Source organism: Micromonospora sp. CNZ299 (assembly GCF_002754415.1).
On record NZ_PEFG01000001.1, the window covers coordinates 5,882,597 to 5,997,939 of the forward strand.

General features: G+C 69.4%; 82 protein-coding genes, 33 tRNA genes, 1 other RNA gene and 3 pseudogenes (2 of these 119 running past the window's edge). 39 read left to right on the forward strand and 80 right to left on the reverse strand.

The window, feature by feature from the left end:
- Window positions 1-589, forward strand: partial view of a low temperature requirement protein A gene (locus CLT68_RS26760; RefSeq protein WP_158240937.1) — the 3' end only. It extends 623 nt beyond the left edge of the window; only the last 589 of its 1,212 coding nucleotides appear in the window; its start codon lies beyond the left edge, outside the window; it ends in the stop codon at window positions 587-589.
- 122 nt (window positions 590-711) lie between these two features.
- Here CLT68_RS26760 and CLT68_RS26765 read toward each other — a convergent pair whose 3' ends face one another.
- The 7 genes from CLT68_RS26765 to CLT68_RS26795 form a co-directional block, all read right to left on the reverse strand.
- Window positions 712-1,578: a serine hydrolase gene (locus tag CLT68_RS26765; RefSeq protein WP_143743255.1), complete on the reverse strand. Its 867-nt coding sequence runs from the start codon at window positions 1,576-1,578 to the stop codon at window positions 712-714.
- Between the two features lie 49 nt (window positions 1,579-1,627).
- Complete coding sequence (locus tag CLT68_RS26770) at window positions 1,628-2,221, reverse strand: hypothetical protein (protein ID WP_143743256.1); 594 nt, start codon at window positions 2,219-2,221, stop codon at window positions 1,628-1,630.
- A 237-nt stretch (window positions 2,222-2,458) separates the two neighbouring features.
- Window positions 2,459-2,959 (reverse strand): SigE family RNA polymerase sigma factor, encoded by a 501-nt coding sequence (locus tag CLT68_RS26775; protein WP_099855093.1) that lies wholly within the window; start codon window positions 2,957-2,959, stop codon window positions 2,459-2,461.
- Complete coding sequence (locus CLT68_RS26780; RefSeq protein WP_143743257.1) at window positions 2,952-3,836, reverse strand: hypothetical protein; 885 nt, start codon at window positions 3,834-3,836, stop codon at window positions 2,952-2,954. The genes CLT68_RS26775 and CLT68_RS26780 overlap by 8 nt, the downstream gene beginning before the upstream one ends.
- Window positions 3,837-4,046: 210 nt before the next feature.
- Window positions 4,047-4,817 carry an alpha/beta fold hydrolase gene (locus CLT68_RS26785; RefSeq protein ID WP_099855097.1) on the reverse strand — a complete coding sequence of 257 codons (771 nt, stop codon included), beginning with the start codon at window positions 4,815-4,817 and terminating at the stop codon, window positions 4,047-4,049.
- Between the two features lie 87 nt (window positions 4,818-4,904).
- Window positions 4,905-5,666, reverse strand: a complete 762-nt coding sequence (locus tag CLT68_RS26790) for a GNAT family N-acetyltransferase (protein WP_099855099.1) — start codon at window positions 5,664-5,666, stop codon at window positions 4,905-4,907.
- 53 nt (window positions 5,667-5,719) lie between these two features.
- Window positions 5,720-6,361: a mycothiol-dependent nitroreductase Rv2466c family protein gene (locus tag CLT68_RS26795; RefSeq protein ID WP_486482335.1), complete on the reverse strand. Its 642-nt coding sequence runs from the start codon at window positions 6,359-6,361 to the stop codon at window positions 5,720-5,722.
- An 18-nt stretch (window positions 6,362-6,379) separates the two neighbouring features.
- On the opposite strand from CLT68_RS26795, the gene CLT68_RS26800 reads away from it, so the two are divergent.
- Window positions 6,380-6,871: a MarR family transcriptional regulator gene (locus tag CLT68_RS26800; RefSeq protein WP_099855103.1), complete on the forward strand. Its 492-nt coding sequence runs from the start codon at window positions 6,380-6,382 to the stop codon at window positions 6,869-6,871.
- Window positions 6,872-6,883: 12 nt separating this feature from the next.
- Here the strand turns inward: CLT68_RS26800 and CLT68_RS26805 are convergent, their stop codons facing one another.
- The 3 genes from CLT68_RS26805 to CLT68_RS26815 form a co-directional block, all read right to left on the reverse strand.
- The gene (locus CLT68_RS26805; RefSeq protein ID WP_099857688.1) at window positions 6,884-8,410 is read right to left on the reverse strand and encodes a methyltransferase; all 1,527 of its coding nucleotides are present in this window, start codon (window positions 8,408-8,410) and stop codon (window positions 6,884-6,886) included.
- Window positions 8,411-8,537: 127 nt separating this feature from the next.
- Window positions 8,538-9,722 (reverse strand): peptidase M23, encoded by a 1,185-nt coding sequence (locus tag CLT68_RS26810; RefSeq protein WP_486482336.1) that lies wholly within the window; start codon window positions 9,720-9,722, stop codon window positions 8,538-8,540.
- Between the two features lie 87 nt (window positions 9,723-9,809).
- On the reverse strand, window positions 9,810-10,202 hold the full coding sequence (locus tag CLT68_RS26815; RefSeq protein ID WP_099857693.1) for a nuclear transport factor 2 family protein: 393 nt from the start codon (window positions 10,200-10,202) through the stop codon (window positions 9,810-9,812).
- A gap of 279 nt (window positions 10,203-10,481) precedes the next feature.
- On the opposite strand from CLT68_RS26815, the pseudogene CLT68_RS33970 reads away from it, so the two are divergent.
- Window positions 10,482-10,670, forward strand: a pseudogene (locus CLT68_RS33970) (GTP-binding protein); the annotation flags it as partial.
- Between the two features lie 43 nt (window positions 10,671-10,713).
- Here CLT68_RS33970 and CLT68_RS33975 read toward each other — a convergent pair.
- Both CLT68_RS33975 and CLT68_RS26830 read right to left on the reverse strand, forming a co-directional pair.
- Window positions 10,714-11,721: a hypothetical protein gene (locus CLT68_RS33975; RefSeq protein WP_099855105.1), complete on the reverse strand. Its 1,008-nt coding sequence runs from the start codon at window positions 11,719-11,721 to the stop codon at window positions 10,714-10,716.
- A 17-nt stretch (window positions 11,722-11,738) separates the two neighbouring features.
- Window positions 11,739-14,066 carry a hypothetical protein gene (locus CLT68_RS26830; protein WP_143743258.1) on the reverse strand — a complete coding sequence of 776 codons (2,328 nt, stop codon included), beginning with the start codon at window positions 14,064-14,066 and terminating at the stop codon, window positions 11,739-11,741.
- On the opposite strand from CLT68_RS26830, the pseudogene CLT68_RS26835 reads away from it, so the two are divergent.
- The 4 genes and pseudogenes from CLT68_RS26835 to CLT68_RS26850 form a co-directional block, all read left to right on the forward strand.
- Window positions 14,045-14,251 (forward strand): annotated as a pseudogene (locus CLT68_RS26835) (adenylyltransferase/cytidyltransferase family protein); the annotation flags it as partial. The gene CLT68_RS26830 and the pseudogene CLT68_RS26835 overlap by 22 nt on opposite strands.
- Window positions 14,252-14,348: 97 nt before the next feature.
- A complete protein-coding gene (locus tag CLT68_RS26840; protein WP_099855110.1) occupies window positions 14,349-14,885 on the forward strand; it encodes an ATP-binding protein in 537 nt (178 codons plus the stop codon).
- Window positions 14,886-14,962: 77 nt separating this feature from the next.
- The gene (locus CLT68_RS26845; protein ID WP_099855112.1) at window positions 14,963-15,151 is read left to right on the forward strand and encodes a hypothetical protein; all 189 of its coding nucleotides are present in this window, start codon (window positions 14,963-14,965) and stop codon (window positions 15,149-15,151) included.
- A gap of 180 nt (window positions 15,152-15,331) precedes the next feature.
- A complete protein-coding gene (locus CLT68_RS26850) occupies window positions 15,332-17,323 on the forward strand; it encodes an acyl-CoA dehydrogenase family protein (protein ID WP_099857695.1) in 1,992 nt (663 codons plus the stop codon).
- A gap of 31 nt (window positions 17,324-17,354) precedes the next feature.
- On the opposite strand, the gene CLT68_RS26855 is transcribed toward CLT68_RS26850, so the two are convergent.
- From CLT68_RS26855 to pdxR, 3 genes are all read right to left on the reverse strand, one after another.
- Window positions 17,355-18,029, reverse strand: coding sequence for a PhzF family phenazine biosynthesis protein (locus CLT68_RS26855; protein ID WP_099855113.1), 675 nt, complete (start codon window positions 18,027-18,029; stop codon window positions 17,355-17,357).
- A 178-nt stretch (window positions 18,030-18,207) separates the two neighbouring features.
- The gene (locus CLT68_RS26860) at window positions 18,208-19,011 is read right to left on the reverse strand and encodes a TIGR02452 family protein (protein ID WP_099855115.1); all 804 of its coding nucleotides are present in this window, start codon (window positions 19,009-19,011) and stop codon (window positions 18,208-18,210) included.
- Between the two features lie 63 nt (window positions 19,012-19,074).
- On the reverse strand, window positions 19,075-20,526 hold the full coding sequence (gene pdxR / locus CLT68_RS26865; RefSeq protein WP_099855117.1) for a MocR-like pyridoxine biosynthesis transcription factor PdxR: 1,452 nt from the start codon (window positions 20,524-20,526) through the stop codon (window positions 19,075-19,077).
- A 47-nt stretch (window positions 20,527-20,573) separates the two neighbouring features.
- Here pdxR and CLT68_RS26870 point away from each other — a divergent pair, with 47 nt between their 5' ends.
- The gene (locus tag CLT68_RS26870; RefSeq protein ID WP_099855118.1) at window positions 20,574-21,947 is read left to right on the forward strand and encodes an FAD-binding oxidoreductase; all 1,374 of its coding nucleotides are present in this window, start codon (window positions 20,574-20,576) and stop codon (window positions 21,945-21,947) included.
- Window positions 21,948-21,950: 3 nt separating this feature from the next.
- Here CLT68_RS26870 and CLT68_RS26875 read toward each other — a convergent pair whose 3' ends face one another.
- The 40 genes and pseudogenes from CLT68_RS26875 to CLT68_RS27040 all read right to left on the reverse strand — a co-directional run bounded on the left by CLT68_RS26875 (window position 21,951) and on the right by CLT68_RS27040 (window position 29,238).
- The gene (locus tag CLT68_RS26875; protein ID WP_099857697.1) at window positions 21,951-22,463 is read right to left on the reverse strand and encodes an LURP-one-related family protein; all 513 of its coding nucleotides are present in this window, start codon (window positions 22,461-22,463) and stop codon (window positions 21,951-21,953) included.
- Between the two features lie 114 nt (window positions 22,464-22,577).
- Window positions 22,578-22,648: transfer RNA gene (locus tag CLT68_RS26880), tRNA-Cys, on the reverse strand.
- Between the two features lie 9 nt (window positions 22,649-22,657).
- Window positions 22,658-22,730 (reverse strand) — tRNA-Arg (locus CLT68_RS26885).
- A 5-nt stretch (window positions 22,731-22,735) separates the two neighbouring features.
- Window positions 22,736-22,819 (reverse strand) — tRNA-Tyr (locus CLT68_RS32920).
- A 1-nt stretch (window position 22,820) separates the two neighbouring features.
- Window positions 22,821-22,895: transfer RNA gene (locus tag CLT68_RS26890), tRNA-His, on the reverse strand.
- Between the two features lie 20 nt (window positions 22,896-22,915).
- A tRNA-Val gene (locus tag CLT68_RS26895) sits at window positions 22,916-22,987 on the reverse strand.
- Between the two features lies 1 nt (window position 22,988).
- A tRNA-Asn gene (locus CLT68_RS26900) sits at window positions 22,989-23,078 on the reverse strand.
- Between the two features lie 4 nt (window positions 23,079-23,082).
- Window positions 23,083-23,156: transfer RNA gene (locus tag CLT68_RS26905), tRNA-Glu, on the reverse strand.
- 12 nt (window positions 23,157-23,168) lie between these two features.
- Window positions 23,169-23,240, reverse strand: a tRNA-Val gene (locus CLT68_RS26910).
- An 85-nt stretch (window positions 23,241-23,325) separates the two neighbouring features.
- Window positions 23,326-23,403, reverse strand: a tRNA-Met gene (locus CLT68_RS26915).
- A 2-nt stretch (window positions 23,404-23,405) separates the two neighbouring features.
- Window positions 23,406-23,477 (reverse strand) — tRNA-Lys (locus CLT68_RS26920).
- 11 nt (window positions 23,478-23,488) lie between these two features.
- Window positions 23,489-23,562, reverse strand: a tRNA-Arg gene (locus tag CLT68_RS26925).
- A gap of 3 nt (window positions 23,563-23,565) precedes the next feature.
- A tRNA-Lys gene (locus tag CLT68_RS26930) sits at window positions 23,566-23,641 on the reverse strand.
- 480 nt (window positions 23,642-24,121) lie between these two features.
- Window positions 24,122-24,209 (reverse strand) — tRNA-OTHER (locus CLT68_RS32925).
- Window positions 24,210-24,214: 5 nt separating this feature from the next.
- A tRNA-Pro gene (locus CLT68_RS26935) sits at window positions 24,215-24,288 on the reverse strand.
- A 5-nt stretch (window positions 24,289-24,293) separates the two neighbouring features.
- Window positions 24,294-24,367 (reverse strand) — tRNA-Pro (locus tag CLT68_RS26940).
- A 4-nt stretch (window positions 24,368-24,371) separates the two neighbouring features.
- Window positions 24,372-24,444, reverse strand: a tRNA-Arg gene (locus CLT68_RS26945).
- A gap of 12 nt (window positions 24,445-24,456) precedes the next feature.
- Window positions 24,457-24,816, reverse strand: an RNA gene (gene rnpB / locus CLT68_RS26950) — RNase P RNA component class A.
- Window positions 24,817-24,825: 9 nt separating this feature from the next.
- Window positions 24,826-24,897 (reverse strand) — tRNA-Ile (locus CLT68_RS26955).
- 1 nt (window position 24,898) lies between these two features.
- Window positions 24,899-24,988: transfer RNA gene (locus CLT68_RS26960), tRNA-Ser, on the reverse strand.
- 5 nt (window positions 24,989-24,993) lie between these two features.
- Window positions 24,994-25,066: transfer RNA gene (locus CLT68_RS26965), tRNA-Asp, on the reverse strand.
- Window positions 25,067-25,091: 25 nt separating this feature from the next.
- Window positions 25,092-25,164, reverse strand: a tRNA-Ala gene (locus CLT68_RS26970).
- An 11-nt stretch (window positions 25,165-25,175) separates the two neighbouring features.
- A tRNA-Leu gene (locus CLT68_RS26975) sits at window positions 25,176-25,258 on the reverse strand.
- A 10-nt stretch (window positions 25,259-25,268) separates the two neighbouring features.
- Window positions 25,269-25,342 (reverse strand) — tRNA-Met (locus CLT68_RS26980).
- Between the two features lie 5 nt (window positions 25,343-25,347).
- Window positions 25,348-25,421 (reverse strand) — tRNA-Thr (locus CLT68_RS32930).
- A 1-nt stretch (window position 25,422) separates the two neighbouring features.
- Window positions 25,423-25,499 (reverse strand) — tRNA-Arg (locus CLT68_RS26985).
- Window position 25,500: 1 nt separating this feature from the next.
- Window positions 25,501-25,576: transfer RNA gene (locus CLT68_RS26990), tRNA-Leu, on the reverse strand.
- A 78-nt stretch (window positions 25,577-25,654) separates the two neighbouring features.
- Window positions 25,655-25,729, reverse strand: a tRNA-Gln gene (locus CLT68_RS26995).
- 46 nt (window positions 25,730-25,775) lie between these two features.
- Window positions 25,776-25,946: pseudogene (locus CLT68_RS27000) on the reverse strand (HNH endonuclease); the annotation flags it as partial.
- A gap of 71 nt (window positions 25,947-26,017) precedes the next feature.
- Window positions 26,018-26,092: transfer RNA gene (locus CLT68_RS27005), tRNA-Leu, on the reverse strand.
- A 92-nt stretch (window positions 26,093-26,184) separates the two neighbouring features.
- Window positions 26,185-26,261: transfer RNA gene (locus tag CLT68_RS27010), tRNA-Gln, on the reverse strand.
- Between the two features lie 7 nt (window positions 26,262-26,268).
- A tRNA-Gly gene (locus CLT68_RS32935) sits at window positions 26,269-26,341 on the reverse strand.
- 17 nt (window positions 26,342-26,358) lie between these two features.
- A tRNA-Glu gene (locus CLT68_RS27015) sits at window positions 26,359-26,432 on the reverse strand.
- A gap of 117 nt (window positions 26,433-26,549) precedes the next feature.
- Window positions 26,550-26,622 (reverse strand) — tRNA-Ala (locus tag CLT68_RS27020).
- Window position 26,623: 1 nt separating this feature from the next.
- A tRNA-Pro gene (locus tag CLT68_RS32940) sits at window positions 26,624-26,699 on the reverse strand.
- Between the two features lie 110 nt (window positions 26,700-26,809).
- A tRNA-Trp gene (locus tag CLT68_RS27025) sits at window positions 26,810-26,882 on the reverse strand.
- A gap of 72 nt (window positions 26,883-26,954) precedes the next feature.
- Window positions 26,955-27,086, reverse strand: a complete 132-nt coding sequence (locus tag CLT68_RS33980) for a hypothetical protein (protein ID WP_396681210.1) — start codon at window positions 27,084-27,086, stop codon at window positions 26,955-26,957.
- A 179-nt stretch (window positions 27,087-27,265) separates the two neighbouring features.
- A complete protein-coding gene (locus tag CLT68_RS27030; RefSeq protein WP_486482337.1) occupies window positions 27,266-27,997 on the reverse strand; it encodes a hypothetical protein in 732 nt (243 codons plus the stop codon).
- 129 nt (window positions 27,998-28,126) lie between these two features.
- Entirely contained in the window at window positions 28,127-28,978 is an 852-nt protein-coding gene (locus tag CLT68_RS27035; RefSeq protein WP_099855120.1) for an ATP-grasp domain-containing protein, read from the reverse strand.
- Between the two features lie 29 nt (window positions 28,979-29,007).
- The gene (locus CLT68_RS27040; RefSeq protein ID WP_088949025.1) at window positions 29,008-29,238 is read right to left on the reverse strand and encodes a hypothetical protein; all 231 of its coding nucleotides are present in this window, start codon (window positions 29,236-29,238) and stop codon (window positions 29,008-29,010) included.
- 168 nt (window positions 29,239-29,406) lie between these two features.
- On the opposite strand from CLT68_RS27040, the gene CLT68_RS27045 reads away from it, so the two are divergent.
- From CLT68_RS27045 to CLT68_RS27060, 4 genes are all read left to right on the forward strand, one after another.
- On the forward strand, window positions 29,407-30,633 hold the full coding sequence (locus tag CLT68_RS27045) for a sensor histidine kinase (protein ID WP_099855122.1): 1,227 nt from the start codon (window positions 29,407-29,409) through the stop codon (window positions 30,631-30,633).
- On the forward strand, window positions 30,621-31,277 hold the full coding sequence (locus CLT68_RS27050) for a response regulator transcription factor (RefSeq protein WP_099855124.1): 657 nt from the start codon (window positions 30,621-30,623) through the stop codon (window positions 31,275-31,277). Before CLT68_RS27045 ends, CLT68_RS27050 begins: the two co-directional genes overlap by 13 nt.
- Before the next feature lie 111 nt (window positions 31,278-31,388).
- Window positions 31,389-32,150, forward strand: coding sequence for an ABC transporter ATP-binding protein (locus tag CLT68_RS27055; protein WP_099855126.1), 762 nt, complete (start codon window positions 31,389-31,391; stop codon window positions 32,148-32,150).
- The gene (locus CLT68_RS27060) at window positions 32,147-34,618 is read left to right on the forward strand and encodes an FtsX-like permease family protein (RefSeq protein WP_099855128.1); all 2,472 of its coding nucleotides are present in this window, start codon (window positions 32,147-32,149) and stop codon (window positions 34,616-34,618) included. Before CLT68_RS27055 ends, CLT68_RS27060 begins: the two co-directional genes overlap by 4 nt.
- Before the next feature lie 119 nt (window positions 34,619-34,737).
- Here the strand turns inward: CLT68_RS27060 and CLT68_RS27065 are convergent, their stop codons facing one another.
- Entirely contained in the window at window positions 34,738-35,511 is a 774-nt protein-coding gene (locus CLT68_RS27065) for a hypothetical protein (protein WP_099855130.1), read from the reverse strand.
- A 345-nt stretch (window positions 35,512-35,856) separates the two neighbouring features.
- Here CLT68_RS27065 and CLT68_RS27070 point away from each other — a divergent pair, with 345 nt between their 5' ends.
- Complete coding sequence (locus CLT68_RS27070; RefSeq protein WP_143743259.1) at window positions 35,857-36,369, forward strand: hypothetical protein; 513 nt, start codon at window positions 35,857-35,859, stop codon at window positions 36,367-36,369.
- A 220-nt stretch (window positions 36,370-36,589) separates the two neighbouring features.
- Here the strand turns inward: CLT68_RS27070 and CLT68_RS33465 are convergent, their stop codons facing one another.
- From CLT68_RS33465 to CLT68_RS27080, 3 genes are all read right to left on the reverse strand, one after another.
- Window positions 36,590-36,766, reverse strand: coding sequence for a hypothetical protein (locus CLT68_RS33465; protein ID WP_199177157.1), 177 nt, complete (start codon window positions 36,764-36,766; stop codon window positions 36,590-36,592).
- Window positions 36,767-36,861: 95 nt separating this feature from the next.
- Window positions 36,862-37,338 (reverse strand): hypothetical protein, encoded by a 477-nt coding sequence (locus tag CLT68_RS27075; protein ID WP_099855139.1) that lies wholly within the window; start codon window positions 37,336-37,338, stop codon window positions 36,862-36,864.
- Window positions 37,335-37,736, reverse strand: coding sequence for a DUF6069 family protein (locus CLT68_RS27080; RefSeq protein WP_099855141.1), 402 nt, complete (start codon window positions 37,734-37,736; stop codon window positions 37,335-37,337). Before CLT68_RS27080 ends, CLT68_RS27075 begins: the two co-directional genes overlap by 4 nt.
- 130 nt (window positions 37,737-37,866) lie before the next feature.
- On the opposite strand from CLT68_RS27080, the gene CLT68_RS27085 reads away from it, so the two are divergent.
- Window positions 37,867-39,027, forward strand: coding sequence for a histidine kinase (locus CLT68_RS27085; RefSeq protein ID WP_199177158.1), 1,161 nt, complete (start codon window positions 37,867-37,869; stop codon window positions 39,025-39,027).
- On the forward strand, window positions 39,006-39,677 hold the full coding sequence (locus CLT68_RS27090) for a response regulator (RefSeq protein ID WP_099855143.1): 672 nt from the start codon (window positions 39,006-39,008) through the stop codon (window positions 39,675-39,677). The genes CLT68_RS27085 and CLT68_RS27090 overlap by 22 nt, the downstream gene beginning before the upstream one ends.
- A 103-nt stretch (window positions 39,678-39,780) precedes the next feature.
- Here the strand turns inward: CLT68_RS27090 and CLT68_RS27095 are convergent, their stop codons facing one another.
- Window positions 39,781-40,518: a GntR family transcriptional regulator gene (locus CLT68_RS27095; protein WP_143743260.1), complete on the reverse strand. Its 738-nt coding sequence runs from the start codon at window positions 40,516-40,518 to the stop codon at window positions 39,781-39,783.
- 156 nt (window positions 40,519-40,674) lie between these two features.
- Between CLT68_RS27095 and CLT68_RS27100 the strand changes: the two genes are divergently transcribed.
- From CLT68_RS27100 to CLT68_RS27120, 5 genes are read left to right on the forward strand one after another with little or no spacing between them, the layout of a single operon-like run.
- Window positions 40,675-41,874 carry a CaiB/BaiF CoA transferase family protein gene (locus tag CLT68_RS27100; RefSeq protein ID WP_099855147.1) on the forward strand — a complete coding sequence of 400 codons (1,200 nt, stop codon included), beginning with the start codon at window positions 40,675-40,677 and terminating at the stop codon, window positions 41,872-41,874.
- 9 nt (window positions 41,875-41,883) lie between these two features.
- Window positions 41,884-43,959 carry a hydantoinase/oxoprolinase family protein gene (locus CLT68_RS27105; protein ID WP_099855149.1) on the forward strand — a complete coding sequence of 692 codons (2,076 nt, stop codon included), beginning with the start codon at window positions 41,884-41,886 and terminating at the stop codon, window positions 43,957-43,959.
- Window positions 43,960-43,961: 2 nt separating this feature from the next.
- Window positions 43,962-45,833, forward strand: coding sequence for a hydantoinase B/oxoprolinase family protein (locus tag CLT68_RS27110; protein ID WP_099855151.1), 1,872 nt, complete (start codon window positions 43,962-43,964; stop codon window positions 45,831-45,833).
- Window positions 45,830-46,456 (forward strand): isochorismatase family protein, encoded by a 627-nt coding sequence (locus tag CLT68_RS27115; RefSeq protein ID WP_088949054.1) that lies wholly within the window; start codon window positions 45,830-45,832, stop codon window positions 46,454-46,456. The genes CLT68_RS27110 and CLT68_RS27115 overlap by 4 nt, the downstream gene beginning before the upstream one ends.
- Window positions 46,453-47,352, forward strand: coding sequence for a hydroxymethylglutaryl-CoA lyase (locus CLT68_RS27120; protein ID WP_099855153.1), 900 nt, complete (start codon window positions 46,453-46,455; stop codon window positions 47,350-47,352). The genes CLT68_RS27115 and CLT68_RS27120 overlap by 4 nt, the downstream gene beginning before the upstream one ends.
- 81 nt (window positions 47,353-47,433) lie before the next feature.
- Here CLT68_RS27120 and CLT68_RS27125 read toward each other — a convergent pair whose 3' ends face one another.
- Entirely contained in the window at window positions 47,434-48,795 is a 1,362-nt protein-coding gene (locus CLT68_RS27125; protein WP_099855155.1) for a hypothetical protein, read from the reverse strand.
- 361 nt (window positions 48,796-49,156) lie between these two features.
- On the opposite strand from CLT68_RS27125, the gene CLT68_RS27130 reads away from it, so the two are divergent.
- Genes CLT68_RS27130 through CLT68_RS27165 form a run of 8 tightly spaced genes read left to right on the forward strand, consistent with a single transcriptional unit; the run spans window position 49,157 to window position 58,194 of the window.
- Window positions 49,157-50,203: a LacI family DNA-binding transcriptional regulator gene (locus CLT68_RS27130; protein WP_099855157.1), complete on the forward strand. Its 1,047-nt coding sequence runs from the start codon at window positions 49,157-49,159 to the stop codon at window positions 50,201-50,203.
- Window positions 50,204-50,242: 39 nt separating this feature from the next.
- Window positions 50,243-51,838, forward strand: a complete 1,596-nt coding sequence (locus tag CLT68_RS27135; protein WP_099855159.1) for an FAD-dependent oxidoreductase — start codon at window positions 50,243-50,245, stop codon at window positions 51,836-51,838.
- A 24-nt stretch (window positions 51,839-51,862) separates the two neighbouring features.
- A complete protein-coding gene (locus CLT68_RS27140) occupies window positions 51,863-53,146 on the forward strand; it encodes an ABC transporter substrate-binding protein (RefSeq protein ID WP_099855161.1) in 1,284 nt (427 codons plus the stop codon).
- A gap of 11 nt (window positions 53,147-53,157) precedes the next feature.
- Window positions 53,158-54,105, forward strand: a complete 948-nt coding sequence (locus CLT68_RS27145; protein ID WP_088949059.1) for a carbohydrate ABC transporter permease — start codon at window positions 53,158-53,160, stop codon at window positions 54,103-54,105.
- Window positions 54,095-54,937, forward strand: a complete 843-nt coding sequence (locus tag CLT68_RS27150) for a carbohydrate ABC transporter permease (protein WP_088949060.1) — start codon at window positions 54,095-54,097, stop codon at window positions 54,935-54,937. The genes CLT68_RS27145 and CLT68_RS27150 overlap by 11 nt, the downstream gene beginning before the upstream one ends.
- Complete coding sequence (locus CLT68_RS27155; RefSeq protein ID WP_099855163.1) at window positions 54,934-55,821, forward strand: ROK family protein; 888 nt, start codon at window positions 54,934-54,936, stop codon at window positions 55,819-55,821. The genes CLT68_RS27150 and CLT68_RS27155 overlap by 4 nt, the downstream gene beginning before the upstream one ends.
- A 23-nt stretch (window positions 55,822-55,844) precedes the next feature.
- Entirely contained in the window at window positions 55,845-56,543 is a 699-nt protein-coding gene (locus CLT68_RS27160; protein ID WP_099855165.1) for a putative N-acetylmannosamine-6-phosphate 2-epimerase, read from the forward strand.
- A gap of 10 nt (window positions 56,544-56,553) precedes the next feature.
- Window positions 56,554-58,194: a DUF4127 family protein gene (locus CLT68_RS27165; protein WP_099855168.1), complete on the forward strand. Its 1,641-nt coding sequence runs from the start codon at window positions 56,554-56,556 to the stop codon at window positions 58,192-58,194.
- A 62-nt stretch (window positions 58,195-58,256) separates the two neighbouring features.
- Here the strand turns inward: CLT68_RS27165 and CLT68_RS27170 are convergent, their stop codons facing one another.
- The 5 genes from CLT68_RS27170 to CLT68_RS27190 form a co-directional block, all read right to left on the reverse strand.
- Entirely contained in the window at window positions 58,257-59,399 is a 1,143-nt protein-coding gene (locus tag CLT68_RS27170; protein ID WP_099855170.1) for an ABC transporter ATP-binding protein, read from the reverse strand.
- A complete protein-coding gene (locus CLT68_RS27175) occupies window positions 59,396-61,150 on the reverse strand; it encodes an ABC transporter permease (protein ID WP_199177159.1) in 1,755 nt (584 codons plus the stop codon). Before CLT68_RS27175 ends, CLT68_RS27170 begins: the two co-directional genes overlap by 4 nt.
- The gene (locus CLT68_RS27180) at window positions 61,147-62,214 is read right to left on the reverse strand and encodes an ABC transporter substrate-binding protein (RefSeq protein WP_099855172.1); all 1,068 of its coding nucleotides are present in this window, start codon (window positions 62,212-62,214) and stop codon (window positions 61,147-61,149) included. Before CLT68_RS27180 ends, CLT68_RS27175 begins: the two co-directional genes overlap by 4 nt.
- 114 nt (window positions 62,215-62,328) lie before the next feature.
- Window positions 62,329-63,078, reverse strand: coding sequence for a response regulator transcription factor (locus tag CLT68_RS27185; RefSeq protein WP_199177160.1), 750 nt, complete (start codon window positions 63,076-63,078; stop codon window positions 62,329-62,331).
- Window positions 63,075-63,881, reverse strand: a complete 807-nt coding sequence (locus CLT68_RS27190; protein ID WP_158240938.1) for a sensor histidine kinase — start codon at window positions 63,879-63,881, stop codon at window positions 63,075-63,077. The genes CLT68_RS27185 and CLT68_RS27190 overlap by 4 nt, the downstream gene beginning before the upstream one ends.
- Window positions 63,882-64,384: 503 nt before the next feature.
- Between CLT68_RS27190 and CLT68_RS27195 the strand changes: the two genes are divergently transcribed.
- The 6 genes from CLT68_RS27195 (at window position 64,385) to CLT68_RS27220 (ending at window position 71,821) form a co-directional block, all read left to right on the forward strand.
- Window positions 64,385-64,942 (forward strand): sigma-70 family RNA polymerase sigma factor, encoded by a 558-nt coding sequence (locus CLT68_RS27195; RefSeq protein ID WP_486482462.1) that lies wholly within the window; start codon window positions 64,385-64,387, stop codon window positions 64,940-64,942.
- Between the two features lie 69 nt (window positions 64,943-65,011).
- Window positions 65,012-66,667, forward strand: coding sequence for an RICIN domain-containing protein (locus CLT68_RS27200; RefSeq protein WP_099855175.1), 1,656 nt, complete (start codon window positions 65,012-65,014; stop codon window positions 66,665-66,667).
- 37 nt (window positions 66,668-66,704) lie between these two features.
- Complete coding sequence (locus CLT68_RS27205) at window positions 66,705-67,454, forward strand: zf-HC2 domain-containing protein (RefSeq protein WP_099855177.1); 750 nt, start codon at window positions 66,705-66,707, stop codon at window positions 67,452-67,454.
- Window positions 67,455-67,609: 155 nt separating this feature from the next.
- On the forward strand, window positions 67,610-69,415 hold the full coding sequence (locus tag CLT68_RS27210; protein WP_099855179.1) for a S8 family serine peptidase: 1,806 nt from the start codon (window positions 67,610-67,612) through the stop codon (window positions 69,413-69,415).
- 216 nt (window positions 69,416-69,631) lie between these two features.
- The gene (locus CLT68_RS27215) at window positions 69,632-70,744 is read left to right on the forward strand and encodes a hypothetical protein (RefSeq protein ID WP_158240939.1); all 1,113 of its coding nucleotides are present in this window, start codon (window positions 69,632-69,634) and stop codon (window positions 70,742-70,744) included.
- 48 nt (window positions 70,745-70,792) lie between these two features.
- Window positions 70,793-71,821 carry a CE1758 family FMN-dependent luciferase-like monooxygenase gene (locus CLT68_RS27220; protein ID WP_099855183.1) on the forward strand — a complete coding sequence of 343 codons (1,029 nt, stop codon included), beginning with the start codon at window positions 70,793-70,795 and terminating at the stop codon, window positions 71,819-71,821.
- 50 nt (window positions 71,822-71,871) lie between these two features.
- Here the strand turns inward: CLT68_RS27220 and CLT68_RS27225 are convergent, their stop codons facing one another.
- Window positions 71,872-80,763: a hypothetical protein gene (locus tag CLT68_RS27225; protein ID WP_143743262.1), complete on the reverse strand. Its 8,892-nt coding sequence runs from the start codon at window positions 80,761-80,763 to the stop codon at window positions 71,872-71,874.
- 116 nt (window positions 80,764-80,879) lie between these two features.
- Window positions 80,880-83,147: a hypothetical protein gene (locus tag CLT68_RS27230; protein ID WP_099855187.1), complete on the reverse strand. Its 2,268-nt coding sequence runs from the start codon at window positions 83,145-83,147 to the stop codon at window positions 80,880-80,882.
- A 320-nt stretch (window positions 83,148-83,467) separates the two neighbouring features.
- On the opposite strand from CLT68_RS27230, the gene CLT68_RS27235 reads away from it, so the two are divergent.
- Window positions 83,468-84,034 carry a sigma-70 family RNA polymerase sigma factor gene (locus tag CLT68_RS27235; protein WP_486482338.1) on the forward strand — a complete coding sequence of 189 codons (567 nt, stop codon included), beginning with the start codon at window positions 83,468-83,470 and terminating at the stop codon, window positions 84,032-84,034.
- 169 nt (window positions 84,035-84,203) lie between these two features.
- Here CLT68_RS27235 and CLT68_RS32945 read toward each other — a convergent pair whose 3' ends face one another.
- Complete coding sequence (locus CLT68_RS32945) at window positions 84,204-84,839, reverse strand: response regulator transcription factor (RefSeq protein WP_158240940.1); 636 nt, start codon at window positions 84,837-84,839, stop codon at window positions 84,204-84,206.
- A gap of 261 nt (window positions 84,840-85,100) precedes the next feature.
- Between CLT68_RS32945 and CLT68_RS27245 the strand changes: the two genes are divergently transcribed.
- A complete protein-coding gene (locus CLT68_RS27245; RefSeq protein WP_158240941.1) occupies window positions 85,101-86,339 on the forward strand; it encodes a zf-HC2 domain-containing protein in 1,239 nt (412 codons plus the stop codon).
- A gap of 3 nt (window positions 86,340-86,342) precedes the next feature.
- On the opposite strand, the gene CLT68_RS27250 is transcribed toward CLT68_RS27245, so the two are convergent.
- Entirely contained in the window at window positions 86,343-86,987 is a 645-nt protein-coding gene (locus CLT68_RS27250; RefSeq protein WP_099855194.1) for a hypothetical protein, read from the reverse strand.
- A gap of 142 nt (window positions 86,988-87,129) precedes the next feature.
- On the opposite strand from CLT68_RS27250, the gene CLT68_RS27255 reads away from it, so the two are divergent.
- Window positions 87,130-87,618 (forward strand): hypothetical protein, encoded by a 489-nt coding sequence (locus tag CLT68_RS27255; protein ID WP_099855196.1) that lies wholly within the window; start codon window positions 87,130-87,132, stop codon window positions 87,616-87,618.
- A 9-nt stretch (window positions 87,619-87,627) separates the two neighbouring features.
- Window positions 87,628-95,370: a hypothetical protein gene (locus tag CLT68_RS27260; protein WP_099855199.1), complete on the forward strand. Its 7,743-nt coding sequence runs from the start codon at window positions 87,628-87,630 to the stop codon at window positions 95,368-95,370.
- 530 nt (window positions 95,371-95,900) lie between these two features.
- On the opposite strand, the gene CLT68_RS27265 is transcribed toward CLT68_RS27260, so the two are convergent.
- From CLT68_RS27265 to CLT68_RS27285, 5 genes are all read right to left on the reverse strand, one after another.
- A complete protein-coding gene (locus tag CLT68_RS27265) occupies window positions 95,901-96,080 on the reverse strand; it encodes a hypothetical protein (protein WP_099855201.1) in 180 nt (59 codons plus the stop codon).
- A gap of 369 nt (window positions 96,081-96,449) precedes the next feature.
- Window positions 96,450-96,758, reverse strand: a complete 309-nt coding sequence (locus tag CLT68_RS27270) for a YbaB/EbfC family nucleoid-associated protein (protein ID WP_158240942.1) — start codon at window positions 96,756-96,758, stop codon at window positions 96,450-96,452.
- An 11-nt stretch (window positions 96,759-96,769) separates the two neighbouring features.
- Window positions 96,770-97,084 carry a WXG100 family type VII secretion target gene (locus CLT68_RS27275; RefSeq protein WP_099855205.1) on the reverse strand — a complete coding sequence of 105 codons (315 nt, stop codon included), beginning with the start codon at window positions 97,082-97,084 and terminating at the stop codon, window positions 96,770-96,772.
- Between the two features lie 27 nt (window positions 97,085-97,111).
- Window positions 97,112-97,432 (reverse strand): WXG100 family type VII secretion target, encoded by a 321-nt coding sequence (locus CLT68_RS27280; RefSeq protein ID WP_099855207.1) that lies wholly within the window; start codon window positions 97,430-97,432, stop codon window positions 97,112-97,114.
- A 113-nt stretch (window positions 97,433-97,545) separates the two neighbouring features.
- On the reverse strand, window positions 97,546-103,818 hold the full coding sequence (locus tag CLT68_RS27285; RefSeq protein ID WP_158240943.1) for a hypothetical protein: 6,273 nt from the start codon (window positions 103,816-103,818) through the stop codon (window positions 97,546-97,548).
- A 177-nt stretch (window positions 103,819-103,995) separates the two neighbouring features.
- On the opposite strand from CLT68_RS27285, the gene CLT68_RS32950 reads away from it, so the two are divergent.
- Window positions 103,996-104,619: a response regulator transcription factor gene (locus tag CLT68_RS32950; protein WP_158240944.1), complete on the forward strand. Its 624-nt coding sequence runs from the start codon at window positions 103,996-103,998 to the stop codon at window positions 104,617-104,619.
- On the opposite strand, the gene CLT68_RS27295 is transcribed toward CLT68_RS32950, so the two are convergent.
- The 5 genes from CLT68_RS27295 to CLT68_RS27315 form a co-directional block, all read right to left on the reverse strand.
- Window positions 104,616-105,956, reverse strand: a complete 1,341-nt coding sequence (locus tag CLT68_RS27295; protein ID WP_099855213.1) for an EsaB/YukD family protein — start codon at window positions 105,954-105,956, stop codon at window positions 104,616-104,618. The two genes, CLT68_RS32950 and CLT68_RS27295, sit on opposite strands and share 4 nt — an antisense overlap.
- 11 nt (window positions 105,957-105,967) lie before the next feature.
- Window positions 105,968-109,954 carry a type VII secretion protein EccCb gene (gene eccCb, locus CLT68_RS27300; RefSeq protein ID WP_099855215.1) on the reverse strand — a complete coding sequence of 1,329 codons (3,987 nt, stop codon included), beginning with the start codon at window positions 109,952-109,954 and terminating at the stop codon, window positions 105,968-105,970.
- A gap of 8 nt (window positions 109,955-109,962) precedes the next feature.
- Entirely contained in the window at window positions 109,963-112,653 is a 2,691-nt protein-coding gene (locus CLT68_RS27305) for a right-handed parallel beta-helix repeat-containing protein (protein WP_143743265.1), read from the reverse strand.
- Window positions 112,643-113,416, reverse strand: coding sequence for a golvesin C-terminal-like domain-containing protein (locus tag CLT68_RS27310; protein WP_099855219.1), 774 nt, complete (start codon window positions 113,414-113,416; stop codon window positions 112,643-112,645). Before CLT68_RS27310 ends, CLT68_RS27305 begins: the two co-directional genes overlap by 11 nt.
- Before the next feature lie 310 nt (window positions 113,417-113,726).
- On the reverse strand, window positions 113,727-115,343 hold the 3' portion of the coding sequence (locus CLT68_RS27315; protein ID WP_099855221.1) for a M20/M25/M40 family metallo-hydrolase. The gene runs 1,323 nt beyond the window's last position; only the last 1,617 of its 2,940 coding nucleotides appear in the window; the start codon falls outside the window, past its right edge — the gene reads right to left on this strand; the stop codon is at window positions 113,727-113,729.

The window sequence follows — 115,343 nt, forward strand, 5'->3', positions numbered from 1 at the left end:
CGGCCACCACCTGCCCGAGCGCTACCAGCAGCTGCTGCTGATCGCCCTCGGCGAGAGCGTCCTGGCCGTGGGTATCACCTTCACCGACCTGCCCACCACCAGGTCCACGTGGGCGACGCTGGTGGCGGCGTACCTGTCGACAGTGCTGCTGTGGCGGATCTACTTCTACCGCTCCGGCCAGGTCCTCGCCGATGCGGTCGCCGCCGCCCGGGACCGGCTGGCCGCCGGCCGCGCCACCGGCATCGCCCATGTCGTCATGGTCATCGGCATCGTCACCACCGCCGTCGGTTACGAGATCGTACTCGAACACCCCGCGGGCCGTCCGGAACCAGTGTGGCTCGCCACGATCCTCGGTGGTCCGGCGCTGTTCCTCTACGGCCGCATCCGCCTGGAACGGGTCGTGTTCAACCGGCTGTCGATCCGCCGCGTCGTAGCCATTGCCGCACTGGCGGCGGCTGCCGTACCGCTGCATCACGCCCCGCCGTTGACCGCCTCCGTCGCGGCCGCCTTCGTGCTGCTCGGTGTCGCTGTCGCCGACGCTCGCCACGCTGCCCACCAGCTGCCCGAGACACCTTCCCCGGCGCACTGAAACCACGCCACCCTGATGTCGTCGTCCGACCAGGCCTCTGCAGCCCCCGGTGAGGGAGCACCGGCGCCGAGCCGGCATGGGCGGCGGTCAGCGGCTCATGGCCGAGACCGCGGGACGGGGCCCTACCCCTGCGAAGGACCGTCGCCCGCGGTGGCGGCGCGCATTTCCTTGAGCACGTACGTCGCAGCCTTCTCGACGACGCGGACGCCCTCTTCCCGGCTCGCGTGATGGTCGGACAACACGGCGATCAGCCAGTCATGACGGGCCTCGACGATCCGTCCGATGCTGTTGACCAGCCAGCGACCCCCGTCGGCGTCAACGGTGTCCCAGCCGTTCTTGACGTAGACCGAGCGATTGCCGGGTTCCCGCGCGGCGGTCACTCCCCATCGTTGCTCGGGGATCACCTTGTTCATGAGGCCCATGACGAACGTACGGTCCTGCGGGGTCAGGGGTCCCGTCGGCGACGTCAGCGCGGTCAGCAGACGGAGCTGGTCGGCAGCCGTGGTGGTGGTGAGCCCCCAGTGGGAGTTGGGCCTGGTCTCCCGCAGACCGAGTGCGCGGTTCGCGGCGGTGAGGCCGCGCGAGCCCTCGATCCTCTGCCACAGGGCAACCGCAGCGGGGTTGTCACTGGACGTGATCATGGCCTGGGCCAACCGTCGAGTGTCAGGCCCCAGGGCCTTGCCCGGCGGTTTCTGGCGCAGCAGGAGGGCGGCGAGGATGTTGACCTTGACGATGCTGGCGGTCTCGAACCGTCTGGTGTCGACCGTCACCGCAGCCGATCCTTGTCGATCCAGCGCCGCGACCGCCAGGTGGCCGCCATGCCGCTCCACGTAGGCCTTGATGCGCGTTCTGGCCTGCTCAAGTCGGTCGATGGCCGGCGTCGTGGGGATCGGATCGGCAGGGGAAGGACCGTGCGATGGACCGGCTTCGTCGCCGTGGCGACCGCGCGTGGCACCGAAGGCGGCCGTCGCGACGCCGGCCAGGGACATGCTGACCGCGGAGACGACCCAGCGGCGTGGCAGCTGCCGACCTTTCCGCTCACCCAAGGCGGGTCACCGCCCTCGCCGCGATCGAGTCCACGGCGGCCTGGCTGCCCGGGTCGGGCAGGCTGACCGTCGAGACCGTCTCGCCTCGTCTCAGCATCACGAAGTAGGTGACGGTGTGCGGCATGTCGGCATGCTCAATGCGGCCACGAATGAGCATCCCGGGGCCCTCGAGATAATCCGGATCAACGACATCGAACGAGACCCGCGATCCGAGAACCAGGTAGCTCGCGCACCGCAGCAGGACCCGCCGAACGTCGTCGACATTCCGCTCGGCCCATCCAGGTTCGTACGTCTCCACCACGTGGTGGGCCGGCGACGAGCCGTCAGACAGCCGGTAGTAGCGCTGCACGGCAGCGCGCCGATGCGACTTGGCCGGGTAGTCGCTGCTCCGATAACCGGGGCAGTTGCCCTGCTCCCACGGCCAGGGCGGCAGACCGGTTCGCGCGTCGTCCTCATGCCAGTCCGGGCCCAGATCGCCCGCCCCCAGCAGCCTGCTCGGATCGCCCTGTTCCGGGTTCGCGGTGTGTCGCTCATCGGGGCCGACTCCGGGCTCCGACTGATGACACCCTGCGGCCATCATCATCAACGCCGACAGGACCGCAGCCGAAGCTCGGCCTCTGCCACGAATCCAGCCTCGGCGCGTCCTGCTGCTCGATACGGACATCCTGGACCTCCCCCAACGCAGACATTTGCCACCGCAGGTCGCGCTTCAGGCGACGATGCGTGGCGGCATGTTCCTCGCCGCCGCACCACAGGCGCGGCCGCTGCCGACCGGCGGCCCGACACCACCGGGATCCGCCGCGCCCGGCCGCGGCGGGACCGGTCAATGGCGTTCCTCGGCGAACAGTTCGGAACGGGTCTCGCCGAGCAACTCGCGCAGGCGGTTGAGCGAGCGCATGCTCTGGCTCTTGACGACCGCTGTGGAGACGCCCACAACCTCGGCAGTTGTCTCCACGCTCAGGTCGTCCCAGTACCGCAGGACGATGATCGCCCGATCCCGTAACGGCAGGGTGGCGACCGCGTCCAGCAACGTCATGCGCAGTTCGGCCGGATGTTCCTCGCCCCGATCCGGCGGCGCCGACATCGCCAACTCGCGGCTGGAGCGACGCCGCTGCTGGTCGATCATGCAGCGCAGAAGTATCTTGCGGGCGTACGCGTGGGGGTCGTCGGCCCGGCGGACCCGCCTCCAGTTGGCGTACACCTTGGCCAACGTCGTCTGGGTGAGGTCCTGGGCGAGATGCCAGTCGCGGCACATCAGGAACGCGGCGTCGCGCAGGCGGCCGGCGGCCGCCCGCGCGAACTCCACGAAGTCTTCGTCAGCCATTCGACCGGGCCAGCGTCGGGAAGTTCCTGGCACCGGTGACGACGAGTTCGGCGGGCAGTCTCGTGCCCCAGATCGGGTTGGCGGCGATCTCGGTCGCCTCTTTCACCGAGAGGACGGGCCGTGCCGGCGAGGTCCCCTTGGCGTCCCACACCAGACAGGTGGAGACCATCAGATCAACCCGGAGGCCACCGCGGTGGTGCACGGTGACCACCTTGTTCTGTACGCAGTCATCGGGTATCTCGGTCAGCTCCACCGTCCCCAGGGGCGTATCGCCGTCGAGGTTGTCGCGGTAGATGGCGAGCCGCAGCATGCCCGGTCCATCACCTCGGTCCAGGTAGACCTGGACGTACGGCATGTCGGGGCTCGCCCCGCTGCTCTGCAGACTGGCATAACCACTGGTCTTCCCCCTGGGCAGCAGCCGGGTCAGCAGTTCCAGAGCGCCCTGCGGTGTGGTGGTCAGCAGCTCGCCGTCCGGCCCCGGCCCCATCCTCACGGTGTCGATCACAGTGGTCGAGGGTGTCGGCGGCGCTGGCCGAAAGGGGTCTCCTCGTTCCTTGTTGTCGCCCTCCAACCCGCCAGGTGCGCCAGCCGAGGGCTCGGCCGGGGACGGCGTGGCGGTGCCGACCGAGCCGCTCGGCAAACCCAGGTTCGGCCCGCCGGGCTGACCGGCGTCATCCGCACCGACGCCGAGCGGACCGGCGGCCAGGCCGATCACGAGCAGCAACGCCAACGCCGATCCGCCAGCGCCGAACTGCGCCCGTCGGCGCTGGCGGCGCAGCCGGCGGCCCTGCACGATCGACCGCTGGACCAGGTCACCCAACGGCGGGGCGGGGTGTCGGGCCAGGTCGTCCCTCAAACGCCCATGAACGTCACCCATGTCCCGTACCCCTCCTCGGCCGGCCGCCAGTGGGGCGATCCGTCACCTGACCTGACGGGTTGGCCAGCCGATTTGGTTACCGCCTTTCGGCGCGAATTCTCAGCTGCCGTGTCACGTGGCACACGGTGATTTCAGCGCGTGGGCGTCCACCTCCGCAGGGTCACGATGCCCTGACCAGGTGCGCCACTGCGGAAGGGGGCCGCCGTCGGGTTACCGGGGCAACTGGTGGCCGGTTCGATCAGCACGCAGTGAGCGCAGCGCCTCCACCACGGCGTCGGGTGCCCGCAACGGCACGAAATGGTCGGCGCCGGGTATCCGCACAAGGCGGCACCCGGGAATGCGTCGCGCGGCCTCGACGCAGGCCGGGACGAACGACTGGCGCTCAAGATCGCCGAGCAGCAGCACGCAGGGGGTGCCCACACTTTCCAGCCGGGACCACGCGTCGCCGTCGTCGGTGAAGGCGTCGCCCCAGTTGAGCCAGAACCGAACCGCCGAGCGCAGCAGATCGACGACGAGCGGATCTCGGCCGGCGCGGGCCCATCGGGCGATGCCCTGTTCGAGGAAGATTTCCGGGTCGGAGCTGTCCGGCTCGTCGTCGGGATCGTGGGCGGGCGGGGCGCCAGAGATGCCGGGGCAGGCCAGCACCATCCCGCGGACCCGATCCGGCTCGGCGAGGGCGAGGTCGAGCGCGGTGCCGCCGCCCATGCTGCAACCGGCGAACAACGCCGGCCCGACCTCGAGCCGATCGAGCACCCGACGCAGGTCGTCCAGCCGGGAGAACCGCCCGGCCGGCGGTGCTGAGCGCGCGAAGCCCCGCACGTCGTACCGGATCAACCGGTGCTGCCCGGCGAGCCGCTCCCACACCGGGTCCCAGATGCGAGAGTCGCCAACGCCCGGATGCAGCAGCACGACGGGCGGAAGGCCACCCCCGGTGTCCTGGGCCCACACGGACCCGTCACCCACGTTGATGAACTGATCCACGGCTCCGAGCCTTCCACAGTCGAGTGACGCACAGTTCAGCAGGCGGTTCGCGCGTGGATGACCAAATTCTGTGGTCGCGCCGGACTCCTACCGGGACGACCACCAGGTCGAGGAGGCGGTGACGGCGAACCCCAGGGACTCGTACAGCGGCTGGCCCAGCCGGGAGGCGGTCAGCGTGACCGGCAGCTCCGCCATCGGAGCCAGGGATCCCAGCATGACCGCCCGCCCGACACCACGGGACCGGAACGCCGGTGCGGTTCCGACCCAGTAGTGACTGCCGAGCCCACCGTGCACGACGGTGACGCACACCCCGGCGATCTCGCCATCCAGGCTGGCGACGAACACGTCCACACCTGGTTGGTGGATCAACGCCGTCGGGAACATCTCGCCGGCCCGGTAGGGCACGAACCTGGCCAGCTCGAAAGCGGCGATCACGGTACGCTCCGCGGCTCGCAGGTCCTCCTCGCTTCGCAGCCGGATGACCGTCATCGCCGGCTCGGCCACGACGTCGGGCTGGCGCAGCATGACCGGCATCTGCCAGGAACGCATGTCGAGGTGGCGCAGATCCGTCGAGCTGAACGGGTCCTCGGCGTCCACCGGCCCGGTCGCCCGAGCTGCCAGTTCGGTGATCTCGGCCAGTTCCTCACGACGGAGGTCGGGCTCCTGGGTCAGGATGCGCAGGCCCGCGCGCCCGTCGCCGACGACGGCGAGGAAGCCCCGCCGACGGAGCACCTCTTGGCCGCGGACCCGCCCGGTGGTGGCCCAGAAGGCAGCGGAGTTACGGGCTTGGCGCAGCGGCGCGTCGGAGGCGGACAGGGACCGGGCGCGTTCGTTCGCTTCTGTCGTCATGGCGGTAGTTGTCCCTTCGAAGGGGTCTCGACTCGGCGCGTGACACGGCGGGGCTAGGCAAAACTGAGGCCGCCGGCCCGGGCGCGTTTGAGTTCCGAGAAGGCCCCGCAGGCGGCGAGCAGACGGGCACCGTCGAAGACGCGCAGGGCCTCTTCCCCGCGCGGGATCGAGGTCAGTACGGGGCCGAAGAACGCCACGTCGTCGACCACGACCGTCGGGGTGCCGAGGTCCTCGCCCACGAGTTGCTGTGCGCGGGCGGTGCTCGCCCGCATCCGCGGGTCGACGTCGATGCGATGGGCGGCCCCGGCCAGGTCGGCGGGGAGGCCCGCCTCGGCCAGGGCCGCCGGGACGACGGCGTCGAAATCCTTGTCGCCCTCGTCGTGGATCCGGCGGCCGAGCGCCGTGTACAGACTCGCGAGGGCGGTGGGGCCGTGTTCGGCGGACACCGCTGTGCACACTCGCGCTGGCCCCCACGCCCGGTCGTTGAATTCCCGGTACCAGGGCTCCAGATCGCGATGCTCGTTGATCACCGCGAGGCTCATCACCTCGAACCGCAGGTCGACCGGACGCATCCGTGCCACCTCCACCAGCCAGCGCGAGGTGATCCAGGCGAACGGACAGGACGGGTCCACGTAGGCCGTGACCGTCGACGCACGGTTAGAATTATCTTCCATGGAAGGCAAGTTACCTTCCATGGAAGATAAGATGCAACGGTGGATGACGACCGCATCACCCAGATCGTTGGTCAATGGCGACGCGAGCGACCAGACCTCGACCCCAGCCCGCTGCTGATCATCGGTCGGATCCAGCAACTGGCCGCCGTACTCGACACAGCCCTGCGGCCGCCGTTCGCCGCGGCGGACCTCGGCAACGGTGAGTTCGACGTGCTCGCGGCGCTGCGTCGGGAGGGTGATCCGTACGCGCTCACGGCCGGGCAGTTGGGCCAACGGATGCTCGTCACCACCGGTGCGGTGACCAAGCGGGTGGACCGGTTGATCGCCCGAGGGCTCGTGTCACGCTCGGTGTTCGAATCCGACGCGCGCGGCAGGGTGGTGGCGTTGACCCCCGCCGGAATGACGTTGATCGACCGGCTGATCGAGGAGCATCTGGCCAATGAGGCGCGCATCCTGCGTGGCCTCACCGACAGCGACCGCGCGGCGCTCGAGCGCCTACTGGCGAGGCTGACCCGCGCCGTGGGTGCCTGAGTGCGAGCCCCCTCACTCGTTCCAGGGCCGGTGGGCGACGGTGAGGATGTGGGTCGTCGGCCAGTCGAGGGGCTGGCCATCGAGGTCGGCGAGAGAGGCGACCGGCGCGATCCGGTTGTCGATCACCCACTCGTTGCGGACGGCGGTGGAGGCAGGGCCGATCTCGAAGCCCGCTTCGGTCAGCAGGGCCGTCCACTCGGCGAAACTGAGGCCACAGAACTGTTCCTTCGTCTCGGAGAGCCAGTTGTCGGTGTAGTCCTTGCGGGTCAGGTAGTCCATCGCGGAGCCCAGTTCAAGCCGCACCGAACCGTCGGGCAGCGCCTCGTAGTCGAAGGGGAACGCGAAGTCGACGGCGAACTGATCCAGCCGTGCCCGCGTCGACAGTCCGCCGACATACCGCCTGACCTCGGCGGAGTCGAGGCTGGCGAGGTCCCGGTGCGGCGATGCCGGGTTGTCGCCGTCATCCGCCACGAGTCGCAGGATCACCGGACGGTGGGGATCGTCCGGGCCACACACGTCGCTGTTGATCCAGATGCCACCGGGCACGGTGTGGTCGTGGATGCGGCGGGCGAACTGCAACAGTGACTCCCGCTGCCGCCCGTACGACCAGATCTCATGGGTCAACGCGAAGGTGAGGGTGGTGTCCACCGACCGGTCCTTGAAGACCGCGCCACCGAGGACGTTCCGGTGGAAGAAGTACACGTTGGCGTTGCGGAACACGCCCTGCGCCTTCTTGTGCAGGCACTCCTGAAAGAGGTGTCGGGCGACCTCGACGCCGATGAGGTCACTCTCGTGCAGGCCGGTCTCCCGGTCGGCCAACTCCAGGACCGCCCCGGCGCCGCAGCCGATATCCACGAGCCGGCCGGGTTGCACGTACTGCCGGACGGCGTCCCACTTGCGCTCGGCGGCGCCGGCGAAGGCCTCCACGTAGGTCCGGTAGTCGCGGGTGACGGTAAGGCCACCCTCGTCGCCGACGAGGGGGTCGTTGACCACCATCCGGATCTCGTCGACCAGACGGTAGCGCTCGAAGACGTCGATCGTCGCCGGGTGCGTCAGCTTGCGCCACATGTCGTCGCCAGCGGCCAGGCGCAGCAGGACATCCCAGGGCCGTTCGGGCGTGGTACGCAGCTCCGGGTCGGCCTCGACCTGCGCGATAGTGAAACCGAGCCGCTCGTACAGCTTGGCGACCTGCGGCGTCGAGCATGCCACCAGGGTGTCGGCAGGAGTGAGTTCGAGTCCGGTGGCTACCGCGATGTTCTTGAGGGTCACCTCGGCGAAGGCATCGGTGTACGCGGTGTCGAAGATCGGCACGACCATCGACCGCAGCCCGCTCAGCACGCTGAATCGCTCGATCGCGGCCTCCCGCCGGTGGTACGGGACCGGATTGCGCTTGGTGTTCTCGTGGTTGGCGGAGGTCACCGCCCAGACGACCGTGACAGCGCCGTCCTCGGCGAGCCGCCGCAGGTAGTCAGCCTGGAAGCAGGTCAGCAGGTGATGCCGCCCCGGAAAGAGCACGAAGCGGGTGGACGGGCCAGCCATGGTCACCCCACGTTGTCCGGGCCGATGTGCGGCCCGCGATCATAACGGGAGGCTCGTTGCGGTCATCCGGCCGGGACGGCGACGACGCCCTTCCGCAGCCGTGACCGACGTGGCGCGGGGCGGCGCCTCAGCACGAGCCGTTGACCTGGCTGGCCGATCCGGTGTACAGGTACGCGTCGGGGACCCAGGTGCCGTCGGTCAGCTTGTTCCACAGGGTGCTGGCGCCCCAGCGGCCGGTCAGACTGGTGCCGTTCGACGAGCAGGCGATGCTCGCTGTGGCACCGTCCGCGAGCGAGCCGACGACGCCGTACCCGGTGCCCGGCCCGGACCGCCGGCTGATCGACGTGCCGCCGTTGCTGTCGACGATTCCCTGGGTGAAGCCGAGTGCGCCGTAGTTGTAGAGCGCCCCGCCGACGTAGACGCGTTTCGAGCCGTGCAGCGCGGAGCCCTCGTAGGCCGTGCTGCCCTCTCTCGGCACCCACTTGCCCAGGTTGTGGGTCGCGATCGCCACGTACGCGCTGTTCTGCCGGAGCCCCAGGTGCACGTGCCGGCTGCTGGCACTCCCGCCGCAGGTGATGTCGGTGCCGGTGTCGCCGAGGTAGGTGCCCGCCGAGACGGACGCGCCGTCGACGTTGATGTTGTTCCAAAGGTGGTAGTAGTCCGTGGCGTACCCCCGGTCGTGGATCACCCGGATCCAGCCCTTGCACATCGTGTACGCGGTGCCGGCGCGCACGGCCAGCACCCGCTGGTCACCGCCTTGGAGATCGATCGAGCTGAACGGTCGCGGGGAGCCCGACCAGCCGTGCGGGCCACCTCGCAGGGTCCAGGACTGGCCGACGGTGAATGGCAGGCGCATGCCGGTGCGGAAGTCTCCGTTGGCGGCCAGGGTGCCGGGGGCTGCGAGAGCGGCCATTTCCTGTCGGGGGACGACGGAGGCGGGCGCGGCCGCGGTCAGTTCGGCGAAGGTGGCCTCCCCCTCGAAGGCGACCTGCCAGTCGCCGCGCTGGTGGCGGGCGACGAAGATCCAGCCGGACGGGTAGAGCCCTTCCTCCTGCGGGGCGACGAGCACCGCGGTGCCGAATGCCCAGGCCCGGCCGTCCCGGCGGGTGACGGTCACCCGGGTGTCCGCCAGACCGGCGGCGCGGGCTCCCTGGCCCGCCGCGACCGCGGCCTCCTCGAGCAGCATGTGCTGCACGGCGATCGTGACGTCATTGGCCGGCGCGGCGTGGGCGCCGCTCGGCACGGTGCTGATCATGGTGGCAACGAGCAGCATCGCCGTGGCGGTACCGAGCCAGCGTTGAGTAATGATCATGTCCTCTCCAGAGGGGGTTGAGAGGCTGATGTATACCGCAGGACGCTATACCGCAGATCGATCTCTGTCTATGAGTGGGAGGGCGCGCTAGCCGGCGGTGGCCTCACGCTGGATCTGCGCGAACTGGGCGGCCATCGCGGCGGCCAGGGCCTGCGCGGCGGACAGCGGGCGAACCATCACGGTGAACTCGTCGATCAGGCCGTTCTCGTCCAGGTGCAGGAAGTCGCAACCTTTGACGGCGACGTCGCCGATCCGCGCCTCGAACACCAGCGCGTGATCGCGGTCGTCGTCACCGCTCAACTCACGGACGTACCGGAAGTCCTCGAACACCCGCAGCACGCCCCGCAGGATCGCCGCGGTGATTGCCTTGCCCGGGTACGGCTTGAACGCCACCGGGCTGCGAAAAACCACATCGTCGGCCAGGGCCGCCGTGATGGCATCGAGATCGCGTGCCTCAACCGCCGCGCGAAAGTCGATCACCACGCCAGCGTACGGGGTTTTCCCGGCCGCCGGTCACCCCAGTTCTCGTCGAGCCGGCACCCGTTGGAGCGGCCACCGGTCCGTGGAGCCAGCAGGCACCTCGTCCAAGTCGGTCATATTTGGTGGACGACCTGGACCGGCTGTGCCAGCCTGACCGGAGGCCGCCACCACGGGGCCCGGTGCCATGACGGATCGAACCGACCGACGGGAGCACGGCGATGCGAGGACTCGAAACCTTCCCGCCCATCCGGACGCGAGCTTTCGAGGACCCGTCAGCCCATGCAGACCATCAACCTTGGCATCGTCGCCCACGTCGACGCCGGTAAGACAAGTCTGACCGAACGCCTGCTGCACGCCACCGGTGTCACCGACCGGCTCGGCAGTGTCGACGCGGGCACCACGCAGACCGACACCGGCGAGATCGAGCGCCGCCGGGGCATCACCATCCGCAGCGCCGTCGCCGCGTTCGGATTACCCGGTTCTGCCCGTAGGGCCCGCCCGTCGGCGCTCGTCAACTCTCGGAGCGGCGCTCCGCCACGGCGGCGTGGAACCAGTCCCGCAGGTCCTCCGCGGCTGGCGGGGTGCGCGGGTCCACCGGGTCAGGGTTGCGCAGGTGGTAGACCTTCCCCATGAGCGGCCTCAGCGAGCTGATCGGCTCAAGGTCATGACCACGCCCGGCCAGCACCGGCTGACCCTCGTACACGTATCCCCGGGTTTCCCCGCGCCCCACCTGCCAGCTCAGCTCCGGTACGGCGTGGCGGACGCACTCCGCGGCGTAGAACGCGACCGCGTCGATCAGCGCGAGGGACTCGTCCGACCAGATGTGCGGGGCGAGGAGCGCACTCCGCCCGTACCACATCGGCAGGACGGCGCCCGTCGGGCGTTGGAAGACGCTCCCGTTCTCGAGGATCACCTTCTCCCGGGGAGCATCGGCGGGGCGCAACTCGAGGCGGCCGATGGCCCAGCCCCAGATCGGGGCCAGGCTGTCGCGGGAATGGTCGAGCCGTTGCGGCCTGCCGATGCGGGCGGCCTGGTCTTGCAGCCAGGCGAGCCGTTCGTCTCCGGCGGCCAGGTAGCGCCCCAGGAAGTCCTCGTCGGACTCGGCCGTGGTGCTGAGGACCATCCCGGCAGGTGTCCGGTCGTCCTCGTCCGACGAAATCATGTCGAGGACCTCGCTGAGCGGCGCGCCGGTGACATCGCCCTCCTGGACGACGAACCGACCGCCGGTCGCCTGCGCCACCTCCTGCAGCACCTCGACGACCCGCGTCACCTCGGCCCGGAATCCGGCGGCCGGCAGCAGGGGGAAGGCGTCCCAGATCGAGACGACCAGCTCGCTGACTCCCGTCTTGCCGGGGTGCACGAACCACTGCGTGCCGAGCCGCTCCCCCTCCCAGACCAACTCGGCGTACTCCCCGCCGGCGACATCCTCGTGGAGATCCGGATCGTCACCGAAGACCCTGCTGAGCAGGGCGACCACGGTCGCCCTGCTCAGCTCGGCCCCGGACGGGATGACACCCATTTCCAGGCTCACTGCAACTATGCCCCGCTCGGTGCGTGGATCGTGAAATCGATGTTGTTGTTCTTCAGGCACTCCAACAGCGGAGGGTGGACGCCGATGCTGTTGTAGGAAGCACTCGCGAAGAAGTGCCAGTGTACTTTCTTGATGTTCCTCTGCCCGTGCACGTTCTTGGCCTCGTCGGTGGGAATCCAGGCGTCCTTCAGGCACTCGTCGATGAGGCTCTCGGTCCAGGTCGGAACACCGGTCTTGACCTCGTGCAACGTCACCGAGCCGTCGATGTCGTCCACCTCAGCGCAGTCGGCCTTGCGCCACTTCGAGCCGGCTCTCGGGTAGCCCGGGGTATTCACCTGATGCTGCGGTAGGCAGTTGCTCAGGATCGTCTTCAGATACTCCTCGCCCGCCGTGAAGTTCCACTGGGGTGGGACTGGCACGCCCGGCCGGTGGTTAGGCAGCTTCATCGCTTCCTCGATCGACTTCCACTTGGTGCGATCTCCCTTGGACAGGGTGCGGATGTCGGCATCGCTGAAGCGTGAGGTCGCCGCCAACGCCACGAAGTTGAACGAGGTGTCGCCGCTCTGCAGGTAGTTGTAGGTCTCGCCGAGGATCAGTTCGAGCGCGATGTCCTTGACCGCGTCGGTGAGCTTGTCGTAGCGGGTGACGAACCGGACGACGGCGTCCATGCGGTGCAGGTACCTGAGCGCGAACTTGGCAACCTTGGCCGGAATCGCGACCGCGTCGCCCGCGTACGGGATCAGGCCCACGACGCTGAATCCCGCGCTGACCCAGTCGCCGCGGATGGCGGCGGCCACGGCATCCCGGATGTCGGTGATGGCACCGACGATCCAACCGACGACCGGGATCAGGCTCAGGGCTCCGGAGCAGACATTGCCCGCGAGCCACGCCATCGAGTCGCGCATCGCGAACTCACCCGCGACCAGGCCGAGTGCGAAGTCGGAGACGTACGTCCACTTGCTGATCTGCTCGTCCGGGCGGCCCGGATCCAGGCTCTGGTCCTGGACGTGGGCGACCTCGTAGTCGTCACGCAGACCGTCGCCGTCGGAGTCCTGACCGAGTGGGTTGATCCCCCAGTCGTTGACCTCCGTGCCGTCGGACAGGCCGTCACCGTCACTGTCCACGTTGTTGACGTCGGTGAGGATCTCACCCTCGGCGATGTCGATGAGGCCATCGCCGTCGGTGTCATCGAGGTTCGGCGCCGGGACGATCGGCGGAACGTCGCCGGGCGTCGGCGGCGCGCGCGGCTGGTCGGCCACCAGCGGGTTGCTGCCCTTCGCCACCTCGGCGCCGTCGGTGGCGCCGTCGCCGTCGGTGTCGGGGTCGGTGGGCGAGGTGCCGAGCCGCTGCTCGTCGAGGTTGGTCAGCCCGTCGCCGTCGACGTCCTCGGCTCCGTCGGCGACCGAGTCGCGGTCGGTGTCGACCGCGTTCGGCATCGCCCAGCCCGTCAGTTCGGTGATCTCGAACTTATCGGTCAGTTTGTCGCCGTCGGAGTCGACCAGCAGCGGGCTTGCGCCGAGGCGCAGCTCCACCACGTCCACCACGCCGTCGGCGTCGTGGTCGCCGTCGTAGGTGATGCCGAGCCGGACCAGGACATTGAAGCCGTTACGCCAGGCGTTGGCGGCCTGGATCGTCGCAGGTTCCGGGTTGGCCTTGAGCAGCATCTCGTCGGCTTTGGCCAAGTTGACCTTCGCTGCCGCCAGGTCCGCGAACGCCTCGGTCAGCCCCGCCGGGGCGGGCGCGGGTGGCGGGCTGGCCCGGAACGGGCCGATGGTCGCTTCGGCGTCCTGGATTGCCGCGTCGGCGAGCAGCCGCACGCCGGTGAGGGTCTCCACCAGCGCCCTGACGTGTGCCTGCTCGGCCTCACCGTTCGGCGGGCTGGCGCCGGTCATCCGGCTCTTGAGGAACGACTCCAGGTGCCGGAGATTGTCGAACGCGACCTCGCCGTCCGCGGCATTTTCGAGTCGCGCTCCGTCGAAGTAGCGGGAGCCGACATCCGCCAGGACCGGATCGATCCGGCTGCTTCCGAGCCCGTCACCCACGTACGGCCGCAACGCCTGGGTGGCCTCGGTGATATAGAGCCTCGCGTCCCGGACGTACTCTGCAGTCGGGATCTTCGCGACCTCAACCTGCCAGAGAGGCGTCTCCCCCGCCGACGCCTCTCCAGCGGAGATCGCCAGCTGTGCGACGACCGCAGTCGCCAGCGCAGCGGCAAGGCCCTTTCTTCGTAACCGCGCGTGGATGCGCATGGGCACTCCCGTCCGTCCATTGCTGATCATGACGACGGAAAGCCTAATATAGAAGGCCGGCAATGGGGTGCCCCTCGGGCCCACGGGACGTCGCGCCTGCCGGTGTCCGTCCTGGTCGGACGTACATATTTTGTCTGACGGCCTTGGTCTGTTCCGGTACGTTCGATCCGTTCACCCTCGGGCACCGCGACCTGGTGGCCCGCACCCGGGTGATGTTCGATTGGGTCATCCTGTTGCTGGCGGCGAATGCCGACAAGCAACCAGCCGCTGAGGCCATGGCCAACAACGCCGAGGCGAGCCGGAGCGTGTGGCCGATTGACCGAGAAGGCCGGCAGATGATGGACGTTCGATCGGAAGTGGGTGTTGATGACGCGACCAACACTGTTCCTGGCGGTCGGGCTCCCGTGCACCGGAAAGACCACTGCCGCTCGGCGTATCGAAATCGAGTGGAAAGCGCTTCGTCTGACGAAGGACGAATGGGTGAAGGCCCTCTACGGGCACGAGAATCCGCCATCGGCTCAGGACGTGGTCGAAGGACGACTCATCGAGATCGGGCTGCGCGCCCTCGAACTCGGCAACAACGTTGTGATCGACTTCGGTCTCTGGACTCGGGACGAACGCTCCGCCCTGCGGGAGGCAGCAGCAGACCTCGACGCGCTGGTGGAGATGCACTACTTCGCGCTCACCCCAGCCGAGCAGCGCAGACGACTCGACCGGCGGCAAGCCGAAGCGCCGCACACGACGTGGCCGATGTCCGACGAGGAACTCGCCGAGTGGGCCGCCACCATCGACATCCCCACGCCAGGCGAACTCGACGGCAGCGAACCCGTCGATGAGCCACCGGCTGGTTTCGCGACCTGGAACGAGTGGCGCGCACACCGCTGGCCGCCGGCGGTCTCCTGACGCCGGGCCGCCAGGAGACGGTTTCCCGGCCGTTCGTTCGGGTACCGCCGCTGGTCAGGACAGAGGAAGGAACACACATGACCGAGCGGGACGAGCGACGCGATGGGGAGCAGACCGGGGTGCCGCAGGACGAGGGGGCCCGCAGCACCCGGGCGGCGCAGGACGCCCACGGCGGCAGCATGGCGCCGGGACTGGTCGACGACACCGGCCACCCGGTGGCGCAGGCCCCGGCCGACCAGTTGGCCGACACCGAAAACGAGGCCTGAGGCACGAGCGGCGGGCTGGTCGGGAGCAGTCCGGGCCAGCCCGCCGGTCGCTTGAGCGCGGTGTGAGAGTTCGATGGTGTCCCGTCTCACCCCGATCTCGTTCGCCAGGTCGCCACAGCCCGCCGGTACTCTTGATCGAGTACGGACTGTACCCATATGTGCACCAGCCGAGGGGTGACCATGCACGATCACGCGTCCGGCCACATCGACCTCGCTCGCCTGCGGGACGTGCTCGACGGACCGTGGGCAAAGGTGCGCAACGCGCACCGGGAGCACCTCGACGAGCGTTTCCTCCCGGTGTACGGCGAGACCGGTGACCAGGCACGCGAGCGGATCTCCCGGCTGCTCACCGAACTCCCCGTCGAACTGGGGATCGCGTCGGCCTTTCCCACCGAGTACGGCGGCAGCGCCGACGTCGGCGGCTCGATCATCGCCAGCGAGATGCTGGCGCAGGTCGACCTCTCGCTGATGGTCAAGGCGGGCGTGCAGTGGGGCCTGTTCGGTGGCGCAGTCCAAGCCCTCGGCACCCAGCGCCACCACGACGCCTACCTGCGGGACATCATCTCGGGCACCATTTTCGGCTGCTTCGCGATGACCGAGACCGGCCACGGGTCCGACGTCCAGCAACTGCGCACCACCTGCACGTACGACCCGCAGACGCAGACCTTCGACCTGCACACCCCACACGAGGCGGCCCGCAAGGACTACATCGGCAACGCCGCCCGGGACGGACGCATGGCGGTCGTCTTCGCGCAGCTGATCACGAACGGTCAGCGGCACGGCGTACACGCGTGGTTGGTGCCGATCCGCGACGCACAGGGCAACCCGCTGCCCGGCGTGACCATCGGCGACGCCGGGCCCAAGGCCGGCCTGCTCGGCGTGGACAACGGGCGGCTCAGCTTCGACCACGTGCAGGTGCCCCGCGACATGCTGCTGGACCGTTACGGTCAGGTCGCGGAGGACGGCACGTACTCCAGCCCGATCGAGAACGACTCCCGGCGCTTCTTCACGATGCTCGGCACCCTGGTCCGTGGTCGGGTGAGCGTGGGCGGCGCCGCGTCGGCGGCCACCAAGTCCGCGCTGACCATCGCAGTGCGCTACGGCGACATCCGGCGCCAGTTCGACACTCCCGGCGCCGACCGGGAGGTGCTGATCAACGACTACCTGGCCCACCAGCGCAAGCTGCTGCCGGCCCTGGCCACCACGTACGCGCTGCACTTCGCCCAGACCGAGCTGGTCGCCGCGCTGAATGAGGTGCAGGGCGGCGACGGGCCGGTCGACGAGCACCGGCAGCGGGAGCTGGAGTCCCGGGCCGCCGGTCTCAAGGCCGCGCAGACCTGGCACGCGACCCGCACCATCCAGATGTGCCGCGAGGCGTGCGGCGGCGCTGGCTACCTGGCAGAGAACCGGCTACCCAGTCTCAAGGCCGACACCGACGTCTTCACCACGTTCGAGGGCGATAACACGGTGCTGCTGCAGCTGGTGGCCAAGGGTTTGCTCACCGGCTACCGCGACGAGTTCGGCTCGTTGGACGGCTGGGGGCGCGCCTCCTTCGTCGCTGAGCAGGTCCGCGAGATGGTGCTCGAGCGCACCGCCGCACGGTCGCTCATCGAACGGCTGATCAGCGCGGTGCCCGGCCGCGACGAGGAGGTCGCCGTCACCGACCGCGGCTGGCAGCTGAAGGCCTTCGAGGACCGTGAGCGGCACCTCCTCGACGGCGCTGTCCGTCGCCTTCGCGGCGGCGCGGCCACCAAGAAGGACCGCCCCTTCGACATCTTCAACGACGTCCAGGACCACGTCCTGGCCGTTGCCGCCGCGCACATCGACCGGGTCACCCTGGAGGCGTTCGTCGCCGGGATCGAAGACACCGCCGACCCGGCGGTCCAGGCGCTTCTCTCCCGCGTCTGTGACCTGTACGCGCTCAGCGTCATCGAGGCCAACAAGGGGTGGTTCCTGGAGCACGGTCGACTCACGCCAGCCCGCTCGAAGGCGATCACCGGCGTGGTGAACGGATTGCTCAAAGAACTGCGCCCGCACATGCGAACGCTCGTGGACGGCTTCGCCATCCCGGACACGTGGCTGCACTGCGCCATCCTGCGCGAGGAACCCCGCAGGCAGGAAACGATGTCCGCCCATGACGCCGCCAGCAGTACGCAGGCAGTCCCGGTGTAGGCAGGCAGACTCGCTGACCAACAGGGCTCATTCAGAGGGAGCGGGTTTCCTCAAGGATGACCCGGCCACCGACCTCGACGGTGCCGTTCGGACCGGGTCGAGTCAGGATCTGAGATCCCCTGCCCTGGGTGATGTCCAGCGCCCGCTGCAGTTCCGCGGTGAGCACGATCGCGGACGCGCCGGTGGCTTCATCCTCGGCGATGGCGTCGCCCCGGCGGGGAAATCCTCTGGTACGCACCCGACCGGCGGCCCGGTCTTGCCACGCCCACGCGTACAGCCACCCGTCACCTGGCGGCGGGCACGGCAATGCGTCGACCTCCTCGGCTGAGGCGTACTGCTGCATGCGCCTGTCGGGCACCCACTGCGAGCGACCCCTGATCCAGGTGAACTCGCCGTCCTGCCAGGTTGGCACCGATCCCGCTGGCGGGTGTAGGAGTTCCGGCCTGGCTCCGAGCCGACTCAGCAACCAGGAGGTGCCCACCAACGGATGACCGGCAAACGGCAGCCGCACGCTCGGCGTGTGGATATCGACGGTTCCTGTGCCGGCATCATCGACGAAGACGGTTTCGCTGAAGCCCAGTCGCGCGGCCACGGCATGGCGGTCCTGCCCAGCGGCCACGGCATGGCCGTCAAGAACAACACCGAGCCGGTTTCCGTACGTGCCGCCGGGACCGCAGAACACACGAAGCACATGCAGATCTGTCACGAGCGATGCTAACCACACCAGGCTTGCTGGGCGGACATCGTGCGCTCATCAGTGCGTTCGGCATCCCCCCGCTCCCTGCTACTCCGTGTGCCACGCGAATCGCGGCTGCCGGTGATCTGAGCCGCAGCCACGTAGCGACAGGCTCAGCGCTGGGAGGTCGCGCCAGACCGCTCGCGCATCACCCCAGGTCAAAGCGTTCCGCGAACGTGCGATACACCGGTGTTCCCGGCAGGTTGTCGCGGATGGCGAACACCACGTGGTCGAAGCGGTCGATCTCCCGCAGCGCGTAGGCGAAGGCGTCGGCGACCGTGGCGGGATCGTTGCGGAACACGCCGCATCCCCACGCGCCCAGCACCAACGTCCGATGTCCGTGCGCGGCCGCGACCTCCAGCACTCGGCGAGCACGCCGGCTCAGCACCGCCGGTACGTCCGCAACGTGTTCGGGCTGGTTGCGGAGGATCGCGCCCATGTTCGGCGCCGCTGCGGTCAAGAACGACGTCGTGTACGGCTGGTCGAGCAGGTTGCCCTTGTCGTCCCGGAAGACCGGCACGTCCGGGGAGAAGATGACGCGGTCGCTGTAGCGCAGGTCCCGCTGTTCGCGGTGGAACGCATAGAACTCCCGGGCAGCAAGGAGACATGGGTACAGCGCCGAGGAGCGGGCGACGCTCTCCTCCTGCGCCTTCGCTCCGCCCAGGAACCCACCACCCGGATTCTTCGCCGAGGCGAACACCAGACAGGCCGCTCCGGGCGCCAGCCGACGAGCTGCCTGCAACGTCGACTCGTACGTCACCTCCACTCTGCCTGCACCGGGCTCCGCGTTTCCCACCGCGGGCACCTCGTCCGGCAGGTAGAGACGAGTGCCGGCGACTGCAGCACGTGCCACCTCGCCGATGCCGACCTCGTCACCGGCACCATTGCGATAGCGACCCGAATCAGCGATTGCAACCGTCTGCCGGGCAATCTCGCGCAGACGACCGCTCACCCGGCGCACTCGTCTGCGCTACGACCCTTGTTCTCCACGAGGAGCAAGCTAGGCAGTCCCGCCTTAACCGGCAACCGGGTTAGTGATGTCCGTCAGCTGAGAAGATTCCCGGGCCTCTGTGACCGCGTCGGCGAGGGCTTCCACTCCGTCGGTGATGGCGCGTTCGGTGAGGGTGGCGTAGCCGAAGATCAGCCCGCCGGGTCCGGTGGGGCTCAGTCGGTACCGGGAGACGCCTTGCACCACCAGTCCGCGTCGGGCGGCGGCAGCCACGACCCGGGCCTCGTCGAGGTCGTGCGGGAGCCAGGTGACGACGTGTTGGCCCGCCGCGACACCGACCGGTTCCAGTTCGGGCAACCGTGCGCGCAGCGCGGCCAGGAGTGCGTCGCGGCGGCGGCGGTAGACCGGGCGCATGCGCCGTAGGTGCCGGTCGAATTCGCCGCGGGTGAGGAAGTCGGCGAAGGTCAGTTGGTCGATGACGGGAGAGCCGCGGTCGGCCCGTACCTTGGCCTCCGTGATGTCGTCGACCAGGTGTGACGGCGCAAGCAGCCACCCGAGGCGCAGCCCCGGTGCCAGGGTTTTGCTCGCCGTGCCGCAGTAGACGACGGTGTCGGGTGCCAGCCCCTGCATGGCGCCGACGGGTGAGCGGTCGTAGCGGTACTCCGCGTCGTAGTCGTCCTCGATCACCACGGCGCCGCGACGCTGCGCCCAGCCGATCACCCGGGCCCGCGCGCTGGCCGACAGGACGCCGCCGGTGGGCCACTGGTGCGAGGGTGTCAGCACGACGGCGTCCGCGTCGGTCTGTTCGAGCTTCTCGACGAGAATGCCGTCTGGCCCGACCGGGACGCCGATCACGTCCAGGCCGACGGCGGCCGCGACGAGGCGTGCGTCGTCGTCAGCGGATGGGTCCTCAACGGCCACTCTGCGGGCGCCGCGCGCCGCGAGCACCTGGAGTATCAGCGCGATCCCTTGGCCGTAACCACTGCAGATCACGACATTATCCGGGCGGGCCGATGTGCCGCGGACACGGTTGAGGTAGTCGCTCAGGGCTGTATGCAGTTCGGGTACGCCACGCCCGTCGAGGTAGGCGAAGCGTTCGTTCGGCGTGGTGGTGAGGATGGTTCGCACCGAACGCAGCCAGGCAGCCCGAGGAAACGACGACACGTCGGTGCGGCCGTACCCGAAGTCGATCCCGACCGCCGGCCGATCCCCGCCGCGCCGACTCGCCGACGGTGGAACCGGATCGACGGCGACCTGGGTGTAGCCGCCCGCCCGACTGGTGAGGTAGCCCTCGGCGACGAGTTGCTGGTAGGCCTCGACCACGACGCCGCGTGAGACTCCCAGATCGGCCGCGATGGTGCGGGTGGGCGGCAGGGACGTCCCGAAACGCAACCGGCCAGCCCGGATGCTGCCCCGGATCGAGGCGGCGATCTGCCGGTGCAGCGGTTCGCCCACAGACCGGTCGACATCGATGAGCAGGTCCTCCGCAGTGCTCGAATTGGTCCTGGTTCGGCCCATGAGATCGGACCTTACCGGGTGTACCGATTTCCATCAGGCTCGGACGTATGACGACAACGACCAGCCCTCGCTTCGACGGCCGCCTCCTCACCCCGGGCAACCCGGGGTACGACGCGGCCCGCACCGTCTGGAACGCCATGATTGACCGCCGCCCGCGGATGATCGTGCAGGCCGCGAGCGTCACCGACGTGATGACCGCGGTGCGCCTGGCCCGCGAACTCGATCTGGAGATCGGGGTACGCTGCGGCGGGCACAACGTGGCCGGCCTCGCCGTCCCGGCGAACGGCCTGATGATCGATCTGACCCCGTTGAACGGCGTTCGGGTCGACCCGATCCGACGACGCGCCCGGGTCCAGGGCGGCGCGCTGCTCGGCGCACTCGACCGGGCGTCGCAGCCACACGGCCTCGCCACGACCGCCGGTAACGTCTCGCACACGGGCGTCGGCGGCCTGACCCTCGGCGGCGGCATGGGCTGGCTCGCCCGCCAACACGGGTTGGCCTGCGACAACGTCGTCTCCTACACGATGGTCACCGCAGACGGGGAAGTGGTGACCGCGAGCCGAACCGACAACCCCGACCTCTACTGGGGCCTACGCGGCGGGGGCGGCAACTTCGGCATCGTCACCGACTTCGACTTCCAACTGCACCACATCGGAACGCAGACCCTGGTCGCCGAGTTCGACTTCCGCGCCGAGGAAGCCGTACCGGTGCTCGAAGGCTGGCGAAACCTCAACGCCGTCGCGCCGCGACAGGCGACCTTCACCGCCGACGTCCACAGCACGGCCAGGGGCCCTGTCGCCACCGTCGGCTTCGTGTGGGTCGGCGACCCGGCACAGGGTCACCGGTTGCTGCCGGCGATGCGCGCGCTCGGGCGACCGGTCGCGGAGCGGGTCACCACCCCGTCATACCTGGACCTCCAGCAACGCGACGACACCGTCGGCGGCCACGCCCACCGCCGGTACTCCAGTGCGCACTACCTGCGGCAGTTCCCCACCGCCGCGGTCGAGGCGTTCCTGCTGCGCGGCGCGGCAGACCTGCACACCGGCGCCCACCTCGCCAACGTCGGGCTACAGGCGCACGGCGGCGCCATCGCCGACGTCGTAGACGCCGACGCCGCGTTCAGCCACCGCGGCACCATGTTCGAGTTCGGTGCCAGCTCCCGCTGGACCGAGCCATCCGAAGACGACATTCGGATGGCAGCGGCTCGCAGTGCCGGAGCCGCGCTCGACCCGTACGCCGACGGCGTCTACGTCAACTCGCTCGCCGCCGACGAGGGGCAACGCGGCGTACGCCGCGCGTACCCGGCCGCCAAGCTCGCCAGGCTCACCGCACTCAAGACGATCTGGGACCCGCACAACGTGTTCCACCTCAACCACAACATCCGGCCCCACAGCCAACAGCGCAGCCGGCTGCTGCCTTGACGGTCAGTCCTCGTCGCTCTTCTTCTTGTCGCTCTTCTTCTTGTCGCGGTCCATAGCCAGGTCGAGCGCGAGGACGCTGCCGATGATGAGCAGCGGGTCGACGCCGGCAGTGACCTGCACGGCGTAGGTGTCCCGGATCGTCAGCCACCTCTTGGAGACCACAGCCACCTCGGTGCCGTCACGTTCGATCACGTACTCGTGGTCGAGCAGGTCGCCCTTCATCTCCAGGTCGTCGGGCCCTGGCACGTCGATGCTGAACTTGTCGCGGAACGGCGTGAGCAGATTCTTGCGGACCTCTGCGGCCTTCTCGCCGCCGATCCTGATCTCGTACGTGGGACGCAGCGCCACCAGGTGCCGGTGCAGCGTGGCGACCTCATGCCCGGAGGCATCCTCGATGATGACCTTGTTGCGGACGCTGAGCACCTTGCCGTCGACGTGGAAGACCTTGGTGCCGTGCTCGTCGAGCACGTCGAAGTCGTCGCCGATCGAGAAGAACCGCTCCCTGATGACAAACATGAACCGATTCTCCCCCACCCCGCCCGGAAGTGCCGGCCGGCCGGGAACGGCCGACCCTTCGGCTCCCCCATCGGGAACAGCATCCCGCTCGCTCTCCGCAGTGGATGGCAATCGAGGCCGTGACCGGGATCGAACCGGCGTACGCGGTTTTGCGGACCGCTCCCTCACCACTCGGGCACACGACCAGGCAGAAGCGCCCGCGGAGGGAATCGAACCCCCGACACCCAGCTCCGGAAGCTGGTGCTCTGTCCCCTGAGCTACGCGGGCATGCGTGGGAGTGGAGAGATTCGAACTCCCTGAGCGCGAACGCACCGGGGTTACAGCCCGGCCCACCTCACCATCGGTGGCGCACTCCCCTGGGGTGACTGGCGGGTACCGACCCCGCGTCCTTCCGGGTCACAACCGGACGCTCTACCACTGAGCTACAGCCACAACTACGGCCCGAAGGCCAGTGCCCGTGGAAGGTGTCGAACCTCCGACCCCCTGGGTGTAAACCAGGTGCTCTTCCGTTGAGCTACACGGGCTTGGCTCTGGCGACAGGGCTCGAACCTGTAGAGGGCTGACTCCCGCCGGATTAACAGTCCGGACCGCTACCAAATTACGGTTTACGCCAGATCGGCAGCGCGGACGGGACTCGAACCCGCACATGTCCCGGGTGAAAGCCGGGCGACTCTTCCATTCGTCCACCGCGCCAGGTGGGTTACGTGCCCCGAGCTGGATTCGAACCAGCGGCCCCCGGTCTGTCGAACCGGTGCTCTCCCGCTGAGCTACCAGGGCGCGAGTAGGGGGCTGGTCGCGGAGTGTGTGCCGCGCTTACGCCTGGCACTCCCTGTGCCAGGGCCAACCCGAACGGACAGGAACGTGGGAGCGGGAGCCGGATTCGAACCAGCGGCCTCTGGGTTATGAGCCCAGCGCGCTTCCATAACTGCGCCATCCCGCAAGTGGGCCGCCAGAGGATCGAACTCTGGACACTCCGATTAAAAGTCGGCAGCTCTACCACTGAGCTAGCGGCCCGAATATAGACGTCCCCCGAGCAGGGCTCGAACCTGCGACGACCCGGTTTAGGAAACCAGCGCTCTATCCGCTGAGCTACCGGGGGGTCTGGTACGCCGCCAGGGACTCGAACCCTGCACTTACTGATTAAGAGTCAGCAGCTCTACCCCATGAGCTAGCGGCGCTCGTTCTTCCAGCCGTGCCCACCCGAAGGTGCGGGCTGTCCGACGGCGGTGGTCGTTAGCGCAGACCACCTCACACTTTTCGATCTCGGCAAGGATGCGCTCCCAGGGAGCGCCAGCACCCACCAGTTCGCTCACCCCGACTTCCTTGTCGCGCTGGTGGTCGAAGTCCAGGACTACGATGTCCGCCTCGCCGCAGTCGACGCAGGGGTGCTCGCGCAGGTACTCGATAACGCGAGCGGTCGCCTCGGCCTTCGCCTGTCGCCGCCGCTCGGCCCGGCTCGGGTTGTGCCGGTCCTTCGTGAGCGTGTAGTAGGTCGCGTTGTACTGCTTCTTGCAGCTCTTGCAGTAGGTCGTTCGGCCATCGGCCCGCCTACGGTTCAACGCGAAGTCAGTGAGCGACTTAACCTGCTGGCACTTCGAGCAGCGCTTCTCCACGGCTCAATTGTCTACTAATAGTCTGACAACAAGAGCCACGCTGCGTGGCGGAAGGTAAAGGAGTTGAACCCTCGGGCTTTCGCCCGGTGCCGGTTTTCGAGACCGGTTGCGGACGTGTTCCGCACTACCCTCCATGCGTCGGGTACGGGCGATTCGAACTCCCCTCCTCCGGCTCCCGAAGCCGGCGCTCCACCAAGTTGAGCTAGTACCCGTTGAGTCGGGATAGCCGGATTCGAACCGGCGGCTTCCGGTCCCCCAGACCGGAGCGCTACCTGACTGCGCCATATCCCGAAAGAGCCCCCGACTGGAATCGAACCAGCGACACCGAGATCCGTAATCTCGTGCTCTATCCACTGAGCTACGGGGGCATGTACTGCGGCGAGGGAAGCCGACCGGTACGCCGGGTTCTGTCCCACCCCGACAGGGTGGGGGCGACCATCCATCTCGGCCTACCGTCGCCGGGCAGGCTCTAGCGGCCAACCCGCACGCATCAGGCGGGCCGCCCGCGTGCTGTTCGGCCTTGCTCCGGGTGGGGTTTACCGTGCCGCCCCCGTCACCGAGGACGCGGTGGGCTCTTACCCCACCGTTTCACCCTTACCGGCGGTCGTGCTGCGGGCGGTCTGTTCTCTGTGGCACTGTCCCGCGGCTTTCGCCGGGTTCCCGTTAGGAACCACCTTGCCCTGCGGAGCCCGTACGTTCCTCGGCGGCCTGGTGGCCGACGCGGTCGCCTGGCTGGCATTCTCGCTGCGTGCCGACGGGAGGAATCGAACCTCCGGCCCCGAGTTATCAGCTCGGTGCTCTAACCGCTGAGCTACGACGGCTTGGCGAAGGGTGAGGGATTCGAACCCCCGGCGGTGTGACCCGCTCCGCGCTAGCAACGCGGCGCCATCGACCAGACTCGGCCAACCCTTCATGCGCGCTGACGACGGGACTCGAACCCGCGATCCCCTCGCTGACAACGAGGTGCCTTAGCCGCTTGGCCACGCCAGCATGGTCCCGGCCGAGGCCGGGGGAGTGGAGACGAGGGGAGTCGAACCCCTGACCTTCTGAGTGCGAAACAGATGCCCTACCAACTGGGCCACGTCCCCATGGTGTTGCGTGCGCTCGGGGAGAGTCGAACTCCCATGCCTTTCGGCACACGGGTCTGAGCCGTGCGTGTCTACCAGGTTCCACCACGAGCGCGTGATGTGCGTGCCGACGCCCGGTGTCGAACCGGGGGCCTCTCCGTTATGAGCGGAGCGCTCTGACCACCTGAGCTACGTCGGCGAGAGAGCCAGCGACGGCAGGCGGACCCGCATCCTCGCCCTTACGAGGGGCCCGCTCTGCCCTGGTGAGCTTCGCTGGCGTGGAGCCGGCGGCCGCACTCGAACCGGCTGCCTCCGAGTTAGAAGGTCGGTGCTCTGGCCCGGTGAGCTACGCCGGCTTGGTGCCCTCGACACGAGTCGAACGTGCAACTACGGCCGCCTCACGACCGCGCCTCTTCCATTGGGCTACGAGGGCATGTTCGCGGCAGGGTCCCTTCCGGTTCGCCGGCGCCGATGGGTGCACCCTGTGCCGACCCGCTTACGCGCCCTGCCGTGGCTCCCAGGCCAGGATTCGAACCCAGCTCCCCGCATCCAGAGTGCGGTGTCTTACCGAATAGACGACCCGGGAATCGTGGCCGGCGAGCCGCGGACTCGCCGGCCGGTGATCAGCGCTGCACGTGTCGGACGAGGCGCAGGACCTTGGGTATCGGGAAGACGCCGATGAGCCGGTCGGGCTCGGCTTCGTGGATCTCGGTGACCTGGCGCATGAGCATCCGGATCGCGTGTTTGATCGGGACCGGGTGCAGCGGTCCCAGGTCGGCGTTGAGGACGAGAACGGCGTCCACCGGGCCCTCCTTCTCTCGTGGGCGGTGGTGCTTGGAGCCGCCGGCCGGAGTCGAACCGGCGACCTGCTGAGTGCCCCGAGCGGGATTCGAACCCGCACTGTGCGCAGTTTGAGTGCGCCGCCTCCTACCAGTTGGGCTACCGGGGCAGGCTTCCGCAGGTTGCGGCATCGTCCACTGGGGGCAGTCGAGTTCCGGATCTGCAACCCCAGCGGCGACTTTTCCCGCTGGTCGAGTGTTGCTCCGGGAGCAGGAATCGAACCTGCGTTTGTACCGGGATCCAAAGTCCCGTCGCCCTTGCCAGCAGAGCACCCCGGAATGGTTGAGCGGTCGGCGGGCACCGACCCCGCTTCTTCGGTTTGGAAGACCGACGTGTCCGCCAAGTTCACCACGACCGCACGGCATTTTGCTTGCGCAGGCCGTACGGGGCTCGAACCCGTAACCTCCTGGCTGAGAACCAGGTGAGCTGCCAGCTTGCTCCAACGGCCCATGGAGCCGGCGGGAATCGCGGTCGCAGCCCACGATCGCCGCCAACGTGCCCTCCCCCGGAGCCCTCGGGGACTTCGCTCCCGTGCGCCACCAGTTACGCCAGGAGGCATGGATGCGTGGAGAAGAAGGGACTCGAACCCTCGACCTCCGGTCTGCCGAACCGGCGCTCTCCCAGCTGAGCTACAACCCCATGGTCCGGGACCGGGGTGTCGAACCCCGTGTCTCTCGCTCCCAAAGCGAGCGGGTCAGCCGTCTCCCTCGTCCCGGAGGTAATGCCCCCGGCCGGCCCCGCGCAGGCGCCGGCCGGGGTTTTGCTCATGCCATCCACTGTGAAGTTGAGAATCTGCAACGCCGCCGGCCGCAGCCGGGACGAAAAGCAGGGGCGGCAGGACTCGAACCTGCGACCTTCGGTTTTGGAGACCGGTGCTCTACCAGTTGAGCTACGCCCCTATGAAGTTGTTCAGTAACGAGAAAGCCGCCCTGTCCCTGTCGGGGTGGGCGGCTTCGCAGCTTGCGCTGGCGCTATTCGCGCCGCCACCCCGGCTTCCAGTTCTGCTCACTCGCGCACAGATCGTGGGCTCGCGCAATCGAGGGCAGCACGTCACCGCCGCGCGGCATGAGCCGCGTGGTTTCGGTGTAGGCGTACTGCAACACGGGGAACTCCTTGGGTTGGTCGGGACGGCCTTGCTCATTCAAGGTAAGCGTTGTGCCGATCGGATGGCAATGGATATTCCGACGGACCGGCTTCGAAGCCTGGCGGGCTCAGACGATCCCCGGTTTGATGTTGCCCTGCCGTAGCGGTCGGCATGCTGGAGGCCGGCCGCACCTCAAGATCAGGTTCTGTCGCGGTGACGGCGGGCTTCGATGTCGCGCAGCACATCCGGGTCCCATTGGCCGGCGTTCCAGTCGTCGCTGGTCGGAGTGGGCGACAGCGGCCACGCCGGGTCCTGCCTGGCGACCGGCGAGTAGTGTCCGGCGACGACTCTGTTGACGTGGGCGATCAGCCGCAGGACCCGCTTCCGGCTGTGCAGCACGCCCCCGATCAGTGCGGCGGCTCCGAGGGTGCGCAGGGCCGCTTGGCCGAACAGGACGGCAGGGGCGGCTCGGTCGGTGGCCAGCCAGGCGATTGCCGCACTGCAGACGACGCAGGCGGGGAAGACGCGCATGCCCCAGTGGCGGCTGTACGAGCGGCCCGATGAGCCGTGCGCCTCGGCGAGCTGGCGCGTGCCGCGTCCCCAGATCAGCCCGCTGACAGCCAGGCCGATGATGGCGACGAACAGGGTCAGGTTGGCCAGGACGAAACCGACCGCTGCGCCGGTGCCGGACGGGGACAGCGGCCGGGCCCGGGCGCTCGGGATGCTGCCGAGGACGGCCGCGGCGATCGCGGCCAGCGCAAAGAGGATGGCGAACCCGACGACGAACCAGGTCGCGACGTCCCAACCTGCTGTCCGAGGGGCGGGCGGCGGTGTCGAGGACCGGCACGTGTGGCCTTGGCCGGGATGCTCGAGACTGGCGCCGCATTTCATGCAGTGCAGAGTGTGCTCCTGAGCGGCCAGGCCGAGCATGGGCGGAGTAGACGGCGAGAACCGCGCTCCGCTCGACGGAGTCGAGCTCGGAGTCGTCGATGCGCTGCCAGTTCGCTTGCCGAGCGTGGCAGGCTTCTACGTCGGCCCACCGGCGGACAGTGTCGCCGATCAGCGGGCCTGGGCAAGCAGGACCTCGATCATCGTTTGAGGTTCGATGGTGATTGGTCGGTCGCTGACCTGCCCGTCGCCGAGTTCGATGACCCGCCACACGCCGTCCGCGCGCAGAGCGAGGTCCACGGTGACGAAAGGAAGGCCGAGCCCGCCGATCAACGGTGCGACCGGGGCCAGGTCGACCTCGGCCGGCGCCGAGTCGTTCGGGCTGTCGGGATGCGCTCCGATCAGAACGCACGCGCCATCGATCCACCACGTGCGCACCTCGGTCGAGGCGAACCGCTCGAAGCGCCGCAGCACGAGCCCGCCCACGAAGTCGTCGTCGCGCAGTTCCAGAAACCGCGACGCCACGCCCCACGCGGCCGCGCCGTCCTCAAGGTCGGGGATGAACGCGGCCGCGTCCCAGTAGTGCTTCATCGACTTGCTGTAGTCACGCAGCACCGCTGGTCCCGCGCCAAGCTCGGCACGCGCGCGGTCGAAGTCCGCCCGCTCGGAGCCCGTGGTCCACACCGACGGCGGGGTCACGGGAGCCAGAGCTGCATACCAGCCAGGCAGCTCATGCGCCCGCTGGTACTGCTCAGCACCGGTCCGCAGCACCACACCACGCTCAGCGAGCGTCTCAGCGAACACGGCGTACTGCTCGCTACGTAGCATCCAGCCGCGGTACACAGCCGGACCGCTGCGCGAGACCGAGGCGACCGCGCGGCGCACGTCTCCGCCCCGTGCCAACACGTCGTGGTCGACCACCGCCACATCCATCCCGGCAGCACGTGCAGCCCGCGCCTCCGCGGCGAAGTGCTCGTCCGGGTGGCGCGGCCGAAGAGGGTCCGCGGGCACCAACAAGATCACGCCTGCATCATGCCCCAAGCGTCCATGGCCTACGACTCTCGCGTGCGGTTACGGCGGTGGTGGACGAGCAGCGTGACCGCGCAGAGCACCGCCACCAGGCCGAAAGCCGAGCTGATCCACGGGTTGTCCGCCGCGGTCGACAGCACCACGTTGGCCGCAGCGCTGATGAAGAGCACCAGCCACAGCAGCGGGCGTAGCAGGCCGCCCGGCTTCTTTGGTGCGGCGACCGGGGCGTCGGTGATGCGGTACGGATCGGTCATGACTGCCTCCTTGAGCGAACGTTCCTCGATGCCGTCAACGCTAGGCGCGGGGTGTGGCGGGGACGATCCCGCCAGCTCGACGATGGTGGTACAGCAGGCTGTACCTTCCGCGCCGAGCGTTGCCGGGCGCGGCCCGTGGTGGCCTATGTTGGCGGGGGAGGTGGGTCGATGGCGTACGTGCGAGGCCGGGTTCGCGCCTCGGTCGACGCTCTGGAGCACCTGGTCGGAGGGCTGGGCACCGCCACGCTGGCGCTGGGCGCGCTGCTCTGGGCGGTGATCGTGGCGGTGACCTGCCTGCTCGGGGTGGGGCTGCTGGCGGCGCCCGGTGCGTTGCGGGCGGTGCGCTGGGTGAGCGACCGCGAGCGGGCCCGGCTGTCCCGCTGGGGCGAGCCGGTCCCCACGCCGGGGCCGGTGCCGGCCGGGTTGCGGACGGCGGCGCGCGATCCCTTCGTACGCCGGGAGCTGGGCTGGGTCGGGCTTTCCTCGCTCATCGGCCTGGCGACCGGGCTTGTCGGCCTCGCGCTGCCACTCTCTGCCGTGCAGTACGTCACGTTCCCGCTGTGGTACCAGCTGATCCCTGCCGACGCCGGCGCGCCGGGGATCGTCTGGTGGCGCATCGACGGATTGTCCGAGGCACTCGCGGTCGGGTTGCTCGGGGTCGGCTCGCTGGCCGCCGCGATCTGGTTCAGCCCGGTCCTGGCCCGTCTCCAGGCGTGGCCGGGCCGGTTGCTGCTGCCTCCGCCGCCGGGTGTCGACCTGTCGCTGCGGGTGGCCGAGCTGACCGCCACCCGCGCCGCGGCGCTCGACGCCCACGCTGTCGAACTGCGCCGGATCGAGCGGTCGCTGCACGACGGCACCCAGAACCGGTTGGTCGCGGTCAACGTGTTGCTGGGTGCCGCGCGGCGGGCCGTGCGCCGCAATCCGGAGCGCGCCGACGAGATCCTCGGGCAGGCACAGGACGCCGCGGAACAGGCACTCGGTGAGCTGCGTACGGTGGTGCGCGGGATCCTGCCGCCCGTGCTGGACGACCGGGGTCTCGCCGGCGCGCTGGCGGGCCTGGCCGGCAGCTGCGTGGTGCCCTGCCGACTTGAGGTGGACGTGGCTGTGCGGTGCGCGGCCTCGGTCGAGGCCACCGCGTACTTCGTGGTGGCCGAGGCGCTGACCAACGTCGTCCGGCACAGCGGTGCGAGCCGGGTGGACGTGGCCGTGCGCCGCGAGCGCGGCCGGCTGCTGGTGTGCATTGAGGACGACGGGCACGGCGACGCGGACGAGACACGTGGCTCAGGGCTCACCGGTATCCGCCGGCGGGTCGAGGCGTACGACGGCCGGATGACGCTGACGAGCCCTCCGGGAGGGCCGACGAGAATGGACGTGGAGCTGCCATGCGGATCGTGATCGCCGAGGACGACCCGCTGTTGCGTGAGGGGTTGGCTCTGCTGCTGCGGGCGGAGGATCTGGACGTGGTCGCCACGGCCGGCACTCCGGGCGAGTTCCTGGTCGCCGTCGACGAACATGCGCCGGACGTCGCGATCGTGGACGTACGGATGCCGCCGACCCACACCGACGAGGGCATCGTGGCCGCGGTGGAGGCTCGGCGGCGCCGCCCCGGCCTCGCGGTGCTGGTCCTGTCGGCGTACGTGGAGCAGGCGTTCGCCACCGACCTGTTCTCGGTCGGCGCGGTCGGGCTCGGTTACCTGTTGAAGGAGCGGGTGGGCCGGGTCGAGGAGTTCCTCGCCGCGCTGCACCGCGTCGCGAACGGCGGCAGCGTGATCGACCCGGAGGTGGTGGCGCAGTTGCTCGCCCGCAACCGCCGGACGGACACGGCGCTGAGCGAGCTGTCGCCGCGTGAGCGTGAGGTGCTGGGGCTGATGGCCGAAGGGCTCGGCAACAGCGCGATCGCCGAGCGGCTGTTCGTCACCGACGGCGCGGTGCACAAGCACATCCGCAGCATCTTCTCGAAGCTTCAGCTTCCACCGGACGACCAGGCCGACCGCCGGGTCACCGCGGTGCTGCGCTACCTGGACGGCGGTCGGCGGTAGCGCCTGCTGTACCCGGACCTGGCAGCCCGCGGGATGGTCGCCGTTCTCGCACGTCAATAGCGTTTCTGGTGCGCGCAGTTCTTGCCGATGACACGGAGAGAGGCCACCAGAATGCCGGACTATCCGGGACAGACAATCGAACCGGCGGTACGCGTCGAACAACTCACCCGCGTGTACGGCGCCGGCCGTAACCAGGTGACTGCGCTTGCGGGCATCGATGTCGGCTTCGACAGGGGCACCTTCACCGCGGTGATGGGGCCCTCGGGCTCCGGCAAGAGCACGCTGCTGCAGACCGCGGCCGGGCTCGACCGGCCCACCTCCGGTCGGGTGGTCATCGGCGGCACCGAGCTGTCAGGGCTGTCCGAGACCCGCCTGACCGAGCTGCGTCGTACCCGGATCGGGTTTGTCTTCCAGGCTTTCAACCTGATCGGCGCGCTCACCGTCGAGGAGAACATCGTGCTGCCCCTGCGCCTGGCCGGCGTCCGTCCGGACCGGGCCTGGCTGACCCAGGTGGTCGAGCGGGTCGGCCTCGCCGACCGACTGCACCACCGGCCGGCCGCGCTCTCCGGTGGCCAGCAGCAGCGGGTGGCGATCGCCCGGGCGCTGGCCACCCGCCCCGAGGTGATCTTCTGTGACGAGCCCACCGGCGCGCTCGACTCGCGGACCGCGGCGGAGGTGCTGACGCTGCTTCGCGCGGTCGTGGACGAACACGGGCTGACGGTGGTGATGGTGACCCACGATCCGATCGCCGCGTCGTACGCGGACCGCGTGCTCGTGTTGGCCGACGGTGCGATCGTCGCCGATCTTCCGCAGCTCGGAGCCGCCCGTATCGCCGAGCACCTGGCATCGCTGGATCGGCGGGTCCTCCGATGATCGGGCTCGCCGCCCGCCTGCTGCGGCACCGGGCCGGCCCCGCCGCCGCGACCCTGCTGGCCCTGATCGTCGGCGTGCTGATCCTGGTGGCGATGGGCACCCTCGTCGAGTCCGGGTTGCGGTTCCGCCCGGAGCCACGGCTCTGGGCCGCGGCCGACGTGGTCGTCGCCAACCGCACGGTCAGTCACACGTTCAGGGAGTTCGACGGCGAGACCACCACGAGCACCGTCATGCTGCCCGAGGGCGGCACTGTGGACGCGGCGCTGGTGGACCGGATCCGCCAGGTGCCGGGCGTCGCGGCCGTCACCGGCGACGAAGGGGTGCCGATCGGCTCGCCCGCTGCGACGGGACACGGCTGGGACACGTACGCCTTCACCGGTCGTCCCATCGCCGCGGGTGCCGCGCCACGGAACGACGACGAAGTGCTTGTCGACACCCGTCTCGGCGTGGCGCCGGGCGACCGCATCGACCTGGTCGTCGGCGGGGTCGGCCGGTCGTACCGGGTGAGCGGAACCGCCGAGACCGGTTCGACGGCGGTGTTCTTCACCGACGCGCAGGCCGCCCGGTTGTCCGCCCACCCGGGCCGGGTGGATGCGATCGGCGTGCGGATGGTGCCCGGCGCCGACGTCGGCGCCGTACGCGAGATCGCATCGGCGGCCGGCGCCACGACGTACCGCGGGAAAGACCGTGGGAACGTCGAGCAGTCGGAGAACCAGGCCGCCCAGACGTTGCTGGTCAGCGCCGGATCGGCTTTCGGGGGGTACGTCGTCCTGCTGATCGTCTTCGTGGTGGCCGGCACCATCGGGCTGTCCGTCCGGCACCGTCGACGTGACCTGGCGTTACTGCGCGCGGTCGCGGCCACGCCGGGGCAGGTGCGCCGCATGCTGATCGCCGAGGCCGCGCTGCTCGCCCTGATCGGCTCTGCGCTCGGCGGCCCGGCCGGCCTGCTGGCGGCCCGCTGGGTGCACGGCGAGCTGGTCGGGCGGGGGTTCGTGCCGGAAAGCTTCCCGATGGTCGGCGGCCTGTTCGCGGTGCCGGCCGCGATCGGTACGGCGGTCCTCGTGGCGGTGCTCGCCGCTTTGGTCGCCGCACGCCGGGTGACCGGGATCAAGCCGATCGAGGCGCTCGGCGAGATCGCTGTCGAGCCTCGTCGTAGCGGCCGGGTGCGGCTGGTCGCCGGCGTGCTGACGCTGGCGGCGGCCGGCACCTCCGGGGCGTTCACGCTCGGTGCCGCCGGGTCGACCGGGGCACTGGCCGGCGCGGTCGGCATGCTGTACCTGTTCGTCATCGCGGTAGCGCTGCTCGCACCGAGGATCAACGCGTACGCGGCACGCCTGCTCACACCGTTGTTGCCGCGGATGTGGCGGGTCAGCGGCTATCTGGCTGCGGCCAATCTGCGGGCCAACGCGCAGGGCATGGCAACCGTCCTGACCGCCCTCGTGCTGTCCGTGGGGTTCGGCGGCTCGGTCTGGTTCCTGCAGACCAACCTGGAACGGCAGACCACCACGCAGAGCAGCGCGGGAACCCTCGCCGACCGGGTGCTTGTCGCTCCGGGTGGGCTGCCGGCGGACGCGGCGCGGGAGATCCGCGAGTTGGCCGGGGTGCAGGCGGCCACCGGTGTGCACCGTACGCAGGTGGTGGTGCGGGCGCTCGACGGAATCGAGCCGGTCAGCGCGCAGTCGGTCGACCCGGCGGGCATCACGGCGACGATGGACCTCGCCGTGCGCGAGGGCAACCTGGCCGACCTGCGCGCGGGCACTGTCGCCCTGTCCGCGACGCAGGCGTCCTCCTCCGGCTGGGACGTCGGCGATCAGGCGAAACTCTGGCTGGGCGACGGCACCCCTGTCACGTTGGACGTCATCGCGGTCTACGACCGTGGCCTCGGATTCGGCGACGTCACGCTGGCTGCCGAGACGGTCGCCGGGCACACGGCCGGGAATACCAACGACGAGATCCTGGTCAGCGCCGGCCCGGAGGCCGACACCGCATTGGCCACCTGGTCGGCTGGGCGACCAGGCACCGAGGTTCTCGACGCCGCCACCCGTACGCGCCTGATCAGCACCGACCTGGCGCTCGGTGCCTGGCTCAACCGGCTGCTGATCGGCGTGATGGTGGGCTACGCGGCGCTGGCGGCGGCCACCACGATGGTGATGGCGGCGCTGGCCCGCCGCCGCGAGTTGGCGTTGCTGCAACTGGTCGGGGTCACCCGCCGTCAGATTCGACGGATGGTCCAGGCCGAACAGGCCGGGCTCCTCGGCAGCGCGGTGCTGATCGGCGCGACGATCGCGGCGCTGACCCTGAGCGCGATCGTCAACGGACTGACCGGCAGCCCGATCCCGTACGTCCCGCCGCTCGGTTGGGTGGCGGTGCTCGGCGGCACCACACTGCTGGCGTTGGCAACCACCGTGTGGCCCGTCCGCCGCCTGCTCAGCGCTCCTCCGATCGACAACATCGGTGTGAAGGAGTAGACGTCGCGGCTCGAACATGGACGACCGTGCCGCCTCCGCGTACGTCGCTGAGGCGGCACGGTCGGAACTGTCGTCACGACCACATGTGTCGAGAGCCTCCGGGCCACCCGGGCTCCGGATCAGCAGCCGAGCCGCTTGCTCGAAAGGGCGATGTCGTCAATCCAGAGGTCGAACTCCCCCGGTGTCGTGCCGCCCTGGTAAAGCTGCCAGCCGATCTTCACCGTATCGACCGTCGGCAGGACGAAGGGAACATCGTTGCCACCGTGGTCACTCGTGGAGGCCGTCAGCTCCGGGTTCGCCACGCCATCGATCCACACCGCGACGCGGTTGTCCGCGGCGTCCATCTCCCACTCGAAGCACTGCCAGGTGTCCTCAGCGACCGGGGCGGACTCCCGCCAGTTGGTCCAGTCGCCGGTCGGACCGCCGTCGGCGCCGACCCCCCAGAAGGTTCCGGGGACCGTGGGCGCGTACTGGCCACCGACTGGACGGACGACCTCCGCGCTGCCGGTGCCGGTTGCTTCCACCAGCGTGAAGTGCGCCCAGTCCGGGGCCGTGGGGAAGGCGTCGACGCGCAGACGCATCCGTCCGTAGAAGCGGTTGCCCGGCGCGGCGAAGTCGTCGACGCGCAGGAAGGCGCGTCCGTTGTCAACAGTGTGGATGTGCAGCACATGGTTGCCACGACGGGCACGTTCGACGGTGAGCGTGCCGTGGCGGGTGTCGACGCCCCAGTTCAACGTGCTGGTCCCTCCGGGAGGCAGTCGCTCGAAGTCCTCACAGAAGAGCAGGCCGTTGCGGCACGAGGGCGGAGAGGCCCCCGATGCGCCGGCCGGAACGCTGCCGACGGCGGCACCGAGAATCAGGGCGGCGCCGAACACCGCGAGAAAACTGCGCATCGTCATCCTCCAGGACGGCTGGTGCCCCACCACAGGGGCCGGGCCAGCAGGAACACCGCCGCATCAACCCCGGCAGCATTGATGAACGTCATTATATGCGAGGGGGTTGGCTTCGGTCGGCCGGCAGTGGATTACCACCAGGAGCCGGCAAGCGTCCGGTGGACCATGGTGGACCGGGTCCGACCGGCCGCGACGGCACCCGGGCCCGGAGCAGGTGACTCCGGGCCTGCCCGGCACCCGTCGTCCACTGTCACGACGCGCCTCGCATCCAGCTTCAGACCCAGCGCTCCTCGGCCCAATAAGTGACCCCACCCGTTCGACCGGGGCTGGTAGCGTCCGCGGAACATGAAGATCATGGGGGAAACATCGATGAACCGAACTCGACTCGTCCTGACTGGCTTGGCCGTTGCGGCGGCGATCGCAGTGTCCGGCTGCGATCCGCAGCCCAAATCTGAGGGCACCGCAACCTCGCCGTCCCCGGCGGCCTCGAGCGCCGCCCCGACCGGCGGTGCGGCCACGACCGCGGCCAGCACCGCCGCCAACGGCGCTGCCACAGTGAAGGCCTGCGCCGACATCAAGAAGGACATCAAGGACAACGCAGCCAAGGTCACCAAGGCTGAAAAGATCGGCCCGCCAGCCGGGCACTTCGCGGTCAGTGCCCAGTGGGCCGCCGGCTCGGTCGCGATCCTGGCGCACTCGATGGGTGCCAACGAGGCAGTCACCGCCGCCTCGGAGAAAATCCAGAACGAGATGATGGGCCTGAGCGACGCGCACAACAAGTCCGCCGACGCCAAGCCCAGCAAGAAGGCCCTGGAAGCCGCCATCAAGGAGCTGGACGCCGCCTGCTCGGCCGCCTGACCGGTTCGACCACGCAATCGGCGGTGACCGTCACCCGCACGGTCACCGCCGATTCGTGGACTGATCCTCGGCTACGGCCCCATCGAGACGGAACGGCTGCCTGAGGGACTCCGGCTGCTCGCCCGCTGCTTCTCGGCTGGGACGGGGAGGCGGGCGGTCAGGTTCGGCGGTGTGGGATCCGTTTGACAATCCGGGCTCGGACGGCCCGGATTGTCACCGCCTACGCCGGCTCGCGCACACCGCCGTCGTCGCCGCCGCCGTCATCCGGCATCGGTTCGACAGGGGCCTGCGGCAGTTCGTCGGGTGTGTCCGGCAGCAGCTCGCCGGCGTCGTCCGGTGCGGGTTCACGCGGGTCGATGGGCGGATACTGTTCGGGGTCGAGGTCCGGTCCAGTCATCCAGCGAGTATCCGTCACATGCGGGGCTGCCGCTCGTGGGACCGAAGGGCCACGCCCCGCCGAACGTCGGACATGCGGGGCCGGACACACTCGTGTCAACCTGTGGGGCCGCCACCGGCGGTGCTGATGACCGCCATCATGACCAGGGCGCGCTGCCGCCGCCGGGTCAGCAGCGCGAAGCAGGCGGTGAGCGCCACCAGATCGAGCTCGGCCCACTCGCCGGTGACCTCGACGCGGATTGGCCCGCCCGCCCGGCCGGGGAGGCGCACCGCGAGCAGATGCCCGTCGCGGACCAGCTCACCGCCGCAGCGACCGGGCGCCCAGCGCGTCACCCCGCCCGGCCCCGGCACGTGTGACCGGCGCGGGTCGAGCCGCACCGCGGCGCCGTGCTCGGCCCGCGCTGTGACCCCGATGCGCCGACGGTCGGTCGGCTCGACCGTCCAGAGGCCCGCGGCGGTTCGGATCTCGCCGCATCGCCAGGTCCAGCCGGTGGTACGCAGCCAGGCGCGCGGCCACGCACCGGAGTCGAGGACGAAGGCGCCGAGCTGCTTGCGTACGGTCAGCGCGGTCATCGGTTCAGCCCTTCCCGACGCGGCCGGGGCAGGCCGAGGATGAGGACGACGCCGACGCTCAGGTGCAGCAGCGCGAGCGCCGCCTTCGCTCCCCCGCCGACGCCGCTCGGCGGCCCGACCAGCAGTGACAGCAGCAGGACCGCGACCGCGACCGAGGTCCACCAGACGCGCGCCCGGTTGGTGAGGTGTTCCAGCACCGCGAGTATCGCCCAGCCGAGCAGTGCCGCGACGGCGGCGGCCACCACGACCGCGGCCAACGTGATCTGCCGGGTCGCGTCCGGGGTGCCGGCCGCCAGGTCGACGCCGGCCGCCGAGTGCAGGATCGCGAACTCCGCCGTTGCCACCAGGATCGCACCGGCCGCCACCGCGGCTCGGCGCAGGAAGAGGTTGTTCGTCATGCCCCGAGTCTGTGGACCGGCCCGGGTCGGGCACGTCGGTCCCGACGCCGCGGCGCGTACACCCGTCGGCGACGCGGCGTACTACCAAAGGAGGTGGCCCTGCCCTCCGCGAGCCCATTAGCCTGCGCTGGTGGATGCGGCGACGTGCGACGTGGACCCGCCGCGGACGTGGCGTTCCGTCCCGGTGGGAGCGGCGACCGTGGCGATGGGCGTGCTCATCGCGACCGTGCTGTGGTCCGCCACCCGCTCCGGGCCGACCGCCCTGGTCCGCGCCGATGTCGCGCTGGCGGTGGCCGCCCTGGCCCTCGTCCCGGCGGTCGTCCGCCGCCCGGAGGTCGCTGGTGTGCTGGCGGGCCTGCTGGTGGCACTGTCGCCGGTGGCCACCCCGGTGGCGAGCTTCGCGGTGCTGTTCACCGCCCGCAACCGGCCGTTCCGGCAGGCCGTGGTGGTGGCGGCGGTCGGTGTGGCGGGCGAGGCCGTGCAGGCGGTGTGGCGGCCGATACCCAGCCTGCCGTACGGGTGGCGGCTGGTGCTGATGACGGCCGCGTACGCTGCCCTGCTGGGCTGGGGCACCTGGGCGCGGGCTCGACATGCCCTGCTGGCGGCACTGCGGGACCGGGCCTGGCGGGCGGAGCAGGAGCAGGAACGCCGGGTCGTCGAGGCCCGGGCGGCCGAGCGCGGCCGGATCGCGCGGGAGATGCACGACGTGCTGGCTCACCGGCTGTCGCTGCTGGCAGCGGCCGCCGGCGCGATGGAGTACCGGCCGGACGCGCCACCCGAGCGGCTCAGCGCCGCCGCCGGGGTGATCCGCGCCAGCGCGCACCACGCCCTCGACGAGCTGCGCGAGGTCATCACGCTGCTGCGCAGTGACGACGCCGAGGCGCCGGGGGACACACCGCCCGGTCAGACCCTCGCCGATCTGCCGCGCCTGGTCGAGGAGGCCCGGGCCGCCGGGCAGCACATCGAGGTCGACGACCCCCTCGGCCCGCCGGTCGAGGTCCCCCCGACGGTCGGCCGCACCGCCTACCGGATCGCGCAGGAGGCGCTGACCAACGCCCGCAAGCACGCCGCCGGGCAGCCGGTCCGACTCGCCCTCGGCGGGGCGCCCGACTCCGGCCTGAGCATCACGGTGAGCAACCCGACCACACCCGACAGCGGTGCCACCGGGCACGACGGCGCGGGCCTGATCGGTCTCGCCGAACGGGCCGCCCTCACCGGTGGCCGCGTCACCCACCACATCGACGCCTCGGGTCGGTTCCACCTCACCGCATGGCTGCCGTGGTCGAGGTGACGGGCCTGGTCCGGGTCGTCATCGTCGACGACGACCCTCTGGTGCGGGGAATGCTGACGATGATGCTGGACGGCGCTGACGGGATCGTCGTCGTGGGCGAGGCCGCCGACGGCGCTGCGGCGATCACCGCGGTGGACCGGCACATGCCGGACGTGGTGCTGATGGACATCCGGATGCCCGGCGTCAACGGCATCACCGCCACCGAACGCCTGCGCCGCCGCCCCCGGCCGCCAGAGATCATCGTGCTCACCACGTTCGACACCGACGAGCATGTGGTGCGGGCGCTACGGGCCGGGGCCAGCGGCTTCCTACTCAAGGACACCCCGCCGGAGCAGATCAGCCAGGCGGTCCGCGCCGTCGCCGCCGGCAGTCCGATGCTGTCGCCGGGCGTCACGCGCCGTCTCATGCAGCGGGTCGCGTCCGGCGCCGAGTCCTACGAGCACGCGCGTGGCCGGCTGGCCCTGCTCACGCCCCGGGAACGTGACGTCGTACGGGCCATCGCGCAGGGACGCTCCAACGCCGAGATCGCCACCGAGCTGCTGATGAACGTGACCACAGTGAAGGCCCACGTCTCGCACATCCTGACCAAGCTGGACCTCGACAACCGCACCCAGATCGCCCTGCTCGCCCATGACGGCCGGCTCGCCTGAGCAGGAGGCCAGGCCATTGCGCGGACGCGGTCGGGCGCGATGGTGAGCAGAATCCGCGTCTGGTCCCGGCCCATTCGCGCGATCGCTGAACCCGACCCCATGATCAGAGTGGCGGTTGACCTGCGGTTGCGCTGACCTGGTCCGGCAGTTCCGGGCCAGACGCCCGGTCGCCGCCGTCTCGCAGCCGGATGGAATGCCATGCCGCGCGTACGTGGCTGCGCATGACCGACTCCGCCCAGTCGGGGTCGGGCGCGGCCAGGGCCGCCACCAGTTCGTGATGGTGAGCGAGGCTACGGCGCAGCGCGTCCGGGCTGTAGCGGGAGAAGGTACGCCAGACGAGCGGCACCTGGATCACCGATGAGACGACGCCGGCCAGTCGGCTGTTGTCGGACGCCTCAAGGATCATCCGGTGGAACCGGTTGTTCAGCTCGGTGAGCTCGTCCACATCGGTCGGTCGCCCGTCTGGCGCCACCTCGTCCATCCGGTGGGCCAGCGCGTCGAGCGCATCCACGTCGATGGTGCCCGTGGTCGCCGCCAGTCGACAGCCCCACGGCTCAAGCACGGCCCGCAGGCTGAAGATCTCATCGAGATCGTGGATGCTCCACGCCTGGACCTGCACGCCACGGTTGCGTTCGTGGCGGACCAGTCCCTCCGCGGTCAGCCGTCTGAGCGCCTCCCGGACGGGCGTGCGACTCACCCCGAACGACTCGGCCAACTCGCCCTCGCGGAGCCACGCGCCGGCCGACCGTTGCCCGGACAGGATCTGTTCCCGGATCAGCCGATAGGCGTCGTCGGCGGCGTGGCCGTTGTCGGCTTCCCGCGGTGGCGTGTGGTCACTCATGATGCTCGGCACCGTAGCAACACGGCAGGTTGTATGCAATCTTCCTGCAGAGCATTGACACCGGAGGGGCACGGGCCTACTTTCCCAGCACAGCCTGCTGTAACGACAGTCACAGACCTGTGAATTGCATGCAAAGAGACGCTGATTGAGGGGTTCATGAGCACTCCACTGCCGCTTGACGACATCCGGGTGATCGAGCTCGGGCAGCTGCTGGCGGGGCCGTTCTGCGGTCAGCTCCTGGGTGACTTCGGCGCCGAGGTGATCAAGGTCGAGGACCCGGGTCAGGGCGACCCCATGCGGCAGTGGGGGCGCGAGAAGCCGTACGGCAAGTCGCTCTGGTGGCCGGTGGTGGCGCGGAACAAGAAGTCCGTGACCGCGAACCTGCGGGCCGAAGAGGGGCAGGATCTGGTACGCCAGCTCATCGCGCGGGCAGACGTGTTGATCGAGAACTTCCGGCCCGGCACGTTGGAGCGCTGGGGGTTGGCCCCGGAGCGGCTGTGGGAGATCAACCCCGGCCTGATCGTCACCCGGGTGACCGGCTTCGGGCAGACGGGCCCGTACTCGTCACGTGCCGGATACGGATCGATCGGCGAGGCGATGGGCGGAATTCGGTACGTGACCGGCGACCCCGATCGTCCTCCGGCCCGGGCCGGCGTCTCTCTGGGAGATTCGCTGGCGGCAACGTTCGCCTGCCTGGGCACCCTGGTGGCGCTGCACCAGCGCGGACGCACCGGTCGAGGCCAGGTGGTGGACTCGGCCATCTACGAGGCCGTGCTGGCGATGATGGAGTCACTCATCCCCGAGTACCAGATCGCCGGCTACCAGCGGGAGCGGACCGGAACGACTCTTCCGAACGTGTCCCCGAGCAACGTCTACCCGACGGCCGACGGCGAGATGGTGCTGATCGCGGCGAACCAGGACACGGTCTTCCGCCGGCTCGCCGAGGCGATGGGACGGGTGGAGTTGGCCACTGACGAGAAGTACGCCACCCACGGCGCCCGAGGCCGGTGGATGGAGCAGCTGGACGGCCTGGTCGCCGAATGGAGCTCGACGCTCGCGGCTGACGATCTGCTCGAACGGCTGCACGCCCAGGGCGTTCCGGCAGGCCGCATCTTCAGGGCCCGGGACATGCTCGAGGACCCGCACTTCGCCTCGCGGGAGGCGATCGTCCGGCTGACCCACCCCGGTCTCGGGGAGTTCGCCATGCACAACGTCGTACCCAAGCTCTCTGACAGCCCGGGCCGGGTCCGGCACGTCGGCCCCGAGCTCGGTGAACACAACGAGGACATCTATCGCGACCTGCTGGGGCTCGGCGACGACGCGATGGCGTCGCTGCGTTCTGCCGGCGTCATCTGAGGAGGAACCATGACCTACCGACTCGGTGTGGACGTGGGGGGAACGTTCACCGACATCCTGCTGATCGACGAGGCGACCGGAGAGACCTACCGGGCCAAGACCTCCTCCACGCCGGAGGACCAGTCCATCGGGGTGCTGCGTGGCATAGAGCGGGCCTGCGAGGCCGCCGGCGTGCCCATGTCGGACATCACTGAGGTGTTCCACGGCACCACGGTCGCCACGAACGCGATCCTCGAGGGCAAGGGCGCCCGGGTTGGGCTGGTCACCACCGACGGCTTCCGGCAGGTGCTCCAGATCGCCCGTTCCTTCGTGCCAGGTGGCCTGGCCGGCTGGATCATCTGGCCGAAGCCGGAGCCGCTGGCGGCGCTGGAGGACACCGTGGAGGTCGTCGGCAGGATCGGCGCCGACGGCGCGGTGGTGACCGAACTCGACGAGGCTGACGTCCGTACGAAGCTGCGCAAGCTCCGCGCGCAGGGCATCGAGGCGTTGAGCGTCAGCCTGATCAACTCTTACGCCAACCCGCAGCACGAGCGCCGGGTGGCCGAGCTGTCCGCAGAGGAGCTTCCGGGCGTACCTGTGTCGGTGTCGTCCTCGGTGTTGCCGGAGCTTCGCGAGTACGAGCGGACCATCACCACCGTCGCGAACGCGACCGTCCAGCCGCAGGTGGCGCGCTACGTGGCCAACCTTGAGGCGCAGCTGCGCGAGTCCGGGGTGGACGGCCGGCTGTGCATCCTGCGCAGCGACGGTGGTCTGGTCTCCGCGGCCGTCGCCGCGGACAACCCGGTGAACCTGCTGCTGTCCGGCCCTGCCGGCGGGGTTACCGGCGCGACCTGGGTGGCGGAGCAGGCCGGCTACCCGGACTTCCTGACCTTCGACATGGGCGGCACCTCCACCGACGTCGCCCTGGTTCAGGGGCTCACGCCGCGGGTGGGTCGGGAGACCACGGTCGGGGACCTCAAGGTCCGCGCCACCTCCGTCGACGTACGAACCGTGGGTGCCGGCGGCGGATCCATCGCCCACGTACCGCCGTTGACCCAGGCGCTCCGGGTAGGGCCGCAGTCGGCCGGCGCCGCACCCGGTCCTGCCGCGTACGCGGCGGGCGGTGAGCAACCGACGGTGACCGACGCGAACGTGGTGCTCGGCTACCTGCCCACCGAACTGGCCGGTGGCGAGATCACGCTGGACCGTGCGGCGGCACGAGCGGCGGTGAAGTCGATCGCCGACGCCACCGGGCTGGAGTCGGTCGAGGCCGCCGCCGCGGGCATCATCGACATCGTCAACGAGAACATGTTCGGGGCGTTGCGGCTGGTGTCGGTGCAGCAGGGCTTCGACCCGCGCGACTACGCGCTGGTGGCCTTCGGCGGCGCCGGCCCGTTGCACGCCAACGCTCTCGGCAGACTGACCGGGGCCTGGCCGGTGATCATTCCGCCGTCGCCGGGAGTGCTGTGCGCCTACGGCGACGCGACGACCAATCTGCGCGACGAGTCCGTACGGACGTTGGTGCGCCGCTTCAACGAGATGACCGACGAGAGCCTTCGCGGGGTGCTCACCGAACTCGCGAGCAAGGCGTGCTCCACGCTCAGCGATCAGGGCGTCCCCCAGGATGAGCAGCACGTCGTCTACTCCGCCGACCTGCGCTACCACGGACAGGGTTTCGAGATCCCGGTGGCAGTCGACATCGACGCCTTCGACGGGGCCGGTGGTGGGCTGGCCGCCCTGCGGTCGGCGTTCGACGCCGATCACCAGCGGCTGTTCTCCTTCGTTCTCGATGCCGAACACGAGCTGGTGACCGTCCGGGCCACCGCTCACGGTCCCCGGCCCCAGGTCGCCGCGCCCGAGCTGGAGCATGGTGACGCGGACCCGAGCCCCGCGATGCGGGCCCACCACCGCATCTGGGTCGAGGGCGCGGAAGTGGAAGCCGGCATCTACGACCGGGCCCTGCTGCGAGCGGGCAACGTCGTACCCGGTCCGGCGATCATCACCGAGATGGACTCCACCACCCTCGTGCTGCCCGGGCACACGGCTGCGGTGCACCCGAGCGGCAGCCTCCTCATCCGCCCCGCCGACACCCACCGGGAGAACTGACCATGGCACGCCTCATCGAGACCGCTACCGGACCGCTTCGCTCCGTGGATGTCGACCTGGTCACCATCGACCTGATCGAGAACGGGCTGCGCAACGCCCGCTACGAGATGGACGAGGTGCTCTTCCGGACCGCGCTGTCGCCGGGGATCCGTGAACAGCACGACGAGTTTCCGCTGATCGCCAACCCGGACGGCAAGATGATGGTGGGACAGTTCGGGCTGTCCATCCCCGACTTCCTGGAAAACTTCGATGGCGACATCGAGGAGGGCGACGTCCTGCTGACGTCGGACCCCTACTCCTGCGGTGCGGCGATCAGCCACGCCAACGACTGGCTCGTGGTGCTGCCCATCTTCTTCGAGGGCCGCATCGTGGGTTGGGCGGCGATGTTCGGGCACATGTCCGACGTCGGCGGCAAGACACCGGCGTCGATGCCGACCGATGCCCGCACCATCTTCGAGGAGGGCGTGGTGATCCCGCCCTTCAAGCTGTACCGCAAGGGCGTGCTCGCCGAGGACCCCCTGCGGATCATCCTCAACCAGGTGCGGAAGCCCGACTGGAACCGCGCCGACCTCAACGGCATCGTCGCGGCGTGTCAGACCGCTTCCCGTCGGGTCCAGGAGATGTGCGCCCGGTTCGGGGTCGACACCTACAACTCCGCGCTCGACCAGCTCCTGGACCGCAACTACCGGGCGATGAAGGTCCTGCTCGGAGCGGTCTTCAAGGAGGGCGAGACGCTGTCGTTCACCGACTACATCTGCGACGACGGCCTCGGCTACGGCCCCTACGAGCTCAAGCTCAGCCTGACCCGCACCGGTGACAAGGTGCTGCTGGACTTCACCGGCAGCAGCCCGCAGGCGCAGGGTCCGATCAACTACTACATCAACGAGAACCTCGTCCGGATGTTCTTCGGCATCTACATGATCACCGTTGCCGACCCGCAGATCCTCTGGAACGACGGCTTCTACCCGCTGGTCGACGTCACGATCCCCGACGACTCGTTCTGGAAGCCCAAGTATCCTGCCGCCCTCAACGCGCGTAACCACGGGATCGGTCGCGTCTTCGACCTGTTCGGCGGCCTGCTCGGTCAGACGAACCCCGGGCTGCTCAACGCCGCAGGCTTCTCGTCATCGCCGCACTTCATGTATTCGGGCACCTACGGGCCGGGTGAGCGCAAGGGCGAGTGGTTCCAGCTGTACTCGATCGGATTCGGCGGGGTTCCCGGCCGGCCGGTGGGCGACGGCCCGGACGGCCACTCGCTGTGGCCGTCGTTCGTCAACATCCCGTGCGAGTACCTGGAGTCCTACTATCCGCTGCGGATCGAACGCTGGGAGACCATCGCGGACACGGGTGGCGCCGGACTCCATCGCGGCGGGAACGGCGTCGACGTGGCCTACCGGTTCCTGGAGGCCGGCACGATCGCGATCCACGACGACCGCTGGCTCACCTATCCGTGGGGGGTCAACGGTGGCGAGCCCGGTGCGCGCGGCCGCAAGTGGCTCGAACGCGCCGACGGCGGCACCGAGATCCTGGGCAGCAAGGTGCACGACGTGCCCGTAGCTCCCGGGGATGTGCTGCACTTCGTCACCTGGGGTGGCGGCGGGTGGGGCGACCCGCTCGCCCGCGACCCGGAACTCGTCGGCCTCGAGGTCCGCCGGGGCCTGGTCAGCCCCACGGGGGCCCGCCGCTTCGGCGTGGTCTGCGACGAGGCCGGCATCGTCGACGTCGCGGCCACCGAGGAGGTACGGGCCGAGCTGCGCCAGGGACGTCCGGACCCACTGCCCACGTTCGACATGGGACCGCCGATGGAAACCATCCTGGACCGGTGCCTGGAGGAGACCGGTCTTCCTGCTCCTCGGCCACCTGTCGCCCGATGAGCCCCGTGCCGGACAGCAGCGACAACGGATTCGGGGGCGCGCTCCTGCCCGGCGCCCGTCCCGCGGTGCTCGTCATCGACCTGATGCGGGCCTACTTCGACCCGGCCAGCCCACTGTGCCTGCCGTCCGCGGACTGCCTGCAGTCGGCTGGCCGGGTCATCGCCGCAGCCCGCGACCACCGGGTTCCCGTGCTGCACACCCGCGTCGCGTACGGGCCCGGCGGTGTCGACGGAGGCTTGTTCGTCCGGAAGGTCACCGCCCTTCAGCAGCTCTTCTCCGGCGGTGGCGCGATGGGTGAGCTGATGCCGCAGGTCTCCCCCGCCGAGGATGAACTGGTGCTGGTCAAGCAGTACGCCAGCGCCTTCTTCGGCACGTCGCTGGCCTCCACCCTGCGGGCGGAGCGCATTGACACCGTCGTGCTGGTCGGCGTGAGCACGAGCGGTTGTGTCCGTGCCACGGCGGTGGACGCGATCCAGCACGGCCTCGTCCCGCTGGTGGTCTCCGAAGCGGTGGCGGACCGCGCCCCCGGCCCGCACGAGGCGAGCCTGTACGACCTGCAAGCCAAGTACGCCGAGGTGATCAGCGAGGCCAGGGCCGTCGCGTACCTGTCGGAGGAGCGATGACAGTCATGGTCGACATCGTCGAGGTCTCGCCCCGTGACGGCCTGCAGAACGAGGCGACGCTACTCACCACCGCCGACAAGGTGGAACTCACCGGGCGGGCGGTACGCGCGGGAGCCCGGCGAGTGGAGGTGACCAGCTTCGTCAACCCCGCCCGCGTTCCGCAGATGGCGGACGCGGACGAGCTGATGGCCGCGCTCCCCCGCCACGACGGCGTCCGATACGCGGGCCTGGTGATGAACCGCCGCGGCCTGGACCGAGCCCTGGCCGCGGGCGTCGACGAGATCAACGTCGTCGTCGTGGCCACCGACACCTTTTGCTGCCGCAACCAGGGCATGACCACCGCCCAAGCCTGTGACACGGCCGCGGTGCTGGTGGAGGCGGCTCGCGAGGCAGGGGTGTTCACGACGGTGACAGTGGGTGCCTCGTTCGGATGCCCGTTCGAAGGCGAGGTCCCGCCCAACCGGCTGCGGGAGGTGCTCGCCCGGGTGCGGGACGTGGGTCCGGACGAACTGGCCCTCGCCGACACCATCGGAGTGGCCGTACCCTCCGACGTCACCGAACGGCTGACGCTCGCCCGGGAGATCACGCAGTCCCGCACACCGCTGCGGCTGCACCTGCACGACACTCGGCACACCGGGGTGGCCAACGCGGTCGCGGCAGTCCAGGCGGGCGTCACCACCCTCGACGCCAGCATCGGCGGAACAGGCGGTTGCCCGTTCGCACCTGCGGCGACCGGAAACGTCGCCACCGAGGATCTCGTCTACCTCTTCGACCGGATGGGGCGGCCCACCGGTCTGAATCTGGAGGAACTCACCTCGGCCGTCTCCTGGCTGCAACGGAAACTCGGGAAGCAACTCCCCGGCGCTCTGCTCCGGGCGGGCGGTTTTCCCGCCTGAGCCCGGCCCGGACGCTGGGCAAACTGTCACACGCCCGCCAGTGCGCCCCACCAGGTGGTGGGGCGCACTGCCGGCGACGACCTACCGGTTGCCGCCCTGGTCGTGTGGGACGGTGACGGCGACGGTGCAGCCGACCGGCCGTCCGATCTCGTCATGACCGGTGTACGTGAGGTGGTACACCCGGTCCCCCGCGTTGCCGGCTCGTTCGGCCCGTAGCCTGCCGCTCGTGTCCGGCGCGCCAATGGCGAATCCGCTGACGTCCGCGGCGTCACCCCCGGTCACGCTGGCCAGGGTGAACGCGTTCGGGCCGAGCACCCCGTCGTGCAGATCCACGGTGACGTTGACGTCGACCAGCTTGTGGTTGGGCGGCCACAGGACCGGTCGGTCCGGCACACAATCGAGCTGCCGTACGGGTAGTGGGTTCGCCAGGGTTGCGGTGGCGTGTCCGATGGTCGCGGTGAGCCGGCCGCCGGCTTCGTAGTACATGTGCGCGGTACGCCCGTCGAAGTAGAACGTCGGCGCGGCCGAACGGCCGAGGTCGGGCGCGGCGGACATCGAGTCGTGCACGACGCCGAGGTGGATCTCCTGGTCGAAGTCCTGCCCGACGTCCACCGCGTGCATGTTGCCGTCGGCGGCGTGGTAGATCACCAGGTTGCGGTCGTCCCAGCGCAGGAAGAACGGTCCAGAGGCGTTCGGGCCTTCGATGCCCTGCGGAGTCACGATCGGTTCCGGCTGCATGGCCCAGGTCCGCGCGTCGTTGGAGACCGCCCAACGGATCCGCCGCGACACTGGCCCGGTCGGTCCCGGCAGCGCAGCGGTCGGGTTGTCCATGAAGAGCATCAGGTACCGGGTGCCCAGGCGGGGCACGGACTGCTCGAACACCCGGGCGTACGAGGTCTCGCCGCCGGTCGTGTCGTCCCGGCTGACCGCCGTACCGCCGTAGCTGAAGTGGATGCCGTCGTCGGAGGTCGCGTACCGGGTGATGGAGTTCTCGCCGTGGAAGTAGAGGAAGAGCTTGCCCTCGCCCTCGATCCACACCGCGTGCGGCGAGGAGATGTGGCTGACCGTCGAGTAGTACGGCAGCCAGGTGTTGCCGATCAGGGGGTTGGCGACGTATTCGGTCCACGGACCGTTGATCGAGTCGGAGTACGCGAGGGCGATCCCGCCGGGACGCTCGTGCGGTGCGTAGTACAGGTAGTAGGTGCCGAGCGGGTTGGGAAAGTAGTCGGCAGCCCGGATGACGCTCGGGAAGATGAACTCGTTCGTCGGGTTGTAGGCGAGGGTGCCCTTGTCGAACGCGGTGCCCTGGTAGGTGAACTGGGGGAAGTCGAGCGCGGCGTCGGCGGCTGCTGGCCGGGCGCCGGCCACGGCGGCGACGAGCAGGCCGGCACTGGCGGCCGCCAGGACAGCACGTCGGGACGACGGGGCGGATGGTCTCGTCATGCGGCTTCCTCTTCGGTCGGTCAGCTCGTCGGCACGAGCGGTGCGGAGTGACGCTGAGTAAGAACACAGGGGACACCGCTCGGCGGACACCTCTGGCATCACCGAGCTAATACGTATTAGCATCTATGTTTCTTGAATGCTGCGCGCTCGACCGCGTTTCTGTCAAGAGCCGGCTCGCCGCCCGCCCGGTCCGCCCGCGCCACCGCCAGCCGATCGGGAACCCGGTCGCTAATGCGCATTAGTCCAGGGGGTTCATCTCCACGAAATGTTGCGGACACCCCTTGACACATGTCGGCCCACCCACCAAGCTCCTTCCCAACGCCGAGGCTAATACGCATTAGCCCCACCGGAAGGACCCGACGTGACCGCTCCCCCTCGACGCGTCACCCAGCGTGACATCGCGCGGATGGCCGGTGTCAGTCAGGCGACCGTGTCGCTGGTGCTCAACAATCGGACCGACGCCGAGGTCCGCATCGCACCGGAGACCCGGGACCGGGTGTTGCGGGTCATCGCCGAGACCGGGTACGCCGCCGACCCCGTGGCCCGCCGCCTCGCCTCGCGGTACAACCGGATCATCGGCGTCTTCACGTACGAGCCCGCGTTCCCCAGCGGCAGCCGGGACTTCTTCCACCCGTTCCTGCTCGGCATCGAGGACTACGCCGAACGGTTCGGCTGCGACCTGCTGCTGTTCACCAGCGCGCCGGTGGTGGACGGCCGGCGACGAATCTTCCACCAGGACAACCGGCTACGTCTGGCCGACGGGTGCATCCTGCTCGGACGCGAGATCGACGGCGCGGAGCTGCACCGGCTCAACCGCGATGGATATCCGTATGTCGCCGTCGGGCGCCGCGACGACGCCGGCGGCCCGGTCCCCTACGTTGGCGCCGACTACGCCTCGGCGGTGGCCCAACTCGTCGAGGTGGCGCTGCGGCGCGGTCACCGCCGACTGATGTACCTGAACATGGGCACCACCGCGGAATCCTCCGAGGACCGGCGCCGTGGGTTTCATGCCACCGCGGCGACCGCGGAGAGCGCGGGGCAGATGTCGGCGCTGGCCAGCGAGGCCGACGCCACCATCGAGACCCTGCTGGCCGACGGGACCACCGTCGTCTTCGTCGAGGACTTCGCCACGGCGGTCGCGCTGGAGTCGGCAGCCCGTCGGCGCGGCCTGACCGTGCCCGGCGACCTGTCGATCGTGACCCTCGGCGACCCGACGGTCGCGGTCCCCACCGACATCACGTTCACCGGATTCCGCATCCCCCGCGAGGAGATGGGCCGGCAGTCGGTCGAGGTGCTGACGGGCGTCATCGACGGCAGCGCGGACGGCGTCCAGCAGCGACTTCTCCCCTGCGAACTCGTCGAGGGCATCACTCTCGGCACCCCTGATCCGGCGGTTGACCGGCGCTGAGCGGTCGATCGCGCAACTGGAAGGAAAAACGTGGTACTCATGCGTACGGACGTCCTCGTCGTCGGGGGCGGACTGGGCGGCGTCGCCGCGGCGCTCGCCGCGGCCCGGGCCGGCCGGTCCGTCATCCTGACCGAGGAGTTCGACTGGCTCGGCGGGCAGCTCACCAGCCAGGCCGTCCCCCCGGACGAGCACTCCTGGATCGAGCAGTTCGGCGCCACCGCCAGCTACCGGGAACTGCGTAACGGCATTCGCGACTACTACCGTCGTCACTACCCGTTGACCGAACGGTCCCGGGCCTGGACCGACCTCAACCCGGGTGCGGGTTGGGTGAGCCGGCTCTGCCACGAGCCGCGGGTGGCCGTCGCCGTCCTCGAACAGATGCTCGCGCCGCACCTCGGTTCGGGCCGTATTCGGGTGCTCCAGCCGTACCGGCCGGTGGCCGCGGAGACCGACGGGGACCGGGTGACCGGCGTTACCCTCGTGCACCGCGACCGGGACGAGCGGATCGACGTGGTCGCGCCGTACGTCCTGGACGCCACCGAGACCGGCGAGCTGCTGCCGCTGACGGGCACCGAGTACGTCACCGGGTTCGAGTCGCAGGCGGAAACCGGTGAGCCGAGCGCCCCGGCCGAGGCTCAGCCGTTGAACATGCAGGCGGTGTCCGTCTGCTTCGCCCTGGACCACGTCGACGGCGACCACACCATCGACCGTCCCGCGGGGTACGACTTCTGGCGCGACTACAAGCCCGACTTCTGGGGTGACCGGCTGCTGTCCTGGAAGTCACCGCACCCGCGCACGCTGGAGATCGTCGAGCGCAGCTTCACCCCCAACCCGGACGACGACCCGTTGAGCGTCAACGCCGACCAACGCCTCAACCCCGGCGACGGCAACCTGTGGACGTTCCGCCGGATCGCCGCGCGGCGCAACTTCACCGACGGCGCGTACGGCAGCGACATCACGCTGGTCAACTGGCCGATGATCGACTACTTCGAGGGACCGGTCATCGACGTCCCGAACGCGTCGTGGCACCTGTCCAAGGCCCGCGAGCTGTCATACGCGGTGCTCTACTGGATGCAGACGGAGGCGCCCCGGCCCGACGGCGGCACCGGCTTCCCGGGCCTGCGGCTACGCGGCGACGTGACCGGCAGCGCGGACGGCCTGGCCCAGGCCCCGTACATCCGCGAGTCCCGCCGGATCCGCGCCGAGTACACGGTGGCCGAGCAGGACCTGTCCCTGGCGGTCCGGGGCGACCACGGCGCGGTCAGCTACCCGGATGCGGTGGGCGTGGGCATGTACCGGATCGACCTGCACCCGTCGACCGGCGGGGACAACTACATCGACGTCGGCTCGTGCCCGTTCGAGATCCCGCTCGGTGCGCTGATCCCGCAGCGGATGGAGAACCTGCTGCCGGCCGGCAAGAACATCGGCACCACCCACATCACCAACGGCAGCTATCGGCTGCACCCCGTCGAGTGGAACGTCGGCGAGGTCGCCGGCCTGCTCGCCGACTTCTGTCTGGCGCAGGGCGAGTCCCCGCGTGCGGTCCGCAACACCCCCCGTCTGCTGGCTGACTTCCAGGACCGCCTCACCGCGGCCGGCGTGGAACAGCGCTGGCCACAGATCGCGGGCTACTGAACACACCCCCGTAAGGAGAACATTGTGAAAGCAGGAAAGGCCCTGCGCGGCGTCGCCGTCGCACTGGCCGGCACGCTCGCCCTGACCGCCTGCGGTGGCGGTGACGACGCCGACGACAGCGGCCCGGCGGCACTGCGGATGACCGTCTGGTCGGCCAACGAGGCGCACCTCAAGTTGTTCAACGAGATCGCCGACGAGTACCGCAAGAGCCACCCGGACGTGACCGAGATCAAGTTCGATCCGCTGCCGTTCGACACGTACACGACGACCCTGACCACGCAGATCGCGGGCGGGAACGCACCGGACCTCGCATGGGTGTTCGAGAATTCCGCCCCCGACTTCGTCACCTCGGGCGCGCTGCTGCCCCTGGACGACACCCTCAAGAAGGCCGAGGGCTACGAGTACGAGGACATCTCCCCCGCCACGCTCAAGCTCTGGCAGGACGACGGCAAGCTGTACGCGTACCCCTTCTCCACCTCGCCGTTCGGGGTGTTCGTCAACAACGACATGGTCAAGAAGGCCGGGCAGAAGACCCCGGCCGAGCTGATCGCGGCCGGCCAGTGGAACTGGGACAACGCCCTGGCAACCGCCGCGGCGGCGGCGGCGGACTCCGGCAAGGCCGGCATGGTCATCCGGGACTTCGACTACAAGGGCTGGGACAACCTGTCCACCTTCTGGACCGGATGGGGCGCCCAGGCGTGGAGTGAGGACGGCAGGTCCTGCGGCTTCAACAGCCCGGAGATGGTCGACGCGATGACCACCCTGCACAAGGCCACCTTCACCCAGAAGGCGCTGCCCGGTCCGGGCACGACCGCCGACTTCTTCGCCGGTGACTCGGCCATGACGGTCACCCAGATCTCTCGCGCCTCGCTGCTGAAGGACGGCGGCTTCGGGTGGGACCTGGTGCCGCTGCCGGCCGGCCCGAAGGGGAACTACGCGGTGGTCGGCCAGGCGGGTGTCGGTGTCATGAAGAAGAGCCCGCACGCCAAGCAGGCGGCCGACTTCCTGGCCTTCTTCACCAACCCCACCAACTCGGCGAAGCTCGCCCAGTTCTTCCCAGCGCCCCGGCAGTCGCAGCTGACCGCCGAGACCCTCGCCAAGACGAACCCGAAGCTCAAGCCGGAGCAGCTGCAGAAGGTCGTCATCGACGGCATCACCAACGGCGTGGTCAAGCCCAGTCACTCCGGCCAGGCCGAGCTGAGCCAGCAGGTCCGCGCCGGGCTCGACCCGCTGTGGCAGCCGAACGCGGACGTCAAGGCCGTACTCGACGGCGTCTGCACCAAGATCCAGCCACTGCTGGCGAAGTAAGGCAAACGATCATGACCCAGACGGACACCAGGGTGGGCTCGGCTGCTGCCGGGCCCGCCCCGGGCCCGGCCCGGCCGTTCTGGACCAGCCGCCGCCGGGACCAGCTCGCCGGTTACGTGTTCATCGCCCCGCAAATGCTCGGCAGCATCGTCTTCGTGATCCTGCCGCTGATCCTCGTGCTCTGGTACAGCCTGCACGAGTGGAACGTGCTCGCCGGAACCTTCGACTTCGTCGGCACCGACAACTACAAGGCTCTCGCCGATGATCCCAACCTCGGCGAGGTGCTGCGCGCCACCGGGCTGTTCTCCGTCGGGCTGGTGGTGCTCAACCTCGGCCTGGCCCTGCTTCTGGCAGTCCTGCTGAACCAGAAGCTGCGGGGCACGATCGTGTTCCGCACGCTGTTCTTCTCCCCCGTGGTGGTCTCGCTGGTGGCCTGGACCATCGTCTGGGGCTTCCTGCTTCAGGACAACGGCGGGATCAACGGTCTGCTCGACACCATTGGCGTGGACGGGCCGAACTGGCTGCGCGGCGAGGGCACCGCGATGGTGTCCGTGATCGTCGTGCAGGTGTTCAAGAACGTCGGCCTGAACATGGTGCTGTTCCTGGCCGCCCTTCAGGGTGTGCCGGGCGAACTGTACGAGGCCGCCGAGGTGGACGGGGCGAGCCGGATGCGCCAGTTCTGGCGGATCACCGTACCGCTGATCAGCCCCACGATCCTGCTGACGTCGATCATCACCGTGGTCGGGTCGTTGCAGGTCTTCGCGCAGATCTCGGTGCTCACCCAGGGCGGCCCGGGCGCATCGACGACGGTCCTCGTCTACTACCTGTACCAGCAGGCCTTCCAATTCCATCACTTCGGCTACGGCGCCACGCTGTCGATCGTCCTGTTCGCCATCGTGCTCGCCCTCACCGTGCTGCAGTGGCAGATGCGCAAGAGGTGGGTCTTCCATGAGTCGTGACCTGTCCCGCCGGACCAAGCTGGTGCTCTACGGGGTGCTGCTGGTCCTGGCGATCCCGTTCGTCTTCCCGACCTGGTGGATGGTCACCTCGTCGCTGAAGCCGGTGGCGGACATCTTCGCCTTCCCGCCGAAGCTCCTGCCGACCAATCCCCGATTCGACGCCTATGAGCGGGTGTTCGAGTTGCAGCCCTTCGGGCAGCAGTACCTGAACAGCCTCTACATCGCGCTGGTCGTCACGGTCGGCACGATGGCCGTGGCGGCACTGGCCGGCTACGCCTTCGCGCGCATCCGGTTCCGGGGCCAGAACGTGTTGTTCCTGGTCGTCCTCGCGGGGCTGCTCATTCCGAGCGAGGTGACGATCGTGCCGCTGTTCCAGATGTTCTTCAAACTCGGCCTGGTCAACACCCACTGGCCGCTGATCCTGGTGCCGATCTTCGGCGCGCCGAGCGTCCTGGCGACGTTCATCATGCGGCAGTTCTTCATCAGCCTGCCTGGTGAGCTGGAGGAGGCGGCCCGGGTGGACGGGCTGGGCCGATTCGCCACCTTCTGGCGGATCGCCCTGCCGCTGTCGCGGCCGGCGCTGGGCGCGGTGGCCATCTTCACCTTCCTGCACAGCTGGAACCTCTATCTGGAACCGATCGTGTTCCTCTCCTCTCCGGAGAAGTTCACACTGCCCCAGGCGCTCACCCAGTTCGTCGACGCCTACGGCGGCCCCATGTGGGACGTCCAGATGGCCGCGGCGTCGATGACCGCCCTGCCCGTCCTGGTGGTGTTCGTCATCGCGCAGAAGCAGTTCGTCGAGGGCCTCGCGCACACCGGCCTCAAGGGATGACGACACCGGTTGTCGGTATCGACATCGGTGGCACCAAAACGGCAGTCGCGCTCGTCGACCGGGCCGGACGGGTGCTGGAGCGCCGCGAGGCGCCCACGCCCGCCCGGTCCGGGCCCGAGACGGTGCTGGACGTCGCCGCCCGGCTGGCCACCGACCTGCTCGGCGCGACCGCCGGACCGGTGGGCGTGGGCACCGCCGGCACTGTCGACCCGGCGACCGGCAGCATCCGGTACGCCACCGACAGCCTGCCTGGCTGGACGGGCACCCCGGTCGCCGACGCGCTGGCCACCCGGCTGGGTCGAGGAGTGCGGGTCGTCAACGACGTGCACGCCGCCGCGCTCGGCGAAAGCTGGGCCGGCGCCGGACGGGACCGCGCTCATGTGCTGCTGGTGGCCGTCGGCACCGGGCTGGGCGGGGCGATCGTCCGCAACGGCCGGGTCGAGGCCGGCGCCCGCGGGGCAGCCGGAGAGGTCGGGCACCTGCCCGCCCCGGGCGCCGAACGACTGCGGTGCGGGTGCGGCCGCCACGGGCACCTGGAGGCGATCGCCTCCGGCAGCGGGCTGGCCGCCGCGTACGCCATCGAGACCGGCACCCACGTCACCGGGCGGACAGTGGCCGAGCGCGCCGCGACCGGCGACGGGGCCGCCCAGCGGGTCGTGGAGCGGGCCGGAGCCGTCCTCGGCGCGACCCTCGCGGGGTTGGTGGCGCTGCTCGATCCGGACGCTGTCCTGGTCGCCGGCGGGGCCGCCGGCTCCCTGCTGCCCGCCGCGTCCGCCGCCTACTCGGCCGAGGTGCCCGCCGGCTGGGCCGACGTTCCACTGCTGCCCGCCACGCTGGGCGTCGACGCGGTCCTGGTCGGCGCCGCCCGGCTGGCCATCGACTGACCCCACATCGAAGGGACCAGCAGGTGAACGTGCTCGACGACCTGGCCGGCGGGCTGGTGGTGTCCTGCCAACCGCTGCCCGACGACCCGGACGATCCGATGCGGGATCCGTACGTCCAGGCCCGGGTGGCGGCCGCGGTGGTACGCGGCGGCGCGGTCGGGGTCCGGGTCAACGGGCCGGACGACGTCAGAGCGGTACGCGCCGCCGTCGACGTCCCGGTGATCGGGCTGTACAAGCACGGCACCGCTGACGTCTTCATCACCCCGACCGCTGCCCACGCGCTCGAGGTGGCGCTGGCCGGAGCGGAGATCGTCGCGATCGACGCCACCGACCGCCCGCGACCGGACGGCCGCGCCTTCGCCGACACGGTCCGCGTGCTCCGCGAACGGACCGACGCACTGATCCTGGCAGACGTCTCCACCGCCGCCGAGGGCGTCGCAGCCGTCGAGGCCGGCGCGGACGCCGTCGCCACCACGCTGTCCGGCTACACACCGGCCAGCCCACCAACCGACGGGCCCGACCTCGGGCTCGTGGAGCGACTCGTCGCACTGCTGCCCGTGCCGGTGATCGCCGAAGGGCGGTACCGCAACACGGAACAGATCGGCCAGGCCTTCGAGGCAGGTGCCCACGCGGTGGTGATGGGCAACGCCGTCACCTCACCGCTGTGGATCACCCGCAGGCTCGTGCCGGCCACCCCCCGCGCGGCGAGCGCACCCAAATAGAGGAGTGAACATGAGAAGACGCACCCTTCTGGCCACCGGCATGGCCGGGCTCACCACCCTGACCGTGGGCCGGCCCGCATTCGCCGGGCCCGCCAAGCGGCAGCTGACCGTGGCGCTGGTCCCATTGGACGACCGGCCCGTCAACACGTACGCGGCGCAGATGACCGCGGCCAGCGCCGACGCCCAGGTGCAGCTGCCGCCACGGGAGTCGCTGGGCCGCTTCTTCACCCCTGGCGACGGCGCCGCCATCGCCCGCTGGCTCGGCACCACCAACGGCGTCGACGGGTACGTGATCTCGGTCAGCATGCTCGCGTACGGCGGCCTGATCGCCTCCCGCACCGCAGCCCCGACGCTGGCCGCCGCCCTGGCGAACCTGGCTGCGATTCGCACCCTGCGCTCCACCCGGCCGGAGGCGGTGATCGAGGTGCACGACACCATCCAGCGCCTCGCCATCACCAGCACGGGCACCGAGCTGGATCGGTACCGCGACCTGCTCGTCTCCTGGGCCAAGCTCTACGACCAGGTGACGAACCTCGGGCAGGAGGAGCTGCGAGCGCAACTCGACGCCGTCCGGGCACAGATCCCCGACCAGGTCGTCGAGGACTATCTCGCCGCGCGGGCCCGCAACCACCAGGTCAACCGGCTCATGGTCGAGTGGGTCGCCGACGGCACCATCAACCACCTCGTGCTCTCCGAGGACGACACCGCGCCGGTCGGCCTGGCCCGAGCCGAGCGGGTGGAACTGCAGTCGCTCGTCGACCAACTCGGCGTCAGCGACCGGGTGGAAATCTTCCCCGGTGCCGACGAGGTCAACGCGCTGCTGGTCGCGCGGGTGATCGCGGCCGGCACCGGCCCCACCTACCGCGTGGAGTACGCCGGCGTCTCCGGTGAGGCCTGGACCGCACAACTGGAGGGCATCCCGTTCGCGGAGAACATCCGGCGGCACGTCACCTCGGTCGGAGGACGGGTCGTCAGCGGCGACGCGGACATCGTGCTCGCCGTGAACACCCCCTCATCGGCACCCGGGCAACGGGCCGCTGACCTGGACGCCTTCGTCGGGCGGATCGGCAAGCTGCTGGCCGCCGGCACTTCGGTCATCGTGGTGGACCCGCTCATCGTGAACAAGGCCGACCACGACCTGGTCGCGCGTATGGAGGACCACCTGGACCTCGCGGCGCTGCTGTCGTACTCGGGGTGGAACACCGGCGGCAACGCACTCGGCCTGGCGCTCGGTCACGGCACCGCCCGGTGGGCGTACCTGCGCTCCTCCGGAAGCGGGTTCGGCGTGCCCGACCTGCGCGGGCCCGGCCAGGCGCACGCCGAGTACCTGCTCTACCGGTTCGTCAAGGACGACCCGTGGAAGAACATCGTGCAGGTCGAGGCGTACGCGCACGCACGGGCGCAGGGCTGGGACCCGCTCGCTCTCACCTCCGAGCAGAAGAGCTACTTCGACGGCTGGGTGAGCGATCGGCTGGTGCCGCTGACCGAGCGGTACTTCGCCGACCACTTCGCGGGGCACCGCATCATGCTGGGACGGCGAGGCGCGAAGACGTTCACGGCGACGCTGGCTCGCTTCGAGTCAGCGCGTGTCGAGCTGCCGTGGGACCGGCTCTTCGAGGTGGTCCTCGAACCTCGGCTGCGACTGTCCTGACACCTTCGTCGCGTGGCGGCCCGCCGACAATCGGTGTGAAGGCCGGCGGGCTGCCACCAGGTTCATTCCCGATTCAGCAGGTAAGCACGGTCCGCGTCGATGGCCACGTCCACATTGGTTCCCTCGGCCACCGCATCCCGTGGGTCCTTGCCCGACTCGGTCACCGTGACGGTGCCGCCGGTCGTCTCCACCTCGTAGTCGATGCTCGGCCCGTGGAACGTCGACCGCAGCACCACGCCCAGGCCGGTCCCACCATCGGTGACCGGCGACAAAGTCACCGTCTCGGGACGGACCATGAGGTACGCGTCCCCCGATCCGGCCACCACCGTCGAGTGGGCGGGCACAGTCAGCCGCCGGCCGAGCACCGTCACCGTCGCCTTACCGTCGGCGATGCTCTCCGGCACCGTCTCGATGAAGTTGGCCCGACCGATGAAGTCCGCCACGAAGACACTGGCCGGGCGGGCGTAGATCTCGCCGGGCGTCGCCACCTGCTCGACCTTGCCCTTGTTCATCACCACGACCCGGTCGGACATGCTCATCGCTTCGTCCTGGTCGTGGGTGACGTAGATGCTGGTGATCCCGAACATCTTCTGGATGCGACGGATCTCGGTCCGCATGGCGTCGCGCAGCTTCGCGTCCAGGTTTGACAGCGGCTCGTCGAACAGGAGCACCTTCGGCTGCACCACCAGTGCCCGCGCCAACGCGACCCGCTGCTGCTGGCCGCCGGAGAGCTCGTGCGGGCTACGGTCCTCCAGGCCGACGAGGTTCATGCTGGTCACCGCCATCCGCATGCCCTCGGCGATGTCGGCCTTGGTGCGCCGCTGCAGCTTCAGCCCGTACGCGATGTTCTGCGCGACGGTCATGTGCGGGAACAGGGCGTAGCTCTGGAACACCATCGCCATCGGTCGGCGCTGCGGTGGCATGTCATCGATGGCCTTGCCGTCGAGCAGGATGCTGCCGCTCGTGGCGTCCTCGAAACCCGCCACCATGCGCAGCGTGGTGGTCTTGCCGCAGCCCGACGGGCCCAGCAGGGTGATGAACTCCCCCGGCAGGACGTCGAGCGAGACGCTGTCGACTGCGGTGACGTCCTCGGGACGGCTCCGGAAACGCTTGGTCAGGGCCTCGAGTTGCAGGCGTCCGGTGCTGGCCTCACCACGTCCGGCGGGTGCGAGCGCAGCGGCCTCGGTGGGCGCGGCGACGGTCATCGTTTCGGCCTTTCAGACTTGGCGGTGCGGTGCAGTGCGGCGCCCCCGCCGACGAGCAGTCGGATGATCGCGAAGGCGACCAGGACGAGCACGGTCAGCACCGTGCAGTAGGCGAATGCCACCCCGTACCGGCCGGTGCTCGCGGCGCTGAGCACCTGCGATGTGATGATCTTCGTCTCCGGCGTGACCAGCAGGACGATGGTCGACACGGAGGTCATGCTGCGGGCGAAGCTGTAGCTCAACCCGGTGAGCAGGGCCGGCTTGATCAACGGCAGGGTCACCCAACGGAACGTCTGCAGCGAGTTGGCCCCGAGGTCGGTCGACGCCTGCTCGATCTGCGGATGCAACTGGGTCAGCGCGCCGACCGCCGTCCGTTGCCCCGCCGGCACGCTACGGATCACGAACGCCACGACGATGGCCATCGCGCCGGCGAAGACCGCGCTACCACCCACCAGGCTGGGGAACACCAGGTAGTCGCCGATGTACCGCTCGGGCCGGTAGGCGAGGACGAAGCCGATGCCCAGCACGGTGCCCGGCACGGCGACACCCAGCGTGCCGCCCAGGTCAAGCAGCCAGGCGGTACGTCGCAGGTGGCGAACCACCAGCCAGGCGATGAGCAGGCCGAGGATGGCGGCGATCGGAGTGGCGATGACCGCGAACGTCAACGTGTCGAGGACGGCCTCCACTCCCACCCCGAGCAGTACCTCCTTGAGGTAATCGAGGGTGAAGGTGTTGTCCACGCCGAACACCTTTGTCACGGAGCCGAGGATGACAGTGCTGTAGATGCTCACGATGATCGCGGCGGCGAACAGCGCCAGGGCGTACACCGGCCACCGGCTCCAGCCGGTGATCAGGTGCACGGAGCCGGACGGTCGGCCGGTGATGGTGGTGCGCACCTTGCGGTTGAGCCACCACCGCTGGCCGAAGTACATCGCCAGGGACGGCACCAGCAGGATCACGCAGTAGACGGCGGCGCTGGTGGTGTCGTACTCACCGGTGACCGCCAGGTAGGCGCGGCTGGCCAGCACCGTGTAGTCCCCACCGAGCACCAGCGGGTTGGCCAGGTCGGCGATCGCCTCCACAAAGAGCAGCAGGAACGGGGCGACGAGCCCGGGGGCCAGCAGCGGCAGGATCACGCGGCGCATGATCTGCCAGCGGCTGGCGCCCATGTTCATCGCCGCCTCCTCCAGTGCCGGATCCAGGCCCCGCATCATGCCGAGCAGGCCCAGGTACGCCACCGGGAACAGCGACAGCGACAGCACGAACACCAGGCCGTCGAGGCCGTAGATGTCGTACTCCAGCCCGAACAAGCCGTTGCTGATCACGCCGCGCCGGCCGTAGAGCACCACCGTGGCGGTGGCCACCGCGAACGGCGGGCTGACGATCGGCATGAGGGCGATGAGGTGCAGGATCTTCTTACCCGGCACGTCCAGTCGGGCTTGGACGAACGCGAACAGGAACCCCAGGGCGGTGCCGCACAACCCGACCAGCGCCCCGAGCACCAACGTGTTCCGCAGGATGCCGAGATCGACGGAGGAGCTGAAGAACTCGACGTAGCGGGGCAGCGCGTCCGGAGCGAAGGCAGTGGCCAGCACCGCCACGAGCGGGATCGCCGCACCGATCACCACCACCGCCGCGCAGACCCCGACCAGGACCCGCAGCCCCGCGCCGAGGCGGCGGCGCCGCCGCGGCGCGACCGCCTCGGGTGGGGTTGGGGTGATCACCCCGGGATCGGACAACAACGTGGTCATGACTTCGGCGCCTGCGCGACCTCGGCGTCGAACCGCTTGTTGAGCGCCGACTTCGCCTTACCTGCCGCCACCGCGTCGTACTCCACCATCTTGATACCGGAGAGCGGGACGACCTTGTCCGACACCTTCGCGTCCGGGTTCGTCGGGAACTGGTACGCCTTGACGCTCGGGCCGACCTCCTGCGCCTCGGTGGTGAGGGCCCAGTCGACGAACTTGCGGGCGCTGGTCGGGTTCTTGGCGTTCTTCACCAGGGCGACACCGCCGGTCTCGTAACCGGTGCCCTCTGCCGGGAAACTCAGCCTCAGGTCGGGGAAGCCGGCCTCCATGGTGGCCACGCAGTCGTGCGCGAAGATGACCCCCACCGCGACCTCACCGCGGGCGGTCATCTGGGCGGGCGCCGAGCCGGACTTGGTGTACTGCAGGACGTTCGGGTGCAGCTTGCGCATGTAGTCCAGCGCCTTGCCCTCGTCGCCGCCGGCCAGCTGCACCTGGGTCCAGAGCGTCGTGTACGCGGTGCCCGAGGTCGACGGGTGCGCGATGCCGATGTCCTTGGCGAGCTTCTGGTTGAGCAGGGCCGTCCACGAGTCGGGGAGCCCGATTCCCCGCTCCGTCAGCAGCTTGCTGTTGCTGCAGAAGCCCAGGGCGCCGACGTAGACGCCGGTCCAGGTGCCCTGCGGGTCCTTGTACTTGTCCGGGATGACACCCGCGTTCGGCGAGGTGTAGGCCTCCAGGAGCCCCTCGTCGCCGGCGGAGGCGTACCCGTCGGCGGGCCCGCCGTACCAGACGTCGAACTCCGCGTTGCCCTTGCCGGCCTTGATACGCGCCAGCGCCTCACCGCTGGAGAGCCGCACGAAGTCAGCCTTCACCCCCGTGGAGTCGGTGAACTTCTTCGTGGTCGCCGCGCACCAGTCCTCGGTGGCGCCGCACACCACGTGCACCACACCGCTGTCCTTGCTGGCCTCGGCGCCACCCTCGCGGGCGCAGCCAGCCGCACCGAGCAGCAGCGAGGCCGCCATCGCTGTCGCCAGCAGTGTGCGGTTGCCCCGTATCTTGTTCGTCGCCATGACGTGGTCTCCCCTACTAAGCCGCCCGAATCAATGCGAGTGGTGTGACGGCCACGTTAAAGGCGTGTGAACGGGGCCCCGGTGACGGCGGCGTAAGTAATGGTGACGCCGCCGTCACCTGGCCGCCGGGGAGGCGTCCCCGTCCTCGGCGGTCCCGGCGGCCATCTCGGGCATCAGGTAGCCGACCCCGCGCAGCGTGCGCACGTACGCCGATCCGTTCGGCGTCCCGGCGAGCCGGGAGCGCAGCCGGTACACCGCGGACTTCACCACGTCTCGTCCGCCGATCAGGTCCGTGGTGCCCCAGACCTCCCGCAGCAGGTCCTGCCACGACTGCGGCACGCCGCGGCGCACCGCCAGGTGGTGCAGCAGCTTGAACTCCGTGAACGGCAGGTCGAGCCGGTGCTGCGCCAACGTCGCGGTCTGGGTGGCCGGCTCGATGACCAGCTCACCGACCTGGACCGTGGTGCCCGACCCCCGGCGGCGACGCACCAGCGCCTGCGCCCGCAGCGCCACCTCTCGCGGGTGGAACGGCTTGGTGACGTAGTCGTCGGCACCGTGCTCCAGCCCAGCGATGATGTCGTCACGCTGGGCCAACGCGGTGAGGAACATGATGGGCGCCTCCGAGCGCGCGCGAATCCGCTGGCACAGGGCCAGCCCGTCCATCGTGGGCATCATGACGTCCAGCACCACGAGGTCCACCGAATGCGTCCGCAGCAGGTGCAGGGCGGTAGCCCCGTCGTGGGCGGTGAGGACGGTGAAGCCCTGGGTCTGCAGAGCGAACTCCACGATGATCGTCATCTGCGGCTCGTCGTCGACCACCAGCGCGGTAGGCCCACTCCCGGGCTGCTCGCCGGCGCGCGTCACGGCCGGTCCGGCAGGGTCAGGAGGATGGTGGTCCCCCGGGTCGACGCAGTGTGCACCATGATTTCGCCTCCGTGCAGCTCCACGATCGTCTTCGTGATCACCAAGCCGAGGCCGGTGCCGTCGGCCAGCGGCCGACCCGTGGCGAAGCGGTGGAACAGGCGTTGCCGCTCCGCCTGACTCATGCCCGCACCGTCGTCGGATACGTAGACCGCCACGCCAGTGTCGATCAGCATGACCCGCACGTCGAGATTCCCGCCGGTCGTGGTGAACCGGCTCGCGTTCGACAGCAGGTTGGTCAGCGCCTGGGTCAGCAGCATCGGGTCGGCCCGGATGCGCGGCATCACCTGGGGCATGTCGAGGCTGATGCGTTGCTGCCGCTGCGCACACAACGGTCGCATCGCGGTCACCACCTCGCGCACCACCACCGACACGTCCACCCTCTCCAGGTGTGGCGTGAACAATCCAGCCTCGATCTTGGCTTGGATCAGCAGGCTCTCGCACAACCCGATGACCTGCGTACACTGCTGATCCAGGACCTGCAGGAAGCGGGCCTGCGCAGCGGTGAGCGGCCCCGGCGTGCCCTCCCGCAACAGATCGACCGCCCCCTTGATCATGCTCAGCGGGGTCCGCAGCTCATGGCTCAACGCGGTCACCTGCTCCGCCCGCCGCTCCACCAACTGTTCGAGCTGTGCCAGCTCGTTGCTCCTCGCGGCGGCCGTGCGACGCATGCTCAGCGCCATGATCGAAGCGCCGACGACACCGCCGACCACGGAGGCCACCGCCACCACCCAAGCGGTGTCCATGCTCGGCCCTCCTCCCATCGGTGGCCCGCCGAACCGGTCGCGGTCCGGCAGGGGACGCGGCAGATGTCGGGACCGTGTTTACAGCCGAGTGAACAGTCGACGTTACCGCCGAGTGAACAGTGGACGTAGGTTAGCTTGCCCCAGGCAACGGCTTGCCGGGCGCGTGCCCCGGCACAGTTCACGCTGGTCAAATGCCGTCTCGGCCGTCTGCCGATCAACCAAACGCCCCGACATGGTCGTCACGCTCCGCGAGTGATCGGCAGCTGACGCGGCGCCACCGGACACCTCGCCGCGATCGATGAACAGCCCAGACAGCCACCGGCCAGACTGTCACCGTCAGTGTCACTGAGTAGACAATCCGCAATCCCGGTGCAAGTCTTTGCCGCGTGCGACCCTCCCCAGAAGTCAGCGGTGCCAGCGGCACGGCAGCTGGCGCCCAGTCCCCAGCGGACGGTCCGGGTCAGGGCATAAACAGCCCCGAAGATGTAGCAGCCCTGCGGCATCTGCAGCAGGTCCACGCGCCCGTGCTGCTGAGCTTCCTGACCCGCCTGACCAGGGGTGACGTTCACCGAGCCGAAGACATCGTGCAGGAGACGGTGCTGCGGGCCTGGCGAAATCCAGAGGCGCGTAACGCCGAGGGAAACTGGAACCGAGCCTGGCTGTTCACCGTGGCCAAACGCATCCTGATCGACCAGATGCGCTCCGCCGACGTCCGTCCGGCGGAGCTGCCCGTCGACTATATCGACGATCATGCGCAGCAGGACGACGCCATCGAGCGCCTCCTCGACGCGCGTGAGGTCCGGGCCGCGCTCGACTCCCTGCCCGAGCGGCTACGCATCACGCTGGTCGAGATCTTCTTCCGGGAACGGTCGGTGTCCGAGGCCGCCGACGCGCTCGACGTCCCGGCCGGCACCGTCAAGTCACGCACCTTCTATGCGCTACGGGCCATGCGGGAGGCCCTCGTCAGCCGGGGCTTCGATTTCGGAACCGCAGGCGAGAGACGGCCGACCGGCAACGGCGATGCGGGCGAGGCACGCCCAAGAAAATCCGATCAGCAGTGAACCGGGGTAGCTGCCCGGCCGTCATGTGCACGACACGTGCCCACACCCACTGAGCGTAAGAGTGAGTCGATGAAAGCAACCGCAAGTGGCCAGCGCCGCCCGTGGCGACGGCTCATCTCGTCGACGCGTAAGCGCGTCGAGATCGTCGCCCTGGTCGGCGTCATCCTGGCGTCCGGGGCCGTCGGTTTCGAACTGGCCGCCACTGCGGACCCGGACAAGCTGGTCGGCGAGCCGGTTCCGGACGGTGACGTGCCCGCCATCGTGGAGGCAGCCCTGTCCTGCCCCGCCCTCAATCCGCCGAAGCTCGCCGCGCAGATCATGGCGGCGTCCGGCTTCAAGAGCAGCCCCGACATGATCGCCGGTCTCGACCAGGCGGCGTGGGAGAAGTGGCGGCCCTCGTCCGATGCCAGTCGCGCCGACCGGCGGGCAAACATCATCGCGCTGGGTCACCGGACCTGCGAGAACGTGGGCCATCTGCGCTCCGCCGACATCGATGGAGACCTCTGGCCGGCCGCCATCGCCGCGGAGCAGACCGGAGTCAAGGCGGTGCTCGACGCCCGCGGCGTCCCGAAAGACGCCAAGCCCTACGTCGACAAGGTGAAGGCGTACGCGGCCTGGTACGCCGAGCAGCCGCAGTTCTCCGAGAAGGCGGTAACCCAGTCGGCCGCTTCCGGGACGGCCGGCGAGGTCAAGGTGCCTGACGCTCTGGTCCAACCGATCCAGGTCGCCGGAAAGGTCTGCCCGCAGATCACGCCGGCCCGGATCGCGGCACAGTTGCGGACACTGTCCGACTTCGACGTGAACAAGCGCACGTCGGACCGTCAGGGTGTCGCCCAGTTCACGCCCACGATGTGGGAGCAGTACCAGCCGGGCGAGGGAACGTCGGTGTGGCGGCCCGCGGACGCGATCCCCGCACTCGGTATCGCCATGTGCGACATGGCGCAGCAACTGTCCGAGCTCAACGGCGAGGACCCGTATCGACTGGCGCTGAGCGCGTACCAGTGGGGAATCGACCCGGTGCGGCGGGCGGCCGGCCTGCCCCGCGTCAACGTCACCCAGCTGGCCGACCAGGTTCCGGCGCACGTCGCCGAGTACGAGAAGGACAACCGGCTTTCCGTCCCCGTGACGAAGCCGAGCCCCACCGTGAAGCCGAGCCCCACGCCGTCGGCGAGCCGGAGCGTCCAGGTCTCGCCGAGCACCAGCCCGTCCGCGAAGCCCAGTGGGAAGCCCCAGGGCCCGAAGCTGTTCGCGTACGAGGCGGGTGCCACGTACCGCCTGGACAGCCCGTGGGCCCAGTCGATCGTGGAGCTCCCTGGCATCAACCAGAACACGCAGCCCGGTAGCCGGGTCCAGCTGTGGAAGGACGAGGGGTACAAGGACCAGCGCTGGAAGCTCTACCCGGCGCCGGACAGGCGGCACGTCATCATCACGAGCGAGTGGAACAACATGGCCCTGTCCGTGCAGGACCGTTCCCTGCAGAAGGGGTCGAAGATGGCGGTGTACGAACGTGACGACAACGACGAGAATCAGCAGTGGCTGCTGGAGGACGTCGGCGCCGGGAACGTCGTCATGACCAACCGCCGCTCGGGCTTTGTGATGGAGCTGCTGGGCGTGGACATCGGGCCGACGAGGGACAACGGCACCACCTGGAACGGATACTGGATCCAACAGTTCGACCGTCAGGACACCCAGAGAGACCAGAAGTGGCGATTTGTAAAGCAGTGACGCCGGCCGGGCACGGCGAGCCGGGAAGCTGAGCGGCGTGCCGGACCTACCCGCCCTGGGCGACCATGTGACGGACCTGCTGGGTCCGCACTACATGGGTGTCCTCGATCGCGCCGACAGTGACGCCGTCGACCGGCACCTGCGCGACTGCGCGCAGTGTCGGGTGACGGCCCGCGAGGTGTGCGAAGTCGTCGCCGCCCTCGCGCTGCTCAGCGACGATGTGGCTGTCGAGGAGGCGTCGCCGGTCACCCGACCGGCGGCGCCCGCTGCCCGTCGTGGCGGCTCGGGCTCGGTTCGTCCGGCCGGCGGGCGTCCGGTGTCCGTCGGGCCCGGGCGGCAGCCGCGCCCCCGGCGGCAGCGGCTCGCGCTGGTGCGGGCCGGTCTTGCGCTTGCGGTGGTGCTGTTCGTCGGCTTCGGCGCCCTTTTCGTTCTGGATCAGGTGAGTGACGAGGCCGGGCCGGAGGTGGTGACGGTCGCGGCGAGCGGGAGTGAGCCCCGCACCGGCGCGGCGGCCTCGGTGTTCGCGTCGGAGACCGACAGCGGAGTGCACGTGCGGGTCACGGTCACCGGCCTGCGCGCTGGCACCGGCTACCAGCTGTACGCGGTGACGCTCGACGGCCAGACGCGGGAAATCGCGTCATGGACCAGCACCGACACGGTGCAGGAGGTCTCCGGTGACCTGCCGGTGGCGCTGGGCGACCTGGTCTTCGTGACGATCAGCGTGGCGAACGGCGCGCCGTCGGTCACGGTGCACCTTCCCCGAGCCACGTCCACGACACCGCGCTGAGGCACGCCGCCTTCGCACCTGTTGAGCGCCGGATGGCGGCGTGGCACGAAGGGATCGCGATGCCGCCGCAGATTGCGTCCGGCCGTGAACCACGATGCCGTCTCGGCCGTCGTGTGTGCAGATCCGCCCTGGGCGACGACAAAGGGAAGTAGAGAATGTTCTGGATCACCCGGTCGGCACGTGGTGCCTGCCTCGCGGTGTTCGTCATGGTGGCTCTGATCGTCGGAGCCGTGAGCCCGGCTTCGGCCGCCGACGAATACGTCAAGTTCTACGCCGTCACGTCGTCATACCAGGGAGAACCGGAGAACCTCACCAGCATCGCCGCCCGGTTCCTCGGCGACGGGGCGCGGTCCGTCGAGATCCGCAACCTCAACACCGGCCGCCGGCAACCTGACGGCGCCACCCTCAAGGAACCGGGCCAGTTGCGAGCCGGGTGGCTGCTGGTGCTGCCCTGGGACGCCGTCGGCGAGGGCGTCAAGTACGGAGTGCTGCCCGACAAGGCGCCGGCCGCGCCGGTCAAACCGCTGCCCGGCAAGGCCAAGGCCACGCCCACCGCCAAGGCGCGGCCCACCATCCCGCCGGAGCGGGTCTCCGGCGCGGCCGCGGTCCCGAGCAAGGCACCGACGCAGCCCCGCGCGAAGGCGGGGCAGTGCGCGACCACGGCGGCGTCGAGCAGTCGCTCCGACTGGGCGAGCCTGCGCCTGGCCGCCGACCAGGCCTGGCCGCAGAGCCGCGGCAAGGGACAGCTCGTGGCGATCGTCGACTCCGGTGTGGACGGCAGCCTGCCGACGCTCAGTGGTCACGTGGCCGTCGGCATGGACATCACCAGCGGCAGCGGCCGCGGCGACACGGACTGCCTCGGCTCGGGCACCGCGATGGCCGGTCTGGTGGTTGGGCAGTCCACCAACGGCAGTGACGTCAAGGGCGTCGCCCCCGACGCCACGGTGATGCCGGTCCGGGTCGTGGGCAACGACGCCAAGGCCCAGCCGGCCGACTCTGCTGCGGCCATCGAGGCCACCGTCGAGGCGGGCGCGACAGTCATCGCGCTGGGCAACTTCGTCGACACGAGCAAGCCCGAGGTGGCCAAGGCGATCATGGAGGCGGTGGCCCGGGACGTCGTCGTGGTGATCGGCGCTGCACGTGCTTCGGTACCGGTCAGCCCGGGCGCGGAGATCGGCCCCGGTGTGCTGCGGGTGGGTGGTGTGGCAGTCGACGGCCAGCGAGCCGCCGACTATCGCGGTGGCGGCATCGACGTGGTCGCCCCGGGTGTCAACGTGAGCAGTGTCGGGATCACCGGGGTCGGCGCCGTCGCGGGTAGCGGCACCCAGTACGCGGTGGCCTTTGTCGCCGGCGCCGTCGCGCTGGTCCGGGCCGCGTACCCGGACCTGAGCCCGGAGCAGGTCGCCCATCGTCTCCAGGTGACGTCGGACAAGATGGGCGACGGCGCACAGCCCGACGGCCGGTACGGCTGGGGCATGATCAATGCCGCCGCCGCGGTCACGAAGGTGCTGCCCGAGGAGGCCGAGGTGGCCTCACCGGGGCGGGAATCGGGCGGACGGCTCACCTCCGGCAGCTCCGGCGGACGGTCGGCGTTGCTGGCCATCGTGGCGCTGGTCGCGCTCGCGGCAGCGGTGCTGCTCGTGTTCCGGATCCGCCGGCTGCTGCGCGACGACACTGAGAACGACGGTGACGACGACGGCCCCGGGCCGGTGACCGCCGCGCCGCCGGTTCGCGGCGGCGCTCTTCCTCCGGCCTCCGCGCCACGGGCGCCGTCGGTCTCCCGGCGAACGGTCGGCGACCCACCGCCTCCAGACGGCGGGAAGCTGAACCCGGACGAAGAACAAGCCGACAGCACGGCGTCAGTGGCCAGCGACGGGCCGGGAACCCGGGCCGAGACCGTGGCACTGCCGAAGGCGTCGATCGGAGCCAGGTCGCCCCGGCAGCGTCCAGACGCGCCGTGACGACACCCGCTCGGGGCCGCCGGCGGGGTGATGCTGCCGCGCGACCCCCGGCGCCCCGTCCGCCAAGCTGACCCAGCGCAACGAGTGGTGCTGCTGGGTTTGTCGCGGCCGACGTGAACCGCGCGTCGGCAGGGCACGTTTCAAGCATTACTGGTGGAAAGTCGGTGAACCGAGGGTCTGATGCGGGTCGAAGATGTTTCCGATACGGACGCCCATGTGGCGGACCTGCTGGCTCTCTATCACCTCGACGCGCTCGACCGGCGTAGTGCGGAGCAGGTCGGCCGCCATCTCCAGTCGTGCCAGCAGTGCCGGGCTGCGGCGACCGAGGTGTGCGAGACGCTCGCCGCGCTGGCCCTGCTCAGCGACGACAGGGATCACCTGCTCAACCGCTACGGGGCCCTGGGGGCGGCGGTGCCGGCGGCCTTTCCGGCGCGGTTCGCGCCGCAGGAGCCGGCCGGCCAGCCGGGCAGAGAGGCCCAGGAGACCGACAGACGCCGGTTCCGACTGCGGCGCGGCGGTACGGGTGCAGAGACGGCCACCGGGGAGGCGTCTGCCGCCGTTGGGCCGGACCTCGGGCGCAGGGAGCCACCGCAGCAGCGTGTGGCACCAGCACCGGTCGCACCGCCACGGACCGCACCCCCAGCCGTCGCACCCCCAGCCGTCGCGCTGCCACGGGTCGCACCCCCTGCCGCACCCCCGCCGGGCACGCTGGTTGAGAAGCCCTCGCCCGTTCAGGAGCAGGCCACGCCGACGGCCGTACCCTTGCCGACGCGGGCCGCCCGACGGCCCGTCACGCATCCCGCTCAACGCGGCTTCGACCGAGCGCCGGGCATCGCGCATCCGGACGACGGTCGGCGTGTCCGACGGAAGGGCCTCCTGTCCCGACGTGCCGTTGCTTTCGCGGGCCTGGGCGTCCTGCTCATGGCCGCCCTCACGGTGGCCGGAATCTCCGCGAGGGCGCTGCTCGCCCCGCCGGCCCCGGGAGTGCAGACGAACATCGTCCGTACCGCCGTCGCCTCGGCGACGGACCGGGACTCTGGCGCTAACCTGTCCGTCTTCCTGACCGAAGAACGCGACCGGGTCACCGTGCGGGCCACCCTGAGCGGCCTGGCCGAGGGCAGCGGCTACCGGCTCTACGGCTACACCTTCGACGGCCGGCAGCGGCCGCTGGTCAACTGGACCGGCCGCGCCGGCGTGCAGGAGCTTGACGGTGAACTACCCGTCGGCATCGCTGATCTCTCCCACTTCGCCGTCACCCGCGGCACCCGGATCGTCGTCACCGCATATCTGCCCCGCGACGCCGGTGCGCCGGCCACCCCCGGCGGATGAGCCGGGCCACGATGTGAACCGGTCGCTTGCCCCGTTCGTCTGGGGGGTATGCAGATCGGTGTCTACAGTCTCGGCGACCGCACTCCCGACCCGTTGACGGGTCGGGCGCCAACGGATCACGAGCGGCTACTCAGCACGGCACGGATCGCCGAGCACGCCGAGGCGGCGGGGTTCGATGTCTTCGCCGTCGGAGAGCACCACACCCCGACGTACGCCGTGTCGGCGCCGGCTGTGCTGCTCGGCTACCTGGCCGCACGGACGAGCCGGATACTGCTCTCCACGGCAACGGCTCTGATCACCACGAACGATCCGGTCCGGATCGCTGAGGATTACGCGACGGTGCAGCATCTGTGCGGCGGCCGGCTGGACCTCATGCTCGGCCGGGGCATCTTCGGTCCGGTGTATTCGTGGTTCGGCCGCGACCCCGACGACAGTCGCCGGCTGGCGACCGAGAACTACCGGCTGCTGCGCCGGCTGTGGGACGAGGACACCGTCGACTGGTCCGGCGAGTTCCGTACGCCTCTGCGGGGTTTCACGGCGATGCCGCGGCCGCTCGCGGGCCATCCGCCGTTCGTCTGGCACGCGTCGGTGTCCAGTGAGGAGACCGCGGAACTGGCCGCCGCCCACGGTGACGGCTTCTTCGCCAACCACATCATGTGGCCCTGGCAGCACACGGCCCGGCTGGTGCAGACCTTTCGCGAGCGGTACGCCGCGCACGGCCACGGCACCGCCGAGCAGGCGGTCGTCGGACTCGGCGGGCATGTCTTCGTCCGGCCGAGGTCGCAGGACGCGGTCCGGGAGTTCCGGCCGTACTTCGACAACGCGCCCCTCTACGGCAACGGGCCCTCACTGGAGGAGCACATGGACACCACACCGATGACGGTGGGCAGCCCGCAGCAGGTCATCGACGCGGTTCTCGGCTACCGCGAGTACGTCGGTGACTATCACCGTCAGCTCTTCCTGATCGACCACGCCGGGTTGCCGGTGAGCACGGTGCTGGAGCAACTGGACATCCTCGGTGCCGAGGTGCTGCCCGTCCTTCGGCGCGAGCTTGCCGGCGGCCCTCCGCCCGCCTGATCCGCCGCTCGTAGGGCGCCCCGCCGCCACGCGGGCCGCGGGGCGCCCGCTCAGCACTCGTAGACCGCCGCAAGCACCTTCTGGAGGCGGGCGCCTTCCGCATCATCCATAGAGCCCTTGAGTTCCGCGAGCGCGTCGACCCAGATGTTCTTCTGGCCCGGTTCCAGCCGTCCGCGGTTGGCGGTGATGAAATCGGTCGCGTCGTTGAAGTTGCCGGCCTTGATCTGGCCGATGGTCCTGAGCAGAGAAACGGTGAAGTCGAACTGTTTGTGCTCCACCTCATTCGCGCCCAGACGGACCGCCTGGACCAGATCGACGAAGTCGCCGGTGGCTCCGGCGGAGCCCTGCGGGCCCTTCAGCTTGCCCGCTTCGTCCAGTCGAGCGACCGCCTGCAGCAGCGCATACGGCCGCACTTCCGGCGCGGCCTCCGTGAACTGGACCACCACCTCCTCGTCCGGGCCGAAGCTCAGCAGGGGTTTGACCAGTGCGACGTTCATGCTGGCCGGGACCCGCTCGGCCATCTCGGCGGCCAGTCCTCTGTGCGCCGCGTTCGCCAGGTCCGGGCGCGACCGCAGCAGGTCGAACCGCTCGCGTACGCCCTGCGCACCCCACACCAGCGCGCCGAACTCCTCGGGTACGCGCTCGACGGCCGGTTGGGTCAGGCCGCGCGCGGCTTCGACCAACGTCGAATCGATATTTGACCAGGTGGTGTCCGCCCTCTCGGCGGTCACCGCTGCGGAGTTGGCTCCGCGGACCTTCCAGCTGTTGTCGAAGCTCGCCCCAGAGAGCCCGCCGGAACTCTGTGGCACCTGGTACACGAGAGCGACGCCGTACGTGCTGAGCAGCTTTGTCAGGCTGAGCTTCCCGACACTCTTCGAGCTGCCGGACACATCGGCGGTGGCGCCCCCACCACTGGTCACCACGATGGGTGTCTTGCCGGCTTGGGCGAGTTGTTCCAACCGCTCGTTCAGCCACTCGAACACGGGTCGGTCCACCAACCCGTCACGCGCCGTGCCGAGCCATACGAAGTACTGGTTTGAGTTCGAGTCCAGGCTCGCGGTGGCCCGGAGGGCCTTCGGCGGAGGCACCGCCCGGGCACCGGGCGCCGAACTGTCACTGAGCAGGTTCGGTATGTCCACGTACGGCCGCTTGATCGGGGCGAGAGACGTTTGCAACCACTCCGGTGCCGGGCTGAGGTCGCCGTCGCCCGCACGGAGACCGTGTAGTGCGGCCCCGGGAACATCGCGCCAAGGCCACATCGGCTCCAGGACGTCCATGATCTGCTGGAGGTCCGCAGGACGGACCTTCATCTGCGCGCCCGCCGGCTCCTTGCCGTTCGGGGGTTGATGGTCGGCCGCGCCGATGGAACGCAGCACCTCGTGCGCGTAGAACGCCGGGGACTGACCCCATGCCCAGCCCTCGTCCACTTCAGCCGTCGGTGAAACCACCGGCCTTACCAGGTGCGCCTGCCCGGCATCGACGAACTGCACCTCGACCCGAAGTTGACGGCCGGCCATCGGCAGCTGGTGTCCCGGATCGTTGAGGTGGGACTGCACACCCTCGGTCGTCAACTCCTTGACCTTCGACACCGCCTTCGGGTCTCCGGTCAGGTGCACCCGCAGGACGAACGTCAACTCCTTGTCGCTGCGCACGAGTTCGTACCAGACGACGGGGCGACCAGATGCGGGTCTCTTGCCCTTCGTGTCGGCGTGCGCGCCGTCCGGCATCAGGGGCATGTTGGTGATGTCCACCCGGCTCACGCCGGCAGGAGGGCGGATCGCGTGCATGCCCGCGTCCGCCTGCCGAAGCAGGCGGTGAAACCGATCGGCGGTCGAGAGAGAGACCGCGGACGGCTTGTCAGGATGTGCAGCGCTGCCTGCCGCATAGTCGGGAAATTCCTTGGCGCGGCTCTCTGGCGGTACCACGGCCGCCAGCGCCTCGTCCGGAATTCCCAGCGCCCGGGCGTCCGCCTTGGACACGACGATGTCGGTGTACCCGATCGCCTGGATCTTGTGCACCTCGCCCTTCCCCGGCCACGTGACCTCGTACTGCAACCGGGCGTGCACGACGAACAGGGCCGTGCTCGTCCGCAGCCACGCCCGGTGCTCGTTCCAACGCGTCTGATCGGTACCGCGGGTCGTACCTCGCTGCGTACCGACGGACCCGGTGCCTCCGACCCAGTTGAAGCCATCCGGCGGGGCGGCGACTGTGAGCGCCCCGCCCATATTTGACCGCAGGTTGTCGGAGGCGCCGTGGCCGACGAGATCGGTGCCGTGGTCGTACTTCTCGATCTCGGCCTTCGCCACCCAGTAGAGGTCTTCAATCGCGGCGGCGCGGGCCTTCACAATGAAGCCCCTGGGTCCAGCATCGAGGTCCGCCACCGTCGACAGCGATCGGAACCGGGCACCCTCATCCCTGAGCATCGCCCCCAGATTCTTGGGGAACGTCTCGTAGTTGAGTTGGTTACTGGTGTCGTTCAACGTCCCACGGCGGCCGAGGCCCGCGGACGAGATTGCCGTGTGTATCGCATCGAGCCCGCGTATGGAGAGGATCTGCGCGGTCTCCGGCAGTGCCCGGCCTAGACCGAAATCAGGGCGGGGCCGGTCTGCTCCCAGGGTGGTGGAGCCGCCCGTGGGTTCGCTGACGAGGAGCTTGACGGTGACATCGAAGGGCTGGGCTTTCCGACCCGCGCCGATAATGTTCTTCAGTGCTGCCGTCGTGCTGGGTGTGGTCTCCTTGATCGAGCCAAAAAACCTCACGTTCTGGGAGTAGCCGGTCAGGTTGTTGACGCGCGCACCAGCCATCGTCAGCAGGTTTGAGCCGTGTGTATCACTGCGGCCGGTGCCCCGGCTGAATCCGCCTTGTACGGAAGCCGCCACGAATCCGAAGTCGAACCCGGACGCCGCGTCGCCCTCTTCGGGCTGAGATGGCTGACCCAGCCCGCCAGAACTGCCGACCAGAGCGTTCGCGCTGGTCCAGCGGCGGGTTTCGTTGAGTGCGTCGTTTCCCCGGGTGTAGGACTTGGTGCCGCTACCGCTGTCATGGCTGCCCGAGGCCTGGCCCACCTGTTCAGCCCTCAACGTTATCTGGAACGTTCGTTGATCGTCATCGACGTAGGGCTGGGTCATGCCACCGTCGAGCGCCTTGCCCATGAAGGGATTCACGATGGCGGGCACCGAGGTGACGTAGTTGGCGAGCCCGGCGGATTTGAACGGCTCGGCCGCCTTCGCCAACGCCTTGACGAGAGGAGCAACGCCCGTCTGCTCGTTGCCACCACTGAGCAGCATCTGCCACACCGTCACCCCGTGCGACGAGTGCCTTTGACCACTCGACGACCTCACCGCACTCGTCAGGGTGGCCGTGGGCGGCGCGGTCGATTCCGCTTCTGCTACCTGCTCGGCAATAATGTGGGCGTTCTTGAAAAGACGGGCGTGCGGGATAACGTCCGTCGTCTTCACGTTCAACAGCACCTCGCCCGCCACCCATTTTGCAGTTTTGCCCACCTGGATCCGGTGGACTACCGCCGAACGGACGATCACAGCCGAGGCGTCCTGGAACAGACCAGAGTACTTTCCCACCGTGTTCGACTTGACGGCCGCCTTCCCTCTCCCCTTCACCCGGGCAGCGGCAACGGTCCCGATCACCAACTCACTGTTTCCAGCGTCGCTCCTCGGGGCGTCTTCGATAACGGGTTTCAAGCCGCTCTTGCCGATGAATCCACCAACCCCGCCCCCCGCCTGCCACAGGTTATCCGCACCGGACTCCTTGCCAGCCTGGGCCTCGGTGACCTGCTGCGAGTAGGGCTTCCACACTTTCACGATCTCTGGAGTCCCCACCAGTGCGGCGGTCAGACCCGCTGCCTCGTCGCCGACCGGTATCGCCACGCTCGCCCCCGTCAACGCCCTGAGCAAGAAGCCCTTGTAGGCCTGCCGGCTCAACGCATTCGACAGAAACGCCTCCAGCTGCTGCGCCCGTACCTCCGGATCTGGCCCCAGTTTTTCCTGAGCCCGAGCGAACCGCCCGCGCACCCCGTCCGAAAATACGCGACTGCGCTCGTCCGCGATCGCCTCCACCATTGCGGCCTGCAACCTCTCCGCACCAAAGGTTCCGAGTACGGTGTAGGCGGTGGCGTTCATTCTGGTTATCGGAGACTGCGCATCCGGATCTTTGATGGCACGCTCCATGAATTCAACCGAAAGGTTCTCGGTGGTCCTCGGTGGAACGTTGCCCGAGGCGGGTTCGATGACGAGCCTGCCCAGGGGTGCGGTATCTCCGGTGTCGTTGAGTTTGTCCGGCTGCAGGATGAAGGCAGTTCCGGCAACCGTGTTGGATACTGCTCGGTTGGCGGCGTCACCTGCGGGTTTGACCGTCCAGTGCCACCGGATTTCCGCCTCGAACCTCCGGCTTTTCATCTTTTGGCCGTCGGTGTCGGAGAGCACCGAACTGGACTGCGTCCGTCCGACGTTCTCGGACTCTCTGGAGCCATACTGGGCATTCAATGTGCCCTGCATCGAGGCGCCGCCCGCGCTCCCGCCCGCGCCGGCGATAAGTCCACCTTCCCGGGCCGAGACCTTGGCGTCCTTGATGGTCGTCGTCTCCGTATTCATGTGACCGTACTGCAGCTCGTAAGCGGTCTGCTTCTCGTAAGAGGAGCGGAGGATTTCCGCCGTCAGGGTAACGGTTAGGGCATTTTCCATGCGGATCGGCGAATCGGGATGCCTGAAGATCCAGACGATCCCGCGGCCGTTCAGCTGGGAGTCCAATACATCGTCCGCCCTGGACAAGAGATTATCCTCCGACAACTCACGAATGAGCGTCTGCCAGTTTCGATAGTCCAGGCCGGGATTATTCTCCAGCTCGCCGGTTACCGGCATCTTCTGCAAGATGGCCCACGGCGCTGTGGCTCCGCCACGTGCGGTGGTCGCCGCCTTGGGGAGGTGCCCTCCCTCGACCAAACGCGGGACGATCGCGTCATAGAGACCTTCAACGCCTTTCAGACGATCGACGACGTCCATCGTCAGGCCCCAGCCAGCGCCAGGGTTCCACCAGCGGGGAGCAGGGGAGTTCGTCGTCTCCTCCGACTTACTCGCGGCAGCAGCGATCTCGTCGGGCTTGGGCTTACTGGATGAAGGCGTGGGGGCGCTTGGGGTGCTCACCTTCTTGAGGTTGTCCTCATGCACCAGGACGTGCGCGAAGCCCGACACATTCTCGTGGTCCTCGTAGGGCACGTCCTCACGGCGACCGGCCATCAGGTCCTTGTCCCGGTGGTGGTGAATCCTCAGCTCCAGCTCGAAGTCGATCGACACCACCTGCAGGTTGTTGACGATCCGAACGGCGCGGGTGGTGAAGGTCCGTCTCTGCTGGCTGAACTGGCCGACTTTATGGCCGAAGGGCTTCTGAATGCGCCCGCCGAGCCGAGCCACCCGAGAGCTCCAGAGCCGCGCGTTCTCGTTCGCCGTCACACGGTGTGTGGAGTCGCTGTTCAGAGTGACCTGGGTCCTGAGCACGGAGGCCAGCACCCGGTCGATCCGAGTTTCCCCGCTTCTGCTCACCTGACTGATCTTGGTGAGGCTCGTGATCGGCTTGTTGTCCTTGGCACCGAGGCTCAAGCTGAGGCGACGACCGTCGCTCTCGAGTAGCACCCGGAACGTCTGCTGGTAGCCGCGTTCGTCCTTGGGGCGCAGGAGATTCTGGAAGTTCAGGGCAAGCTCATCGTTGGACAGGTATCGCTCAAGGTGCGTTTTCCAGAAGGCGTAATCCGCGGGCGTGAGAATTTTCCGGACGGAGGCGATCACCTGATCCGCGAGTTGGATCCGGGTGACGGCATGATCCATGCTCCACACCTCGAAATCACTTGGATCACTGATCGGGATTATCTTCCCGTAATCGGCGTCCGTCTTCGCCTTCAGCTCATCGCTTCTACCCTGCTCCTCCGAGTAGGGTAGATGGAACTCCGGCACCGCGTATCGAATCCTATTCGTGACCGGCGTCCCCTCGCTGTCCGTGAAGATGCGCTGGATCCACCGCCCGCCCTCTTCGTCCCTGGTGAAGGTGCCCTCCCGCACCTTATTCATCACGGTCGACACACCCCCGAACTCGGACACGGCGTCGCGCTTGCGGTGGTACGTCCTGCGCTCCTGAACGCGCAGTGCCCAGTTCACATCAAGGGTCACCCAGCCCATGTTTTCCTTGATTCGGACTTGCTGGTACCTGGCCTTTGTGGTGCTGCTGAGAGCCCGCTTTCCCGAACCGTTGCTTTGACCATAGGTCACCGTCGCGTCCGACCGTACGCCCAACAGGTATCGATGGGCTAGACCGCCGTCGTAGTAGAGCGACTGCGTCTGCATCTCCGAGGTTGCCAATTCGGAATAGCCGTAGGTGCGGCCTTCCAGCGCGCCCTGGAACAGGCCGCTCTTGCCGGGAAGGCTTTCTGGCTCGACCTCCGGTTCCCGGATCGGAATCGCCCAGAGTCGAATATCATAGATCCTGCCATCGACGGTGATCTCCAGCGGTGTGCCGTCATCGAGCGTCTGGCCAAAAAGAGACGTGATCTTACGCGCGACGACGTCCTCGGTGATCTGATTACCGCTGAACGGCACAGACTGGTTGACCCAAGCGGTCAACTCGGACACGAACGGACCCAATTCGATAGTGTGGAAAGCGGTCACCATCCGGCTGTAATCCCGACCGCCGCCCCCCAGCTCCGATCTGGGGCCGGGCTTCTCCGTGCCGGGCCGCCACTTCTTGAGCGCGTTGTTGGTGAGATCCTGCCGGATCTGTCGGTGATTGAATGGTTGGTCGACGCCGCCCACGCGCAAGGAGGACTCGGGGCGCGTCAGGACGGCGAGGTCCCGCAGCACGTCCGGGGTCACCTCGTCACGGCCCAGCAGTTCACGCGCCATCTGCTGGTAGTGGAAGAGTTCCATGGCGGTGTAGCGGCGATCCCACGATTTGGTGTAGAGCCGGCGTCGGGTCGCGACCAGTCGATTGAGGTCCTCGTCAGAGACGCTCACCGGCGGGCTCGCCGCCTCCAGCCGGTCGCGAAGTGCCTTCACCTCCCGGTGGCGGTCTTGCTCCGAGTCACCGTTTTCCAGCTTTCCCGTGATCCGTTTGGTGTGCGTGGTGGAGACAGATTGCGTTACCTTGCCCACTCCCGGCAAACTTCCGGCCCGAGAGATTAGCCGTTTCGGCAAAAGAGGTTTTTCTTCCCACCAGGCCCGCCGGGCATTTCTTTCCTCGGCGATGCGCCCCACGTCCCGCAAGTTCAAGGAGGCTTCGCCACCCAGCTTGCCACGAATCAACTTCTCCAACACATCCAGCGACAGGGGGCCGGACGGAGGACTGTCTAAATGCGTCTTAGAGTAACGCGGCTGAGCCCAGTCGAGGAGAACGTCCGAATTGCGGATTACTGTTTCGTACTCCGCGCCGGTGAGGTTCAGGTTCGGCACATTGTCGAGCAGGTGCAGAGCGAGCCTCAGCAGCTCGTGCCTTCGATCATCGGTCGCCTCGGGTTTTGCACTCTTGATATATCTCGCTACCTTACGCTCGATACTGCCCCGCACGCCCGTCCGCTTCCGCGTCCCTTCGAGGTCTTGCTTGAGAGTGGCGTAGCCGTGCCGTCGGCGCAGTGCGTCCAGCCCTAGAGGTTCGCCCTCGGTGCGATTTGCGTACGCCTCCTTGGCGTACACCGTCAGCGTCGCCATATGCTCTTCGGTGACCTGGGCCGCCGATGGCTCGAGAATCGTCCGGACCATCGGGATGAACTGGTGACGCGCGGCAGCGGTCGATGGAGTGGAGGAAATCCGGGTCAGTGGTATGGATTCGCCGGGGCCCGCCTCGGCCGGATAAATGTCCTGCTCGACGCTCGATCGGCTACTGCCTGTTCCGTCCCTCGCAGCGTCCAGCGCCTGCATCTCGACCCAGAAGTCACGGTGCAAAACGCTTCGGAGCAAGAATGCGGCTCGCCTCTCCGGGTCAACCGTTCTGTCCGCCTTTTGTTCGAACGACCGGGCGGCGTTTTCACCTTCTTGCTGCCACTTCTGCAGCGTGCTGTGATCCGCCTCGAAGATGACATCAGCGACGGGTTTGTTCGGCAACTCCCGGGCTGTTCGGGCGGCGGCGAACTCCTCACGTAGGCCTTCGATGTAGCTGTCCAACTCCTTGTAGCCTTGATCGTCAGGCGACCCGTTCGCGCCGTCGAGCCTCTCTCTGATGGCCACGGCCACGCCGTCGAGCCAGGCTAGTTCCCGCTCCGACAGCGCAGGGTCCGGAAGTGATACCGAGATGGAGTCCGGACGCCGAGGCAGCGGCGCCGATGCCTCCAAGCCCCACGGGTGCATCCTCACGGACACTTCGTGTGTGCGTCCGGAGGCGATGGCGATGACCTTCGCCTGCTGCCACTTTGCCAGCCCATCAAGGTGCGACATCAACTCGGCGTAGGTTTTGACGGCCATCGGCGCGCCGAGCGCGGACGGCGGGTCCGCAGCCCATGGCGGCAGCGCGACGGCCACCGCACGCGGTGCGCCGATCTCGACGGTGTCGGCCGCCAGTCGCAATTGACCGCGCATCGGCTCATAGGCGCCGGCTGCCGGACTATCCACAGCTGCGGTGAGGTCTGCCAGCAGATGCGCCTGAGGTATCAGCCGGACACCGGTCGCGGAAGCCGAACTGGTGACGCTGCGCTGGGTGTTGATGGGTAGAAACCGGTCGTCGGCCGGATCGACCAGATCGGCCCGTTCCGGCAGATCGAGGTACACGCCGAAATGGTCGACGGCGGACAACGCCGCCTCGCGGCTGATGGTTTTACTGAATTCCGGGGGAAGGCTCACCGATAGGCGAGCGACAGCCGACGGCCCCTGGAGCCGTAATGCCGCTCGCACGCTCTGCGCGCCCAGTGCGTCCTGGTGCATGTGTGCCTGCACCAAGCCGGCGATTGGCTGCACACCTCGAACGTGGGGAGGCACGTCCGTGAGGGTGCGTTCGAGCCTGAGGTAGATGCCGGAAGCGACCGGTGTGAAACCGCGTAAGCAGATTGGCGGAGTGAAGGAGCCGGGCATCATTAACCAGCCTTATCGTGACATGCGGCCATATATTTCCTTATGCTCATCAGCTCCGCTTTGCCCTTCGGAAACATCGGCACAAGGACATTACTGATCGTGAAATGCCAGAAGACGCGATCAGTGCCGGTGAGACAGTCAAGGGCCTTGAGCCGCTCGCGCCAATCGGCTGGAGCCCTCCCGAGACGTTCGAAATCGGCGATCAGCGCCACCATGGCGGCGTGCGCGCGGGAGATCTCGGGCTGGCCCGGGCGACGGGCCGCCCGCTCCTCCTCCAGTTCCCCCTTGGCTCTCACCACTGCCAGCACGTCAGCGAGGTGAACCCTCGTTACTTCGGGATTTCTCGCGGCCTGCAGCAATTCTCGCAACCACATGAGGCCCGTCACATAATCACCGACCGCTTGGCCGAGGCGGGCCGCGTCCAGGGGGCGCGACGTGAGATAACCGAGGAACAAACTGGAGTCGGCCGTCTGGGTGTGCGGGTCAATCGCATCCATGAGCGAGGCGTGCTGCGGTTCCAACGGACGCTTACCGCCAAGTTCCGGGTCTTCCTTCGCCCGCATCCCTTGCTCGATCAAGGCCCGGTGCGCCTCCAAGGTCAGATTCGGCCGGTAGAAGGGATGGTCTTTGACCTGCCCGATGCCATACCGGGACGGCAGCTCGCCGTTGGCCACGCTCACTGATCCCAGATGAGTCAACTCCCGCACGACCTCCCGCGTGAGCAGCTCGGACGAGTGCTGCTCCAGGTATGCCTCGACGCCTTTCCACGTCGGCTGGCTGATCAGACCTGCCACCAGTTCCGAGGGACCAGCTTTTGGCTTGTCGGCAAGCGCCACGGCTCGCGCCAACGCACCTCCGGTGAGGCTCTGGTATCGCTCCGGGTAGCTCGACCTGGGCCCCTCCACAGCCCAGAACCTCTCGAAGCCAAGCATCGTGGGTTGCACCGATGACCGGCCGTGCTGGTTGACAACGATCGATTTCAGTTGGTCGTTGTCCTCCGTGGCGACGACCACGCTGATGGCAGGGTTCTTCTCCAAGATGTGATGCAGGCTGTTGGCGGTGAGCTCGTCCAGGGTGGATCCGTGCTTCGACGTTGCGCCGCGGCGGACGTTGACCAGGACGATCGGGCCGTCATGGCTGTCGAGTTGCGCCATGATCTCCTTGGTCGCGGCGTACGGCCCGTCCGGGCCGAGCAAAATCGTGTCGCCCCTTCGTCGGGCGTTGGCCGACAGCCGCGGCGTCCACGTCGGCTCGGGCGGCAGTTCCGGCCCGTACGGCAATCCCTTCGGCCCGACGAGCACGAATTCGCTGTACGGGTCCTCCAGGCTCGCTGCTCTTTCGTCGACAGCCCCGTCCAAGACCACCGAAGCGACCGGCTGCGTTCCGTTCGCCCACCCCAGCCTCCCGGCGTGGTCCATCACCATCCAGAGCGATCCCGCCGTACGACTCTCGGAAGAAGCGTGAACCAGTGCGGCGGACGCCCGACCCGACTTGAACTCCCGCAGCACGTTCGCCAGAGGCATGGGCCTCGGCTCCCAGTCGAGGGCGGCGTTCAGGCCCGTTCGAGACAGCGGGCTCGCGGAGGCGAGCAGTTCTGCGAGGGGCAGCTGTGGCAGGTCGCCGAAGGTCGCGTAGTACACGCCGGCCAGCGGCGTGAGATCGCCTGCTACGAAGCCGTCGCCGCCGGCTGTCGGGCTCCCACCGACCGCGGAATAACTGGCCAGCTTGGCCACGGACGGTGGTTGGGTCCCCGTGGCCAACTCGCCAAGCTTTTGGCGGTTCGCCACCAGCGCGTCGGGCAGCAGGCGGTAGGTGGTAGCTGACCTTCCGGTCGTACCAAGCTTTTCTGTCGATTCGATCGGCACGAGACGGGCCTCCAGGACCGTCGGCACACCCCCGTCGACGGCACTTCCCGGCACGCCCATCACGATGCCCAACCGGTCCTGCAGCCTGACGGCGCCGGTCAGATCCAGGAGCCCGAAGGTCTTGGACGAGAACGGGACCACCACCAGCTGGCCATCGGCGGCTACCAAATCGTGTAGATAGGCGCGAAGGCTTTCGGAGGGTTGGTCGGGAATGATCAACGCGACCCCAGCTGGGGGCCGGGTCTGCCTGGCCAGGTCGTACACCTTACTGTCGATCACCCTCGGGCCCGAGTCATTTCCGTCCATGAGTGTGCTGGAGGGCGACTGTCTCGGCTCATTTTGGTACACGAACACGCCGAGCCCGGCCAGGGTGAACCATTCAGGACAGTCCGCCAGCACTTCCACGCCGCACCTCTTCCACTCCGCCGGTCATGGTCGACGGTCGTCCTGTCACAGGGACGCCAGCAAGTCCTCTCTTCACACGACACCCACCACGGCCGGCCCGGTCTCCGGGTCGTCGTAGTCGAGGAGCCGGGCGTTCGCCGCCGCCTGCGGCCCACAACAGGGCTCCGCCGAAGAGCGCCGCCAACGGCTGCGGCATGCGGGCGGACGGTCAGCCGTCGCGCACGGTCCCCGATGGGGACGTTGCGGAAGTCCTGTGCAAGAGTCAAAGGGTGGTTGAAGGCTCAACTGATCCTCCAGGGCCGCCGGAGCCTGTTTCCTCCGTGCCCGCAGCGGCCCCCACCGCGCAGGCTTCGGAGGCGGACGAGGCCGCGCTGCGCCACCTTCAGCAGGTCCACGGTCCGGTGCTGCTCAGCTTCCTGACCCGGTTGACCCGGGGCGACGTACGCCGGGCCGAGGACATCGTCCAGGAGACGCTGCAACGCGCCTGGCGTGATCCGGAGGCTCGCAACGCCGACGGCCGGTGGAGTCGGGCGTCGATCTTCACAATCGCGAAGCGGATCCTGATCGACCAGGTCCCGGCGACCGAGGCCCGCCCGAGCGAGGTGTCCTCCGACGAGTACATCGAGGCCCACGCTCACATCGGCGGCGGTCCCATCGAGCGGGCGCTGGACGCCGCCGAGGTGCGGGCGGCGCTGGCCGCACTGCCGGAACGGTTGCGGATCACGCTTGTCGAGATCTACTTCCAGGAAAGGTCGGTGGCCGAGGTCGCCGAGGTCCTGGACGTGCCGCCGGGAACGGTGAAATCACGCACTTCCTACGCTCTACGGGCATTGCGCGAGGCACTGGCCCGTTCGGGAACCGCCGGCGGAACGCGGCCCCCCGCGTAGGGCACGACACTCTGCCCCCCGCGGAACGAGTAGATGAGTGAACAGATGACTGATCGCGCGCCGCCACGACGATCATGGCGGCGGGTGCCCGGACGAAGCCGGAAGCGGCTCCGATCCCTGGCGGCACGTACCGCGTCGTTGGTCTGGTCACCCCACGCCCAGCGCGCGCTCAGGCCGCGGTGCGGCTCAGCCGGCGAGGGTGGTTGAAGTGGCCCAGTTCGATCGCCATCCGGGTCAGCTCCGCCTTGTTGCTGACGTTCAGTTTCGCGCGGATCCGCTTCGCGTACGTGTTGACCGTCGCCTGCGAGAGGCCCATGCGGGTCGCGATCTGCGCGTGCGTGAAGCCGGAGGCGATGAGCCGCAGCGTCTCGACCTCCCGCGGCGCCAGGCCGTTCTGCTCCTCGCCCCCGCCGCGGGCGAGCTCGCCCTGAAACTGATCGACCAGCCGCGGGCAGATGTAGAAGCCACCGCGGATGATCACCCGCACCGCCTCCCGCACGTCACGCTGTTCGCTGAGGCTGCTGAAACAACCCCGCGCCCCGGCCCGGACGGCGGCCAGCAGGCTCGGTGACCGGTGCCACGCCGCGCTCACCAGCGGCCGGCCCACCGTGGCCGCCCTCGCGATGTTGTCCGTCCCGCCGGACGGCAGCTCCAGCACCACCGCGTCGAACGTCTGACCACCGGCCAGCAGTTCGTCCACGTTCGCCACGGTGGCCGCGACGCGCAGACCGCCGTCGTCGGATGCCAGCTTTTCCAGGCCAGCCCTGGAGATGGGCTGATCGGAGACGATGGCCACTGTCAACACCGGGGCTCCTCCAAGCTGTTGGGCCCGTGTTCCACGGGCGCCACTGAGACGGATCCCGGCCCCGTCCGGTTCACGAACCGCGGAAATCCGCCAGCGTCCCGGTCGGTTGCAGTGGCGATGCCCCCCGATGAGGGACTTTCCGTTTCCCGTACGGATCGAGCATGCTCGCCTGGTGTCTCGCGGCGCCCCGGCGTTCGGCGAGGATGGGCAGGGAGCCCGGCGAGGGCTCGGACCAGCGAAGCGGACCGGGGATTGATATCTGTGGCGGACGGCACCGAGCACGTCGAGGAGTTGCTCGGGCTCTACTACCTCGACGAGCTCGACGTGGCCTCGGCCCAGCGGGTGCGTGCCCACCTCGACGCGTGCGGAACCTGCCGCGACGAGGCGGCGCAGGTGTGCGAGGCGCTCGCGGCGATGGCCCTGCTCCTCGACGACCGAGAAGGGCTGGCCAGCATGTACGGCGCGCTCGGCACGTCGGTGCCACCGGCGTTCCCGGCCCGGTTCGCCCCGATCGAGGAGCCCGAGGAGCCGCGGTCCCGAATCGGCTGGCCGCCTCGATCACGCCGGTCCGGCCGCAGCCGCCCCACCGAGTCCGCAGCCCTGACTGATGCGCCGGCGCCCGAATCGGCGCCGCCCGCTCCGACGACGCGCACCGCCGTCGCGCCGGCCAAGGAAACCTCCGCGCCCGCCGTGCCGACTGCCGCGCCCGCCGTGCCGCCCGCTGGGCCCACGCTGCCGCCCGCCGCGCCGCCCGCCAAGCCCGCCGCGCCCGCTGGGCGTGCTGTGCCGGCTGCTGCGCCCGCCGCGCCGGCTGCCGCACCTACCCTGCCGGCCGTATCGCTCACGGCGCCGACAGTCGCGCCCGTGGTGCCGACCGTCGCGCCTGTGGTTGCCGCCGCCGATCCGGCTGCCACGCCGGTGCTACCGACGATCGCGCCGGGCGTACGCACCAAGCCCGTGAAGCGGCCGGCACCGTCGACCGTGCCTGCTCCGATGCCCCTGACCACGCAACCGGCCGGGCAGACGCGACCGGTCCGGCATACCCGGTCGCTGATCGTTTCGATCGGGTTACTGGCCGCGACCGTCACGCTCGGCGGAACCACCGCGACAATGCTCCTGCGCGAGCACGACGGCGAGCCCAGCACACCGACGGCCCGGGCCGCCGTGAGCGCGGCGGCCTCGGCGACCGACGTGGACAGCGGAGTGCGCATGACGGTGGCGCTGACCGCCAAGGACGGGTCGACCGAGGTGCGCGCGAAGCTGACCGGTCTGACCAAGGGGGCCGGTTACCGGCTGTACGGCTACGGCCCGGACGACAACCGGTGGGCGGTCGTGAACTGGACCGGCGGGGCGGGCAAGGAGCAGGAGGTGTCCGGCACCGTGCCCGCCGCGATCGCCGGCATCTCGCACGTGACGGTGCTGCGCAGCGACCGCAAGACCGTGGTGACCGTGTACTTCTCGCACGACGCCGAAGCTGAGATCGGCCCCAACGGCGGCTGAGGCTCAGGCGGTGCTGGTGCCGTCCGGGACGGTGGAGTTGATGTCCGCACCGGCGTAGATCTGGGCGGCGTTGTTGAGCCTCCCGACAAACTGGCCGACCAGATCGAGCACGCCGGCGCAGCCCTGCAGCAGTTGGAACTGGCTGTACTGGATCTCCGCGGTCTGGTCCGGGTGGGGATCCTTGAACGGGGCGTACCAGCCGCTGCCGTCGTCGTAGGCGCCGATCCACTTGACGTTGTTGTTGAGCGGGACCCCCTCGTGGTAGACGGCGACCGTGTCCGACTCCTTTGTGGCCCAGAAGATCCAGCTCGACTTGGCGATCGCGGCGTCGCGGAAGCTCTCGAAGTCGGCGATCTGGCCCGTCGTCGCCTGGAGGATCGTCGTCTCGGCGTCGTACATCTGGCCGGGGCTGACGTCGTAGGTGCGCAGGTCCGGTTCGGCCGGGTCGCCCGTGGGCGCGTTCGGGTCGGGCAGCAGGTTGCCGTGCTCGTCGACCGGCTTACGCTCGGTGTTGGTGTAGCCTCCCTGGCCGTCCGAGGTGGGCGCCTCGAAGCCGATGAGGTCCTCGTTCTTCCCGCTGACGTGGCGGCCGGTCGGCCATTGCTGGGTCAGATCGGCCGGGACGACAGAGGTGTTGGGATCGCTCATACCTCAACCTTGCGCGCGCGTGGGGGTGGCGACAACGTCCCTCTTGGTACGACCCACCGACGCCGCAACGGGGTCTGGGGCGCTGCCCTACCACATGGCTACGGTCGGGCTGGGAGGGTGAAGTCCAACCTACGGAGCGTGCATGGTGAGTGACGGTGCGACCAACTATGACGCCTCTGCCGTGCGGATCAACGTGGATATGTACTACATGCACCGGTCCGCGAGCGTCTACCTGGCCTCGCTGATCACCAGCCTGCAGGACGACTGGAGGGAAATCGGCAACACCTGGGACCAGCTCAAGATCGGTTGGGTCGGGGAGAGTTCCGAGGCGGCCGACGCGTTCAACGAGCGCCTCCAGGACGTGCAGAACCGCCTGTTCGGCACCCCCGACCCGGCCGACACCACCAAGGTGGAGACCCCGGGCATCCTCGACCGGGTCCGCTACGGCGCCGTGGTGGCGGCGGCGAACTACAACGCCGCCGAGCACGCTGTGACAGACATGTTCGACGCTTTCGTCCACGCCATCGCCGGCGAGGGCGAGGGCGAGGGGGGACCGCAGGACAGCACGATGCCGCCGATCACCGTGGACTACAACACCAACCCGTACCCCACGCCGAAGACCGACGGCTGACGACGCGCCGTGGCGAAGCAGACGAACGGGCACGCGAGCCCTGAGGAGCTGCGCGCGCTCGCTGCCGACTGGCGTGCACAGGCCGATCGACTTGAGTCGCTCGGTGGCACGGTGATGTCGGCCTACAACAGCATCAAGTGGTCTGGGTTCGCATACTTTTCGGCGACTGCCGCGGCGAACGCGGTGAACGTCAAACTGGGCAAGATGGCCGACGCGGCGCGGGAATTCGCGAACTTCCTCGACGAGTACGCCAGCAAGGTTGAGGAGCAGATCAAGCGGGAGAAGGCGGCCACGATCATCCAGATCGTGCTGGCCATCTTCGGTGTGCTCACGATCGGCCTCGCATTCGTGCTGGCACCCGCCCTCGCCGCCCTGTCGAGCCTGCTCGCCAGCCTGCTGCCGGCCATGAGCGCAGTGGCCGGCCGGATCGCCACCATGCTGATCGACTTCGCGCTGGGCTTCCTGACGTTCGGTTCCATGCAGGTCGCGATGGAGTTCGGCATGCGGGGAATCGTCTACGGGGCGATGGACCTGCCGGTGGAGCTGCACAGCTCGGAGCTGCTGCTGAACATCCTGCTCGCGGGCGGGCTGGGCGGTCTGTTCTCGATCCGGGCCGTCAACTCGGTGCCGCGGCTGGGCTCCCGCGGTGCCACTCCCCCGCCGGTCCCGAAGATGCAGGCGTCGCCGAAGGTGTCGCCGGCCACCGGGACGAAAGGCAACACCGTGCAGCTCAACAGCCCGGCGCCGGTCAAGGGCGCGGACATCGCCAACACACCCCGCGTCAACGACACCACGCCCGCGGTGAGCGCCAGCGACATCACGGCCGCGCCGGTGGTGCCGACTGGCAGCCACGCCGCACCAACCGTGTCGGCCTCGTCCGCCGGCGACGTACGCCGTCTGGCGGTCGGCGCGCCGGGCGGCACCAAGTCGGTGAGCGCGTCCACCCAGCAGGGCACCGGTCACGTCAACCAGCCGCTCGGCGCACCGCGCACCACCACGACGACGGCCGCACCACAGGGCGGCACGCACGGCGACGGGCCGCGGATGGCGAACCTCGACCGCACCGTCTCCCCCACCGGCGCGCGCGGCGACTTTTCCCCGCAGGTCAACACCCCGGCGTCGAACGTCGTCCGCCAGCCGCCCCAGCCCACCGTGACCGAGCGGGGCCTGGTCGGGATGGCCGAGGGTCGTGCCACCCCTCGCGAGTCGTCGGCCACCGGCCCGACGATCCACGCCACCCCGCCGACCGGCCCGGCCACCGTGCCGCACGGGACGTCGCTGCCCCCCGCCATGCGCCCCGGCGGCCTGCCCGAGACGTCGGTGCTGAACAGCGGCAACCACCTGATACCGCCGACCGGTCGGCCCGGCGTCACCGACTATGTGCCAGCCACCGCCACCTCGCACACCGTCGCGCCGCACGCGCCCGGGCGCGTGTTCAACGAAACCGCCACCAGCGCCGCGCATCCGACCCCCCACCAACTGCGCGACCACAACGTCAAGTTCTCCGAAGAAATACGCGGCACCACCGCCGGCCCCGTAGCCCCTCGCCATACCCCCGACTTCTCGAAGTCCATCGCCGGGCGCGTACTCGACGAAACCGCCACCGGCGCCACACACCCGACCCCCCAACAACTACGCGAACACCACGTCAATGCCTTCGAAGGAATAGGCGGCACCAAAGCCGACCTCCCCCTCGACTGGTCGAAGCACGGCCCCGGGCGCGTACTCGACGAAACCGCCACCAGCGCCACACACCCGACCCCCCAACAACTACGCGACCACAACGTCAAGTTCTTCGAAGGAAAAGGCGGCTCCGAAAAACCCGACCTCTCCCCCTGGTCCAAGCACGGCCCCGGGCGGGTACTCGACGAAACCGCCATTGGCGCCACACACCCGACCCCCCAACAACTACGCGCCCACCACGAAACGTTCCTCGAAAAGGTGCGTGGCACCACCGGGGCCGACGCTCCGGGGCCTGCGAGCACCCCGACCCCCGGGCGTCAGCTGCTGCAGACCGGCCCCGACGGGCGTGCCGATCTTGTGCGGGTTTCGGCGGAGTCGCGGTTCCCAGCCGAGGTGCGACAGCCCGGCGGCGATGCGCGCCCGACCCCCGAGGGACCCGCCACCGGCCCGGACACGTCCTTGTCCTATGTCGAGCTCCGCGCCGACGGCACGATGGGCCCGACCACGCTGCGCCCGGGCGAGAACGTCCTGCACTCGCAGCCGTTGAACGGCAAGCCGCAGGAGCAGCTCCTCAGCTACTCCCCCGACGGCAGGTCGTGGGACGTCAACTCGGTCACACCGGCGGTTCGTACCGCCGGGGCTGCCCAGCCCCGGCCCACGCAGATGCTCCGGCAGAACCCGGATGGCACCGTGGACCTTCTGACGTTCCACAAGCCGCCGGCGCTCGCGTCGGGGCCGCCGGCGAAACCGCGGCCCGGCGAGCCGAGCTTCCACGACCTGAACGGGCCCGGGGTGCGCCAAGGCTGGCAGTCGCGCTCGTTCAGCCCGGATGAGGGATTCAAGGTCGACCAGATCAGCAGGCCGCAGTTGACCGGGCAAAGGGTCGACGGTAAGGAGCTGTTCTTCCAGCGTGAGCCCACGTCGATGCTGGTCAAGGACCCAGTGAGCCACCAGTGGAGGCCGCTGGGCACGACCGAGGGCGTGGCGACGCTCCCGAAGGGCTGGGGCCGGGCCCCCGACGCGCCGCCCGTCACGGTTGGCAAGCCGGCCGACAACCCGTCGTTCAGCAGGGGGGGCACTGGACAGGGCACGCCGCCGGACAGCGCCCACTACCGCTGGAGCATGGAGAACGGCAAGGTAGAGCCGGTGAAGGTGCCGACCACGTCGCTCGAGGTGGCCGAAATCGGCACGCAGACCCGGTCGGTTTCCATCGGCCGGCAGATGGCCACCGGCGGCACGGGCGGCGGCAACGGGCTCGACTCGCTGCGCATGCTGCCGGACGGCACTCTCGCTCCGGCGAACCCTCGAGCGATCAGCGACCAGATCAGACTCGATCCCAAGTCCGGCGCGATCACCGTGGACGGTGTCCGGCTTACCGGTGGCCACTCGTTCGGCGGAGGCGGCGGCCTGTCCAGCCACGGCCCGTCTCACGGATCGGCGACGCAGCGGCCGGGCGAGGTGGACACGGCGGTGGCCGGGCATTCCGACCGATCGGCCGTGACGCGCGCCGACTCGCGCCTGCAGAACGCGTCGGCTCCACCCGCACCGGCACGGGCGGACGCGGGATCCACTCGGATCGAGCACGGCGCCGTGCCGGTGCGACCGGACCAGGCGGCCACCCGGGCCGACGCTCCGGGGCCTGCCACGCCCCGGGCCAGCACCCCCACCCCCGGGCGTCAGCTGCTGCAGACCGGCCCCGACGGGCGTGCCGATCTTGTGCGGGTTTCGGCGGAGTCGCGGTTCCCAGCCGAGGTGCGACGCCCCGGCGGCGATGCGCGCCCGACCCCCGAGGGACCCGCCACCGGCCCGGACACGTCCTTGTCCCACATCGAGCTGCGCGCCGACGGCACGATGGGCCCGACCACGCTGCGCCGGGGCGAGACTGTCCTGGACTCGCAGCCGTTGAGCGGCAAGATCATCAGCTACTCCCCCGACGGCAGGTCGTGGGACGTCAACTCGGCCACACCGGCGGCTCGTCCGGCCGGGGCTGCCCAGCCCCAGCCCAAGAGGCTCACGCAGATGCTCCGGCAGAACCCGGATGGCACCGTGGACCTTCTGACGTTCCCAACGCCGCCGGCACTCGCGTCGGGGCCGTCGGTGAAACCGCGGCCCGGCGAGCCGAGCTTCCACGACCTAGACGGGCCGGGGGTGCAAAACGGCTGGCACTCACGCTCCATCGACCATTTGAGATACTGGGGCGAGCAGGTCAGCAGGCCGTCGGCCGGGCGACGGGTCGACGGCGGGGATCTGTTCTTCCATCGCGAGCCCAGGTCGTTGCTGGTCAAGGACCAAGCGAGCCACCAGTGGAGGCCGCTGGGCACGACCGAGGGCGTGGGCCCCGGCGCCCCGCCCGGCACGGTTGGCAAGCCGGCCGGCAACCCGTCGTTCGGCAGGGAGGGCACGCCGCCGGACGTCCACTACCGCTGGAGCATGGAGAACGGCAGGGTAGAGCCGGTGAAGGTGCCGGCCACGTCGCTCGAGGTGGTCGAGATCGGCACGCAGAGCCGGTCGGTTTCCATCGACCGGTGGATGGCCACCGGCGGCACGGGCGGCGGCAACGGGCTCGACTCGCTGCGCATGCTGCCGGACGGCACCTTCGTTCCGGCGAACCCACGAACGATCACTCCCGACCAGATCAGACTCGACCCCGAGTCCGGCGCGATCACCATGGACGGTGCCGGACCCACCGGTGGCCACTCGTTCGGCGGGGGCGGCGGCGCCCCGGGTTCGGGGGGAGGCGGTGCTCCGGGTTCGAGGGGAGGCGGCCTGTCCGGCCGCGGCCCGTCTCACGGATCGGCGACGCAGGCCGACGACGGCGCGCTGACCTTCGTCAAGCCGCGCAGCACCGCGGAGAGCAGTGCCGCCGCGATGGCACGGGATGCCCGCACCCACGCCGACGCGGCGGGCGAGCGGTCCGATCCGGGCCGCACGCTGGGCAGTGGCAAGCCCGCGACGCGTGCCGGTGCCGGGGTAGGCGGTCCAGAGGAGGCGAACGCCGCCCGCATCGTCACCAGGGGTGATGACGGTACGTACGTGCTTGGGGCTCCCGCCGAGGCGCCGCGCAACGTGCTTCGCAAGCCACAGCCCGATCAGACGCCCGGCGCGGAGGCGAGAGCCGCCCGCATCATCACCAGGGGCCATGACGGTAAGTACGTGCTCGGGAACCCCGCCGAGGCGCCGCACAACGTGCTTCGCAAGCCACGGCCCGAACAACCGCCCGGCACCGAGGTGCGGACTCCCGACCCGGCGCCCGGTGAGCACCCGGCGGGAACCATGCCGGCTGCCCTGGCCACGCCAGCTGCCCCGGCGCACGACGCGGCCCCCGGCACGCCGGTGGACGCCCTGGCGACACCGCAGGTAGTGGCGAAACCGCAGGCACCGCCGGTCGTGCTGGACCCGACGCCGCCGCCGGCACCGACCGTACCGATGCGCTCACCGCTTGCCCACGAAGCGCTCTACGTCACCGCGATGCCCCATGGCCTCTCGTTGACCGGACAGGGCAACGTCGTACACCTCCACACAGGGATGGAACCCACCCGACTGGTGCTACGCCCCGGCCCGGACCTGACCATCGTCATCGACAGCTCAGTGACCAACCTGCCGGACATCAGGGCAACGCTGACCAAGCTGCACCCGTCGCAGCCCCCCGTATCAACCGTCGAATTCGTCGGCGCCCGCCAGCCGATCACGCCGGAACGCGCCCAGCAGATCGCGGACCGACTGCTCGCCGGCCTACCTGGCAACCCGCAGATCAGCCTGCTCGCGGCCGCCCTCACCGACGCCCCGACCGGGGCACCAGCCGCAAAGTCGTACCGGTTCGGCGCCAGCAACGGCGCTCCGACAAACCCGCCCGGAGAGTACGACCTCCCGGCCGCCCTGGCGCACGACCTGGCCCCCCGCACGCCGGCCGGCGCAGTGGCAAAACCGGAGGCGCCGCCGGTGATGGTGGAGCCGACGCCGGCACCCGCCCTGCCGATGCGCGCGCCGCTTACCCACGAGGCGCCGTACGGCACCGCGATGCCCTACGGCCTCTCGATGACCATGCAGGACAACGTGGTACACCTCTACGCCGGGGCGGGGCCCACCAGGCTGGTGCTGCGCCCCGGCCCGGGCCTGACCGTCGTCGTCGACGCCTCGGTGACCAGCCTGCCGGCAATCCGCGCGGCGCTCGCCGAGCTGCACCCGTCGCAGCCACCCGTGTCAACCGTCGAGTTCGTCGGCACCCGCCAGCCGGTCACACCGGAGCGGGCACAGCAGATCGCAGACCGGCTGCTCACAGGCCTACCCGGCAACCCGCAGATCAGCCTGCTTGCCTCTGCCCTCACCAGCGCCCCGACCGGGGCGCCGGCCGCAGAGTCGTACCGGTTCGGCGCCAGCAACGGCGCTCCGACAAACCCGCCCGGAGACTCCACCCTGAACCAGGCCGCGCGGACGCAGCAGTGGACGGCGCGGCAGGACGCGCTGCGCACCGACTACGCCGCCCGGATCGACACCGCGCGGCACGTTGAGCAGTTCCGGCCCGATCTCGTCGGCGCCTTTGGCAACGCGGTGACCGGCGCGGCCGCCCGGACCGAGCGGAGCCCGCAGCTCGTGTCGCTCGACGGGCTGACCGCCGAGGTGGCCGACCGGTTCCGGGCGGAATTCATCGCCTCCGGGCGCTACCTGTTCGACCAGGTGTGGGACCCGGTGATCGCCATGGGCGCTCGCCGCTACGACCGGGCGTTCCAGGCGGCCGAGCACGAGTGGCAGGTGCGCTACGAGCAACTGCTGAACGCCATACGCGGCACCGCGTTCCTCTATCTGCAGGCGCACCGTCACGAGGCGGCCGTGCAGGCCGCCGTACTCGAGGCGCGCGACGCGGGCCGGCACGTGTCGGAGACGGCCGTGCAGGCCTTCTACAACGACGCCCGGACCAGGCTACGCACGGCTTTCGACGAGTCGGCGGATCCGACGGGGGCGCAGCAGTGGGAGGCGCTCGCCACCACCATCGAGGCCAGCATCCCCGGGTACTTCAGCGAGGAGGCGCTGCGCCGGCACGCGAACGCGAACACCCCCGCCGAGGGCGACGACACCACGCGGCTGCTGGAGGCGACGCCAACGGCGTACGAGAGCGCCGCGCGCCCGGTCGTCGACCAGGCCCGCGCGGACATCCACGCGGCCCTGAACCGTCCCGACCCGGACATCGACGCCGCCACCCAGCAATGGATCACCCATCTACTTGACGGCGATATCCGGGAGGCCACCACCTACGCCCAGACCTGGGCCGAACGTGGCGGCGACACTCCGGCGGTGGTAGCCGCCGCAGTGGACGGACTGCGGGACATACTCAGCGACCTGGTGCGTTCGATACCCCTCCTGCTGCTGCACCACGCCCTGCTCGGCGAGCAGGTGCGCGCCGCCGGTTCCGCCTTCGACGACCTGCCCACCATCGACCTGCCGGCACCGGTCAGCGAAGCGCTAAGCCAGTCGTTCACGCTGGACTGGCTGACCGCGTACGACGAGCTGTTCCGCGGCGACGCGGTGGCGACCACCGAGTTGCACGAGCTCCCGGGGACCGTCCAGCTGGCCACGGCCGGACTGGAGCTGCTCGGCGGGGTACCCGGGGTGCCGGGTGAGCAGGTCCAGGCGCTCCCGATCAGCGACTCCGAGTTGACCGCTCCGGCGCCCGATACGCGGACGGCGGCGGACGAGGCGGCCGACACCCTGGCCGCGACCGGGCACGCTGATATCCGCGACGCCTTCCTCACCGAGGCCGACCCGGTCCGCCGGAACACGCTGCTCGCCGGGCTGCTCGGCGAGAGCGACGCGGTGCTGAGCGCCCTGCCCGCGTTGCACACCGGCCTGCCGGTTGTGACAGCCTCGGACGCGGCAATGGCGCGGTTGCTGGGATACGCCCACGACGCCACCCGGGGTGAGCCGCTGCCGACAGCCGAGGTGCACGCCGCGGCCCTGGATCTACACCTCGAGACGAAGCTGACGCTGATGGACGGTCTGAGGCTGCTGGCCATCGCCAATCCGGCACGACGGCCGGTGCTGGACACCCTCGGTGCGCTGATCCTGGACTGTTGAGCGGGCGAGAGGAACCGGCCGGCCACCACTGCCGACTGCCCGCCCAGCACCCTGCTCTCCGCCACCGTCCATCACCGAGGGCCTGGCCCAGCTCACCACCTAAGTGCAGCGCAGCGCGGACGAGCAGGTGCTCTGGCTGGCGTCCGACGAGTACGGCACCCCTCGTATGCCACGACCCCAGGACAACGGCACGCCCACGCTCAAGGTCGACGGCAGCCAGGACCAGGCACCGCGGTGCTGGAGCGCGACGACGCGCGCGTTGCTGCTGGACGCGACGCGCCTCGGTCCGACGACGTCTGGCATGAGCTTGGAGACTCCAGGACGCCGGCTTCCGCGTCGAGATAGAGCAGCAGCGGCCTGCGTTCCGGTCCGTGCAGCCGGTCGTGGCCGGTGTCGAAAGCCGGTCCCGTCTCGGCGTCGCCCGAGTCGAACACGCGGACCGGTTCGACACCGACGATCGCGTCACGCGCTCACAGCAGCGCCGCGTTCATCTTCGCCCGCTGGTAGGCGGGCGTCGCGGTATCCGGTACTTACATCTCGACCAGCGGGACCGGCAGGTCCGAGCCGGTCAGAGCGCGCATGGGCGTGGCGATAGCGCCGGCCAGCTCGGTCACCGGTGCGTCGAGCCCCAGCACGTACGCCCACACGCCGTCGGGCCGCCACGCCCGCCAGCGAACCGCGCAGGCCGGCGGTGACGCCCGGGGCGGCATCGTCGGCGGTCGCGGTGCGCAGCGGCTCGGGCGCGGCCGTCAGATCGAGCGCCGGTGGCAGGTGCGCCACCCACTCCGAGCGCAGGTCCGCGCGCGTGAACCTCCGGCGAGGGGTCGGCTCGCGGGCCGTTCGGCAGGCCACCGGGTAGGTATGCCTGGAGCGGCCGCCGAGCGTTCGCGTCCCAGTCGAGCCCGGTGCCGGGGACTGCGGCCGCCGCCCGGCCGCGTCCCCGTCCGCCAGGGCAATCCGGGCTTGCGCGAGCATCGTCGGGCACGCCGCTGGCGGCACGCGGCAGCAGTCGGTGCAGCGACGTCTCCGGCGGGTCGGCGAATTACGTCGGCGTGCTGTCGCCTTTCTCTTTTACCCGGCTACTGCTGGATCGACTGGAAGATCTCGTTGAGCGAGCCCATCCGGCGCTCGGTCATGTCGCGCAACTGTGCACCGGCGTCCTGAAGGGCGGCGAGCATCAGCTCCTCCATCTCCTCCGGGTCGATGTCGGTGAACAGGTTCGGATTCAGGTGTACGGCGGTGAAGGTGCCAGCCGCGGTCATCGAGACCCGCACCGCACCGTTGGCGGCCGTGCCGGTGACCTCGGTGGCCGACAGCCGGTCGCGCATGGCGGCCATCTGCTCCTGCACCGCCTGCGCCTGCTCCAACATCCGGTCCAAGTCCGACATGGGATCCTCCCTCAGCGCCCTGACCAGGTACGCACGTTGGCCCATTCGCCCTCGGCGTAGTTGTTCCACGACAGGTTCATCGCCGACGCGATCCTGCCAAGTACACCGGTCGGGCCGAACAGGCCGTCTGCGGCGATGTTCCACTCCTGCTGCAGACCTTGGTAATAGGACTGGGCCGGGCCCTGCCACTGGTCCTGCAGGGGCATCAACTTGTTGATCAGCGCCGCGAGTTGCTCTTCGATTTCGGCGGCTTTGGCGTTGAGCGTCTGCCCGGCCATCTCCAGTTCCGCCGGGACGCGCAGGTTACTGGTGGTGGGATCTGGCATGGATCTGTCCTGTCTCGTGGCGGAGGGCTAGAGGTTCGCGCCGGGGATGTCCTGGTTGACGGCGACGAGGCTGTTGATGTTGGCCTGCTCGGCATCGACGTAGTTGTGGAAGTTGCCGCGCAGGCCACTGCCGATGTCGGTCAGCGCGTTGTGCAGCATCCGGCCGAACACGTCGAAGTCGTGCATGAGGATCTCGAACTGCCCGGCCGCGACGCCGTGCCAGATCGCCTGCATCTGCACCACAGTCGTCCGCAGGTTGGCCAGTTCACCGTCGATATCCGTCGCGGTCACGTCACAGCTGGCCGCGGCGTCCATGATCATTTCCGGTGTTACGAGAATGTGGTCCATCGCAACTTCTTCCTTCCGCTGCCGTCGACAGCTGTTATGCCTTCATCAGGATGGTGGTGCCCGCGCGGACAGCGCGAGTGACCTCTTTGCGGGACACCGCGACAGTCCCCGGTTCAGCGCTGCGTCATCCTGGTCTCGGCGGTCATGCTCTTGAGGTTCGCTCCCTCGGCCGCGACGTAGGTGTCGTACGACTTCTGCATCGCCGTGAGGGCGTCATCGAGCAGGCCGCGGGTGTCGGTGGTGAGCTTCTTCAGGTCGGTGGTGAGGGCCTCGTACTTGTCCCCCGCCGGGCTGTTCCACGAGTAGCAGATTGACTCCAGGTGGGTCGCCATCGCATTGAGGCTGCTCTCGATCGAGTCACGCTGCTTACGCACACTGCCGATCGACTCCCCGAGCAGCGGGATCTGCACGGCGTACTCGTAGCGCATGCCGTCCACGATCACGGCGACCGGCTTGCCATTGCCGTCGGTGACCACCCCGTTCTTCGGGTCGTACATGAGGGTGGTGAGCCCATCGGCCCCGTACGAGATGGTGATGCTCTTGCCGTCCTTGCTCCCGTGCAACGGGCGGCCCTGACCGTCGAACGCGTCGTAGATCCACCCGTCGGCCTGCATCAGTACGACGTCCCCGTCGGGGTTGCGGTTGACGACTGTCCCGTCCCGGTACGTCCACACACTCGAACCGTCGCCGGCGTACTTGATGTCCACGGCGTTGTTCTTGCCGTCCTCGGTGGCGTGCGTGGGCCGTCCCTGCTCGTCGAACGTGTCGAACGTCCACCCGCCGGCCTGCATCCCCGTCACGGCTCCCGCCGGGTCCCGCTGGATCGTCGTGCCGTCGCCGTACTTCCAAGTACTCGACCCGTCCGGGGCGTACGTGATGGTGACCTGCTGGGCCGGCTGCCCGTTCGTGCTCGGCACGGTGCCGTGCGTGGGGTTGCCCATCCCGTCGAACCGGTCGAAGGTCGTGCCGTCCTTCAGCACCTGCCGGGTGGTGTCGCCCTCGGCGTTGCGGTAGACCTTGGTGCCGTCGCCCTGGTAGCTCCAGATGCTCGACCCGTCGGCGCCGTAGGTGATGTCGACCTGCTGCCCGGGTCGCCCGTCCTGCCCCGGCACGGTTCCGTGGGTGGGCCTGCCGTCGCCGTTGAACCGGTCGTAGACGCTGCCGTCCTTCAGCTCCTGCCGGGTCACCGTCCCGTCCGCAGCGCGGAAAACCTTCGACCCGTCGCCCTGGTAGCTCCAGACACTCGACCCATCGGCGCCGTACGTGATGGCGACCTGCTGCCCGGGTCCCCCGTCCTGCCCCGGCACGGTTCCGTGGGTGGGCCTGCCATCGCCGTTGAACCGGTCGAAGACGGTGCCCTCGGAGGTGGTCTGCCGAATCACCGCGCCGTCAGGGTTGCGGTCGACCTTGGTGCCGTCGGCGTAGGTCCAGGTGCTGCTGCCGTCACCGCCGTAAGTGATGTCCACCGCTTGGGCCGGCTGCCCATCGGTCCCCGGCACGGTGCCGTGCGTCGGCCTGCCATCGCCGTTGAACCGGTCGAAGACGGTGCCCTCGGAGGTGGTCTGCCGAATCACCGCGCCGTCAGGGTTGCGGTCGACCTTGGTGCCGTCGGCGTAGGTCCAGGTGCTGCCGCCGTCACCGCCGTAAGTGATGTCCACCGCTTGGGCCGGCTGCCCATCGGTCCCCGGCACGGTGCCGTGCGTGGGCTTGCCGTCGGCGGTGAACCGGTCGAACGTCGCGCCATCCGCGGTCACCTCACGGGTGACGTCACCAGCGGCGTTGCGGTCGACCTTGGTGCCGTCCGCGTAGGTCCACGTGCTGCTGCCGTCACCGCCGTAAGCGATGTCCACCGCCTGCGCCGGCTGCCCATCCGACCCCGGCACCGTGCCGTGCGTGGGCTTGCCATCAGGGGTGAACCGGTCGAACGTCGCGCCATCCGCGGTCACCTCACGGGTGACGTCACCGGCGGCGTTGCGGTCGACCTTGGTGCCGTCCGCGTAGGTCCACGTGCTGCTGCCGTCACCGCCGTAAGCGATGTCCACCGCCTGCGCCGGCTGCCCATCCGACCCCGGCACCGTGCCGTGCGTGGGCTTGCCATCAGGGGTGAACCGGTCGAACGTCGCGCCATCCGCGGTCACCTCACGGGTGACGTCACCGGCGGCGTTGCGGTCGACCTTGGTGCCGTCCGCGTAGGTCCACGTGCTGCTGCCGTCACCGCCGTAAGCGATGTCCACCGCCTGCGCCGGCTGCCCATCCGACCCCGGCACCGTGCCGTGCGTGGGCTTGCCATCAGGGGTGAACCGGTCGAACGTCGCGCCATCCGCGCTCACCTCACGGGTGACGTCACCGGCGGCATTGCGGTCGACCTTGGTGCCGTCCGCGTAGGTCCACGTGCTGCTGCCGTCACCGCCGTAAGCGATGTCCACCGCCTGCGCCGGCTGCCCATCCGACCCCGGCACCGTGCCGTGCGTGGGCTTGCCCTCGGGGGTGAACCGGTCGAACGTCGCGCCATCCGCGCTCACCTCACGGGTGACGTCACCGGCGGCACTACGGTCCACGGTCGTGCCGTCCGCGTAGGTCCACGTGCTGCTGCCGTCACCGCCGTAAGCAATCGAGACGTCCTGCGCCGGCTGCCCATCGACCCCCGGCACCGTGCCGTGCGTGGGCTTGCCCTCGGGGGTGAACCGGTCGAACGTCGCGCCATCCGCGCTCACCTCACGGGTGACGTCACCGGCGGCACTACGGTCCACGGTCGTGCCGTCCGCGTAGGTCCACGTGCTGCTGCCGTCACCGCCGTAAGCAATCGAGACGTCCTGCGCCGGCTGCCCATCGACCCCCGGCACCGTGCCGTGCGTCGGCTTGCCCTCGGGGGTGAACCGGTCGAACGTCGCCCCATCCGCGCTCACCTCACGGGTGACGTCACCAGCGGCGCTGCGGTCGACCTTGGTGCCGTCGGCATACGTCCACGTGCTGCTGCCGTCACCGCCGTAAGCAATCGAGACGTCCTGCGCCGGCTGCCCATCGACCCCCGGCACCGTGCCGTGCGTCGGCTTGCCATCAGCGGTGAACCGGTCGAACGTCGCCCCATCCGCGCTCACCTCACGCGTGACGTCACCGGCCGCGCTGCGGTCGACCTTGGTGCCGTCGGCATACGTCCACGTGCTGCTGCCGTCAGCCCCGTAAGCAATCGACACGTCCTGCGCCGGCTGCCCATCAGCCCCCGGCACCGTGCCGTGCGTCGGCCTGCCATCAGCGGTGAACCGGTCGAACGTCGCCCCATCCGCGCTCACCTCACGCGTGACATCACCAGCGGCACTACGGTCCACCGTCGTGCCGTCCGCGTAGGTCCACGTACTCGACCCGTCACCGCCATAAGCAATCGACACGTCCTGCGCCGGCTGCCCATCAGCCCCCGGCACCGTGCCGTGCGTCGGCTTGCCCTCGGGGGTGAACCGGTCGAACGTCGCCCCATCCGCGCTCACCTCACGCGTGACGTCACCAGCGGCGCTGCGGTCGACCTTGGTGCCGTCGGCATACGTCCACGTACTCGACCCGTCGGCGCCATAAGCAATCGACACGTCCTGCGCGGGCTGCCCATCGGCGCCTGGCACGGTGCCGTGCGTGGGCTTGCCCTCGGGGGTGAACCGGTCGAACGTCGCCCCATCCGCGCTCACCTCACGCGTGACGTCACCAGCGGCGCTGCGGTCGACCTTGGTGCCGTCGGCATACGTCCACGTACTCGACCCGTCGGCGCCATAAGCAATCGACACGTCCTGCGCGGGCTGCCCATCGGCGCCTGGCACGGTGCCGTGCGTGGGCTTGCCCTCGGGGGTGAACCGGTCGAACGTCGCCCCATCCGCGCTCACCTCACGCGTGACGTCACCAGCGGCGTTGCGGTCGACCTTGGTGCCGTCGGCATACGTCCACGTACTCGACCCGTCGGCGCCATAAGCAATCGACACGTCCTGCGCGGGCTGCCCATCGGCGCCTGGCACGGTGCCGTGCGTGGGCTTGCCCTCGGGGGTGAACCGGTCGAACGTCGCCCCATCCGCGCTCACCTCACGCGTGACGTCACCAGCGGCGTTGCGGTCGACCTTGGTGCCGTCGGCATACGTCCACGTACTCGACCCGTCGGCGCCATAAGCAATCGACACGTCCTGCGCCGGCTGCCCATCAGCCCCCGGCACCGTGCCGTGCGTCGGCCTGCCATCAGCAGTGAACCGATCGAACGACGCACCATCCGCGCTCACCTCACGGGTGACGTCACCAGCGGCGTTGCGGTCGACCTTGGTGCCGTCCGCATACGTCCACGTGCTGCTGCCGTCACCGCCGTAGGCGATGTCCACCGCCTGCGCGGGCTGCCCATCCGACCCTGGCACGGTGCCGTGCGTCGGCTTGCCATCAGGGGTGAACCGGTCGAACGTCGCACCATCCGCGCTCACCTGACGCGTGACGTCACCAGCGGCACTACGGTCCACCGTCGTGCCGTCCGCGTAGGTCCACGTACTCGACCCGTCACCGCCATAAGCAATCGACACGTCCTGCGCCGGCTGCCCATCAGCCCCCGGCACCGTGCCATGCGTCGGCCTGCCATCGACGGTGAACCGATCGAACGACGCACCATCCGCGCTCACCTCACGCGTAACGTCACCAGCGGCACTACGGTCCACCGTCGAGCCGTCCGCATAGGTCCACGTGCTCGACCCGTCGGTGCCGTAAGCGATCGAGACGTCCTGCGCGGGCTGCCCATCCGACCCTGGCACGGTGCCGTGCGTCGGCCTGCCATCAGCAGTGAACCTGTCGAACGTCGCACCATCCGCGGTCACCTCACGCGTGACGTCACCAGCGGCACTACGATCCACCGTCGTACCGTCCGCATACGTCCACGTGCTGCTGCCATCACCGCCGTAGGCAATGTCCACCGCCTGCGCCGGCTGCCCATCCGACCCCGGCACCGTGCCGTGCGTCGGCTTGCCATCGCCGTTGAACCGATCGAAGGACGCGCCATCCGCGGTCACCTCACGGGTGACGTCACCAACCGCATCACGATCCACGGTCGTGCCGTCCGCATACTTCCAGGTGCTACTGCCGTCACCGCCGTAGGCAATGTCCACGGCCTGCGCCGGCTGCCCATCGGCCCCAGGCACGGTGCCGTGCGTCGGCCTGCCATCAGCAGTGAACCGGTCGAACGACGCACCATCAGCCGTCGCCTGACGCCTAACGTCACCAACCGCATCACGATCCACGGTCGTGCCGTCCGCATACTTCCAGGTGCTACTGCCGTCACCGCCGTAGGCAATGTCCACGGCCTGCGCCGGCTGCCCATCCGACCCTGGCACGGTGCCATTGGTCGGCTTGCCGTCGACGGTGAACTGGTCGAACGACGCACCATCCGCAGTCGCCTGACGCGTAACGTCACCAGCGCCATTCCGATCGACGGTCGTGCCGTCGGCGTACGTCCACGTACTCGACCCGTCACCGCCGTAAGCGACCGACACGTCCTGCGCCGGTTGCCCATCCGACCCCGGCACCGTGCCGTGGGTGGGCCTGCCATCAGCGGTGAACTGGTCGAACGACGCACCATCCGCAGTGATCTGACGCGTAACGTCACCAGCCGCATTGCGATCGACCGTTGTGCCGTCCGCGTAGGTCCAGGTGCTGCTGCCGTCGCCGCCGTAGGCGATGTCCACCGCCTGCGCCGGCTGCCCATCCGACCCCGGCACCGTGCCATGCGTCGGTCTGCCATCAGCGGTGAACCCGTCGAACAACGCACCATCAGCCGTCACCTGACGCGTAACCTCACCAGCCGCATTCCGATCCACCGACGTGCCGTCCGCATACGACCACGTACTCGACCCGTCACCGCCGTACGTGATGGAGACGTCCTGGTTTCCCGGAAGGGTCCCGTGGGTGGGCCTGCCATCAGCGGTGAACCCGTCGAACGACGCACCATCAGCCGTCACCTGACGCGTAACCTCACCAGCCGCATTCCGATCCACCGACGTGCCATCCGCATACGACCACGTACTCGACCCATCACCGCCGTACGTGATGGAGACGTCCTGGTTTCCCGGAAGGGTCCCGTGCGTCGGCCTGCCATCAGCGGTGAACCCGTCGAACGACGCACCATCAGCCGTCACCTGACGCGTAACCTCACCAGCCGCATTCCGATCCACCGACGTGCCATCCGCATACGACCACGTACTCGACCCATCACCGCCGTACGTGATGGAGACGTCCTGGTTTCCCGGAAGGGTCCCGTGGGTGGGTTTGCCGTCGGCGGTGAACCCGTCGAAGACGGTTCCGTCGGGGAGTTGCTGGCGCACGGGATGGCCGTCGCTGTCGTAGTCGACGACTGTGCCGTCGGCGCTGGTCTCGGTGGGCACGTCGGTCTCCTCGACTGGCGGCGGGCATGCGCTTCGAGACTAGGAGCGACGACAGAGCAGACGGCAAGACACTTGTTCGGGGACGTCGGAGGCTGTTTCGGGAGGAACTTTGCGACGTCCTCGAACCGGCACGGGCTTTCAGCCGTTCTATGGCGGAACCTGGTGTGGGAGGTAGCAATGTTGGAAGTCGCTGTCGTGGCAGATCAGCCGATCTGGCGAGCCGGCCTGGAAAAGCTGGCCGGCGACGATCCGGATCTGCGGATGGTCGCGGCGGTGGCTGCGCTGACGGACCTGCCAGCCGGTGCGACGTACGACCTGGTCGTTCTGGATGCGGCGGAGCCGGATGCGTCGACGCTGGGGCTGGTCCGCGGGGCCACGCCGTTCGGGCATCTGCTCGTCAGCGCGGACTGGACGGGCCGCCCGAAGCTGATGGCGGCGATCCGGGCGGGGGCGCGCGGCTGCGTGAGCCGACTCGCGGAGCAGGAGGCGGTGCGGGAGGCCATGCGGGTGACCGCGCAGGGTGGCTTCTACCTGTGCCCGCGGCTGGCGGACCGGTTCCCGGCCGAGTTGCCGGGTTCTCCCGCCGACGAGCAGGGCGGGCTCGCACCGCGGGAGGTGGAGACGTTGCGGTGGATTGCGTCCGGCTTCACGCATTCGCAGATCGCCACGCGAATGGGCCTTTCCCAGGCAACGGTCAACACGTACGCGAAGCGGATCCGCGCGAAGCTGAACGCCAACAACAAGGCCGAGCTGACCCGCCGCGCGATCGAGCTCGGCCACTTGACGTCCGTCAAGAGCTAGAAGATCGTGCGTCCCATCATCATCAGGTGGCCGAAGACGCCGAAGACGCCCATGGTCAGCGGCGCGATGAGGATCGCCGCGAGGACGCCGAGCGCTTCGGCGCGGCTGCGGCGGATCGGCGGTTTGGGGCCGGGTCCGTGTGGCTTGGCTGGCGGCATGAACACGCTCATCGCGACTCCGGCGGCGATGACGAGCAGTCCCGCCCCGAGCAGGATGACCGCTGCCTCGCCGCCGGAGGTGGCGTACGCGCGGGCTGCGGCGACCAGCAGCCCGAAGACGCCGATGGTTGCCGCCCCGCCGAGAAGGTAGAGCTCGGTGGTGAACGCCGCTCCGCGTGCCCTGACGGCGATGGCGATGCAGATGAAGAGGGCGAGGATCACGGCGAACCAACGTCCGGAGAGGGCCAGCACGGGCATGGCCACGGCGAGGGCGAGGACCGGACCGGCCAGCACGATGGGCAGGATCCGGGCCGAGGTGTGCACCAGCTCGGGGATGGGCCGCGCGGGCGTCCAGGCTGTGATGAGGGCGGCGATGCGGCGGCCGAGGGCCAGCATTCCGGTGGCGACCGCAGCGGCGATCGCGGCGGATTCGACGCTGTCGGCCTCCAGGCCGGCGGTGAGTGCGACGGTCAGACCGCCCGCGAGCAGAGATACCTCGGCCGCGACGAAGATCGTTTCGGGCAGCATCGCGATCGCCATGAGCATCGCGGTGTTGGCCCCGATGGCGGCGCCGCCCCAGGCCCAGTCGCTGCCGCCGAGGCCACGGGCGATGAGAAGACCGGCGCCGGCGAGGCCGGGTACGGCGGTGAGCGCGACGGTCAGCACGAGGCCGACCGGCACCGCGGTCTGGCGTTGGCGCAAACCCCAAGCGGTGCCGAGCAGAGCCATGCTCGCGACGGTGAGCCCCACAGCCGCGCCGGTGTCGGCGCGGTAACGCAGCGAGAGCAGGACGGCCGCCGCGATCAGCAGGATGAGGCCGAGGGCGAGCACGACGGGCCCGGGGTGGACGCTGTTGCGGCGTAGCTGTTCGGTTTCCTCGGCGACGGCCTCGTCGATGTCTTTGACGTCGAGGACGTCGACAGTGCCCCCTGCGAGGTCGTACAGGTAAAGCACCTCGCCGTCGACGACGCCGGCCTGCAGCAGTGCGATGTCGAGGGCGAACGGCCCGGTGTCAGCACGGGCCAGTGACCAGACGGGTGGCAGCTGGTCGGAGCCGCCCTGGCCGCAGAGCTCGGCGAGGCGGGGGGTGTATTCCCCCAGCGGGCTGAGCGACGGCAGGGCGATGTCGACGCTGCGATAGGTGCCCACCACTGTGACACGGGTGTGTTCGTTCGCCATGCGACGGCCTTTCAGTTGACGGGTTCGAGCGCCGGCACGGGAACGGCGGTCTGGATGAGCTGGTTGGGGTGGCCGCGCCGGACCAGGACGCCGCGACCGGGCGGGCGCTGGGCGGCACGTTCGTCGCCGAGAATGACGCCTTCGCGGTGGTCGCCGGAGAGCACGATGCCGCCGCAGCCCATGTCGCGGATGCGGCTGGCGAGCTGGTCGGACATGCCGGAGCGGACCATGCCGGCGACCCGGCGGGCGAGGACGAGGTGCAGGCCGACCTCGCGGGCCTGCGGGACGAACGGTATGAGCGGGGCGAGCACCGCCTGCGGGCCGCCGGCGAGCAGGTCGTAGTCGTCGACGACGACGTAGATTTCCGTGCCTTCCCACCAGTCGCGGGCTTTGAGCTGGGCGGGGGTGATGCCGGGCGGCGGGATCCGGTCCTTGAGTTTGTCGACGACGTTCTGGACGTAGACCCGTGCACTGTCGGCGTCACCGGCGTACGCGCCGAGGTGGTCGGGTCCCACGGCGTCCATGAGCGAGTGGCGGTAGTCGAAGAGGACCACCCGCATGTCGTACGGGGAAATGCGTTCGGTGAGCCCGGTCAGCCACGTACGCAAGAAGGTGCTCTTGCCGGACCCGGCGTCGCCGTAGATGAGGAAGTGCGGGTCGCCGGTGGTGAGGTCGAGCCCGACGGTGCGCAGGTCGTTCTCGGCGACGCCGATCGGCACGGTCTCGGGGGTGGCGGCGGCCAGGGTGGGCAGCTCGGTGACGGTGATGCGCTGTGGCAGCAGCCGGATCGGGGGCGCCGAAGGACCGGTCCAGTGCTCGGCGATCCGGGCGATGACGTCCTCCTGGGCTTCGCGCAGCCCGTCCGCGGAGTCGACGCCGTCGAGGCGGGGCAGCACGAGCTGGAAGTAGATGCCCGGTGCGCTGATGCCTCGGCCCGGCACCCCGGCGGGCACCCGGGCGGCGATGCGGCGGTTGACGTCGGATTCGCTGGGGTCGTTGAGGCGCAACTCCATGCGGGTGCCGATGCTGTCGCGCAGGGCGGGACGGATGTCGTTCCAGCGCCCGGAGGTGAGCACCAGGTGCACTCCGGCGCCCAGGCCGCGCGCGGCGATCTCGTTGACCGCGGCTTCGGCGCCCTCGAACTCGGTGCGCAGCGCACCCCAGTTGTCGATCATCAGGAAGACGTGCGGAGCGCCGAGGTCGGCGAAGGTCTCGATGCCCTTGGCGCGCATGGTGCGTTCCCGTTCGACGATCAGTGCGCGCATCTCGGCGAAGGTGCGGCTGACCAGGTCGGGTTCGGCGCGACCGGCGACGGTGCCGACGTGCGGTGCTGCCGCGTACGGGTGAAGTGTCCCGCCGCCGAAGTCGATGCAGTAGAACCGCATCTCCTCGGGGGTGTGGGTGAGCATTCCGGCGAGCATGATCGTGCGCAGGAGTGAGCTGCGCCCGGTCCGTGGTGCGCCGACGGCGGCGAGGTGCCCGTGAGTGCCGCCGAAGTCCATGACCAGCGTTTCCTGGTCCTGTTTGACTGGCAGGTCGAGCAGGCCGATCGGCACGGCGAGGCGCCCGGACAGCGGCCAGACGTGGGCGGAGTAGCCGCGTTCCTCCTGGACGGAGGGCCGGCCGATCAGGTGGTCGAGGGCGAGCGCGGCGGGCAGCGGCGGCAGCCACACCTGGTGCGCGGGGCTGGTGACCGAGGTCAGCCGGTCCACCAGGATCTTCAGCTCGGTCGGGCCGGGCCGGGCGGTGAGCTGCGACTCGTCGGGCTCCTGCACGTTCGAGGTGTAGGTGCGCAGGTCGAACGGCAGCAGCGCGCCGTCGCCGCGGCCGGCGCTGAACCGTTCCTCAGCGCTGACGTAGGGGGCGGAGACGTGGGCGACGCGGAATCGCTGGTAGATCGACTCGTCCACTTTCAGGTACGCCGAGCCGGGGATCGGGGGGAGTTTGTACGCGTCGGTGGTGCCGATGACCGTTCGGCTCTCGGCGGCGCTGAAGGTGCGCAGGCAGATCCGGTAGGACAGGTGTGAGTCCAGTCCGCGCAGCTTGCCCTCCTCGAGCCGTTGGGTGGCCATGAGCAGGTGCATGCCGAGGCTGCGGCCGACCCGGCCGATCTGGACGAACAGCTCGGCGAACTCGGGGCGCCCGGAGAGCAGCTCGCCGAACTCGTCGACCACGATGAGCAGCGTGGGCAGCGGTTCGAGCGGGGTGCCGTCGAGTGCGGCGGCGCCGGCCGCGCGGCGGATCTGGTATTCGCGGACGGTGTCGACGTTGCCGGCATCACGCAGGATCCGCTGACGGCGCTGCTGTTCGCCCATCAGGGCGGCGAGCACCCGGTCGATCATGGCGGCGTCGTCGGCGAGGTTGGTGATCAGCCCGGAGACGTGGGGCAGGCCCTGCAGCGGCGCGAACGCCGCGCCGCCCTTGAAGTCGATGAGGACGAAGCTGAGAAGCTCCGGCGAGTGGGTCAGCGCGAGGCCGGTCACCAGCGTACGCAGCAACTCGCTCTTGCCGGAGCCGGTGGCGCCGACGATCAGACCGTGCGGCCCGGACCCGCCCTGCGCGGATTCCTTGATGTCAAGCACGACGGTCTGGCCGTCGCCGTCGACCCCGATCGGCGCGCGCAGCATCCGCGGGTCGCCGGCGGTGACCCATCGGCTGGTGACGTCGCCGCGACCGGGGTCGGTGCCGAGGATCATCTCGCTGAGCGAGCGGGTGCGGGTGAGTACCTGTTCGCGTTCGTCGCTGAGCCGCAGCGGCGCGAGGTTGCGCGCGATGAGCTCGGCCACCAACGGCGACACGTCGTCGGGCCGGCAGCGCAGCGCCGGGGTGACGACCAGATCGCGGCGTCCTTCGGTGACCACGTGTCCGGCGTCGTCGAAGCGGATCCGCAGGTCGACCCGGCTGGGTTCGTCCAACTCCCGCTCGCCGCAGAAGATCAGAGTGAGGCCGAGCTGGGGTCCGGCCCCGGCGAGCAGGGCGGCCATCAGGTCGGAGCGGCCCCATTCGGAGAACGGCGCGAATCCGGTGAAGAGCACGACCAACCGGCGCTGCTTGGCGGCGGGGCGATCGCCACTGAACCCATTACGCCGGGTGGTCTGCAGTTCGGTGCGCTGGGTGAGTTCGGCCTGCAGGAAGGTGGTCAGGACGTCGGGGCCCTCGGCGACCAGCGACACCGATCCGCTGTCACTGCGGGCGTCCGGCTCGAAGGTGTGCGGCAACCACTTGGTCCATTCCCAGTGTTCAGAGCTGGCGGTCTCGACCACCAGGGTGACGTCGTCGGGGGCGTGCAGGACGGCGATCTGGCACAGCAGGGCTCGGGTGAGCAGGTCGGTGCGGGCCGGGTCGCCGACGACGCTGATGACTCCAGCGTTGCCGACGTCGATGATCATCGGCTGGTTGTCGAGGTGGCCCATCCGGTCGATCAGGCGGTGCGCCGCCTGCATGGAGTCCCAGTCGTAGTCGCCCAGCGGATCCATCTTGGGGTCGAGCTCGATCGGGGTGGCCAGCCGTACGGCCCCGTGCCCGATCCGGACCCGCAGGAAGTCGGCGTCGTCCTGGCGTCGTTCCCACACGCGGTGCCGGTTGATGCTGATCGACCAGAGCCGCTGCGGGTCGGGGTTGGCGAGCGCCGCGACGGTCCGCTGGGCCTGGGCGACCTCGCGGGCCTGGTCGCGGGCCAGCGCGAGGTGCCGGCGGTAGCGGATGCGCTGCTTGCGGGCGGTGCGGCCGCTGGTGCTGCGCTGCTGCATTCGCATCGCGATGACCGCGCCTGCGGAGGTCACGAAGAACAGCACACCGATGATGATCAGCGCGGGTTTGCCAAACGTGATCATGTACGCGGACATGCCGACGCTGCTCAAGAGCGGCAGAATCAGCGTCCACGCGGAGTTCGCCTGGTTGTCGGTGGGCGGTTCGGGCGGGCTGGGCAGGGTCACCGTCTGCTCCGGCAGCTGCGGCAACAGCATCCGGGCGGGCCGGTGGAAGGCCAGGCGGCTCATCAGGCTCCTCAGCCTCGGACGTCGAAGTCGACGTCGGTCAGGTCGGCGGCTTCCAGCGTGCTGAGCTGTTCGTCACTGGGGTCGTCGAGGGCGCTGATGCGCCCGGCGTGCTGCTCGGTCATCGCCTGGAAGACCTTGCGCGCGTACCGGCCGTTGCCGAAGCCTTCGCCGCGGTCGATGGTGGCGAAGAACTCGGCCAGTCGGTCCTGGGCGCCGTCGGAGAGCCGATAGTCGTGGTCCTTGGCCTGTTTCGCGACGATCCGTGCCATGTCGGCCTCGGAGTAGTCGTCGAAGGTCAGGGTGCGTGAGAACCGGGACGACAGGCCCGGGTTGGCGGCGATGAAGTGACGCATCAGGTCGGGGTAGCCGGCCACGATGACGACGACCTCCTCGCGGTGGTCCTCCATGAGCTTGACCAGCGTGGAAATCGCCTCGCGGCCGAAGTCGCTGCCCTGTCCCTCGGGCACCAGCGCGTACGCCTCGTCGATGAACAGCACCCCGCCGAGCGCTCGCTCGAACGCGGCCTGGGTCTTGGGTGCGGTGTGCCCGACGTACTCGCCGACGAGCATGCCGCGGTCGACCTCGACGAGGTGGCCGCTGCTGAGCATGCCCAGCGCGGCGAGCAGTTGACCGTAGAGCCGGGCGACGGTCGTCTTGCCGGTGCCGGGGTTGCCGGCAAACACCAGGTGCCGGGACATCGGCGGGGGTGCCAGGCCGGCCTCGCGGCGCCGTTTCACCAGGTGCATCAGCTTGACCATCGTCCCGACGTCCTGCTTGACGCGGGTGAGCCCGATCAGCTCGTCGAGTTGGTCGAGCAGCGGCTGCAGCTCGACGGTGTCGGGCTGCAGGGCCATGCCGGCCGCCGAGGTGGCGACCGTCGCCGGGGCAGCGCCCGTCGCCGGAACGGCGACCGAGGGCCAGCGTGCCGCGCCGACCCCCGAGCTGTGACATTCGGTGAAGGTCGCCGATGCCCGGTCGCCCTGGCTGACGTCCTCGTCCGTTTCGCGTACGGCACACCGGTGGAACGCCGGGTCGGCGTCGTCGCCGATGTATATGGCGGGATATCCGGTACGGGAGAACGTCGAGTCGACGATGCTGCCGTGGGCGCCCGCTCCGAAATAGATACCGTTCTTCTTCGTGTCGGTGACCGTCAGTCGCCGCACTGACGGGCGCGCGCCGGTCCAGACAGCTATCCCGCTGCCACCGATCTCGGCGACCTCACAGTCGTCGAGTATCGGCTCGGCGTCGACATCGATGAAGATGCCGGCGGCGCCGCAGCCGCGTACGGCGGTGCGCGTGATCGCCGGCGCGGCACCGGCCGCGACCTCCACTCCGGTCTGGGCGATGTCGCGGATGACGCAGTCCTGCAGCAGCGGCCGGTGCGGGGTGTCGACCCGTACACCGGTGTGGCACCTGGCCACGGTCAGCCCGCGCAGCTGGGCGTCAGCGGTCTCGTCGATCTGGATGCCGCCCAGCTCGGCCCGCTCGACCCGGCCTCCGCGCACGTGCAGGATCGCCGCACCGGAGGCGCGCACGCCCAGCTCGGAGGTGCCCTCGACGGTGACGTCGAGCAGGGTGACCGCCGCCGCGCCGGTCAGGTGCACGGCGGTGAATCCGCAGTTGGTCACGGCGCTGTCGCGCATCAGCAGCCGGCTGGCGCCCACCGCGAAGACGCCGTTGGCGGCAGCGGTGCTCAGCGCGCCGCCGCTCCAGCGAACCTCGGCGTCGTCGAGAAGGGCGAGCCCGGTCTGCACGCTGTCGGTCACTGTGGAATTGCGTACGCCCAGCCGGCTGTGCTGGGTTGCCAGCACCCCGGAGGTGCCGGCCCGGTTGACGGTGGTGTCCACCAGCAGCGCGCCGGACGTGCCGCCGGCGACGAACCCGGCCCCGCCGGTGCGGCTGATCTCGCAGTTACGCACGACGACGCCGGAGCCCTCCGGCGGCTCGGCGATCTCGTGGTCGTCGGCTCGGCCGGGCCGCACGGACGCCCACCAGGCGCGGTCGCCGGGCAGGTTGCCGAGCACGCGGACGCCGTCGCCGCCGACGTCGTGCACCTGGCTGCCGGACAGGCGCAGCACGCTGGCGTCGCGGACCTCGATGCCGGCGTCTGCGGCTCCGCCGATGTCGCAACCGGTGAGCACAGCCGAGGCGTTCCCAGCGAGGCGGACCGCGACCCCCGGGGTGTCGGTGAGCACGGCGTCGGTGAGTGTGAGCACGGCCGACCCGGTCGCGGCCACCGCCGCTCCCGTGACCCGCAGCCGTTCGGCGTCGAGCCTGGCCCCGTCGGCCACGCCCACCGCGACGCCCTCGGCGCCGTCCACCGAGCAGCCGGTCAGCCGGGCCGTGGCACGGCCGGTGAGCTGCACCGACCCGGCGGCGACACGGCTGTCCTCCAGGTTCAGGTGCCCGGAGGTGACTGTGACATCGCCGCGGATCGTCAGGCCGCGCGCGGTGACCGTGCCGGCGCGCACCATCATGGCGGGCCCTTCGGCCGCGACCAGCTCCACCAGACCGTCCACGTTCTCGGCCATGACGGTGACCGTGCCGTCCAACACGAGGCACTCGCGGTAGGTGCCGGCCGCCACCGCCACGACAGTGCCCGGCTTGGCGGCGCGCACGGCCGCACCGATCGTGCGGTGCCGGCTCCACGCCCGGGTGGAGACCCGTTCGATCTTGGCCGCGGCCACCTCAGGACGCACAGTTCGCCCGCACCTGGGCCAGGACGATCCGCGCCTGCTTTGCCCCGGAGGCGTCATGCGCGTCGAGCCGCACGGCGATCTGGTTGCGGTGCACCGGGAAGGTCCCGACGCCGACCCAGGTCCCGGCGGCCTTGCGCTGGTCAACAGTGAAGTTGGCGTACGGCGTGCCGGAGGTCCCGGTGGTGATCGTGTACTTGACGCCGTCGGCGAGTGTGGTTCCGGGCACCGCCGGCACGTAGACGCTGACCTTGCAGGAGGTGATGCGCTCGCCGGTGCTGAACGACCATGTCGCCGTCTGCGGCTGGGTCTGCTCCGCGGTGGGCAGGGGCAGCGTCTGGAACGTGCCGCGGCAGCCGTCCTGCTTCCAGCCGCCGGCGCCGATCGTCCGCCACTGCGCGGTGCGGCCCTGGGCGTCGAACCCGCGGTCGGCACGCGCCTCGCAGTCCCAGCCGGCGACCCCGGTGAAGCCCGCGACCGGCGGGGCCGAGCTGGCCGGTGCCTTGCCCTTGAAAGCCGCCTTCTGGGCGGGGCTCATCGGCTTGACCAGGTGCCAGAACACCCCGACGACGACGGCGCCCACCGCCACCAGCGCGGTCACGGTGATCAGCGTCGGCAGCCGGACGGTCCTCCGCTCACTCGCCGGGCGCTCGGCCGCGTGTTCGACGAAGGCCCGGACGAACTGGCCGCGCCGGCTGAGCTCCTCGGACGCCCGGTGCTCGACGTCCGGCCCGGCCGGATGTTCGGTTCTCGTTGCCCCAGTCATGCTGCTCCGTGCTCGGCTTGCCGGTGTGTAGCTGACCCGGATCATCGCGCACGCTGCGGGGACGCGGCCAAGCCCCGCGAACAGGGGACATGTGCCGGTCCACCCGCGTGGCAGGGTCAAGCAGCGAAGGCTCCAACGGCTGGCGTACCAGCCCGCGCAGTGACGCGCAATGAAGTGGGGCCATTACCGGTGGTAATGGCCCCACTCCATTGTCAATGTGCCTCGCACCCTGTTGGCACTTACCCCGAGTCGAGGCGTCGTGCCACCGCGCGTGTCCTCTGGTGCGTGCTGAACTTCCGCTTCACAGGCGTCACACGATGGAGATCGACCGCACCTGGGTGTTGCCCTTGGTGTCGACGTACACCTTGTAATCGCCGACGGTGTAAGTGCCAGCAGCGTTGTTGTTGATGGTGAACGTGCCCGTCACAGCAGACTCGCTGCCGTCGATGCGGGTCTGCTTCACCGTGATGGTCAACTCGTTGGTGTTGCCCTTCAGCTTCTTGACCACGGCCGACGGCTTCGCGTCAACGGCCGCGTTGGCGACCGTCACGTAGACGGCGTCGGGTGACGAGAACTCCGCGTTCTTCTGCCCATCACCGAACACGAAGAAGCCCCGCTGTTCGACGGCACCGCGCCCCGGGAACGGATCCGGGTTGGAGGCCAGGTACGTCGGGTTGAGTTTGTACAGGTCCGTCTTGGAATCCGCGAGGACGGGCTTCACCCCGGCGTACGGCGCATCGGTGACCGCGAGGTTGACCGACAGGTAGATGGCGTTGGGGTTGGTGGCCGAGATGCGCGAGGAGAAGTACTTGTCCGCGCTCTGCCCCGCAGGAACGGCCAGCGGCACAACCGCCCCGCCGACGAGGATGTTGAACTGGAAGCCGCCGTAGCCTCCGGCGACGAACTTCGCCCAAGCCGCGTCCGACATGTGGTCGGGGCGCTCCACCTTGAACTCCAGACGCATCGGCGCCACGTACGAGTTGTTCAGGTACTCGGCGTCGTTGAGGGGCAGGTAGACCCCTCCCGGCTCGTGGCCCAGTGCGAAGGCCGCCTGCGTCGGGGCCGTGTTGCCGCGCCCGTTCCACATCGGGATGTTGAACGAGGTGGCGCCGAGCAGTGCCTGGTTGCCCAGCTGGTTCGCGCCGACAGTCGGCGACGCGTCCTTGTAGGTTCCGATCGTGACGTCGAGCAGGTCGAGGTCCGCGCGGTCGGCGTTCAGCCCCGGCATGTCCGCCCACATGAACTTGGCGCCGGCGGGCCCGGAGTAGCGGGCCATCTCCAACATGCCATCGGCCATGATCTTTGTCATCTGCACTGCCGAGTCGACCTTCATCCGCTCGTTGGCCGTGTGCCACCAGCGCTCGTTACCCGGGATGACGGCGCCGAAGGCAGTCATCTTGTTGCGGAAGTTGCTGGCCAGCGTGCCACCGGTGGTGCCCTGTGGGTACACCACGTCCCGGAGGGAATACGGATCCGCGAACTCCTGCGGGCTGTGGTCGATGGAGGCCTGGTAGCTCCCGAACTGAAGAGCCGTCAGCGGGTTGTCGTGAGTGACGTACAACCCGGCGCCGATGGGCGAGCCAAGGCTGCCGATGGTGAACCCCTTCGACTGGAAGGCGTCCGTGACCGCCGCCGTCGCCTGGCCGGAGTCAGCCGCGTTGAGGTGCATGCTGCGCACGTACATCGGCATGCTGAGGCTGCCGGAGGCGTCCGTGTAGAAGCGCGTCGGGGTCTCTGAATTGATGTTTCCCATGAGGGCGAAGGTCAGGTTCGGCGTGCCGTTGCTCGCGTTGCGCAACAGGTTCGCCGGGATGCCCATGTACTTCCCGATGTAGGCCTCGCCTTCGACACCGTCGCGGAAGAACAGGTCGGCGATGCCGTCGGCGGCCTTCTTCAACTGCATGTCGGCGGCCGTGTCTCCCAAGGA

Coding starts and splice junctions, on each gene's coding strand:
- CLT68_RS27080 (WP_099855141.1), bottom strand. CDS start 37,736: ATGACGAACAACCTCTTCCTGCGCCGAGCCGCGGTGGCGGCCGGTGCG.
- CLT68_RS26765 (WP_143743255.1), bottom strand. CDS start 1,578: ATGTCCCTGGCCGGCGTCGCGACGGCCGCCTTCGGTGCCACGCGCGGT.
- CLT68_RS26805 (WP_099857688.1), bottom strand. CDS start 8,410: ATGGCTGGCCCGTCCACCCGCTTCGTGCTCTTTCCGGGGCGGCATCAC.
- CLT68_RS27255 (WP_099855196.1), top strand. CDS start 87,130: ATGGTGAGTGACGGTGCGACCAACTATGACGCCTCTGCCGTGCGGATC.
- CLT68_RS26850 (WP_099857695.1), top strand. CDS start 15,332: ATGCACGATCACGCGTCCGGCCACATCGACCTCGCTCGCCTGCGGGAC.
- CLT68_RS27105 (WP_099855149.1), top strand. CDS start 41,884: ATGACCTACCGACTCGGTGTGGACGTGGGGGGAACGTTCACCGACATC.
- CLT68_RS26790 (WP_099855099.1), bottom strand. CDS start 5,666: ATGACGACAGAAGCGAACGAACGCGCCCGGTCCCTGTCCGCCTCCGAC.
- CLT68_RS27120 (WP_099855153.1), top strand. CDS start 46,453: ATGACAGTCATGGTCGACATCGTCGAGGTCTCGCCCCGTGACGGCCTG.
- CLT68_RS27220 (WP_099855183.1), top strand. CDS start 70,793: ATGCAGATCGGTGTCTACAGTCTCGGCGACCGCACTCCCGACCCGTTG.
- CLT68_RS27030 (WP_486482337.1), bottom strand. CDS start 27,997: ATGCTCGGCCTGGCCGCTCAGGAGCACACTCTGCACTGCATGAAATGC.
- CLT68_RS27275 (WP_099855205.1), bottom strand. CDS start 97,084: ATGCCAGATCCCACCACCAGTAACCTGCGCGTCCCGGCGGAACTGGAG.
- CLT68_RS27180 (WP_099855172.1), bottom strand. CDS start 62,214: ATGGCGACGAACAAGATACGGGGCAACCGCACACTGCTGGCGACAGCG.
- CLT68_RS26845 (WP_099855112.1), top strand. CDS start 14,963: ATGACCGAGCGGGACGAGCGACGCGATGGGGAGCAGACCGGGGTGCCG.
- CLT68_RS27295 (WP_099855213.1), bottom strand. CDS start 105,956: ATGGCGAACGAACACACCCGTGTCACAGTGGTGGGCACCTATCGCAGC.
- CLT68_RS27070 (WP_143743259.1), top strand. CDS start 35,857: ATGAAGATCATGGGGGAAACATCGATGAACCGAACTCGACTCGTCCTG.
- CLT68_RS27150 (WP_088949060.1), top strand. CDS start 54,095: ATGAGTCGTGACCTGTCCCGCCGGACCAAGCTGGTGCTCTACGGGGTG.
- CLT68_RS27210 (WP_099855179.1), top strand. CDS start 67,610: ATGTTCTGGATCACCCGGTCGGCACGTGGTGCCTGCCTCGCGGTGTTC.
- CLT68_RS27125 (WP_099855155.1), bottom strand. CDS start 48,795: ATGACGAGACCATCCGCCCCGTCGTCCCGACGTGCTGTCCTGGCGGCC.
- CLT68_RS27170 (WP_099855170.1), bottom strand. CDS start 59,399: ATGACCGTCGCCGCGCCCACCGAGGCCGCTGCGCTCGCACCCGCCGGA.
- CLT68_RS27095 (WP_143743260.1), bottom strand. CDS start 40,518: ATGAGTGACCACACGCCACCGCGGGAAGCCGACAACGGCCACGCCGCC.
- CLT68_RS27115 (WP_088949054.1), top strand. CDS start 45,830: ATGAGCCCCGTGCCGGACAGCAGCGACAACGGATTCGGGGGCGCGCTC.
- CLT68_RS26875 (WP_099857697.1), bottom strand. CDS start 22,463: ATGTTTGTCATCAGGGAGCGGTTCTTCTCGATCGGCGACGACTTCGAC.
- CLT68_RS32950 (WP_158240944.1), top strand. CDS start 103,996: ATGTTGGAAGTCGCTGTCGTGGCAGATCAGCCGATCTGGCGAGCCGGC.
- CLT68_RS27265 (WP_099855201.1), bottom strand. CDS start 96,080: ATGCCGCCCCGGGCGTCACCGCCGGCCTGCGCGGTTCGCTGGCGGGCG.
- eccCb (WP_099855215.1), bottom strand. CDS start 109,954: ATGAGCCGCCTGGCCTTCCACCGGCCCGCCCGGATGCTGTTGCCGCAG.
- CLT68_RS26775 (WP_099855093.1), bottom strand. CDS start 2,959: ATGGCTGACGAAGACTTCGTGGAGTTCGCGCGGGCGGCCGCCGGCCGC.
- CLT68_RS26810 (WP_486482336.1), bottom strand. CDS start 9,722: ATGATCATTACTCAACGCTGGCTCGGTACCGCCACGGCGATGCTGCTC.
- CLT68_RS26840 (WP_099855110.1), top strand. CDS start 14,349: ATGACGCGACCAACACTGTTCCTGGCGGTCGGGCTCCCGTGCACCGGA.
- CLT68_RS27040 (WP_088949025.1), bottom strand. CDS start 29,238: ATGACCGATCCGTACCGCATCACCGACGCCCCGGTCGCCGCACCAAAG.
- CLT68_RS27135 (WP_099855159.1), top strand. CDS start 50,243: ATGCGTACGGACGTCCTCGTCGTCGGGGGCGGACTGGGCGGCGTCGCC.
- pdxR (WP_099855117.1), bottom strand. CDS start 20,526: ATGGGCCGAACCAGGACCAATTCGAGCACTGCGGAGGACCTGCTCATC.
- CLT68_RS27075 (WP_099855139.1), bottom strand. CDS start 37,338: ATGACCGCGCTGACCGTACGCAAGCAGCTCGGCGCCTTCGTCCTCGAC.
- CLT68_RS27155 (WP_099855163.1), top strand. CDS start 54,934: ATGACGACACCGGTTGTCGGTATCGACATCGGTGGCACCAAAACGGCA.
- CLT68_RS27050 (WP_099855124.1), top strand. CDS start 30,621: ATGCGGATCGTGATCGCCGAGGACGACCCGCTGTTGCGTGAGGGGTTG.
- CLT68_RS27100 (WP_099855147.1), top strand. CDS start 40,675: ATGAGCACTCCACTGCCGCTTGACGACATCCGGGTGATCGAGCTCGGG.
- CLT68_RS27200 (WP_099855175.1), top strand. CDS start 65,012: ATGAAAGCAACCGCAAGTGGCCAGCGCCGCCCGTGGCGACGGCTCATC.
- CLT68_RS27110 (WP_099855151.1), top strand. CDS start 43,962: ATGGCACGCCTCATCGAGACCGCTACCGGACCGCTTCGCTCCGTGGAT.
- CLT68_RS27270 (WP_158240942.1), bottom strand. CDS start 96,758: ATGTCGGACTTGGACCGGATGTTGGAGCAGGCGCAGGCGGTGCAGGAG.
- CLT68_RS33465 (WP_199177157.1), bottom strand. CDS start 36,766: ATGACTGGACCGGACCTCGACCCCGAACAGTATCCGCCCATCGACCCG.
- CLT68_RS27280 (WP_099855207.1), bottom strand. CDS start 97,432: ATGGACCACATTCTCGTAACACCGGAAATGATCATGGACGCCGCGGCC.
- CLT68_RS27250 (WP_099855194.1), bottom strand. CDS start 86,987: ATGAGCGATCCCAACACCTCTGTCGTCCCGGCCGATCTGACCCAGCAA.
- CLT68_RS27310 (WP_099855219.1), bottom strand. CDS start 113,416: ATGACTGGGGCAACGAGAACCGAACATCCGGCCGGGCCGGACGTCGAG.
- CLT68_RS27065 (WP_099855130.1), bottom strand. CDS start 35,511: ATGCGCAGTTTTCTCGCGGTGTTCGGCGCCGCCCTGATTCTCGGTGCC.
- CLT68_RS26795 (WP_486482335.1), bottom strand. CDS start 6,361: ATGGAAGGTAACTTGCCTTCCATGGAAGATAATTCTAACCGTGCGTCG.
- CLT68_RS26870 (WP_099855118.1), top strand. CDS start 20,574: ATGACGACAACGACCAGCCCTCGCTTCGACGGCCGCCTCCTCACCCCG.
- CLT68_RS27045 (WP_099855122.1), top strand. CDS start 29,407: ATGGCGTACGTGCGAGGCCGGGTTCGCGCCTCGGTCGACGCTCTGGAG.
- CLT68_RS27190 (WP_158240938.1), bottom strand. CDS start 63,881: ATGGACACCGCTTGGGTGGTGGCGGTGGCCTCCGTGGTCGGCGGTGTC.
- CLT68_RS26780 (WP_143743257.1), bottom strand. CDS start 3,836: ATGGGTGACGTTCATGGGCGTTTGAGGGACGACCTGGCCCGACACCCC.
- CLT68_RS27145 (WP_088949059.1), top strand. CDS start 53,158: ATGACCCAGACGGACACCAGGGTGGGCTCGGCTGCTGCCGGGCCCGCC.
- CLT68_RS27055 (WP_099855126.1), top strand. CDS start 31,389: ATGCCGGACTATCCGGGACAGACAATCGAACCGGCGGTACGCGTCGAA.
- CLT68_RS33975 (WP_099855105.1), bottom strand. CDS start 11,721: ATGGGTGTCATCCCGTCCGGGGCCGAGCTGAGCAGGGCGACCGTGGTC.
- CLT68_RS27165 (WP_099855168.1), top strand. CDS start 56,554: ATGAGAAGACGCACCCTTCTGGCCACCGGCATGGCCGGGCTCACCACC.
- CLT68_RS27175 (WP_199177159.1), bottom strand. CDS start 61,150: ATGACCACGTTGTTGTCCGATCCCGGGGTGATCACCCCAACCCCACCC.
- CLT68_RS27060 (WP_099855128.1), top strand. CDS start 32,147: ATGATCGGGCTCGCCGCCCGCCTGCTGCGGCACCGGGCCGGCCCCGCC.
- CLT68_RS27090 (WP_099855143.1), top strand. CDS start 39,006: ATGGCTGCCGTGGTCGAGGTGACGGGCCTGGTCCGGGTCGTCATCGTC.